Origin of the sequence: Lactococcus petauri, assembly GCF_002154895.1 — a bacterium.
GTDB lineage: Bacteria > Bacillota > Bacilli > Lactobacillales > Streptococcaceae > Lactococcus > Lactococcus petauri.
This window is the reverse complement of sequence record NZ_MUIZ01000005.1, coordinates 115,344-224,709: the sequence shown is the minus strand read 5'-3', so window position 1 is coordinate 224,709 and position 109,366 is coordinate 115,344. Positions and strand designations below refer to the sequence as shown.

At 38.2% G+C, this 109,366-nt stretch carries 106 protein-coding genes, 10 tRNA genes, 1 rRNA gene and 2 riboswitches (1 of these 119 running past the window's edge); of the genes, 86 read left to right on the top strand and 31 right to left on the bottom strand.

Annotated features, from left to right (window positions below; genetic code table 11):
• Positions 1-11 precede the first annotated feature (11 nt).
• The 12 genes from rrf (at position 12) to BZZ03_RS08840 (ending at position 5,257) form a co-directional block, all read left to right on the top strand.
• Positions 12-127, top strand: a 5S ribosomal RNA gene (rrf, locus tag BZZ03_RS08895).
• Between the two features lie 4 nt (positions 128-131).
• Positions 132-204 (top strand) — tRNA-Val (locus BZZ03_RS08890).
• A gap of 2 nt (positions 205-206) precedes the next feature.
• Positions 207-279: transfer RNA gene (locus BZZ03_RS08885), tRNA-Asp, on the top strand.
• A gap of 38 nt (positions 280-317) precedes the next feature.
• Positions 318-390: transfer RNA gene (locus BZZ03_RS08880), tRNA-Lys, on the top strand.
• Between the two features lie 46 nt (positions 391-436).
• Positions 437-518, top strand: a tRNA-Leu gene (locus BZZ03_RS08875).
• A gap of 11 nt (positions 519-529) precedes the next feature.
• Positions 530-602 (top strand) — tRNA-Thr (locus tag BZZ03_RS08870).
• Between the two features lie 70 nt (positions 603-672).
• Positions 673-744, top strand: a tRNA-Gly gene (locus BZZ03_RS08865).
• A 38-nt stretch (positions 745-782) separates the two neighbouring features.
• A tRNA-Leu gene (locus tag BZZ03_RS08860) sits at positions 783-868 on the top strand.
• 386 nt (positions 869-1,254) lie between these two features.
• Entirely contained in the window at positions 1,255-1,740 is a 486-nt protein-coding gene (locus tag BZZ03_RS08855; protein ID WP_029343540.1) for a hypothetical protein, read from the top strand.
• A 92-nt stretch (positions 1,741-1,832) separates the two neighbouring features.
• A complete protein-coding gene (locus BZZ03_RS08850) occupies positions 1,833-3,029 on the top strand; it encodes a phosphoglycerate kinase (protein ID WP_014025460.1) in 1,197 nt (398 codons plus the stop codon).
• 47 nt (positions 3,030-3,076) lie between these two features.
• A complete protein-coding gene (locus tag BZZ03_RS08845; RefSeq protein WP_086583040.1) occupies positions 3,077-4,246 on the top strand; it encodes a class I SAM-dependent rRNA methyltransferase in 1,170 nt (389 codons plus the stop codon).
• 216 nt (positions 4,247-4,462) lie between these two features.
• A complete protein-coding gene (locus BZZ03_RS08840; protein WP_086583039.1) occupies positions 4,463-5,257 on the top strand; it encodes a TraX family protein in 795 nt (264 codons plus the stop codon).
• 34 nt (positions 5,258-5,291) lie between these two features.
• On the opposite strand, the gene BZZ03_RS08835 is transcribed toward BZZ03_RS08840, so the two are convergent.
• The 8 genes from BZZ03_RS08835 to BZZ03_RS08805 form a co-directional block, all read right to left on the bottom strand.
• Entirely contained in the window at positions 5,292-6,326 is a 1,035-nt protein-coding gene (locus tag BZZ03_RS08835; RefSeq protein WP_029345650.1) for a YdcF family protein, read from the bottom strand.
• Positions 6,327-6,459: 133 nt separating this feature from the next.
• Positions 6,460-6,545 (bottom strand) — tRNA-Leu (locus BZZ03_RS08830).
• Between the two features lie 83 nt (positions 6,546-6,628).
• On the bottom strand, positions 6,629-7,897 hold the full coding sequence (locus BZZ03_RS08825) for a BaiN/RdsA family NAD(P)/FAD-dependent oxidoreductase (protein ID WP_061414199.1): 1,269 nt from the start codon (positions 7,895-7,897) through the stop codon (positions 6,629-6,631).
• A gap of 96 nt (positions 7,898-7,993) precedes the next feature.
• On the bottom strand, positions 7,994-9,496 hold the full coding sequence (locus tag BZZ03_RS08820; RefSeq protein ID WP_019291508.1) for an ABC transporter permease/substrate-binding protein: 1,503 nt from the start codon (positions 9,494-9,496) through the stop codon (positions 7,994-7,996).
• Positions 9,489-10,331, bottom strand: a complete 843-nt coding sequence (locus BZZ03_RS08815; protein ID WP_019292970.1) for an ABC transporter ATP-binding protein — start codon at positions 10,329-10,331, stop codon at positions 9,489-9,491. Before BZZ03_RS08815 ends, BZZ03_RS08820 begins: the two co-directional genes overlap by 8 nt.
• Before the next feature lie 97 nt (positions 10,332-10,428).
• Positions 10,429-11,442, bottom strand: a complete 1,014-nt coding sequence (locus BZZ03_RS08810) for a Gfo/Idh/MocA family oxidoreductase (RefSeq protein ID WP_086583038.1) — start codon at positions 11,440-11,442, stop codon at positions 10,429-10,431.
• Positions 11,439-11,588 (bottom strand): hypothetical protein, encoded by a 150-nt coding sequence (locus BZZ03_RS12180; protein ID WP_014025452.1) that lies wholly within the window; start codon positions 11,586-11,588, stop codon positions 11,439-11,441. The genes BZZ03_RS08810 and BZZ03_RS12180 overlap by 4 nt, the downstream gene beginning before the upstream one ends.
• A gap of 14 nt (positions 11,589-11,602) precedes the next feature.
• On the bottom strand, positions 11,603-12,082 hold the full coding sequence (locus tag BZZ03_RS08805; protein ID WP_003133193.1) for an S-ribosylhomocysteine lyase: 480 nt from the start codon (positions 12,080-12,082) through the stop codon (positions 11,603-11,605).
• A 119-nt stretch (positions 12,083-12,201) separates the two neighbouring features.
• Here BZZ03_RS08805 and BZZ03_RS08800 point away from each other — a divergent pair, with 119 nt between their 5' ends.
• The 21 genes from BZZ03_RS08800 (at position 12,202) to rpsD (ending at position 34,228) form a co-directional block, all read left to right on the top strand.
• Complete coding sequence (locus BZZ03_RS08800) at positions 12,202-13,047, top strand: aldo/keto reductase (RefSeq protein WP_086583037.1); 846 nt, start codon at positions 12,202-12,204, stop codon at positions 13,045-13,047.
• 178 nt (positions 13,048-13,225) lie between these two features.
• On the top strand, positions 13,226-14,320 hold the full coding sequence (locus BZZ03_RS08795) for an alanine dehydrogenase (protein WP_019291512.1): 1,095 nt from the start codon (positions 13,226-13,228) through the stop codon (positions 14,318-14,320).
• Between the two features lie 24 nt (positions 14,321-14,344).
• Positions 14,345-15,352 carry a bifunctional threonine ammonia-lyase/L-serine ammonia-lyase TdcB gene (tdcB, locus tag BZZ03_RS08790; RefSeq protein ID WP_003133199.1) on the top strand — a complete coding sequence of 336 codons (1,008 nt, stop codon included), beginning with the start codon at positions 14,345-14,347 and terminating at the stop codon, positions 15,350-15,352.
• 226 nt (positions 15,353-15,578) lie between these two features.
• A complete protein-coding gene (locus BZZ03_RS08785; protein WP_014025448.1) occupies positions 15,579-16,769 on the top strand; it encodes a glycine C-acetyltransferase in 1,191 nt (396 codons plus the stop codon).
• A 66-nt stretch (positions 16,770-16,835) separates the two neighbouring features.
• Positions 16,836-17,789, top strand: coding sequence for an L-threonine 3-dehydrogenase (locus BZZ03_RS08780; RefSeq protein ID WP_019291514.1), 954 nt, complete (start codon positions 16,836-16,838; stop codon positions 17,787-17,789).
• Positions 17,790-17,936: 147 nt separating this feature from the next.
• Entirely contained in the window at positions 17,937-19,298 is a 1,362-nt protein-coding gene (locus BZZ03_RS08775) for an APC family permease (protein ID WP_019291515.1), read from the top strand.
• 104 nt (positions 19,299-19,402) lie between these two features.
• Positions 19,403-19,915 (top strand): cysteine hydrolase family protein, encoded by a 513-nt coding sequence (locus BZZ03_RS08770; protein WP_019336043.1) that lies wholly within the window; start codon positions 19,403-19,405, stop codon positions 19,913-19,915.
• Positions 19,916-20,074: 159 nt separating this feature from the next.
• Positions 20,075-22,315 carry an anaerobic ribonucleoside-triphosphate reductase gene (gene nrdD, locus BZZ03_RS08765; RefSeq protein ID WP_086583036.1) on the top strand — a complete coding sequence of 747 codons (2,241 nt, stop codon included), beginning with the start codon at positions 20,075-20,077 and terminating at the stop codon, positions 22,313-22,315.
• Positions 22,316-22,527: 212 nt separating this feature from the next.
• Positions 22,528-23,973: an APC family permease gene (locus BZZ03_RS08760; protein WP_019293665.1), complete on the top strand. Its 1,446-nt coding sequence runs from the start codon at positions 22,528-22,530 to the stop codon at positions 23,971-23,973.
• Positions 23,974-24,163: 190 nt separating this feature from the next.
• The gene (nrdG, locus tag BZZ03_RS08755) at positions 24,164-24,763 is read left to right on the top strand and encodes an anaerobic ribonucleoside-triphosphate reductase activating protein (protein WP_019292586.1); all 600 of its coding nucleotides are present in this window, start codon (positions 24,164-24,166) and stop codon (positions 24,761-24,763) included.
• A complete protein-coding gene (locus BZZ03_RS08750; RefSeq protein WP_019292585.1) occupies positions 24,760-25,254 on the top strand; it encodes a DUF2325 domain-containing protein in 495 nt (164 codons plus the stop codon). The genes nrdG and BZZ03_RS08750 overlap by 4 nt, the downstream gene beginning before the upstream one ends.
• 65 nt (positions 25,255-25,319) lie before the next feature.
• Positions 25,320-26,153: an energy-coupling factor ABC transporter ATP-binding protein gene (locus BZZ03_RS08745; RefSeq protein WP_019292584.1), complete on the top strand. Its 834-nt coding sequence runs from the start codon at positions 25,320-25,322 to the stop codon at positions 26,151-26,153.
• The gene (locus BZZ03_RS08740; RefSeq protein ID WP_019292583.1) at positions 26,150-26,995 is read left to right on the top strand and encodes an energy-coupling factor ABC transporter ATP-binding protein; all 846 of its coding nucleotides are present in this window, start codon (positions 26,150-26,152) and stop codon (positions 26,993-26,995) included. Before BZZ03_RS08745 ends, BZZ03_RS08740 begins: the two co-directional genes overlap by 4 nt.
• Before the next feature lies 1 nt (position 26,996).
• Entirely contained in the window at positions 26,997-27,800 is an 804-nt protein-coding gene (locus BZZ03_RS08735; RefSeq protein ID WP_019292582.1) for an energy-coupling factor transporter transmembrane component T family protein, read from the top strand.
• Positions 27,801-27,919: 119 nt separating this feature from the next.
• A tRNA-Arg gene (locus BZZ03_RS08730) sits at positions 27,920-27,993 on the top strand.
• A gap of 54 nt (positions 27,994-28,047) precedes the next feature.
• Positions 28,048-28,121, top strand: a tRNA-Pro gene (locus tag BZZ03_RS08725).
• A gap of 402 nt (positions 28,122-28,523) precedes the next feature.
• Positions 28,524-30,560 (top strand): hypothetical protein, encoded by a 2,037-nt coding sequence (locus BZZ03_RS08720; RefSeq protein WP_086583035.1) that lies wholly within the window; start codon positions 28,524-28,526, stop codon positions 30,558-30,560.
• A gap of 19 nt (positions 30,561-30,579) precedes the next feature.
• Positions 30,580-31,224 (top strand): ATP-binding cassette domain-containing protein, encoded by a 645-nt coding sequence (locus BZZ03_RS08715; RefSeq protein WP_086583034.1) that lies wholly within the window; start codon positions 30,580-30,582, stop codon positions 31,222-31,224.
• Between the two features lie 114 nt (positions 31,225-31,338).
• Positions 31,339-31,788, top strand: a complete 450-nt coding sequence (locus BZZ03_RS08710) for a hypothetical protein (protein WP_086583033.1) — start codon at positions 31,339-31,341, stop codon at positions 31,786-31,788.
• 270 nt (positions 31,789-32,058) lie between these two features.
• A complete protein-coding gene (locus BZZ03_RS08705; protein ID WP_086583032.1) occupies positions 32,059-33,414 on the top strand; it encodes an APC family permease in 1,356 nt (451 codons plus the stop codon).
• A 202-nt stretch (positions 33,415-33,616) separates the two neighbouring features.
• Positions 33,617-34,228: a 30S ribosomal protein S4 gene (rpsD, locus tag BZZ03_RS08700; protein ID WP_003133217.1), complete on the top strand. Its 612-nt coding sequence runs from the start codon at positions 33,617-33,619 to the stop codon at positions 34,226-34,228.
• A 118-nt stretch (positions 34,229-34,346) separates the two neighbouring features.
• Here rpsD and BZZ03_RS08695 read toward each other — a convergent pair whose 3' ends face one another.
• On the bottom strand, positions 34,347-34,958 hold the full coding sequence (locus BZZ03_RS08695; protein WP_086583031.1) for a nitroreductase family protein: 612 nt from the start codon (positions 34,956-34,958) through the stop codon (positions 34,347-34,349).
• A gap of 96 nt (positions 34,959-35,054) precedes the next feature.
• Between BZZ03_RS08695 and BZZ03_RS08690 the strand changes: the two genes are divergently transcribed.
• From BZZ03_RS08690 to add, 4 genes are all read left to right on the top strand, one after another.
• Positions 35,055-37,187 (top strand): Tex family protein, encoded by a 2,133-nt coding sequence (locus tag BZZ03_RS08690; protein WP_086583030.1) that lies wholly within the window; start codon positions 35,055-35,057, stop codon positions 37,185-37,187.
• A complete protein-coding gene (locus BZZ03_RS08685; protein ID WP_019291815.1) occupies positions 37,168-37,602 on the top strand; it encodes a SprT family protein in 435 nt (144 codons plus the stop codon). The genes BZZ03_RS08690 and BZZ03_RS08685 overlap by 20 nt, the downstream gene beginning before the upstream one ends.
• A 116-nt stretch (positions 37,603-37,718) precedes the next feature.
• A complete protein-coding gene (locus BZZ03_RS08680) occupies positions 37,719-38,501 on the top strand; it encodes a DUF6273 domain-containing protein (RefSeq protein ID WP_086583029.1) in 783 nt (260 codons plus the stop codon).
• A gap of 182 nt (positions 38,502-38,683) precedes the next feature.
• On the top strand, positions 38,684-39,718 hold the full coding sequence (gene add, locus BZZ03_RS08675; RefSeq protein WP_086583028.1) for an adenosine deaminase: 1,035 nt from the start codon (positions 38,684-38,686) through the stop codon (positions 39,716-39,718).
• Positions 39,719-39,730: 12 nt separating this feature from the next.
• On the opposite strand, the gene BZZ03_RS08670 is transcribed toward add, so the two are convergent.
• From BZZ03_RS08670 to BZZ03_RS08660, 3 genes are all read right to left on the bottom strand, one after another.
• Positions 39,731-40,192, bottom strand: a complete 462-nt coding sequence (locus tag BZZ03_RS08670; protein ID WP_086583027.1) for a VanZ family protein — start codon at positions 40,190-40,192, stop codon at positions 39,731-39,733.
• A gap of 118 nt (positions 40,193-40,310) precedes the next feature.
• Complete coding sequence (rnjA, locus tag BZZ03_RS08665) at positions 40,311-41,999, bottom strand: ribonuclease J1 (RefSeq protein ID WP_086583026.1); 1,689 nt, start codon at positions 41,997-41,999, stop codon at positions 40,311-40,313.
• A gap of 120 nt (positions 42,000-42,119) precedes the next feature.
• On the bottom strand, positions 42,120-42,350 hold the full coding sequence (locus BZZ03_RS08660; RefSeq protein WP_017369648.1) for a DNA-directed RNA polymerase subunit epsilon: 231 nt from the start codon (positions 42,348-42,350) through the stop codon (positions 42,120-42,122).
• A 408-nt stretch (positions 42,351-42,758) separates the two neighbouring features.
• Between BZZ03_RS08660 and tsaB the strand changes: the two genes are divergently transcribed.
• From tsaB to tsaD, 4 genes are read left to right on the top strand one after another with little or no spacing between them, the layout of a single operon-like run.
• The gene (gene tsaB, locus BZZ03_RS08655) at positions 42,759-43,469 is read left to right on the top strand and encodes a tRNA (adenosine(37)-N6)-threonylcarbamoyltransferase complex dimerization subunit type 1 TsaB (RefSeq protein WP_019293649.1); all 711 of its coding nucleotides are present in this window, start codon (positions 42,759-42,761) and stop codon (positions 43,467-43,469) included.
• Complete coding sequence (gene rimI, locus BZZ03_RS08650; protein ID WP_019291805.1) at positions 43,453-43,989, top strand: ribosomal protein S18-alanine N-acetyltransferase; 537 nt, start codon at positions 43,453-43,455, stop codon at positions 43,987-43,989. The genes tsaB and rimI (BZZ03_RS08650) overlap by 17 nt, the downstream gene beginning before the upstream one ends.
• The gene (gene rimI / locus BZZ03_RS08645; RefSeq protein WP_019291804.1) at positions 43,979-44,413 is read left to right on the top strand and encodes a ribosomal protein S18-alanine N-acetyltransferase; all 435 of its coding nucleotides are present in this window, start codon (positions 43,979-43,981) and stop codon (positions 44,411-44,413) included. Before rimI (BZZ03_RS08650) ends, rimI (BZZ03_RS08645) begins: the two co-directional genes overlap by 11 nt.
• A 1-nt stretch (position 44,414) precedes the next feature.
• On the top strand, positions 44,415-45,434 hold the full coding sequence (gene tsaD, locus BZZ03_RS08640) for a tRNA (adenosine(37)-N6)-threonylcarbamoyltransferase complex transferase subunit TsaD (protein WP_019291803.1): 1,020 nt from the start codon (positions 44,415-44,417) through the stop codon (positions 45,432-45,434).
• Between the two features lie 33 nt (positions 45,435-45,467).
• On the opposite strand, the gene BZZ03_RS08635 is transcribed toward tsaD, so the two are convergent.
• Together BZZ03_RS08635 and BZZ03_RS08630 are read right to left on the bottom strand one after the other, a co-directional pair.
• A complete protein-coding gene (locus BZZ03_RS08635; protein ID WP_086583025.1) occupies positions 45,468-45,944 on the bottom strand; it encodes an effector binding domain-containing protein in 477 nt (158 codons plus the stop codon).
• Between the two features lie 9 nt (positions 45,945-45,953).
• Entirely contained in the window at positions 45,954-46,754 is an 801-nt protein-coding gene (locus tag BZZ03_RS08630) for a hypothetical protein (protein ID WP_086583024.1), read from the bottom strand.
• 235 nt (positions 46,755-46,989) lie between these two features.
• Between BZZ03_RS08630 and BZZ03_RS08625 the strand changes: the two genes are divergently transcribed.
• The gene (locus BZZ03_RS08625; protein WP_019291800.1) at positions 46,990-49,530 is read left to right on the top strand and encodes a M1 family metallopeptidase; all 2,541 of its coding nucleotides are present in this window, start codon (positions 46,990-46,992) and stop codon (positions 49,528-49,530) included.
• 156 nt (positions 49,531-49,686) lie between these two features.
• Positions 49,687-49,785: riboswitch (THF riboswitch) on the top strand.
• 43 nt (positions 49,786-49,828) lie between these two features.
• A complete protein-coding gene (locus BZZ03_RS08620; RefSeq protein WP_019293643.1) occupies positions 49,829-50,368 on the top strand; it encodes a folate family ECF transporter S component in 540 nt (179 codons plus the stop codon).
• Between the two features lie 10 nt (positions 50,369-50,378).
• Here the strand turns inward: BZZ03_RS08620 and BZZ03_RS08615 are convergent, their stop codons facing one another.
• From BZZ03_RS08615 to BZZ03_RS08605, 3 genes are all read right to left on the bottom strand, one after another.
• Positions 50,379-51,572 (bottom strand): MFS transporter, encoded by a 1,194-nt coding sequence (locus BZZ03_RS08615; protein WP_086583023.1) that lies wholly within the window; start codon positions 51,570-51,572, stop codon positions 50,379-50,381.
• A 96-nt stretch (positions 51,573-51,668) separates the two neighbouring features.
• Positions 51,669-52,127: a MarR family transcriptional regulator gene (locus tag BZZ03_RS08610; protein WP_086583022.1), complete on the bottom strand. Its 459-nt coding sequence runs from the start codon at positions 52,125-52,127 to the stop codon at positions 51,669-51,671.
• Position 52,128: 1 nt separating this feature from the next.
• Complete coding sequence (locus tag BZZ03_RS08605) at positions 52,129-53,343, bottom strand: cation diffusion facilitator family transporter (protein WP_061414295.1); 1,215 nt, start codon at positions 53,341-53,343, stop codon at positions 52,129-52,131.
• Between the two features lie 317 nt (positions 53,344-53,660).
• On the opposite strand from BZZ03_RS08605, the gene BZZ03_RS08600 reads away from it, so the two are divergent.
• Positions 53,661-55,394 carry an ABC transporter ATP-binding protein gene (locus tag BZZ03_RS08600; RefSeq protein WP_086583021.1) on the top strand — a complete coding sequence of 578 codons (1,734 nt, stop codon included), beginning with the start codon at positions 53,661-53,663 and terminating at the stop codon, positions 55,392-55,394.
• Positions 55,395-55,446: 52 nt separating this feature from the next.
• Positions 55,447-57,540, top strand: a complete 2,094-nt coding sequence (locus tag BZZ03_RS08595) for an ABC transporter ATP-binding protein (RefSeq protein WP_086583020.1) — start codon at positions 55,447-55,449, stop codon at positions 57,538-57,540.
• 103 nt (positions 57,541-57,643) lie between these two features.
• Here the strand turns inward: BZZ03_RS08595 and BZZ03_RS08590 are convergent, their stop codons facing one another.
• A complete protein-coding gene (locus BZZ03_RS08590; RefSeq protein WP_086583019.1) occupies positions 57,644-58,363 on the bottom strand; it encodes a hypothetical protein in 720 nt (239 codons plus the stop codon).
• 232 nt (positions 58,364-58,595) lie between these two features.
• Here BZZ03_RS08590 and BZZ03_RS08585 point away from each other — a divergent pair, with 232 nt between their 5' ends.
• Together BZZ03_RS08585 and BZZ03_RS08580 are read left to right on the top strand one after the other, a co-directional pair.
• Entirely contained in the window at positions 58,596-59,861 is a 1,266-nt protein-coding gene (locus tag BZZ03_RS08585) for a UDP-N-acetylglucosamine 1-carboxyvinyltransferase (RefSeq protein ID WP_086583018.1), read from the top strand.
• A 48-nt stretch (positions 59,862-59,909) separates the two neighbouring features.
• Entirely contained in the window at positions 59,910-60,125 is a 216-nt protein-coding gene (locus BZZ03_RS08580) for a YdbC family protein (RefSeq protein ID WP_003133281.1), read from the top strand.
• 70 nt (positions 60,126-60,195) lie between these two features.
• On the opposite strand, the gene BZZ03_RS08575 is transcribed toward BZZ03_RS08580, so the two are convergent.
• From BZZ03_RS08575 to BZZ03_RS08560, 4 genes are all read right to left on the bottom strand, one after another.
• Positions 60,196-60,552 (bottom strand): DUF3397 domain-containing protein, encoded by a 357-nt coding sequence (locus BZZ03_RS08575; protein WP_019292257.1) that lies wholly within the window; start codon positions 60,550-60,552, stop codon positions 60,196-60,198.
• Between the two features lie 108 nt (positions 60,553-60,660).
• Positions 60,661-61,140 carry an aminoacyl-tRNA deacylase gene (locus BZZ03_RS08570; RefSeq protein WP_019292256.1) on the bottom strand — a complete coding sequence of 160 codons (480 nt, stop codon included), beginning with the start codon at positions 61,138-61,140 and terminating at the stop codon, positions 60,661-60,663.
• Positions 61,141-61,152: 12 nt separating this feature from the next.
• The gene (gene thiT / locus BZZ03_RS08565; RefSeq protein WP_046400849.1) at positions 61,153-61,689 is read right to left on the bottom strand and encodes an energy-coupled thiamine transporter ThiT; all 537 of its coding nucleotides are present in this window, start codon (positions 61,687-61,689) and stop codon (positions 61,153-61,155) included.
• Positions 61,690-61,744: 55 nt separating this feature from the next.
• Positions 61,745-61,843: riboswitch (TPP riboswitch) on the bottom strand.
• 34 nt (positions 61,844-61,877) lie between these two features.
• A complete protein-coding gene (locus BZZ03_RS08560; RefSeq protein ID WP_086583017.1) occupies positions 61,878-62,666 on the bottom strand; it encodes a CPBP family intramembrane glutamic endopeptidase in 789 nt (262 codons plus the stop codon).
• A 77-nt stretch (positions 62,667-62,743) separates the two neighbouring features.
• Here BZZ03_RS08560 and BZZ03_RS08555 point away from each other — a divergent pair, with 77 nt between their 5' ends.
• Together BZZ03_RS08555 and BZZ03_RS08550 are read left to right on the top strand one after the other, a co-directional pair.
• Positions 62,744-63,520 (top strand): CppA family protein, encoded by a 777-nt coding sequence (locus BZZ03_RS08555; protein ID WP_086583016.1) that lies wholly within the window; start codon positions 62,744-62,746, stop codon positions 63,518-63,520.
• Entirely contained in the window at positions 63,517-64,461 is a 945-nt protein-coding gene (locus tag BZZ03_RS08550) for a serine hydrolase domain-containing protein (RefSeq protein ID WP_086583015.1), read from the top strand. The genes BZZ03_RS08555 and BZZ03_RS08550 overlap by 4 nt, the downstream gene beginning before the upstream one ends.
• 73 nt (positions 64,462-64,534) lie before the next feature.
• On the opposite strand, the gene BZZ03_RS08545 is transcribed toward BZZ03_RS08550, so the two are convergent.
• Positions 64,535-65,875, bottom strand: a complete 1,341-nt coding sequence (locus tag BZZ03_RS08545) for an amino acid permease (protein WP_086583014.1) — start codon at positions 65,873-65,875, stop codon at positions 64,535-64,537.
• A 561-nt stretch (positions 65,876-66,436) separates the two neighbouring features.
• On the opposite strand from BZZ03_RS08545, the gene BZZ03_RS08540 reads away from it, so the two are divergent.
• The 4 genes from BZZ03_RS08540 (at position 66,437) to dinB (ending at position 72,952) form a co-directional block, all read left to right on the top strand.
• Entirely contained in the window at positions 66,437-69,547 is a 3,111-nt protein-coding gene (locus BZZ03_RS08540; RefSeq protein WP_086583013.1) for a DEAD/DEAH box helicase, read from the top strand.
• A 134-nt stretch (positions 69,548-69,681) separates the two neighbouring features.
• Positions 69,682-70,311, top strand: a complete 630-nt coding sequence (locus BZZ03_RS08535) for a hypothetical protein (protein ID WP_019292249.1) — start codon at positions 69,682-69,684, stop codon at positions 70,309-70,311.
• Positions 70,312-70,361: 50 nt separating this feature from the next.
• Positions 70,362-71,693: a UDP-N-acetylmuramate--L-alanine ligase gene (murC, locus tag BZZ03_RS08530; protein WP_019292248.1), complete on the top strand. Its 1,332-nt coding sequence runs from the start codon at positions 70,362-70,364 to the stop codon at positions 71,691-71,693.
• 161 nt (positions 71,694-71,854) lie between these two features.
• Positions 71,855-72,952, top strand: a complete 1,098-nt coding sequence (dinB, locus tag BZZ03_RS08525; RefSeq protein ID WP_019292247.1) for a DNA polymerase IV — start codon at positions 71,855-71,857, stop codon at positions 72,950-72,952.
• On the opposite strand, the gene BZZ03_RS08520 is transcribed toward dinB, so the two are convergent.
• Positions 72,906-73,556, bottom strand: coding sequence for a prepilin peptidase (locus tag BZZ03_RS08520; RefSeq protein WP_086583012.1), 651 nt, complete (start codon positions 73,554-73,556; stop codon positions 72,906-72,908). The genes dinB and BZZ03_RS08520 overlap by 47 nt on opposite strands.
• A gap of 110 nt (positions 73,557-73,666) precedes the next feature.
• On the opposite strand from BZZ03_RS08520, the gene BZZ03_RS08515 reads away from it, so the two are divergent.
• Positions 73,667-74,113, top strand: coding sequence for a Dps family protein (locus BZZ03_RS08515; RefSeq protein ID WP_003133306.1), 447 nt, complete (start codon positions 73,667-73,669; stop codon positions 74,111-74,113).
• A gap of 40 nt (positions 74,114-74,153) precedes the next feature.
• Here the strand turns inward: BZZ03_RS08515 and BZZ03_RS08510 are convergent, their stop codons facing one another.
• From BZZ03_RS08510 to BZZ03_RS08500, 3 genes are read right to left on the bottom strand one after another with little or no spacing between them, the layout of a single operon-like run.
• Positions 74,154-74,534, bottom strand: coding sequence for a rhodanese-like domain-containing protein (locus BZZ03_RS08510; protein WP_019292245.1), 381 nt, complete (start codon positions 74,532-74,534; stop codon positions 74,154-74,156).
• Positions 74,535-74,553: 19 nt separating this feature from the next.
• Positions 74,554-75,519, bottom strand: coding sequence for an ROK family glucokinase (locus tag BZZ03_RS08505; RefSeq protein ID WP_061414320.1), 966 nt, complete (start codon positions 75,517-75,519; stop codon positions 74,554-74,556).
• Positions 75,512-75,724, bottom strand: coding sequence for a YqgQ family protein (locus tag BZZ03_RS08500; RefSeq protein ID WP_003133311.1), 213 nt, complete (start codon positions 75,722-75,724; stop codon positions 75,512-75,514). Before BZZ03_RS08500 ends, BZZ03_RS08505 begins: the two co-directional genes overlap by 8 nt.
• 320 nt (positions 75,725-76,044) lie before the next feature.
• On the opposite strand from BZZ03_RS08500, the gene typA reads away from it, so the two are divergent.
• The 17 genes from typA to BZZ03_RS08415 all read left to right on the top strand — a co-directional run bounded on the left by typA (position 76,045) and on the right by BZZ03_RS08415 (position 90,538).
• A complete protein-coding gene (gene typA, locus BZZ03_RS08495) occupies positions 76,045-77,886 on the top strand; it encodes a translational GTPase TypA (RefSeq protein WP_019335381.1) in 1,842 nt (613 codons plus the stop codon).
• 78 nt (positions 77,887-77,964) lie between these two features.
• On the top strand, positions 77,965-78,195 hold the full coding sequence (locus BZZ03_RS08490) for a DUF3165 family protein (RefSeq protein ID WP_019292242.1): 231 nt from the start codon (positions 77,965-77,967) through the stop codon (positions 78,193-78,195).
• Positions 78,196-78,240: 45 nt separating this feature from the next.
• Positions 78,241-79,176: a class I SAM-dependent methyltransferase gene (locus BZZ03_RS08485; protein WP_086583011.1), complete on the top strand. Its 936-nt coding sequence runs from the start codon at positions 78,241-78,243 to the stop codon at positions 79,174-79,176.
• An 84-nt stretch (positions 79,177-79,260) separates the two neighbouring features.
• Positions 79,261-80,454 (top strand): acetate kinase, encoded by a 1,194-nt coding sequence (locus BZZ03_RS08480; protein WP_019294232.1) that lies wholly within the window; start codon positions 79,261-79,263, stop codon positions 80,452-80,454.
• Between the two features lie 118 nt (positions 80,455-80,572).
• Entirely contained in the window at positions 80,573-81,766 is a 1,194-nt protein-coding gene (locus BZZ03_RS08475; RefSeq protein WP_086583010.1) for an acetate kinase, read from the top strand.
• A 90-nt stretch (positions 81,767-81,856) separates the two neighbouring features.
• Complete coding sequence (pyrH, locus tag BZZ03_RS08470) at positions 81,857-82,573, top strand: UMP kinase (protein ID WP_019292238.1); 717 nt, start codon at positions 81,857-81,859, stop codon at positions 82,571-82,573.
• Positions 82,574-82,601: 28 nt separating this feature from the next.
• Positions 82,602-83,159: a ribosome recycling factor gene (gene frr / locus BZZ03_RS08465; protein WP_017368646.1), complete on the top strand. Its 558-nt coding sequence runs from the start codon at positions 82,602-82,604 to the stop codon at positions 83,157-83,159.
• A 107-nt stretch (positions 83,160-83,266) separates the two neighbouring features.
• Positions 83,267-84,127 (top strand): CvfB family protein, encoded by an 861-nt coding sequence (locus BZZ03_RS08460; RefSeq protein WP_017368645.1) that lies wholly within the window; start codon positions 83,267-83,269, stop codon positions 84,125-84,127.
• A gap of 161 nt (positions 84,128-84,288) precedes the next feature.
• On the top strand, positions 84,289-84,804 hold the full coding sequence (gene msrA / locus BZZ03_RS08455; RefSeq protein ID WP_019292236.1) for a peptide-methionine (S)-S-oxide reductase MsrA: 516 nt from the start codon (positions 84,289-84,291) through the stop codon (positions 84,802-84,804).
• Entirely contained in the window at positions 84,801-85,016 is a 216-nt protein-coding gene (locus BZZ03_RS08450; protein ID WP_003133330.1) for a YozE family protein, read from the top strand. The genes msrA and BZZ03_RS08450 overlap by 4 nt, the downstream gene beginning before the upstream one ends.
• A gap of 17 nt (positions 85,017-85,033) precedes the next feature.
• Entirely contained in the window at positions 85,034-85,405 is a 372-nt protein-coding gene (gene gloA / locus BZZ03_RS08445) for a lactoylglutathione lyase (protein ID WP_046400839.1), read from the top strand.
• A gap of 233 nt (positions 85,406-85,638) precedes the next feature.
• Positions 85,639-86,007 (top strand): hypothetical protein, encoded by a 369-nt coding sequence (locus BZZ03_RS08440; protein ID WP_086583009.1) that lies wholly within the window; start codon positions 85,639-85,641, stop codon positions 86,005-86,007.
• A gap of 33 nt (positions 86,008-86,040) precedes the next feature.
• Positions 86,041-88,101: a DUF1430 domain-containing protein gene (locus tag BZZ03_RS08435; RefSeq protein WP_086583008.1), complete on the top strand. Its 2,061-nt coding sequence runs from the start codon at positions 86,041-86,043 to the stop codon at positions 88,099-88,101.
• A 6-nt stretch (positions 88,102-88,107) separates the two neighbouring features.
• A complete protein-coding gene (locus BZZ03_RS08430; RefSeq protein ID WP_086583007.1) occupies positions 88,108-88,737 on the top strand; it encodes a putative bacteriocin export ABC transporter in 630 nt (209 codons plus the stop codon).
• Between the two features lie 126 nt (positions 88,738-88,863).
• Positions 88,864-89,289 carry a 50S ribosomal protein L11 gene (gene rplK / locus BZZ03_RS08425; protein ID WP_003133340.1) on the top strand — a complete coding sequence of 142 codons (426 nt, stop codon included), beginning with the start codon at positions 88,864-88,866 and terminating at the stop codon, positions 89,287-89,289.
• An 89-nt stretch (positions 89,290-89,378) separates the two neighbouring features.
• Positions 89,379-90,068 (top strand): 50S ribosomal protein L1, encoded by a 690-nt coding sequence (gene rplA / locus BZZ03_RS08420; protein ID WP_003133341.1) that lies wholly within the window; start codon positions 89,379-89,381, stop codon positions 90,066-90,068.
• 113 nt (positions 90,069-90,181) lie between these two features.
• A complete protein-coding gene (locus BZZ03_RS08415; RefSeq protein WP_086583006.1) occupies positions 90,182-90,538 on the top strand; it encodes a hypothetical protein in 357 nt (118 codons plus the stop codon).
• Between the two features lie 4 nt (positions 90,539-90,542).
• On the opposite strand, the gene BZZ03_RS08410 is transcribed toward BZZ03_RS08415, so the two are convergent.
• Entirely contained in the window at positions 90,543-90,770 is a 228-nt protein-coding gene (locus tag BZZ03_RS08410) for a hypothetical protein (RefSeq protein ID WP_019292230.1), read from the bottom strand.
• Positions 90,767-91,162 carry an HIT family protein gene (locus BZZ03_RS08405; RefSeq protein ID WP_046400833.1) on the bottom strand — a complete coding sequence of 132 codons (396 nt, stop codon included), beginning with the start codon at positions 91,160-91,162 and terminating at the stop codon, positions 90,767-90,769. The genes BZZ03_RS08410 and BZZ03_RS08405 overlap by 4 nt, the downstream gene beginning before the upstream one ends.
• Before the next feature lie 199 nt (positions 91,163-91,361).
• Between BZZ03_RS08405 and BZZ03_RS08400 the strand changes: the two genes are divergently transcribed.
• From BZZ03_RS08400 to BZZ03_RS08380, 5 genes are all read left to right on the top strand, one after another.
• The gene (locus BZZ03_RS08400) at positions 91,362-93,323 is read left to right on the top strand and encodes a MucBP domain-containing protein (RefSeq protein ID WP_086583005.1); all 1,962 of its coding nucleotides are present in this window, start codon (positions 91,362-91,364) and stop codon (positions 93,321-93,323) included.
• A 110-nt stretch (positions 93,324-93,433) separates the two neighbouring features.
• Entirely contained in the window at positions 93,434-94,075 is a 642-nt protein-coding gene (locus BZZ03_RS08395) for an HAD family hydrolase (RefSeq protein WP_061414341.1), read from the top strand.
• Positions 94,076-94,128: 53 nt separating this feature from the next.
• Positions 94,129-94,974 carry an Rgg/GadR/MutR family transcriptional regulator gene (locus BZZ03_RS08390; protein WP_086583004.1) on the top strand — a complete coding sequence of 282 codons (846 nt, stop codon included), beginning with the start codon at positions 94,129-94,131 and terminating at the stop codon, positions 94,972-94,974.
• A gap of 143 nt (positions 94,975-95,117) precedes the next feature.
• Entirely contained in the window at positions 95,118-95,858 is a 741-nt protein-coding gene (locus BZZ03_RS08385) for an ABC transporter ATP-binding protein (protein WP_269843670.1), read from the top strand.
• The gene (locus tag BZZ03_RS08380) at positions 95,851-96,870 is read left to right on the top strand and encodes an ABC transporter permease (RefSeq protein WP_046400828.1); all 1,020 of its coding nucleotides are present in this window, start codon (positions 95,851-95,853) and stop codon (positions 96,868-96,870) included. The genes BZZ03_RS08385 and BZZ03_RS08380 overlap by 8 nt, the downstream gene beginning before the upstream one ends.
• Positions 96,871-96,894: 24 nt before the next feature.
• Here the strand turns inward: BZZ03_RS08380 and BZZ03_RS08375 are convergent, their stop codons facing one another.
• Positions 96,895-97,521 (bottom strand): copper homeostasis protein CutC, encoded by a 627-nt coding sequence (locus BZZ03_RS08375; protein ID WP_086583002.1) that lies wholly within the window; start codon positions 97,519-97,521, stop codon positions 96,895-96,897.
• Between the two features lie 229 nt (positions 97,522-97,750).
• Here BZZ03_RS08375 and BZZ03_RS08370 point away from each other — a divergent pair, with 229 nt between their 5' ends.
• Positions 97,751-98,572, top strand: coding sequence for a putative RNA methyltransferase (locus tag BZZ03_RS08370; RefSeq protein ID WP_086583001.1), 822 nt, complete (start codon positions 97,751-97,753; stop codon positions 98,570-98,572).
• A gap of 43 nt (positions 98,573-98,615) precedes the next feature.
• On the opposite strand, the gene BZZ03_RS08365 is transcribed toward BZZ03_RS08370, so the two are convergent.
• Positions 98,616-98,894: a DUF3270 domain-containing protein gene (locus BZZ03_RS08365; protein ID WP_019294186.1), complete on the bottom strand. Its 279-nt coding sequence runs from the start codon at positions 98,892-98,894 to the stop codon at positions 98,616-98,618.
• Positions 98,895-99,066: 172 nt separating this feature from the next.
• On the opposite strand from BZZ03_RS08365, the gene BZZ03_RS08360 reads away from it, so the two are divergent.
• From BZZ03_RS08360 to galT, 9 genes are all read left to right on the top strand, one after another.
• Positions 99,067-99,990, top strand: a complete 924-nt coding sequence (locus tag BZZ03_RS08360; protein WP_019294185.1) for a peptidase U32 family protein — start codon at positions 99,067-99,069, stop codon at positions 99,988-99,990.
• Positions 99,987-100,925: a zinc-binding dehydrogenase gene (locus BZZ03_RS08355; protein ID WP_080941220.1), complete on the top strand. Its 939-nt coding sequence runs from the start codon at positions 99,987-99,989 to the stop codon at positions 100,923-100,925. The genes BZZ03_RS08360 and BZZ03_RS08355 overlap by 4 nt, the downstream gene beginning before the upstream one ends.
• A 69-nt stretch (positions 100,926-100,994) precedes the next feature.
• Entirely contained in the window at positions 100,995-102,284 is a 1,290-nt protein-coding gene (locus BZZ03_RS08350; protein ID WP_003133356.1) for a peptidase U32 family protein, read from the top strand.
• Positions 102,285-102,306: 22 nt separating this feature from the next.
• Positions 102,307-103,179, top strand: a complete 873-nt coding sequence (locus BZZ03_RS08345) for an adenylyltransferase/cytidyltransferase family protein (RefSeq protein WP_086583000.1) — start codon at positions 102,307-102,309, stop codon at positions 103,177-103,179.
• A 10-nt stretch (positions 103,180-103,189) separates the two neighbouring features.
• Entirely contained in the window at positions 103,190-103,927 is a 738-nt protein-coding gene (locus BZZ03_RS08340; protein ID WP_019292217.1) for a MurR/RpiR family transcriptional regulator, read from the top strand.
• 321 nt (positions 103,928-104,248) lie between these two features.
• Positions 104,249-105,646, top strand: coding sequence for a glycoside-pentoside-hexuronide (GPH):cation symporter (locus BZZ03_RS08335; protein WP_086582999.1), 1,398 nt, complete (start codon positions 104,249-104,251; stop codon positions 105,644-105,646).
• Positions 105,647-105,698: 52 nt separating this feature from the next.
• Positions 105,699-106,727 (top strand): aldose epimerase family protein, encoded by a 1,029-nt coding sequence (locus tag BZZ03_RS08330; RefSeq protein WP_086582998.1) that lies wholly within the window; start codon positions 105,699-105,701, stop codon positions 106,725-106,727.
• 10 nt (positions 106,728-106,737) lie between these two features.
• Positions 106,738-107,937 (top strand): galactokinase, encoded by a 1,200-nt coding sequence (locus tag BZZ03_RS08325; protein WP_086582997.1) that lies wholly within the window; start codon positions 106,738-106,740, stop codon positions 107,935-107,937.
• 11 nt (positions 107,938-107,948) lie between these two features.
• On the top strand, positions 107,949-109,366 hold the 5' portion of the coding sequence (galT, locus tag BZZ03_RS08320; RefSeq protein WP_086582996.1) for a UDP-glucose--hexose-1-phosphate uridylyltransferase. Its footprint extends 61 nt past the window's final position; 1,418 of the gene's 1,479 nt are visible here — the first part of the coding sequence; the start codon lies at positions 107,949-107,951; its stop codon lies off the right edge, out of view.

Below are 109,366 nucleotides of genomic sequence, written 5' to 3'. Positions count from 1 at the left end.
TCAGACCATGATTTGGTATTCATTGCATAGGAGATACACCTGTTCCCATGTCGAACACAGAAGTTAAGTCCTATTACGCCGGAAGTAGTTGGGGGTTGCCCCCTGCGAGATAGGGTAAATGCCAAGTGATTGGGAGTTTAGCTCAGCTGGGAGAGCATCTGCCTTACAAGCAGAGGGTCAGCGGTTCGATCCCGTTAACTCCCATAGGTTCCGTAGTGTAGCGGTTATCACGTCGCCCTGTCACGGCGAAGATCGCGGGTTCGATTCCCGTCGGAACCGTTTCAAGTAGATAGACTTGAAAGGTAATAAAAGAAATAGACTCGTTAGCTCAGTTGGTAGAGCATTTGACTTTTAATCAAAGGGTCGCTGGTTCGAGCCCAGCACGGGTCATACTTTAACAATAGGTTGAGGTATAAAGCGTAAAAGAACTTGTCAAGCGGATGTGGTGAAATTGGCAGACACGCTAGATTTAGGTTCTAGTGCTTTAGGGCGTGGGGGTTCAAGTCCCTTCATCCGCATTTCTTTTATAGCCGACTTAGCTCAGTTGGTAGAGCATCTGATTTGTAATCAGAGGGTCGCGTGTTCGAATCATGTAGTCGGCATTCCTTTAACTGTTGGACCTAGTGTAGTGCAGCTAGAGGTATTTAGAAAGTTTTTCTTTCTTTAAGCGTTGCGAACGTAGTTCAGGGGTAGAACACAACCTTGCCATGGTTGGGGTCGCGAGTTCGAATCTCGTCGTTCGCTTTGTTAGTTCTCCCTTAGTGGGGGATTTTCCATATTTTGCCGGGGTGGCGGAACTGGCAGACGCACAGGACTTAAAATCCTGCGAAGGGTAACCTTCGTACCGGTTCGAAACCGGTCCTCGGCATCAGTTAAACCAAGAGTTTTATGACTCTTGGTTTTTTTATATAATTTTTATTAATAACTAGGTTAGTGACCTAGTTATTTTATTGACAAATAAGTTTGTTTGTTAAATATCAGAGAATTGTTATTTATTACTCTAAGATGAAAAGATACGTGCTAATATTCTAGTTTTTTTGATAAAATGTCAATTTATATTCTGTAACTTAAAAAATGTCCATAATTTCGATTATGTTTTAGAAATTTAAAAAATAAAAATAATTTGATAATTGTATTTAATTGAAGCTATGGTATTCTACTATATAGGAGTAGGGCATATCACAAAAGGAAGGGGGAACATAATAAATTACGATAAGTTGGAAGTTATTCTAGAGGGGAGAAAAAAATATAAGGATGGAGCATAATTTAGATATGGAGCAGCTGGAAGAAATATTTCATTCTGTCCAACATATTGTGTGGAAAAGCAGTCGTTTAATTCCGATAAATTTTTGGACGATTGATGACTATCAGCAGGAAGGGCGCTTGGTATTATATGACTTGCTTAGCGACGGTGTGACACAAAGAAATTTATTTTGCCATTTTAAGGTGCGCTATAAGCAGAGACTTATTGATATTAAAAGAAGGGAGCGGGCTTTTAAAAGGGGTTTTGATTGTGGGACTGGCTTAGACATATACGAATATTCGGATGCTTTAAAAGGTAAAGCGGCCAGTCCAGAACATACGCTGATTTCTGGAAGTTTACTAGAAGAAGTTTTTGAAAACTTAAGTTTACGTTACCGACGGCTCCTGAAAAGTTATCTCGCGGGCGATGAATTGCATCGTATGGAAAAGTATCGTTTGAAAGAAAAAATAACGAAAATATTGTATGATCAGCAGTGAGTTTATTGATAATGCTTGGAGAGAAAGTTTTGCCTAAATTGTGATATAATTACTTTATTACTAAATAAAAATTTATAGGAGATTTCCAGAAAATGGCAAAATTGACTGTTAAAGATGTAGATCTTAAAGGAAAAAAAGTTCTTATTCGTGTGGACTTCAATGTCCCACTTAAAGATGGTGTAATTACTAATGATAACCGTATTACTGCAGCTCTTCCAACAATTAAGTATGTACTTGAACAAGGCGGACGTGCAATTCTCTTCTCTCACCTTGGTCGTGTTAAAGAAGAAGCAGATAAAGCTGGTAAATCTCTTGCTCCAGTAGCAGCAGCTTTGGGCGAAAAATTGGGCAAAGAAGTGGTCTTCCCAGGAACTACACGTGGTGCTGAATTGGAAGCTGCTATTGCTGAATTAAAAGATGGCGATATCTTGCTTGTTGAAAACACTCGTTTTGAAGATGTTGATGGTAAAAAAGAATCTAAAAATGACCCTGAACTTGGTAAATACTGGGCTTCACTTGGAGACGGTATCTTCGTAAATGATGCATTTGGTACTGCTCACCGTGCGCACGCTTCAAACGTAGGTATTTCTGCTAACGTGGATAAAGCAGTAGCTGGTTTCTTGCTTGAAAACGAAATTGCTTACATCCAAGAAGCTGTTGAAAACCCAGTTCGCCCATTCGTAGCGATCCTTGGTGGTTCAAAAGTTTCAGATAAAATCGGTGTTATTGAAAACTTGCTTGGTAAAGCAGACAAAGTTATCATCGGTGGTGGTATGGCGTACACATTCTTCAAAGCACAAGGTATCGAAATCGGTGATTCTTTGGTTGAAGAAGACAAACTTGACTTGGCAAAAGAATTGCTTGAAAAAGCAGACGGTAAACTTATCTTGCCAGTAGACTCAAAAGAAGCAAATGCTTTTGCTGGTTACACTGAAGTAAAAGATACTGAAGGTGAAGCAGTCGATGCAGGTTTCCTTGGCCTTGATGCTGGTCCTAAATCAGTTGAACGTTTTGCTAAAGAGCTTGAAGGTGCTAAAACAGTTGTTTGGAACGGTCCTATGGGTGTCTTTGAAAACCCTGATTTCCAAGCAGGTACTATTGGTGTTATGGATGCCATCATTGCTCAACCAGGTGTAAAATCAATCATCGGTGGTGGTGACTCAGCAGCTGCAGCAATCAACCTTGGCCGTGCAGATAAATTCTCATGGATCTCTACAGGTGGTGGTGCTTCTATGGAACTTCTCGAAGGTAAAGTTCTTCCAGGACTTGATGCTCTTACAGAAAAATAATGCAATAAAAAACAGACCCTGGTCTGTTTTTTTGATACAATAATACTATGAAGAAAATCACAGTAAAAAAGCAGGCTGCACTTAAGCTTCGTCGCGCTTTTCCCTTAATTGTTGCCGAAGATTTAAAGTCTACTCCACAGGAAGATGGGTTTATTGACTTTGTTGATGAAAAAGAAAACTTTTTAGGAAGAGGCTATTTATCGAAGCAAAATAAAGGCGCTGGTTGGCTTTTAAGTCAAATCCCAGAGGATATAAATCAGCGTTTCTATGAAAAGAAGTTTGAGGAAGCTAAGCGCGCACGTCTTTCTTTTTTCCAAGATGACCTAACAACAGCTTTCCGGATTTTTAATGGTGAAGGCGATGGCTTAGGCGGTATAACTGTTGATTATTATGCCGATTATGCTGTTTTTAGCTGGTACAATCCTTTTATCTATACGCAAAGTACAGACATTATAGCTGCCTTTCGCTCTGTTTATCCTGAAATCAAAGGAATTTATGAAAAAATTCGTTTTGATGGACTAAGTTTTGAAACGCGACATATAGGCGGAGAAATTGCCCCAGAACCATTGGCCGTTAAGGAAAATGGTGTGACCTATGCAACATATATGAATGAAGGGCTGATGACAGGGATTTTCTTAGATCAGAAAGAAGTGCGTGGTACTCTAGCAAATGGTTTAGTGGCCGGTAAGACTCTTCTTAATATGTTTAGTTATACAGGCGCTTTTTCGGTTGCAGCAGCGTTTGGAGGAGCAAGCCAGACAACTTCAGTAGATTTGGCCAAACGTTCTTTGGATAAAACGCGAGAACAATTTACAATGAATGGCATTGAGCCAGAGAGTCAACGTATCTATGTTATGGATGTTTTTGGCTATTTTAATTATTCCAAGAAAAAAGAATTAAGTTATGATGTTGTGGTTTTAGATCCACCAAGCTTTGCTCGCAACAAGAAGAAGACTTTTTCGGTGGCAAAGAATTATGGGGAACTCGTTCAAGAATCAATCGATATTTTAAATAAAGAAGGACTTTTGATTGCCTCTACAAATGCTGCGAATGTTAGCCGTGAGAAATTCCGTACAATGGTAGAACAGGCTCTGAAAAATAAAAAAGTTAAATTTGATATTTTTCAGGAAGAGCACTTGCCTGCCGACTTCAAGGTGGCTTCTTCTTTCCCGGAAGGTGATTATTTGAAAGTCTTGTTTATTCAAATCAAAAAATAAGAAAAAACTGTTGGAAAGTTGCTCCAGCAGTTTTTTAATAAGCCATAAATTACTGAAATGTAAGAGTGGATGTACAATTTCTCCTTTATAATAAAAAGGTATCAGTTTTTTTAAAAAAAGCCGTCTCAGTAGAAGCAGTTTTCTTGATTCTTAACTATCTTCAGCTAGGCTGGTTTCTTCTAGAAAATCTGTTTCACAAATAAGGGAGAACAGAGTATGAAAAAAATTTTTTCTAGCTATGATTTAAAAATCATAGGTATAGTATTTATGGTTATCGACCATATTAACATTTATCTTGGAAGTTATTTGGGCTTACCTACTTGGATAGGCTTTTTAGGGAGATTTGTCGCACCACTATTTGTCTTTATGATGGTCGAAGGCTTTCACTATACAAGAAGTCGAAAAAAATATTTTTTAAGGCTTTTAGGTGGTGGTCTACTAATGTATGCCATCAATATTAGCTTCAACTTGCTGACACGGAGCAGTTTTGAGGACCCATATGGGCAATTTGATATATTTTTACTTCTTGCAGGTCAAAATATTTTCATGACGCTGGCGCTCTTATTTGCTTTAATCTGGGCAATTGATATTATTCGTAAAAATCAAGGGACGAAGCTTAAGTGCTTTTCATATAGTTTAGTCATTATATTACTTTTGCCCCTTATCCTGTTGAGTGAGGGTGGCCCATATGAGCTTGTATTGGTCCTCATTTTCTATTTTTTCCGAAGAAGATGGGCAAAAATTTCAGCAGGGATTATTACTTTTAGTCTTCTTTTGCTTATATGGAGTTTGGTGGGCTATTTTACAGGCAGTGCAGCAGGCACGCTTTACCAGGTACTCAGTTTTTCAAATGAATTTATGATTATTACTGTTTTACCTTTCGTTTACCTCTACAATGGTCAACGTGGCGGTAATGGCGCACAGTGGCAAAGAGATCTTTTCTATTATTTTTATCCCGCACATTTGCTTATTCTGTACATCTTACGCTATGCCTTGGTAGGTGTAGTATAACAAAAACACACGGTCATTCATTAACCGTGTGTTTTTATATTGGTAAAAAGCTATATAATAAAGCGAAGAAAACAAAACCAATGAGGCTCATAACCCATATTTTATTGTGTGATAAGAGGGCCACGTATTCACGTATGAGGGCTGTGGGTAAGAAATAAAGTGCTGTTGGTGCACCAACCCCTTCAGCCTTAAGATGCACTCTACGGGCATATAAACGTGCACGGAGTACATGATAATTATTGGTTGAAAAGATAATACTTGGCGCTGGGTGGCCACCCTCAAATCTTGTGAGCCAATCTTCTTCAATAAGCTGTTTTGAAAAAAGCATATTTTCATAAGTTGTAGTTGATTGATCTTCTAAAATAATCATATTTTCAGGAATATGCTGAGAGAGGAGGTATTTACGCATAGCATAAGCTTCAGAAACAGGCTCATCAGCACCTTGCCCACCACTCACAACAAATTTCGCATTCGGATTTTTGTAGAAATATTCAATCCCTTTGTCCAAGCGGCTTTTAAGAAGCGGTGGAACGTCTTCACTAGAAATACCAGATCCAAGTACAATAATATAGTCAATATGCTTTTTAAGCGGCAGCATCTGGTACATCCAAGAATAAAAGAGGTAAGCAATAAAGATGAAGGACAGTATTAAATCAAGTAAGAGGATAAATAACAAAATTATATCCAGAAAAAGTGGTAGTTTGAACATACCTGTGATTAAAAATAGAAAAAGAGGGAAACTGATGATTAAATTTAAGCCCATGGCAGCGGAGAGCTTTGCAGTTAAACTTTTTCCTTCTTTAGTACGCATCGTTTGTGAATTGAAAATGAGATAGATGCATACAGCTAAAAAGATGAGAGGGAGAAGCAAATAAAAAATTGCTAAAGCAAGCATTGAACCATGAGAGGAGGTTTTATCAAGGAAAACGAGTCCAAGAATTAAAAGGGTGAAAAATGAGAGAATCAACCCAGCAGCAAAAAGCAGCCCGCCCAAGATACTGCGATCTTTAAATTTTATTAGCAAATAGCCTATCCCAGAAATAGCGAGAAAAAAAAGTAGATATAGCATAAAGTCCTCCAATAGATAAAATTAGTATACCATGTTCGCGCCTTGGTAAACCAGTATTTTGTATTACTGAGGAGGTATTTATTTGAAATAAGAAATATAAAAAAATACCGGAAAGAAACCGGTATTTTTACGATGCGGAAGGCGGGACTTGAACCCGCACAGCCAAGATAGGCCACAGGATCCTTAATCCTGCGCGTCTGCCAATTCCGCCACTTCCGCGAATTGGTACTTTAATATAATACCATTTCACGAGAAAGAATGCAAGAATGAACTTAACTTTTAGATGTTTTTATAAAGTATGTTCAGTATTTCATATAAGAGGCCATTTCTGCAGCATGGGCACCTGCTACATGACCAGTCACAAAAGCACAAGTGATATTATAGCCACCCGTATAACCGTTAATATCGAGCAATTCCCCAGTCATATATAGACCGGCTGTTAATTTACTTTCCATTGTCTTTGGATTAATTTCTTTAAGCTGAACGCCTCCACCAGTGACAAAAGATTTTTCAATCGGAAAAGTTTTATCGATTTGGATTGGAAATGCTTTAAGGATATGAGAAAATTTCTCCAACTGTTTTTCGGTCAATTGCTTTGCAGGTATATCTGCGTCGATTTGAACTTTATCCAGTAAGAAAAGTAAATAGCGTTCCTGCGTGAGCGCTGCAAAAGCATTTTTAACAGCCTTGCCATTGTCACGCGCAGTATTTTTCAAGTCGTTTAAGAGTTGTGCTACAGATATGTCAGGGAAGCTGTCCAGCTGGACAGTCACACTTTCTGCGCCTTTAGCTAGTTCTTGGTTGATAAAGCTAGAACAGCGAAGTGCTGCAGGGCCACTGAGACCAAAGTGCGTGAAGAGCATGTCCATTTGATGTTCAATGATGATTTTCCCTTTAGCATTAAGTACACTTAATCGGATATCTCGAAGAGAGATACCTTGTAAAGTTTTCTCACTAATAAATGTTTCAGAAGAAATTAATGGGGATTCTGTCGGATAAAGTGTTGTGATTGTATGACCAGCACTTCGTGTTAATTTATAACCGTCACCAGTGGAACCTGTCGAGGGATAGGCGCGTCCGCCAGTAGATAAGACAACACAAGAGGCTGTGAAGCTATCTGTTTCTGTTTCAAGTCCTGTAATAGCACCATGTTCTATATTGAGTTCAGTTACAGCAGCGTTTGGAAAATAGTCCACATGAAGCTCCTCTATTTTACTGAAAAGGCCCTCAACAATTGTTCGAGATTTATCGGTTACAGGAAACATTCGACCATGGTCTTCCTCCTTGAGTGGAATACCATTTTTTTCAAAGAAGTCAATAATATCTAAGTTTGAAAATTGAGCAAAAGCACTGTGCAAGAAACGGCCATTTCCAGGGACATGGGTGATAATTTCGTCCACCGAATGGCTGTTGGTAACGTTACATCGTCCGCCTCCCGTCATCAACAGTTTTTTTCCTACTTTTTTGTTCTTATCAATTAAAGCTGTATGTGCACCATTTTCTGCAGCAGCTATTGCTGCCATCATACCCGAAGGTCCGGCTCCAACAACGATTACATCATATTTTTTCATAACTTCATTATAGCATAGTTTCAGGTGCTGATTTCTTGCGCTCGCTTATGAAATATATAAAAAGAACCCTTATGTAAGAGTTCTTAAGCTCAACCTTTAAATCAAACTGTGTTTCACTAAAAAGTCATGTGCCACGGCAGCAGGATCTTTTTGCTCAACATTGACGGCGTAATTCATATCAATCATTTCCTGATTGGTAATTTTTCCTGAAAGTCGGTTTAAAATTTGCTCCAATTGGGGGTATTTCTTAAGGAGATTTTTATTCATCAAAGGAGCTGCTTGATATGGTGGGAAAAGATTTTTATCATCATTCAGGACGGTCAGTTCATATTGTTTGATTTGACTGTCTGTGGAATAAACTTGGGCTAAATCAATGCTGTCACTATTCAAGGCATTGTAGATCAAACTTGTTTGCATTGTCTTCACATCAAAATTTAGTCCATATAAACTTTGAATGCCAATATAGCCATCTTGGCGGTGTGCGAATTCTAAGTCAAAGCCAGCTTTAACTGAAGGAAGCCCTTGGAGATCAGAAATATTTTTAAGGTGATGTTTCTGGGCGTAGCTATTTTTCACAGCTAAAGCATAAGTATCTTGAAACTCCATAGGTGTAAGATAGGCAAAGTTATCAAGTTTAGCAATACCTGTGCGTGCCTCTTCGTAAACTTTTTTGGGGTCGGTGGAGGTTGTGTTTTTTTTCAAGAATGTCGTTAAGACTGTTCCAGAAAATTCAGGATAAATATCAATTTTATTGGATTTTAAAGCATTGTAAAGGAAGGTTGTGTCTCCAAAGTTGGACTTGAGTGTGACTTCGATATCACTGTTCTTTTCAATGACTTCCTTGTACATATTTATCAAAAGTGTCGGCTCAGCTCCGAGCTTTCCAGCAATGGTAATCTGTGGATGAGTATTGGATTGAGGTTGATAATACGACCCTAGCAAGAGTAAAAGACCAGCAAAGAAGCTAATCAGAATGGTACGAATTTTTGCTTTTTCCAAGAAGCGGAGTAAGGTTGAGAAAATAACGGCCAATAAAGCAGAAGAAATCGCTCCAATCAGGATAAGGTTAACATCATTGGAGTTAATGCCCAAGAGGATGAAGTTTCCGAGTCCGCCTGCTCCAATAAGTGCAGCTAAAGTTGCTGTCCCAATAATCATGACAGCACTTGTACGAATACCAGCCATAATAAAGGGAAGAGCAAGTATCAGCTCAAACTTCATCAAGCGCTCTCGTCGGTTCATCCCAAAAGCAGTTGCTGCTTCAATTAAAGACTGATCAATTTGCTGAAGACCGGTATAGGTGTTTTGAATAATAGGAAAAAGAGCGTAGACAACTAATGCGACAATAGCTGGCAAAGAACCAATCCCAATAAAAGGAATCAATAATCCAAGTAAGGCCAAACTTGGAATCGTTTGGAAAATTCCGGTAAGTTGCAGTACTGGCTCAGCAATTTTGGGGTAACGTCTTAAAAGTAAAGCAAGGGGAAGAGCGATTAAAATAGCGATAAAAAGAGAAACCAAGGAAATTTGGATATGCTCTAGAAGAGCAAGCCAAAACTGGTGCTCTTGCTGTTGAAAGGTAGAAATCAAATTATTCATGAGCATCGTCCTCCAGACTATTTAAGATTTCCCCCAAAGGCGTTTCTTCCGAAAAATCATGAGTTGCAAGGACTTGTTCAAGATTTTTTAATTTATATTGAGACAAGTCTTGCTGATAATCAGTGAAGAAGTCCGCCACAAAAGTATTTGCTGGGGCATTTAAAATTTCTTGGGGACGTCCCACCTGTTGAAGTTCACCGTCTTTGAGAATTGCGATACGGTCAGCCATCGCCATTCCTTCAGACATATCGTGGGTAACAAAAACCGTTGTGATTTTTAAGGTTTTCTGCAAATCTTTGACCAGTTCCTGTAGCTGTTTACGGGAGATAGGATCCAGAGCGGAGAAAGGTTCGTCCATTAAAATAATCTTTGGTTTACAGGCGATAGCACGCAAAATACCAATCCGTTGTGCTTCACCTCCAGAAAGTTCATGAGGGTATCGGTTAAGGTACTTTTCAGCATCTAGACCCACTAAAGGAAGGAGTTCGAGTACGCGCTCACGCGTTTCTCTTTTGCTCCAACCTTTCATTGTCGGGATGATACCAATATTTTCTAAAACGGTCATGTTAGGAAAGAGCGCAATTTGTTGAAGCACATATCCTATTTGAAGACGCAAGTCTCTTAAGTTAATTGTTTGAATATCTTGATCATCAATGAGGACCTGCCCTTCATTGGGTTCGATGAGCCGGTTAACCATCTTGAGTAATGTTGTTTTTCCGCCACCAGAAGAGCCTGCGAGAACAAAAAACTCGTGACTTTCAATGGATAAGTTGATATCTGAAAGTACGGCTTTGTCTCCGTATTTTTTAGTGACATTTTTAAATGTAATAGTCATAGTGTCATTTTAACATTTTATCTTTCAGTTCTTTCAGGAAATGGATTGCTATTTTTATGGATGGAAGGGTATAGAAAAAGCCCTCAAAGAGGACTTTTTATTTAAAGCCATTTTCTAAAGTTTCAATAACTGTCAAAATTTGATCATCCGAAACGAGTTTTTCAGCTCCATTCACGAGTGACTCATAAGCTGCATCATAGACACGACCATAATCGCCTGAAACCGTAGGAATTGACTTTTCAATGCGATCGCCATTTTGATTGTAGTATGTCAATTGAGCAAAATCTTGCGGTGCATCGGCCCCAAAACCGTCACTTCCCGGGAAGATTCCCACCTTCAAATCATTTTCCTGTTGGTCAACGTTTTCTTTAATTAAAGTTCCTCTAGAACCATAAAGCACCCATTTGGGACGTTTGAGTGCAGCCAGTTCAGTGGCTTGAACTGTTGCTCGGAAATCGGTGTAAAGCAAGTTTACAGAGAAGTAATCATCTACAGCATTTGAATCGCGTGTTGAACGAATATCGTATTGTACATCTTTTGGCTGTCCAAAGAGTGAAACCATTTGGTCAACCATGTGTACACCATGGCCATACCAGGCGCCATCAAAGTTTTTACCAGCAGTTGCATCTGCTGGACGATAGTGATCCATAGTGACAGTAATGTCAAGCAAATCTCCTAGGTAACCCGTATCCAAAACTTTTTTGATTGTCAAAAAATCACTGTCAAAACGACGGTTTTGGAAAGGCATAAAGAAGAGCTTCTTTTCTTGAGCGATACCAACTAATTCTTCGGCTTGTTCTAACGTTTCTACTAGCGGTTTGTCACAGATAACGTTTTTTCCACCCAGTAAAAGCTTTTTACTGGTTTCATAGTGTGCAGCACCTGGAGTGACGACAATGACTAAATCAATTGAATCATCTTGAATAATATCATTGATGTCTGTTGAAAAAATAGTTCCTTCAGCCTCAAGAATAGCTTGCTCAGGACGTTTGCCTAGGCTACGGTTGACAATGCGCGCAATGTTGAAGTGCTCACGGATTTTAACATAAGGAATATGATAGCGATTGGTGGACTTCCCAAAACCAACATAAGCAATGTTTAACTTTTTCATGCTTTCTTCTCTTTTTTCTTTTTCGCTTGGTGTTGTTTTTTTAATTCTTCGATTTTTGACAATTTATCTGTCTTTTTATTTGAATTTTTTTCGTGGAATTTTTGGACAGAGGCTTGCCCTTTATAATCTAATTGATACTTTCCCATGGTTCTCTTTCTCTCTATTTTACAAGGCGACGTTCGAAAGCATCCGAGGAGATACCTTCACTTAAAATTTTCTTCGCCCATTCTTTTGCTGAAAATAATGAGTGATCGCGATAATTTCCACATTCTTTTTCGGCAACCCCTGGGACATTATCCCAAGTGAAACTGTCTCCTGCGAGCTCTTCCAAAGATGAAGTGATCACTTTAGCAATCTCCTCAGCAGTTGGTTCGCCCCACATAATCATATGGAAGCCAGTACGACATCCAAAAGGAGAAAAGTCAATCATGCCATCAATACGGTCACGAATCAAACTTGCCATTGAGTGTTCGATAGTATGTAGCCCACTTGTCGGGATTTCACCGTGATTAGGTTGCACAAAACGGACATCAAAGTTGGTGATGATGTCACCTTTAGGACCAGTCTCTGTCCCAATTAGGCGCACGTAAGGTGCTAAAACTTTTGTGTGATCGAGCTGGAATGATTCTACTTCAGCCATATTTTCTACCTCCAGTATTCTTAGTATTCTTCTATTTTACCATTTTTTGAACCAAAATTTTTTTGTCTGACCTCGTAAAGTGATAGAATGAAGCTAGAAAGTAAAGAAAAGGAGAAATTATGTCACTTACAGAAACTTACACTCTCGAAAATGGTATGACAATTCCAAAAGTTGGTTTTGGAACATGGCAATCTAAAGATGGTGAAGAAGCATATCAAGCTGTAAAAACGGCCTTAGAAGTTGGCTATCGTCATATTGATACAGCAGCTGTCTATGGCAATGAAGAGTCAGTGGGACGCGCGATTAAAGACAGTGGAATTGCTCGCGAAGACTTGTTTATTACAACGAAGCTTTGGGCTGTTGGTACAACAGAAGATGCCCGAGCAGCACTAGATGAAAGCTTGGAAAAACTAGGTTTAGACTACGTGGACCTTTATCTTATTCACTGGCCAAATCCAAAAGCGTTTCGACCAAACTTTGCCGAGCGTAATGCTGCGGTTTGGAAAGCAATGGAAGAAGGCGTACGGGACAAAAAAGTTCGAGCTATCGGGGTGTCTAACTTCCATCCACGTCACTTAGAACCTTTACTGGAAGTTGCTGAAATTAAACCTGTTGTCAACCAAATTATGGTTAATCCTTCGGATCAGCAAGAAGAGGTTGTAGCTTTCAATAAAGCACACGATATTTTGACAGAAGCTTATAGCCCACTTGGCACAGGTAAAATTTTTGCGGTTACTGAATTGACGGATATTGCAGATAAATATGGTAAAACAGTTGCCCAAGTCGTTTTACGTTGGAGTTTACACAAAGGTTATCTTCCTTTACCTAAGTCTGTGACGGCAAGCCGTATTAAAGAAAATGCGGATATTTTTGATTTTGATTTGACCGAAGAAGATATCACCTTTATTGACAGCCTTCATGGGAAAGCAGGTCTGGCACGCAATCCAGACGAAGTGGACCACTAAAATAAATTTAAGGACATTCAAATTGTAAGATTTGAGTGTCTTTTTTTATAATTGACAGAATATAGACAGGAAGAATAATAAAACGTTAAAAAAGTGTTTTATTTCACAATAATAATTGCTAAATGAATATGAAAGTGCTATCATTTAATTGATAAAGAATTCACAAAGGAGAAACAAAATGAAAATTGGTGTAATTAAAGACCCCAAACAAGGTGAAGCGCGTGTAGGGATGACTCCAGAAAACGTAAAAATTCTCGTTGAAGCAGGTAATGAAGTACTTGTCGATAGTAATGCTGGTGCAGGTTGTGGTTTTACAAATGACCTTTATGAAGCGGCTGGAGGACAAATCGTCGATACAGAAACTGCTTGGGAAGCAGAGCTGATTGTTAAAGTCAAAGAACCAATGGAATCTGAATATAAATATTTCAAACCAGGCCAAATTATTTGGGGATTCTTACACTTGGCAGCCAATAAAGCTTGTGTGGAAAAAATGATGGAAGTCGGTGTAACAGCTATTTCCGGTGAAAATATCTCAATCAATGGTGTGCTTGAGTTGCTTAAACCAATGTCAGCTATTGCGGGACGTCGTGCAGTTAATATTGGGCAATATTATCTTGAAAAACAACATGAAGGGGAAGGAATTCTTCTTCCTGGTATTGAAGGTATCGAGGCTGGTACAGTTGTTATCTTCGGTGGAGGTAATGCTGCAGAAAATGCTGCCGATATGGCTGTTGCTTTGGGATGTAAGGTTATTATCATTGAACTTGGTGATGCGCGTATCGCCCAACTTAAAGAACGCTATGCAGGAAAAACAGTTGAAATCGTTAAATCAACAACAGAAGCATTGGAAGAAAATATTAAACTTGCAGATGTCTTTATCTCAACAATCTTAATCCCTGGCGCTAAACCACCAAAATTAGTCAAAGAATATATGGTTAAATCTATGAAACCAGGTTCTGTTATCGTGGACATCGCTATTGACCAAGGAGGAACTGTTGAAACAATCGATCATGCAACAAACCATGCGGATCCAGTCTTCATCAAACACGGCATAATTCATTACGCTGTGCCAAATATGCCAGGAGCAACACCTCGTACAGCAACAATTGCTTTGGCTCAGGGCAATATCTCTTTCCTTAAGGATATTTCAGTCAAAGGATTAGATGAGGCGCTGAAATCAAAAGAACTCTTATCTGGGTTGAGTGTTTATAAAGGAAAAGTTGTTTCTAAAGCACTTGCTGATTCAATTGATGTCACTTATACGGAACTCTAAAAAGAAATATAAGGAAAAAGAATTATGCCAAATTTAGCAAATCTGCCAATTACAATTAAAGATATTAAAAAAGCTCAAAACACTGTTAAACAATATGCACGTGAAACACCCTTGATTCAGTCAATGTTCTTGACTGCTAAAACAGGTGGCGAAGTTTACTTGAAACTTGAAAATATGCAATTAACAGGCTCATTCAAGTTCCGTGGCGCTTTCAATAAGATTGCTCAATTATCTCAAGAAGAGAAAGATCGTGGAGTGATTGCGTGTTCAGCAGGGAACCATGCTCAAGGTGTGGCTTTAACTTCAAAACTTCTCGGTATTAAGAGCATTATTGTTATGCCAAAAGGTGCACCTCAAGCTAAGGTTGATGCCACACGTGGCTATGGTGCAGAAGTAATGCTTGAAGGTGAACAGTTTGATGACTCAAAGGCCTTTTGTGAAGCTTATGCTAAGGAAAATAATATTACGTATATTCCTCCATATGATGATGCAGAAGTAATGGCTGGACAAGGAACAATCGGTCTAGAAATCTTAGATCATCTGTGGGATGTTGACACAGTATTGGTGCCAGTAGGCGGTGGTGGTTTGATTTCAGGTGTTGCGGTTGCCTTGAAATCTTTTAACCCTAATATCCAAGTTATTGGTGTGCAAGCTGAAAATTGCCATGGTATGACTGCATCTTTTAGAGAACGTAAGAAAGTGCACCATGATGAAGCACCAACGATTGCAGATGGCTGTCATGTGGCTTATCCAGGTGAATTGACTTTTGAAGTAGTCAATCAAATCGTTGATAATATGGTTCTTGTAACAGAAGCAGAAATCGAATTAGCCATTAAAGATTTGATTCAACGTACGAAAATCGTGGTGGAAGGTGCTGGCGCTCTTGCAACAGCAGCTATTCTCTCAGGTAAAGTTGATGATTATGTGAAAGGCAAAAAAGTTGTTTCTATCGTTTCAGGAGGGAATGTTGACTTGGCCCGTATTGAAGATGTTGTGGATCATTTTCTCATTGCCAATGACAACGATCAATAATTCTTACAAAAAAAGACTTTGAATTTCAAAGTCTTTTTTTGTATAGTTCAGTCTTTTTTTAATCGTGAGATAATTTACTCTGACATCACGAAATTCACAAAGACATGTAATTTAAATTAAAGTTTAATCAAAGTGCAAAAAATCCTTGCAGGAGTAAAAAAAAAGTGTTAAACTTACTGTAAACGGTTACAAAGTGTGTAACTAAAAATTGAAAGAAGGTTATAGAATGACTTCAAAAGTTTTAACACAGTTCCTCGAAAATGGGCTTGGAGACCTTAAACAAAAGGGTTTGCTCAACACAATTGACGTTTTAGATAGCGCTAATGGTCCTGAAATTACAGTTGCGGGCAACAAGATGATTAACCTTGCTTCAAATAACTATTTGGGATTTGCGACACGTCCTGAATTAATTCAAGCAACAAAAGATGCAACAGATAAATATGGAGCTGGAGCTGGTGCAGTACGTACTATCAACGGCACTTTAGATATACACATTGAATTGGAAAAAACAATCGCTGAATTTAAAGGCACAGAAGCCGCGATTGCGTTTCAATCAGGTTTCAATTGTAATATGGGAGCGATTAGCGCCGTAATGAAAAAAGGTGATGCGATTCTTTCAGATGAACTAAACCATGCCTCAATTATTGACGGATGTCGTCTCTCAGGTGCTAAAATTATCCGTGTTAAGCATCAAGATATGGCTGACCTTGAAGCAAAAGCAAAAGAAGCGACTGAGTCTGGTGAATACAATAAAGTAATGTACATCACAGACGGTGTGTTCTCAATGGATGGGGACGTTGCTAAATTGCCAGAAATTGTTGAAATCGCTGAAAAATATGATTTGATTACTTATGTTGATGATGCGCATGGTTCTGGTGTTATGGGCGGCGGAGCCGGTACAGTAAAACATTTTGGCTTGCAAGATAAGATTGACTTCCAAATCGGTACTCTTTCAAAAGCGATTGGTGTAGTAGGCGGATATGTAGCGGGATCAAAACTTTTGGTTGATTGGCTTAAATCACAAGGACGTCCTTTCCTTTTCTCAACTTCATTGACACCGGGTGCAGCAGCAGCAGCAAAAGAAGCCTTTGTCTTAATGCATGATCATCCAGAATATGTCGAAACACTTTGGGACAACGCAAAATACTTCAAAGAAGAATTACAAAAAGCCGGCTTTGATACAGGTGTATCTGAAACACCAATCACACCAGTGATTCTTGGAGATGAAGCAAAAACACAAGAGTTTTCTAAGAAATTGATTGAAAATGGCGTCTATGTTAAACCTATCGTCTTCCCAACTGTACCACTTGGAACAGGACGTGTACGTGCGATGCCTACAGCAGCGCATACGAAAGAAATGTTAGATGAAGCTGTTGCTGTTTTTGCCAAAGTAGGTAAAGAGATCGGCTTGATTTAATTTCTTGGGGCAATAAAAACTTTCTATTACAAGTAAGTATACAACAAATATATTGGAGAAAATATAATGAAAAAAGTACTCATCACAGGCGCACTCGGACAAATCGGATCAGAATTAACAGAACGTCTTCGGAAAGATCTTGGGGTTGATAATGTTATCGCAACAGATGTACGTGAAGTTGAAGGTAATCCAGTTGTGACTGACGGCCATTTTGAAATTTTGGACGTCATGGACCGTGACAAAATGATGGCAATTGCTAAAGATAATGGTGTGGATACAATTATCCACTTGGCTTCACTTCTTTCAGCTGTTGCAGAAGCAAAACCACAATTTGCTTGGAATTTGAATATGGGTGGCTTGGTTAATGCCTTAGAAACAGCGCGTGAACTTAACCTCCAATACTTCTCACCATCATCTATTGCTGCCTTTGGACCAAGCACTCCAATGGACAACACACCTCAAGTAACTATTCAACGTCCAAATACAATGTACGGTGTGACTAAAGTTTCTATGGAATTGCTTTGTGATTACTACTACACTAAATTTGGTGTTGATACACGTGGTGTACGTTTCCCAGGTTTGATTTCTTATAAAACATTGCCTGGTGGAGGAACGACAGACTATGCTGTAGATATTTATTACGAGGCAATTAAAAATGGTCATTACTCAAGCTTTATCGCTGAAGGAACAAAGATGGATATGATGTACATGCCTGATGCTATCGATGCTATTGTTGACTTGATGAATGCCCCTGCAGACAAATTAGTAAACCGTAACGCTTTTAATATTACTGCGATGAGTTTTGAGCCTGAAGAAATTGCTGCATCAATCAAAAAATTCATGCCAGACTTTACAATGGATTATGATGTAGATCCAGTCCGTCAAGGTATTGCAGACAGCTGGCCAAACTCTATCGATGCAACTTGTGCCAAAGAAGAATGGGGCTTCAATCCTAAATATGATTTAGATGCAATGACGAAAGAAATGCTTGAAAAACTTACAGAAAAATTAAAAGGCTAAAAACTAAGTTCATCCCATCACAAAATCTAAAATTATGTTAAAATAAGAGAGTAATCGGTTACAAGATTACTCTCTAATGCTGATGTTAGGAGTCAGCATTGTTATTATTAATCTTATCAAAAATTTATCTTTGAAAGAGGAGCTCTTATGGAACAAAAAAATGAAATGAAGCGAACGCTTGGTTTCTTCCCTGCCCTTACAACAGTAATGGGTACGGTTATTGGTGCAGGTGTATTCTTCAAGGCCGGACGAGTTGCGGAACTCACAGGCCAACCAGGATTGCACATATTGGTTTGGATACTTGGTGGTATCATTTCAATTTGTGGGGGATTAACTGCTGCAGAACTTGCTGCTGCTATCCCTGAAACAGGTGGGATGATTCGCTATATTCAACGTGGTTTTGGTAAACGTTGGTCATTTCTCTTAGGTTGGGCACAGTCTATTATCTACTTCCCTGCAAATATTGCAGCACTCTCTGTTGTATTTGGTACACAATTTTTAAATTTGTTTGGGATGAATGTGAGCGCAGCTAACACTGCAATAGTCGGTGTAATTGCAGCAATTACAGTTACCTTAATTAACTTCATTAGTTCTAAAGCTGCGGGAGGCCTTCAGTCCGTTACAACAGTGATTAAGTTAATTCCGATTGCCTTGATTGTTGTTGTTGGGTTACTTCGTCCTGGTGGTGTTGATTTCCAATTGCTTCCTATTACAGCAGGAGAAAATCTATCCTTGGCGTCTGCAATTGGTTCAGGTCTTTTAGCAACTATGTTTGCCTATGACGGTTGGATTTATGCTGGTAATATTGCCGGTGAAATGAAAAACCCTGCTAAACATTTGCCTCGTGCGATTATTCTTGGTATTGTTGCTATCATGTTTGTATATGTCTTTATCAATGCAGCTTATATTCGTACTTTAGGTATTCCAACCTTGATGGAAAATGATCCGAATCTCCCTGCTATTGTTGCCAATACAATTTTTGGTGGTATGGGAGGTAAACTTGTCACAATTGGTATCTTAATTTCTGTTTACGGTACAATTAATGGTTATTCAATGACAGGAATGCGTGCATCATACGCTTTGGCAACAGAGAAATCTTTCCCTTTCTGGAGAACGTTTAAAAAGCTCTCAGCGAGCGGCGTGCCCGTAAACTCAGGTATTCTGCAAGTTGCAATTGCAGCAATCATGTTAGTTGTAACAATGCTTTCAAGCGATGCTTTTGACTTCTTAACAAATATGTTGGTCTTTGTAATTTGGATTTTCTACACTATGGTTTTCATAACGGTCTTTATCTTACGTAAGCGCGAACCAGAATTAGTCCGTCCATATAAAGTACCACTTTATCCAGTTATTCCAATTATTGCAATCATTGGTGGTGTCTTCATCTTAGTCATGACCTTGATTAGTTCAGACTATATGAGTAACCAAGTTCCAGCCTTGGTTGGTGTTGTCTTTACTTTAATTGGTCTTCCTGTATACAACCATCTAGACAAGAAGTACCATCGTTAATATAGAAAAAAACTCCGAGTATGGAGTTTTTCTTTTGGAGCTGGAAGGAGAGCTTATTTTTTATCAGTATTTGCTTTTTAAAGTAAATTTGCTATAATTTGCTTATGAAAAAATTACTGGTATTGATTGACTTTCAAAATGATTTTATAGATGGTTCTTTGGGCACAAAAGAAGCGCAAGCTATTGTTCCAAGGGTTATTGAGAAGTTGGTGTCTTACGCTGAAAGTGAACGACTGGCTACACAAGATACACACTTTGAAGATTACCTAACAACTCAAGAAGGACAAAACTTGCCAGTAATTCACTGTCAAAAAGGTACTCAGGGTTGGGAAATACGTAAGGAAGCACAAGTTGGCTTTCAACGTGTGTTCGAAAAAAATATCTTTGGTTCAGTAGAGCTTGCAGAATATATCCGCAATGAGAATGTGGAGCAAGTGGAACTCATTGGTATCTGTACGGATATATGTGTGGTTTCAAATGCTTTATTGATTAAGTCATTTGCTCCAGAAGTAAAAATTACTGTTGATGCCTCATGTTGTGCGGGTGTAACTCCAGAAAGTCATCGTGCAGCTTTAGAAACAATGAAATCTTGTCAAATTAATGTGATTAATGACTAAAAAGAGCAAAAATAGCTCTTTTTTTATTTTTGGCCTCAACACTATATATAGTGTGCTTTCTTTTGTTTTCATAAAAAATGATACTAGATATAGTGGAAAAAGAAAAATTTATTTGATAGAATAGAAGCACAAGGAATTAAAAAATGGGGGAACGAAACAATGAAAATGGTTGAGGAAAGCACTGTTGTAACAGATCGAGAAATCAGTGTGATTAAGCGTGATGGTCGCTCCGTAAAGTTTGACAGCAGCAAAATTTTTGAGGCGTTGCAAAAAGCTGGGGATGAAATACTACCTCCGGCTTCAGAGGAGCGTATAGCAGAAATCTGCGATCGTGTAGTGCACGAAATATTCACACGTTTTACGGATAATGTTAAGATTTATGAAATTCAAAGTATTGTGGAACATCTGTTGATGGAACTTGGTGAAACAAAGTGGGCGGAAGTTTACACAACTTATCGCACACAACGTGATCTTGAAAGAAGTAAGGCAACAGACATTAACTTTACCATCGAAAAATTGATCAACAAGGACCAAACGGTTGTCAATGAGAATGCCAACAAGGATAGCGATGTTTTCAATACACAGCGTGATTTAACTGCAGGTGCTGTTTCTAAAGCCATTGGTTTAAAGATGCTCCCTCCTCATGTAGCGAATGCCCACCAAAAAGGGGAAATTCATTATCATGACTTAGATTATTCTCCCTTCACAACGATGTCAAATTGTTGTTTGATTGACTTTAAAAATATGTTTGAAAATGGCTTTAAATTAGGGAATGCTCAAGTAGATTCACCTAAGTCCATTCAAACAGCAACTGCTCAAGCTTCACAAATTATTGCAAATGTAGCTAGCTCACAATACGGCGGCTGTTCATTTGACCGTGCTGATGAAATTTTAGCACCTTATGCAAAATTAAACTATGCGAAGCATTTAAAAGATGCGGAAGAGTGGATTGAGCAACCGGAAAAACGCGAAGCCTATGCTCAAGCAAAAACTAAAAAAGATATCTATGATGCGATGCAATCTTTGGAATATGAAATCAATACGCTTTTTACTTCAAATGGGCAAACACCTTTTGTTACAGTTGGTTTTGGTTTAGGAGAAGACTGGTATGCACGTGAAATCCAAAAAGCTATCCTGAAAGTCCGTATCGGAGGTTTAGGAAAAGAGCATCGTACAGCTATTTTCCCTAAATTAATTTTCACCTTGAAGCGTGGTTTGAATCTTGAAGTCGGTACGCCAAACTATGACATTAAAAACTTGGCACTAGAGTGTGCCACAAAGCGTATGTATCCAGATATCTTGTCTTATGACAAGATTGTCGAGTTAACAGGTTCATTTAAAGCAAGTATGGGATGCCGTAGCTTCCTTCATGGTTGGAAAGATGAAAAGGGCAATGAAGTAACTGCGGGCCGTAATAACCTCGGAGTAGTAACGGTAAACCTTCCACGTATTGCACTTGAAGCGGCAGGCGATAAAGAAAAGTTCTGGGAAATTTTTAATGAACGCATTGCCATTGCTAAGGATGCTTTGGTTTTCCGTGTTAACCGTACAAAAGAAGCCCAACCCAAAAATGCCCCTATACTCTTTATGAATGGGGCCTTGGGTCGCTTGAAAGCTGAAGATTCAGTCGATGAGCTTTATAAAAATGAACGTGCAACAGTTTCCCTTGGCTATATCGGCCTTTATGAAGTTGCAACAAGTTTCTATGGACCAACGTGGGAAAATAACAAGGAAGCAAAAGACTTTACTTTGGAAATCGTAAAACGTATGAACCAAGATTGTAAAGACTGGAGTAAAGAAACCGGTTATCATTTCTCTGTTTACTCTACACCAAGTGAAAGTCTGACAGACCGTTTCTGTCGTATGGATAAGGAGAAATTTGGTTCTGTTGCGGATATCACCGATAAAGATTACTATACGAACAGCTTCCATTATGATGTGCGTAAAAATCCAACTCCATTTGAAAAATTGGAATTTGAAAAAGATTATCCCGTTTATGCCAACGGAGGTTTTATCCACTATGCGGAATATCCAATGATTCAACAAAATCCTCGTGCACTTGAAGCCGTTTGGGACTTTGCTTATGATCGTATCGGCTATTTGGGAACAAATGCACCGATTGACCATTGTTATGAGTGTGGTTTCGAAGGAGACTTTACTGCGACTGAGCGTGGCTTTAAATGTCCCCAATGTGACAATGCTAACCCACAAACATGTGATGTGGTAAAACGAACATGTGGGTACCTAGGTAACCCTCAAGCTCGCCCTATGGTTCATGGTCGTCATAAAGAAATATCAGCGCGTGTCAAACATATGAATGGCTCTGTAGGTGTTCTTGAAGATGGCGAGAGCATTGACAGTGAAGTTGTAGATCATGCAAAGAGCAAGTTTGTAAAATAAAGTAAAAAGTGAATCTTAGGATTCATTTTTTTTATGAAAAGATAAAAAAGCAGGGACAAATTTAAAATTTTAGTGAAAATTCAAGAATAATATTGACAGTGTTTAAGTTTTATTTTATAATTTTAATGCAACCGCTTTTTTACATTTGTAAAAGGCGCGTAAAAAATTACTTTGTCTTGTCCGCAGAGTGATAAAAAATTTTAAGGAGTAATATGGACACTAAAAAAATTAGATGGTTTACCGTCGCATTTATCGCCTTCAACATGGTTTGGGGCATGGGAAATGTGGTCAATAACTTCGCCCAGCAAGGGATCACAGTTGTTACCTCATGGATTTTGATTTTGGCGCTTTACTTTGTACCTTATGCACTTATTGTTGGGCAGTTAGGCTCAACTTTTAAAGACAGTAAAGGAGGCGTAAGTTCGTGGGTTGAACAAACTTCAACAAAACGTCTTGCCTATTATGCAGCCTGGACATATTGGGTTGTGCATATCCCTTATCTGGCCCAAAAACCTCAAGCTATTTTGATTGCCTTTGGTTGGATTGGTCGTGGAGATGGACAACTTGTAAGTTTGATGTCTGTTCCGATGGTTGCCATCATTTCATTGATTATTTTCCTTCTCTTCCTCTGGCTCGCAACAAAAGGCTTAAACACGCTTAAAGTTATTGGGGGACTTGCAGGAACAGCAATGTTTGTCATGAGCTTGCTCTTTATCGTGATGGCTGTCAGCGTTCCTTTTATTGCAAAAGACTTTGCAATCGCAACGCCAGATATGGGAAATATCAACACATATATCCCTAAATTCGACTTCAGTTACTTCACAACAATCTCTATGCTAGTCTTTGCGGTTGGTGGTGCAGAAAAAATTTCACCTTATGTCAACCAAATGAAGAGTCCTGCACGTGAGTTTCCAAAAGCAATGTTTATGCTTGCTGCAATGGTCGGTGTCTGTGCCGTTCTTGGCTCAGTTGCGATGGGTATGCTCTTTACAAGTGGTAACTTGCCTGATGACCTCATGGCCAATGGTGCCTATGCTGCCTTTCAAATGCTTGGCGAACACTATGGTATTGGCAATAGCCTGATGTATGTTTATGCCTTTACACAAGGTATCGGTCAAATTGCTGCGCTTGCCTTTTCAATAGATGCGCCATTGCGTATTTTGCTTGCGGATGCAGATCCACAATTTGTTCCAGCTTGGCTACGTAAAACGACTGCCAAAGGAACACTGATCAATGGTTTCGTATTGACAGGAATTTTGGTAAGTATCGTTATTTTGATGCCTTTGCTTGGAATAGGAAACATGAACGAATTGGTCAAATGGCTGACAAACTTAAACTCAGTGGTGATGCCAATGCGCTACATGTGGGTATTCTTCGCCTTTATCATGCTTAATCGTGCGATCAAACACTTTACTTCTGAATACAAATTTATCAAGCAAAAACGCTTGGCGATGTTTGCTGGTATCTGGTGTTTCTTGTTCACTTTAGTAGCATGTGTCCTTGGTATGGTACCAAAAGTAGATTTTGCTGCCGACCCTTCGGCTTGGTGGTTCCAATTGACTTCGAACATTTTGACACCAGTTGTCTTGATTCTTTTAGGAATGCTCCTTCCATTTATTGCGCGTCGTGAGCAAAAAAAATCAAATGATTTAGTCTAAAAAGTAGTATAATAGAATGAGTAGTTTCGGAAGAAATTGCTCATTTTTTGATACGCTACTCTCATTGCCCTAAAGGGTCTAATGAGGAACGTCAAGCTTTATCAGGCTTGTCTGCATGATATCCTCTTCATTGTGATTAAGAGGATGAATTGTGAAATTTTAGATAAAATAGAGATAGGAGTAATGGCAGATGAATAATCCAAAACCACAAGAGTGGCTTGCTGCGGATTTGGAACAGGGCTATGTTTCAGATTATAAGCCTTTCAATTTTGTTGATGGTGAAGGTGTACGTTGCTCGCTTTACTTATCCGGCTGTAAATTCCACTGCGAAGGATGCTATAATCAAGCAACTTGGAATTTCCGTTACGGTAGTCCATATACAAAAGAATTAGAAGAAAGAATCATGGCTGACTTGAGCCAGTCTTATGTTCAGGGATTGACATTACTTGGTGGTGAGCCTTTCCTCAATACTGGCGTTGCTTTACCGCTGGTCAAACGTATACGCGCAGAACTTCCTGAAAAGGATATTTGGTCTTGGACGGGTTATACTTGGGAAGAGCTTCTACAAGAGGATGAAACCAAACTTGAGCTTTTGCGAAATATTGATATACTTGTTGACGGTCGCTTTAAACTCAGTAAGAAAAACTTATTGCTCCAATTTAGAGGCTCTTCAAATCAACGAATTATTGATGTGAAAAAATCCCTCGCTGAGCATCGAGTAGTCATCTGGGAAAAACTTAATGACGGTAAAGCAGCTGTAGAACAAATTCATAAGGAAAAGCTAATATGAAAACTGTGTTAGTAATTTGTGAATCAGGCTATTGGCATGACTTACGTGAAGGATTAGCAGCTGTAGAAATTGGCTTTCTCGGTTTTGACAAGAAAAAACCTAGGCGTTCCGAAATTGACCAATTAGTGGCGCAAGCTGACTTTGTGATGATTCGGAACCTCAATGTCGCTCATGCTTCAGTTCGATTTGCAAAAGAAGCAGCAAAAGCGAGTGATACACCTTTCTGGATAGGCAGTAATTTCGGTGTAGAAAAGATTATTGAAAAGCTTAAGCTTGCCTTTCCGGAAATAAAATTGTCCGAAAAAACTATGAAGCCAAAAATGCCAAGAAAAAAAAGTCCGCAACAAAAGTTGGCTAATCCTTCTACGAACAATTCTGAAGAAAAGTACCAGCTACCCAAGAAAGCAAAAAATCTTGCCTTAAAATCGGCTCTGAAGGACTTCAAAGTTACTGAAGAGGAAGTTGATTTTGCAAAAATGTTTAAGCCCTGACATCAGGGCTTTTTTGCAAAAATGAGAGATAGCGAAAATGCAAGTCATTTGGTATAATTAGTTTTATGAATAAAATCCTCGAAGTAGAAAATCTAACTTTCAAATATGAAGAAGATCAAGAAGCGCCCACTTTAGATGGGGTATCTTTTGCTGTCCAAGCAGGAGAGTGGGTTTCTATCATTGGTCAAAATGGTTCAGGAAAGTCAACCACAGCTCGTGCTATTGACGGTTTACTTGAAAATGTATCTGGAAATATAAAAATTGACGGACAAATTTTAAGTTCGGAGAACGTTTGGGCACTTCGTCAAAAAATAGGAATGGTTTTCCAAAACCCTGATAATCAATTTGTTGGAGCAACTGTTGAGGACGACGTCGCATTTGGAATGGAAAATCAGGGTATTCCTCGTGAAGAGATGATTTTGCGTGTGGACCAGGCTTTAAAACAAGTCAATATGCTAGAGTTCAAAGGCAAGGAACCTGCACGATTATCTGGTGGACAAAAACAGCGTGTTGCTATTGCAGGGATTATCGCATTGCGTCCAGAAATTATTATTCTTGATGAGGCAACTTCCATGCTTGATCCGACAGGACGTGCTGAAATCATGCGCGTTATCCGTGAAATTAAGGCAGAATATAATCTTACAGTGCTCTCGATTACTCATGACCTTGATGAAGCTACCCTGTCTGATCGTGTATTGGTCATGCGTGCGGGTAAAATTATCAAATCCGCCAAGCCAGAGGAACTTTTTGGTTCTGGTGAGGATATGATTAATATTGGTTTAGATATGCCTTTCACATCGAACTTAGCCGAGGATTTACGAGCGGACTTTAACTTGCCAGAAAAATATTTAAATGAAGAAGAACTGGCAGAACTCTTAGCAGAAAGACTGAGAAAATGATTAAATTTGATAAGGTAAATTTCACTTACCAACCGAATACTCCCTTTGCGAGTCGAGCGCTCTTTGACATCAATTTAGAGGTGGCAGAAGGAAGTTATACTGCCCTTATTGGCCATACAGGTTCAGGGAAATCAACACTATTACAACATCTTAATGGCCTGTTGCAACCTACAGAAGGTAAGGTCAATATTGATGATATTGTCATTCAGGCCAGCAGTAAACAAAAAGAAATCAAGCCAGCACGTAAAAAGGTGGGGGTTGTTTTCCAGTTTCCTGAAAGTCAGCTTTTTGAAGAAACGGTTTTGAAGGATGTTGCTTTTGGTCCACAAAACTTTGGTGTTTCGCAAGAAGAGGCGCTTAAAATTGCGCGTGAAAAGCTCGAGCTTGTCGGTCTAGCAGAAAAAAACTTTGAAAAATCGCCTTTTGAATTATCAGGTGGACAAATGCGCCGTGTTGCCATTGCGGGAATTTTAGCAATGGAACCTAAAGTTTTAGTTCTTGATGAACCCACTGCTGGATTGGATCCCAAAGCCCGTATCGAGATGATGGAGCTCTTTAGTCACCTGCATCAAGAAGGACAGACAGTTGTTTTGGTCACACATAATATGGATGATGTGGCCGAATATGCAGACAAGGTGTATCTCTTAGAAAAAGGACGTGTTATTTCATCAGGTAGTCCTCAAGACGTTTTTCAAAATGTTGAATTTTTGATGCAGCATGAGCTTGGTGTACCTAAAACAACGGAATTTGCTGTCAAGTTAGAGCAGCGAGGTGTGGTCTTTGACCGCTTGCCTATCAAACGTCAAGAGTTGATTCAAATGCTGAAGGAGGCGAAAAAGTAGAATGCAAAATATGCTTATGGGACGTTACATCCCTGGAAATTCGCTGATTCATCGTCTGGATCCTCGAAGCAAACTTTTAGTCATGTTTATTTTTGTTATCGTGATTTTCTTTGCACATGACTGGTTAGGCTATTTACTCTTAATTCTTTACACTTTTGCTGGTGTCCTTTTATCAGGAATTTCTATTTCTTATTTCCTTAAAGGTCTAAGACCGATGATTGGCTTGATTTTATTTACAGTTATTTTTCAGATGCTGTTTACACCTGGAGAACATATTATTTTTCAATTTTGGATATTGAAAATATCAACAGAGAGCTTAATTAACGCACTCTATATTTTCTTCCGCTTTGTGTTAATTATCTTTATGTCAACAGTACTCACATTGACCACGCCGCCGCTAACCTTGGCAGATGGTATTGAAACTGGTTTAGCACCTTTGAAGAAAATCAAGGTACCGGTACATGAATTAGGACTTATGCTTTCGATTTCACTTCGCTTTATTCCAACATTGATGGACGATACAACCATGATTATGAATGCCCAAAAGGCAAGAGGTATGGATTTTGGTGAAGGGAATCTCTTGCAAAAAGTCCGCTCGATTATCCCGATATTGATTCCGCTCTTTGTTTCGAGCTTCCGACGTGCAGAAGATTTAGCAGTTGCCATGGAGTCACGAGGCTATCAAGGAGGCGATGGGCGCAGTAAATATCGTCAGCTCAAATGGTCGAAAAATGATTTTATTTTATTACTGAGTATTTTTATATTGGCTGCTCTCTTACTGTCATGGAATACCTTTAGTCGTTAATTCGCACAGCTACTTTTAGAATAAAAAAACTGAATAATTTCGGTTTTTTTTGTTTAATTATGAGTTTATTCTTGCATTCGCAAAGTTGATTTGCTATAATAATCAAGTAGTTAAAAAACGCACCCGTGGCTCAACTGGATAGAGTACCTGACTACGAATCAGGCGGTTGCAGGTTCGAATCCTGCCGGGTGCATAATAATTAATTCGGGCTTGCCCGTTTTATTATTGTAAAAAATTTTCATACCTTCGGGAAGTAGCTCAGCTTGGTAGAGTACTTGGTTTGGGACCAAGGTGTCGCAGGTTCGAATCCTGTCTTCCCGATTACCGACTAACCCTAACTCATCTTTCGTAGATGAGTTTTTTTGTTGGAAATGAAAACTGAGCCTGTATTGTGGTTGGAGTTAGTGAGTTAAAGAATAGATTCTTTGGAGTCTATTTTTTGTTTTGCTTTGATTTGGTATTAATATTGTCACTCTAGTATCAGGGCGTGCTATATAGAACAAAGCAAATAGGACATATCAAGAAGTATTGCAATTCTAGAAGTAGCAGTTAAAAAGTTTTTTTGATTTTTTTGTTATATTTAATATTTTTTTACGGATAATAGTGTGCCATGAATAAAATTTATTGTGAATAGGAGGATGTGAAGTCAACATTGCAGAACAGATCAAAAAATAGTAGAAAACAGACCTTGAGAATAAAAGTACTAACTGAAATGAGGCTTTTTTGAAAAAAAGAATTTTAAAATTTAATCTTGCTATTCTTCTACTCAGCATTTTATTTGGAATGTTTATTTTTCAGGTAGAGCAATATTCAAGAGATAAAGTGACAGACTTTTTTAGATATACGTATAGTTATTCTCCTGTAAAAAAACCTAAAAAAATAACGAATAAAAAAGAGAACGACAGCGCGATTGATATTATAGAAAAAATTTCAAAACAGGAGGGATTATTTACACTCTATAAAGTTGTAGACCAAGGGTACTTTATCAAAGAAGGGATCAATTTTAAGTTCCTAGAAAAAGCAGAGATAACCTTGTATGTACCTCAGACGCATCAAAAAAGCGTGTACAGCCCTCCATTGAGTAAATCAGTCTTAACTATAGACGGTATAGATAATTTAAAAAATAAAAATGAATTTGAGTGGCAAGTTTTTATAAAAACAGAGGATAAAAACAAATATAAAGATACGGTAGAACAGATTAAAAATACTTATAACAAAGCTTTTGATGAGAACTATACTTACAAAGATTTTGCAGATTTTGAAAAAAGTGAAAGTTATGAATTATCATCGGGTAGGGACATTTACAATATTTCAAGCTATTTAAAGATTGGCATAACCTTTTTTACGGTGATGTTGAGTTTTTGGATTTTTTCGGTTCATAAAAAAATTCATATTTTACGACAAAATGGCTATTCTATCGTAGCGAGTATAAATAACTTTATCGGCAAGGGGTATGCAACTTGTATTTTTGCATCCATTGCTTTACTTACCTATTTATTAGGAAGCATTTCACGCATCTATTGTGTTAATTTTATGATAAATGTTGGACTACTCCTAGCCTTGAGTTATGTTTGGTTGATGATGATGGTTTATGTCGTGGAGAAGTTAGGTCGGAGAAAAAAAGAGAGTAAAAATAAAGGAGAAAAGTTATTTATCAACATATTGCCAACAGCGATAAAACTTATTTTTCTGATGATGCTAGTCGCAACTCACCTAGATTTAGCAAGGATTATGTATCAAACATCCAGTATCACCTTTAATAGTAAAGTGCCTAAAAAAATAAGTGAAGATAACTATCATGTTTTTTACCCCGTTGTTGTGGGAAAAAATCAACTTGAATTTGACCATGACAAGGATTCTAGAGCAGAAGAAGAGGAGGAGATTTATCGCTATTTAAACCAAAACGGGAGCTTGCTGGTAAGTATACAACATTATAATATAAAAGAGAACGAAGTGTTTGGACGAACGATACAACTCAACCCTAATTATTTAAAAAAATTCGAGATTTTAGATGAAAATAATCAGAGAGTCCTTATAGAAGAAAGTGAAGAAAAAAGGATATTACTCATTCCCGAAAGATTCAAGGGAAGTGATGACTTAAAGAAGATAGAAGAATACTATTTTAAAGACTTACTCCAATTTGAGGATAAATTAACGGAGATTATCTATATCAAAGATAAACAACCTGTCTACAGTTTTGTTCCCAATAAGCCATGGATTGATGACTATCCTATTTTAGATATTTTAACACTCAAAAACAGCGACAGTTGGGAAAGGAATATTTTTAGTGGTGCTATGTATCCGCCAATCAAAATAAAAACAGCTGGGCAGTCAAGTGAAAAGCTTAGCGGGCTTTTAGAGAAAAACAAGTTAACAGATAATTTACCTTCTTTTGTCCCCTATGAAAAGTCAGAGATTACGCTAATAAAAAGCCTGTCTGGTTCGCTCAGCTCTTTATTAATCAGCTCCCTATTGACTGTATTTGTCTTTTCCATTGTTTGCTTACTCACCACTGCCTATTTTTTCCAGTATCATAATAAAAAATTTTATTTGCTAAGGCTAAACGGTTATTCTTTTTTTGAAGCTTATGCCTCAGTCTTTTTATTGTTGCTATTCGAACTAATGATGGGTTTATCTATAGCTGTATTCTTGTCTGAAATCAGCAAAGAATTTGTTATTAATATCTTTCTGGCCATGGTACTCAATGTCATTGTAGTCAGTATGACTTTGTTTAGAGTTGAAAAAAGAATGTCTAATTAAATCTTTAAAGGGGAAAGTGATGAATAAAAACGAAACAGTCTCTCTATCTAACATCCAAAAAAAGATACAGGATAAACCCATTTTTTCAATCAATGCGTTTACTGTAAATAAGGGTGATTTTGTTACCATCAAAGGTGTCAGTGGTTCTGGAAAGACGACGCTGTTAAACATACTAGGGATGAACGACACGGTAAGTTCAGGAGAATATTTATTTGAAGGTATTGAAGCGTCAGAGCTGAAAGGAAAAGAAAAGCTAAAAATCAAGAGAAATAAAATATCATTTTTATTTCAAGATTTCGGTCTAGTTGAAGAAGAAACAATTAATTTTAATTTAGAAATAGGCTTAAAATATAGCAAATTAAGTAGGAAAGAGAAAGTAAAACAAAAAAAGGAGGCACTGAATGCGGTCAATTTAAATAAAAAACTATCCACAATGATTAGCAATTTATCTGGAGGAGAAAAACAGCGCGTTGCACTCGCGCGAATTATTTTAAAGCCATCCATACTTATCTTAGCGGATGAACCCACAGGTTCTTTAGATTCGCTCAACAGAGATATCGTTACGGATATTTTATTTCAACAATCAATAGAGGGGAAAGCAGTAATCATTGTCACTCATGATGAGGAACTGGCAAAGAAAGGGAATAAAAGCATAGAGCTTTAATTTTGCGCTGCCCTTGTTTAAAATCAACCCTACACAAGATCATGAACAATCCTCGGCTTTAAAATTATCGGAGACACAGCAACATTGTATATAAAAAATATTTTGGAGGTAAATATGAAAAAAACGATATATTTAGCAACGTTGGTACTTTCTTTTGGACTGTTTGGAAGTTTATTGGGTGGTTCAGTTGCCTTTGCGGATAAGCAAGAGCCATATGGGGATATCACACACACATCAGATTCTGAGGGATATATCCATTTTGACCCTGAAGGTAATATTGTAGAAAGTAATTTAGGGTCTAACACCAATAAGAAAGCAAGACCAGCTATTAATCATGCTTCAGGGAGATGGGTATATTTTTCTGACCTTTATGATTGGGGAAGAATGAAAAGAGGACATTCTAACCATTACAGCTCTAGATATCAAAGACATGGTGCTAAAGCTAAAGTAGGTACGAGAAGTCAAGTAGCAAATGCTGGATTTAAACAATGGGCACTTGCAACTACTTATGGAAGATCTTCTGCTACATTTTCTTGTTGGTATAACCCAACAAACTGGTATTAATTTTTAAGGAGATTGTTCATGGTCTTCTGTAAGATTGGTTTGAAAAAATAGCAGTGGATAAAAAGCTGTTGTCTTCTGACAGCCATTGAGTTGTGTTTGCTGAGAAGTTTTCGTAGCTGAGTTTTTTGTTCTTTAATTCATCTAAAGAATTACATTTGCTTAACAAGCTCCTAAAGTCCCGCAAATTGTTAGGTGTGTAGAAGTACTTAAAGTATAATAGTGCATAACACTAAAAAAATTAGTGAATATATTACTTAAGGAAGATATTATATGGAAAAAGACTTGAAAAATGATGTCGGTTTTTTCGGAGCCTTATCTATCGTTGTCGGAACGGTTATTGGAGCAGGAGTATTCTTCAAAATTGCTGCGATGGTTGCAGTAACCCAATCTGCTTCGCTAACATTGCTTGCTTGGGCAGTGGGTGGTATTTTAACGATTTGTGCGGGTCTCAGTGTTGCTGAACTTGCAGCTGCCATTCCGGAAACAGGTGGTGCTGTAAAATATTTAGAGCGCAGTTATGGAAAACTAGTGGGCTTTCTTTTTGGCTGGGTACAAGTATTAATTTATAATCCTGGAAATATGGCAGCCCTAGGAATAATCTTTGCCACACAAGTTCTGAACTTGCTTGGCCTACCTCAAGGCTTATTATTACCTATCGCTATTGCCTCTATTTTAACTATCATGTCTATTAATCTATTGGGTTCACGTTTTACTTCACGTTTTCAGCAAGTGACTTCGATTTTAAAATTAATCCCAATCTTTTTGATTATTATTTTTGGTTTGACAACCAATTCGCAAGTGGATGTGCAGTTATTTCCGATTCAGGCGGGACAAAATATCGGATTCTTTGCCGGTCTTGGTGGTGCTTTGGTCGCGAGTTTGTTTGCCTTTGACGGCTGGATGAATGTAGGGAATATCGCGGGTGAGATGAAAAATCCGCAAAAACATTTGTCGAAAGTTATCACCATCGGTTTATTGGTTATTTCATTTATTTATATTGCCATTAGCTTAGGGTTTTTGAAAGTTCTGCCTCTGGATCAGATTGCAGGAAATGCAAATACAGCTTCAGATGCTGCACAAAAATTATTTGGTGTAAATGGTGGTAAGCTCGTAACGATTGGGATTTTAGTTTCTGTTTATGGCACGCTCAATGGCTACACAATGACAGCAATTCGTGTGCCTTATGCTCTAGCTTTAGAAAACTCACTTCCTTTCTCAAAACACTTGAGTAAACTCAATAAAAATGCCATTCCCTTTGTTTCAACGGCCTTGGTTGGGAGTTTAGCTTGCATCTTTATGGCAGCAGGTTCCTTTGATATCCTGACAAATCTGGTCATCTTTGTAATGTGGTTTTTCTCCTTCTTGTTAATTCTTGCAGTATTTATCCTCCGCAAAAAGGAGCCAAATTTGCACCGTCCATATAAGGTTGTACTTTATCCTGTCCTTCCTGTCATTGGAATGTTGGGTGCCTTGTTTATCATGTGGACGACTATTACACAGCAGCCCGTTCTTGCGATGATTGGGATTGCTATTACGCTTTCCGGTATTCCTGTGTTTTATTACCAGACGAAAATGAAGCGAAGCAGCGATAGTATTGCAGCAGTTGTTAAAGTAAAATCTAAATAAGAAGAATACTGTAAATGATTCACTTGTCATGTTGACAGTTTTTAATAATTTTGCTAAAATAGTAAAGTTGAATATAGCAGTCAGCTAGAAAACTCGTCAACATTTCCCTTGTTACGAAGTAACCGAAGCTGTAAGGCGAAAGTGAAATGCACGAATTCGAGGCTGTCAATATTCTTCAAAAAAATTTGAAGGAGACATTTACATGTCACGTTATACTGGTCCATCTTGGAAACAATCACGCCGTCTCGGCATCTCACTTACAGGTTCTGGTAAAGAACTTGCACGTCGTAACTACGTACCTGGTCAACACGGCCCTAACAACCGTTCAAAACTTTCTGAATACGGTTTGCAATTGGCTGAAAAACAAAAACTCCGTTTCACTTACGGTGTTTCTGAACGTCAATTCCGTAACTTGTTTGTAGCAGCTACACGTGTTAAAGAAGGAACTCTTGGTTTCAACTTCATGACTTTGCTTGAACAACGTTTGGATAACGTTGTATTCCGTCTTGGTCTTGCAACTACACGTCGTCAAGCACGTCAATTCGTAAACCACGGTCACATCCTCGTTGATGGTAAACGCGTTGATATCCCATCATACCGCGTAGCACCTGGTCAAGTTATTTCAGTTCGTGAAAAATCTATGAAAGTTCCTGCAATCCTTGAAGCTGTTGAAGCAACTAAAGGACGTCCAAACTTCGTATCATTCGATGCTGATAAACTTGAAGGTTCACTCGTTCGTCTTCCAGAACGCGATGAAATCAACACAGAAATCAACGAAGCACTTATCGTCGAATTCTACAACAAAATGATGTAATCTCGTTTCACACGAGTTATAACTCTAAGTCAGATTGACTTAGAGTTTTTTGTTTTCAATAAAACTCTCAAAAATATTGAACTCAAAATAAAAAATCTGCTTAAATGCAGATTTTTTATCACCGAATTTCCATAATATCCTCAAGCCCCAAACGAAAGCTTGGTTGGCCAGTTTCCTCAGAAGTTCCAAAGGGGATGATGAGTTCTGGACGGAATTTTTTATCGACGTTGAGAATCTCATTGATTTTTTCTGTGCGTTTATAGCCAAGGACAACATTGGCCTTATAACCTTTATCATAGATGGCATAGAGCAAGTTCATTGTGACAAGGCCAGTTGTCATAGACATATAGGTATTGAGATATTCAGCATCAAAACTATTGACATAAGCTTGATAGCGTTGAGTAAAGCGTTCAATGTCAAGGCTTGAAAGTTCTTCACTGCCACGCTCGCTAATAAGTTTAAGGCGATCGGCATATTGACTGTCCGCAAAAATCATAATCAAGCCACCTGCTGTTTCAATCTGCTCGTGATTTGAAGGATTGACTTCTTTTAAAAGTGCGGCTTTGGCTTCAGCTGAATCAATAACGACAAAATGCCAACTTTGTATATTAATGCCTGAAGGGGCTAAACGAGCAGTTTTAATAATGTCTTTTATCTCTTCAAGAGGAACTTTCTTCCTATCAAACTTTTTGACGGCATGGCGTGTTTGGGCTAATTCTAAATATTCCATTTCTTCCACTTTCTAATTTTTTACTAGAGCTATTTTAGCAAATAAACATCGAAATCACATGAATTGAAAATGGTGATAATATGGTAAAATGGAAGAATGGAAAATACGCAAAAAATAGCTGAATTACTAAATATTAAAAGTTCACAAGTTCAAAAAGTACTTGAACTGACAGCAGAAGGTAACACAGTACCTTTTATTGCCCGTTATCGAAAAGAAGTTACGGGCAGCTTAGATGAAGTTGAAATCAAAAAAATTATTGACGAAAATGATAGCCTAACAAAACTTAAGGATCGAAAAACAGCAGTGCTGTCCAAGATTGAGGAGCAAGGCAAATTAACGGATGCGCTTAAGGCTCAAATAGAAGCAGCTGAGAAGCTATCCGAAGTTGAAGATTTCTACCTTCCTTATAAAGAAAAACGCCGCACAAAAGCCACAGTGGCGAAAGAAAATGGTCTTTTCCCGCTTGCACAACTCATTGTTAAAAATACACCAAGTCTTGAAGCAGAAGCAGAGAAATATACGAATGAAACTTTCGCCACAGTAGCAAAAGCGCTTCAAGGTGCCATGGATATCCTGGCAGAGGCGATCTCTGAGGATGCTAAATTGCGGAGCTGGCTATTGAGCGAAGTGAAACAAAATAGCCTCTTAGAAAGTCGTCTGAAAGAGCAAAGCCTTGATGAGAAAAAAGTCTTCCAAATTTATTATGAATTTGCGGAGAAAGTATCTGAGCTTCCTAATCATCGTGTACTCGCTTTGAATCGTGGCGAAAAGATGGGCGTTCTTTCTGTAAAATTTGAACATAACGAAGATAAGATTTTACGCTTTTTTGAAAATCGTTTTGCTGCGCGAAACAACAAATATATGAGTTTAGCCATTAAAGAAGCAGTGAAGAAAAAGCTGCTTCCAGCGATGGAACGTGCAGTACGGGGGGAATTAACAGAAAAAGCTGAAGATGCAGCCATCGAAGTGTTTGGTGAAAATTTGAAAAACCTACTCTTGGTGGCACCGCTTAAAGGGCGTACAGTGATGGGTTTTGACCCCGCGTATCGTACAGGAGCAAAGCTTGCCATTGTTGATGCAACAGGTAAACTTTTGACGACGACAGTTATCTATCCCGTAAAACCCGCTAATGCGAGTCAAATTGCCCAAGCGAAAAAGGAGTTAGCAGCACTAATCTCTAAATATAAGGTCGATATGATAGCTATTGGTAATGGAACAGCCAGTCGTGAATCCGAAGCCTTTGTGGCCGAAGTTTTAAAAGAAAATACCCTGTCTAATGTCTTTTATGTTATCGTGAGTGAATCTGGGGCTTCTGTTTACTCGGCTTCAGAGTTGGCGCGTGAAGAGTTTCCGGACCTGACGGTAGAAAAGCGTTCGGCTATTTCCATTGCAAGAAGGTTGCAAGATCCTTTGGCTGAGTTGGTGAAAATAGAACCGAAAGCTATTGGTGTAGGACAATATCAACATGATGTTGCAGAGAAGAAACTTACCGAAAACTTGGACTTTGTTGTTGAAACGGTCGTCAACCAAGTTGGTGTCAATGTAAATACAGCAAGTCCAGCGCTACTTTCACATGTTGCTGGTTTTAACAAAACCTTAGCCAACAATGTCGTGAAGTTTCGTGAGGAAAATGGAGCTCTCAAAAGCCGTGCGCAGTTGAAAAAAGTTCCACGTTTAGGGGCGAAAGCTTTTGAGCAGGCAGCAGGCTTCCTTCGTATTCCTGAAGCAAAGAATTTCCTTGATAACACTGGAGTCCATCCAGAGTCGTATCAAGTGGTCGAAAAATTACTTGAAACACTTAATATAGCAGATCTTGATGCGAATTCCGCAGCAATTTTGAAAAAAGTAAATATTGCCGAAATGTCAGAAAAACTTGGTGTTGGTCGCGAAACATTGACAGATATTATTGCTGATTTGACAAAACCAGGACGTGATTTACGTGATAATTTTGATGCACCAATCTTACGTCAAGATGTTCTTTCCGCGAGCGATTTACGTGTGGGCCAAAAACTTGAAGGAGCAGTGCGTAACGTTGTCGATTTTGGTGCCTTTGTGGATATTGGTATTAAAAATGACGGATTGATTCATGTTTCTGACCTGAGCAAAAACTTTGTGAAAAATCCTCATGAAGTTGTTGCTGTCGGACAAATCGTAACCGTTTGGGTAAAATCAATTGACCAAGAGCGTGGTAAGATTAATTTAACTTTGGTTGAGCCACGTGAACAATGAGGAATTAACAGACCATGTGCGTCAACTTTCTGTAGAGAAATTTGCGCGCCCATTTCTGCATACTGCTCAGTGGAATAGTCGGTTACGCAGTACGGGGGGTCGCTTTTTTCCTAAGGATATGCATTTGGATTTTAACCCTAAAATGGCAAATCGAGCAGAGTTTGATGGTATTATTCTCCATGAGCTGGTTCATTATCATCTCTATGACCAGCAACGAGGTTATAAGCATAAAGATAGGGAGTTCAAGGATTTACTTGCTCAAGTAGGGGGGTTACGTTATGCTCCATCAATAAGAGAGGCTAAACATACTTATGTGTGTCAAAGCTGTCATCAGATTTATCAACGTCAACGTAAAATTGATATAAAAAAATATGCCTGTGGCAAATGCCGCGGCAAACTAAAAGAACAAGGATAACTTCTTGTTCTTTTTTCTTTGCTCTTTTTAGTGTTAATTTTCATTTTTTCTCGTATTAGTTAGTGAAAGATTTATCACGATTTTTAAGGAGAAAGACGATTGAAAAGTAAAAAAAGATGATGACGTTTTTAGGCTTAAGTTTGCTACAAATACTTATTGCTGTGTTTATAGTTGTGAAAAGAGAGGATTTTATTTATATATTTCCCGCAAAGGAGCCGGAAAACTTAAGAGACTTAGCTTACGACAAAGATAAACGTTTGGGCTACACCGTTCACATTAAGGAAAAAGGTAAGTTAGTGCCCTATCTGGTGCTCACGAAAAATTATATTGATCAAGGCAATGTTCTGTTGCTTCGAAAACATCTGCTGGATCCGCCCATGCCCTTTCAAGAGGGCTGGAAAAGATTTTATTACGGGCATAGTATGATTGATGCCTTTATGAACAAAGAGTTTATTAATCGTTTGACTAAAAATGTGCAAGAGAATATTCCCCTCATAGAGCTTGGGATAAAAGCTCTAAAACCTAACTTTGAAAGTAGGCATATAGATAAAATAAAGCGTAAACTTTTCTTGCTTTCGGATATTGATGTAGGGAACTTTAAGCAAAGAATTCTTTTGGAAGAAGAGGAAAATTTGTTATATTTCAAGAGAAAGGATGGAGACAATACGACCAGACTTGCTTTTTTAGAAGGCGACCTTGTTGCTTATACTTGGTGGCTTCGTACTGCTTTTGCGACGGATTCAGTAGTTGCGAAAACGATTGATGATGGGATGTTTTCAGGCAACGGTGTTGTCTATTCCGCCCATGTCCGCCCAGCCTTTACACTTCCACCTGAAACAGAGGTGGAAGAGAAAGAAATCAATGGGCATAAGGAATATGTGCTAAAAATAGATAAGTAAAGAGGTTGGGGTAAAAATTAACATTGGACTCCTTTCGCTTAAAGTTTCAAAAATAAAATCGCTCACCAATGCTATGTAAGAATATCGTGTTCCAATATCTTTTTTCTTGACGAAAAAATTTGCATGTCGTAAGAAAAAAGCGTAAAATAGAAAAAATATATTTTTATGGGGGCTCTAATCTAATGCTTAATTCAGAAATCATTGCTTTAATGCCGAAAGTTGAACTTCATTGTCATCTTGATGGTTCACTCAGTTTGTCTTGTATTAAGCAGCTGGCTAATAACATAGGGTACGATTTTAATATGAGTGATGATGAAATACTGAATTGTGCACAAGCGCCAGAAACGACTCAAAGTCTTTTGGAATATCTGGAGCGTTTTGACTTCGTTCTTCCGTTACTACAAAGCTATACTAATCTTGAGCTGGCAGCTTATGATGTGGTTCGTCAAGCTGCTGAGGATAATGTCAAATATATTGAAATTCGCTTTGCACCTGGTCAGCATCTGGAAAAAAATCTAGAACTTGAAGAAGCTGTAGAAGCTGTTATTGCTGGTGTTTCTCGTGCTGAAGAAGACTTTGATATTGTCGCAAATGTTCTCCTCTGTGGTCTTCGTCAGGTGCCAATCGAGCGTTTGGAAAAGTTGGTTCCGCTTTTTGATGAAATCGATGATGAGCATTTGGTTGGCTTTGATATGGCAGGCGATGAGGTAAACTACCCTCAAGTAAAATTTAAAAACTTGCTGGATAAGGTGACGTGTCGTGGGATACAAGTCACACTGCATGCAGGTGAGTGTCCAGGGTGCGAACAAAACATTATTGATTCTGTCGAGATGGGAGCAACACGTTTGGGACATGGCATCATGACGAAAGAGCTTCCAGACTATCAACATATTTTGATAGAGTTGGGTATTGTTTTGGAAATGGCACCAACCAGTAATTTTCAAACAAAAGCTATCCGCCATCTTGAAGAATATCCTTTTTTGGAATTGTATAAGAAAGGTCTTCATGTAACCATAAATACTGACAATCGCACAGTAAGTAATACCAATTTGCAAAAGGAATATGAGAAAATTGCAGAATGGTATGATTTTCAGGTGATTGATTTTGAAAGAATCAATCATTATGCTATTGATGGCGCCTTTATTAGTGAGGAAGAAAAAGAAACTCTCCATCAGCGGTTTTCCATTGAGTATGCCCAAATAAAAAAAGCTGATTAACATCAGCTCTTTTTAATGAAGTAAAAGAATGAAAGTAAAGAAGAGAAGAAAGCCACCAAAAAACAAGCTTACTAAATCTTGTCTTCTTTCGTTTTTCTGAAAGGCATGATAAAGCAAGAGTCCCATCAAACCACCGGAACTATTTGTGATGATGTCGGTTATATCGGTGGCTCCGATGCCGAAAATATATTGAAGGATTTCGACAAAGAGACTGACAAGGAAAATTGTTCCCCATTTTCCAAGAAAGCTCCGTTCTGAAAAGCGACCCATAAAAAAACCAAAAGGAATAAAAATAAGGATATTAAAAAGGATTTCTAAACGTCCACCAGAAGCATCAAAAGGTGAAACATTTAAGCTACGTGAAGGGAACAAATGTGCTGTATTTATCGTATGTGTGATATCAAATTTAAAAAGAATCCCCCAAAATAGAAATAGAAGATAATAAGCAAAGATAATTTTGGAGAATTTATACATGAAAGTCCTCAGATATTCAAACGTTTTTTATCCTTAATTATAGTAAAATAACTGAAAATAAGCTTAATGCGCCTAGAACAGGAAATAAAAAACCACATCGAAAGATGTGGTTTTTGTATTATTTTTCGTCAGGTGTCATAATCATCGGAACGATAAGTGGACGACGTTCAGTTTGTTTATAGAGGAATGGAGCCAACGCTTCACGCATTGCCCGTGCCACAACAGCTTCATTAGCATTTTCGGTATTGAGCATGGCTTCACGGATAGCATTGAAAAGTACACGTTGACCATTACGGATCAAATCCCCAGACTCACGCATGTAAATAAAGCCGCGACTTAACATATCAGGACCTGCAAGCACTGTTTTATTTTTGAAATCCACAGTAGCAACAGCAAGAACAATACCATCTTCAGCAAGCTCATGACGGTCATGAAGCACTGCATTACCGACATCACCAATCCCTGAGCCATCAACATAAGTATCAGCAGCAGGGAAATGATCAGCATAACGTGCTGAATCAGCAGTTAAAGCCAGAACATCTCCATTTTCGAAAATGAAACAATTTTCTTTAGGAACACCAGTGTCTTGAGCGAGCCCGGCATGAATTTTTAACATGCGGTACTCACCATGGACAGGCATGAAGTATTTTGGTTTAATCAAACGGAGCATCAATTTTTGCTCCTGTTGTCCACCGTGCCCAGAAGTATGAATATTATTCATCTTACCATAAACCACGGTTGCACCAGCTTCGGTGATTGTGTTAGCCAACTGGTTTACACCATGTGTGTTACCTGGTATCGCGTTAGATGAGAACACAACGGTGTCTCCCATTTGTAGTGTGATATGACGGTGCATACCATTAGCGATACGGCTTAGAGCAGCCATTGGTTCACCTTGAGAACCTGTACACATAATGAGTAGCTCGCTTGAATTGTATTGGTTCACCTCATTTGGTTCAATAAAAGTTCCTTTAGGGGCTTTTATATATCCAAGTTCAAGTCCGTTAACGATGGCTTTTTCCATAGAACGACCAAAGACAACAATCTTGCGTCCGGTTTTCACAGCACCATCAACAGCTTGCTGTAAACGGAAGATGTTTGAAGCGAAAGAAGCGAAAATAATGCGTCCTTCAATGCGTTCGAAAATCTTCATGATATTTTGGCCAACAACTTTTTCAGAGTGAGAGAAGATTGGAATTTCGGCATTGGTTGAGTCAGAGAGAAGAAGCAAAACACCTTCTTCACCAAGAGCCGCCATACGATGTAAATCAGCGGGCTCACCAACAGGCGTAAAGTCAAACTTGAAGTCACCTGTGGCTACAACTTTACCTTGAGGTGTTTCCACAACAATACCCAAAGGTTCTGGAATGGAGTGAGTTGTACGGAAAAAGTTAACACTTAAGTTGTTAAATTTAATTTCGCTGTCCGCATGAATTTCAAAGAGTTTTGCATCACGCAAAAGCCCGTGTTCTTCCAATTTTCCACGAATTAAAGCAAGTGATAACGGACCTGCATAAATAGGGATATTCGCTTGCTTAAGCAAGAAGGGAATACCACCGATGTGGTCCTCGTGTCCGTGTGTAATGAAGAGCCCATTGATACGGTCGATATTTTCGACAATATAACTATAATCTGGGATAACATAATCGACACCTAATAGGTCATCTTCTGGAAATTTTATACCGGCATCGATGATGATAATTTCATCTTGATATTCGACACCATATGTGTTTTTTCCGATTTCGCCCAGTCCGCCAATAGCGTAAACTGCGACTTCGTCGGAGTTAATTTTTAATGGTTTAATCATTGTTTTCTTTCTATACATATTTGTATGACAAAATCACTTTAGAGTGGTGACTTTTGTCCCTTTCTAAAGTGTTTTGCAGTAAATCTTTTGATGATGCAGGTTGCAAGCATCTTTTTTTAATTAAAAGCTTGTAATTTCAAGGCCACCGTTTTCTTTTTCATATTCAACGGCTTCGTCTGAAAGTGAATCGATGAATTCAACGTGATAGTCTGTGTTTGCAGCTAAAAGTTCGCGCGCTAAGATGACACCTTCACGTGTATCTGTAACATCAAGGTCAAGGTAGAGAACCTTAGTTGTTTCACGACGTGGTGAACGTGTTTTGTCTTCTTGGTAAAATGCTTTGAAAATCATATTATATTTGAGCGAATAAAAATTCGCTTTCCTTTCTTTTGTTTCCGAGTGTTTCAGTTTTACAGTTACTTTCATTTTAGCATAAAATGGAGATAATGAAAAGTAAAGGTTTATAGAGCCAAAGCATTTAGAACAAGAAGAGCTTTTTCAAAGAAGTAAAAGACAGACAAAAAGTTGAGTGAAAATAACAGTAATACTTTTGTCAGTGATAAAGAAAAATACAAAATAGGAAAGCGAAAAATTTCAAGAAATATAAAAAATGTTATAATAGATGCTATCGTATACTTCTAGATGTTTAAAAGAGCTACACACTTTGTTCTGACTTGCATATTCGATAGTGTGAAAAGTAATTACTGAGATGCAGATATTAGGGTATAATAAAATAAGAAGAATGGAGAATAGAATCTCGTGAAAATTTTAGCTTTTGACAGTTCAAGTAAGGCCTTGTCTGTGGCACTTGTCGATAATGATGTTTTGTTGGGAGAGATTACTCTAAATTTAAAGAAAAATCATAGCACTACTCTGATGACATCTGTTGACTTTTTGATGCACCAATCAGCAGTAGAAGCGAGTGAACTTGACCGCATTGTTGTAGCCCAAGGTCCAGGATCTTATACAGGATTGCGTTTAGCAGCGACTGTCGGGAAGACGCTTGCCTACAGTTTAAATAAGGACATCGTTGGTGTCTCAAGTCTTTTCGCTATTGCAAGAAGATTGAAAACGGACAGAGCCGTTGTTCCTGTGATGGATGCACGTCGTGGTAACGCTTATGCTGCGCTTTACCAAGAAGATAAAGAAGTTGTCATAGGACAGCATTGTGTCTTTCGTGACTTCTTAGCAAACTTAGATAAGAATCTTCCGCTTGTATTTACAGGGGAAACAGAAAACTTTGTAGCTGACATTGAAGCTGCAGGGTTTACAAACTTTGAAATTATTGAAGACAGCTTAGACAAACTACCTTCAGCTTATCAAATCGCCCTATTTGGCAAAAACCTAAAACCTGTAGCGGTTCACGGCTTTGCTCCAAATTATTTGAAAAAAGTTGAAGCAGAAGAGAAATGGTTGGAGACACATGAAGAATCTGAAAACGCTACTGGCGAATATGTTCAAAGGATTTGAACCACGTCGTTATCTTAATATGGATGAGGTGGACTTAAAGTCAAATATTGACGGTGTAGATTATCGCTTGGCAGAACGTAAAGATATTGTAGACATGCTTGCGATTGAGCGTGATGTTTATGATGGAGAAGTTCCGTGGACTTTTTCGCATTTTGAACACGAGATAGTTCAGGATGAGAATGCCTTCTTTGTTTCAGCAGTCGTTGATGATAATCTTATTGGTTTCATTGGGGTTCGCCTTACGGAACGTGGTAAAGTCGTGCATATTACAAATCTTGCAGTTGCTGTAGCCTATCAAGGTAAGGGTGTTGGGAGTAATCTCGTCAACCAAATGATTCGTCTAATGACACTTCTTGGTAAGCAGCAGATGACGCTTGAAGTGCGGCGTGACAATACAAAAGCTCAAGGTCTTTACCGTCGCTTAGGTTTTTCAACAGGGAAGCTGATTTCTCACTATTATGAGGACGGCGGTGATGCTGTGTGGATGTCAAGACAGTTGAGAGCTGAACATGAAAATTGAACGTTTTGATTCTGCAAAGTTTGATACGCAGGACATAGCCTGTAAGCTAAAAGAAATTTTAGAGCTTTGCTATGGAGAATCACCTTGGTCTGAATCCTATCTCCTTAGCAACCTGAAAAGGGATATCTATTTTCTAGCTGAAGTAGACGATGAGCTTGTTGGTTTTTTAGCAATTCAAGTGATCATGGAAGAGATGGAAATTACCAACCTTGCAGTGAAGCCAGAATTTCAAAGTAACAAAATAGCCAGCACGTTGATGGATCAAGTTGCTGATTTTGCTGGTACCCTGTTTTTAGAAGTACGGGAATCTAATAAACCAGCGCAAAATCTCTATAAAAAATATAATTTCGAGGCCTTCTATACTCGGAAAAACTACTATTCGCACCCGACAGAAGATGCGATTCTAATGAGGAAGATACAATAAAATGAATGACAAATATATATTAGCTTTCGAAACCTCTTGTGATGAGACATCTGTCGCTGTTTTGAAAAATGGCACAGAACTTCTCTCTAATGTTATTGCAAGTCAGGTGAATAGCCATAAACGTTTTGGTGGAGTAGTCCCTGAGGTGGCTAGCCGGCATCACGTGGAACAAATTACCGCCTGTATTGATGAGGCCTTAGAGCAAGCTGGTATTACTGCAAAAGAACTCTCAGCTGTAGCTGTGACAGAAGGTCCAGGACTTGTTGGGGCTTTACTTGTGGGTATCATGGCCGCTAAAACTTTTGCCTGGGCCAACAAGCTTCCATTAATTCCTGTCAATCACATGGCTGGTCATCTTATGGCTGCAGCTTTAGTAGATACTATTGAATACCCAGCCATGGCTCTTTTAGTCAGTGGTGGGCATACGGAGTTGGTTTATGTGGAATCTGAGGGAAACTATAAAAAAATTGGTGAAACACGAGATGATGCAGCAGGGGAAGCCTATGATAAAGTCGGCCGTGTCATGGGGCTAACTTATCCTTCAGGGAAGGAGATTGATGAGTTGGCACATAAAGGAGAAGATACTTATGCTTTTCCACGTGCAATGATGACTGCAGCAGATGGTTTGGAAATGTCTTTTAGTGGTCTGAAATCGGCATTTATCAATCTTGTTCATAATGCAAAACAGCAAGGACAAGATTTGGTGGCTACAGACTTAGAAAATTTAGCTGCCAGTTTTCAAGCAGCGGTGGTTGATGTCTTAATTGCTAAAACCAAACGTGCCCTTGAACAATACCCAGCTAAAACCTTAATCGTTGGTGGAGGAGTATCCGCTAATCAAGGTTTACGTGAGCGGCTTGCCACCGATATGAAGGATATTAAAGTCATATTGCCTCCCCTTCGCCTCTGTGGTGATAATGCTGGAATGATAGCAGCAGCAGCAACTATAGAGATGGAAAGGGAAAACTTTACTGATTTATCACTTAATGCGCGCCCGAGCCTTGTTTTTGGTGATATTTGAAGCAAAAAAACTCAGAGTATTTCTGAGCTTTTTTTATTTTTTAATGACCGGTAACCAAATCTCACCGTAATAACTGCCATCAGGTCGCTCTTGACGATAAGCAAGATGTGGACCACCAAGATAGGTATAGTCCATAACTTTGGGGAGAATTTTTCGAAAAGCTTGATGTGACAAATGTTCAAAAATTTTTCCCTTAGCTGCTGTATCAGAAATTACAATATAGTTACTTTCAGGAAATTTGAGTAAACGACAGTCGTCCTTTAGCTCTTTGCGACTCTCCACTGCAAAATAATTCCAAGGTTTTCCGAGGTAATCCGTATGAACAGACCACTCCCGCTCATTTTTAGCTCTTTTCTTGAGCTTTGCTAAGCGGCCATCATTTTGCAAACTCAACTCAAATATTTCTCTTTCGAGGCCCAAAGAGCGGTAGTCTTGCAGCGCGGCTTGAATGGGAAAACCATAAGCCGCTAAGATGAACGGGTTTTTATGCTCTAGAGTATAATCAATCATAGTCGCTCCTTAGCTAACAACGGTTAGTTCATGGATTGAACGTCCTTGGTCATCAAACATTTCCAACCAACTATTTGTTCCTGCAAAGTAGAGAAAATGTCCGATTTCATTGACGGAACGCAGAATGATGTCTTCAGTAGTGGTCCAAGTTTCAGGATCGAATTTTTCTTGATTTTCTTCCCTAAGGTTTAACGTAAATTTTGCAGTGAAGCCAAGGGTACCATCGGCCCTTTTAGGCGCTGCCTCATTAGGTAGCATTTTTGCACCTGCAAGCAGCCGCATTTCGGTAGATTTTTGCCAGATAACTGTGCCGGATGTTCCTTCATGTTTAATATGAAATGGAATATCTGAGATAGCCTTTTTCCAGCGGTGTTGCGCTTTAGCTGAAAAAGCTTTCTTCTTTGCGAGTTTAAAACCGAACGCTTCAAGGCTAGGCAAAAATTCATCAGCAGCTTTACTACAGATGGTATAGACATTTGAGGGGAGTTTAATCCTTTCAGGAAAGACGGCTAACTTCATAGAAGCTTCTTGAGCTTTGTCGAGGAGAAAAGCTTCAAGATAGGCAGTGTCTATTTCATATGCCTTAGGATCAAGGACAATAACTTTATCAAATTCCAACTTAGGGATTATTTTTTTATCGGCAGCAATCATAATAATCTGGCTTTTTTTCGTTAGGAAAAATATTTCGCCTTTTTTGAGGGCAAAACGACTATTATTACTATCAAAGATACGGATCGTGGCACCAGAGGAAAGTTCAAGAAGGAGTTTTCCCTTCTCATCAATCGTTGCTGAAAACTTTGTTTTTTTCATAACTTTATTTTAACAGAAAAGTCTATTTTTTCATCTTTTTTTGAATACCCTTTATCTAATTAAAGAGTTTCTACTTATTTAATAAACTTTTTTCCTATAAATGAAAAATAGACCATTTAATAATTTATGTAAGCACCTTTAAAAATTAAATGTGGGAAAGCAAAGCTTTTCTCGAAATTTTCTAAACAATTTGCTATAATTAAGTAAACTAACGAAAAAGGAAGCGAACAACATTATGGCAGTAAAACGTTTAATTGAAACATTTGTACCAGAAAATTATAAAATTTTCCTTGATATTGACCGCAAATCAAAGACCTTCAAAGGTCAGGTGGCAATCAAAGGTGAAGCTAAAGCTGAAACTATTTATTTCCACCAAAAAGATTTGAATATTACTAAAGTTTCTGCTTTTAGTGTTGAAGCAGACTTTACTGTGGATAATGCCAACGAAGAACTTACAGTTAAAGTGGGCCAAAAAGGTCAAGTGACTGTTTCCTTTGAATATGAAGGTAAAATCACAGATAACATGATGGGCATTTATCCTTCATATTACGAAGTAAACGGTGAGAAGAAAATGCTTATCGGTACGCAATTTGAATCACATTTTGCTCGTCAAGCTTTCCCATCAATTGATGAACCAGAAGCTAAGGCTACTTTTGACCTATCGGTTAAATTTGATGAAGAACCAGGTGATATTATTATTTCCAATATGCCAGAACTTCTCAATATTGAAGGAATTCACGTATTTGAACGTACAGTTCGTATGAGTTCTTATCTTCTTGCTTTTGTCTTTGGGGATATGCAGTATAAAAAAGGACGTACAAAATCTGGTGTTGAAGTAGGAACTTTCTCAACGAAAGCACATTCTGAAGATGTTTTAGATTTTCCTTTGGATATTGCGATTCGTTCAATTGAATTTTACGAGGATTACTATAAAACCCCTTACCCATTGCCACACAGCTGGCACGTTGCACTGCCTGACTTCTCAGCAGGTGCTATGGAAAACTGGGGTTGTATCACTTACCGTGAAGTCTGCATGCTGGTTGACCCAGAAAATGCAACAGTTGCCAGCAAACAGTATGTAGCAACAGTCATTGCGCATGAGTTAGCCCACCAATGGTTTGGTGATTTGGTAACAATGCGTTGGTGGGATGATTTGTGGCTCAATGAATCATTTGCCAACAACATGGAATACGTGGCAATTGATGCTATTGAACCTGATTGGAAAGTTTGGGAAAGCTTCTCTGTTAAGGAAGCCAGCCTTGCTTTAGATCGTGATGCTACAGATGGTGTTCAATCCGTTCATGTGGATGTGAATCATCCTGACGAAATTGGTACACTCTTTGATGCTGCTATTGTCTATGCTAAAGGTTCACGCTTGATGGTCATGCTCCGTAAATGGTTGGGGGATGAGGACTTTTCTGCAGGACTTCGCAAATACTTTGAAACGCACCAATATGGCAATACCGTAGGTGATGATCTTTGGGATGCACTCTCAAGTACATCAGGTAAAAATGTGGGCGAATTTATGCATTCATGGGTAAACCAACCCGGTTATCCTGTCTTGACTGCGGAAGTTGTTGATGACACACTTATTTTAAGCCAACAACAATTCTTCATTGGTAAAGGGGAAGACAAAGGGCGCTTGTGGCAAATTCCATTGAACACAAACTGGAAAGGCTTGCCAGATACGTTGACTACGGAAAAAGTTGAAATTCCGGGCTATGCAGCACTTAAGGCTGAAAATGAAGGCCAACCGCTCTTCTTCAACGAAGCACACGCAGCACATTATATTATTGATTATAAAGGTCAGCTTTTAGATAACCTTTTGGCCGATCTTGAGAAACTGGAAGATATTACGAAATTCCAAATTCTTCAAGACCGTAAGTATCTTGCTAAAGGTGAGGTTATCAGCTACGCTGATGTTGTGAATATCTTACCAGCCTTTGCCAATGAAGAAAGTTACATCGTCAACCAAGCGCTTAACCAAATCTTTAGTGAGCTAGATATCTTTATTGATGATGAGTCAGCTACAGAAAAATCTTACAAATCACTTGTGGGTAAAGTTTTTGCTAAAAACTATGCACGTTTGGGATGGGAGAAAAAAGCTGGTGAATCAGCTGGAGACGAAACTTTACGTGGGACAGTACTCTCACGGACTCTCTACTCTGAAAACCCTGAAGCAGTAGAAAAAGCGAGTGAGATTTACGCAGCGCATAAAGACAATGTAGCAACTATTCCTGCGGATATTCGACCAATTGTCTTGAATAACGAAATTAAAACAAGTAATTCTGCGGAACTTGTAGCTTCTTATATGGATACTTATGTGAAAACAAGTCTCCAAGAACTAAAACGTGAATTAGCTGCAGCTGTAGCCAATGTCCGTGATGAAGCAGCAATTAAAGGACTCTTGGAAGATTTCAAAAATGCGGATATCGTTAAACCTCAAGATATTGCATTCTCTTGGTTCTACCTCTTAGCGAAAGACTTCGCTCAAGATGCTGCATGGACTTGGGAGCAAGAAAACTGGGATTGGATTGCCGAAAAACTTGGCGGTGATATGAGCTATGATAAGTTTGTCATCTATCCAGGTAATGTCTTTAAGACAGCCGAAAAGTTTGAAGAATATAAAGCTTTCTTTGAACCAAAATTGAGTAACCCAGGACTTAAACGTTCAATCGAGATGGCGATTAAACAAATTGATGCACGTGTATCATTGATTAATAATCAAAAGAGTGCAGTCGAAGCTGCCATCGTAGATGTAGAAAAAGAATTGTAAAAAAGACTTCTTAGAAATCAGAAAGAGCTGAATTCTAAGAGGTTTTTTCTGTGTAGCAAACTTCTGTAAACATCTAAAACCCAATGTAAAAGAAAAGCCTTGAAATTGAGAATTATCTGAACAAGGTATGTGGTAAACTATAAAAGTAAAAAAATTAACAGAGTAGGGCCAATGCGTTAAGTGCTGTGAAATGGGATGTCGTTCACAGACGAAACTTGAATTTTTCAAGTGCGGTAGAGGCTTGCATCCGCTGATTCTCATATAATCAGTTACTCACCAGATCCTTGGGAGGTACTATATGAAAAGATTTACTGTGAAGCTGTCACTCATACAGCTTGTTTTTTTGGCGATTTTGCTGGCATTGTCCATCATTTTACGTTCTTTCACTTTTGGGAGCAGTTTTTGGAAGTTATCGCCAGGATTTATTGCTGATGGTTTGATTGGCTTCTTTGTTGGCCCTTTATGGGCAGGTTTAGCTTTAGGGCTGGGTGATATATTTGGCGTTTTGTTCCGAGGAAGTATTTCCTCGCCAGGTATGACTATAACAGCAGCTCTAGTCGGATTTATCTATGGTTGGGCTTTTTATAACAAGAAGTTCAGTCTAACACGAGGTAAAGATTGGCTCTACATTTTAGCTGTTGTAAGTGTAACAATGGTTCTCCAAACCGTGTTACTTAATACTTTTTGGCTTTCGCTCATGTATCAGACACCTTTTAAGGTTCTATTAGCTACGCGACTTCCTTTGCTTGTACAGATTCCTATAAGAACGGTTATTTTCATGTTGGTATTTGATAATATTCAACGTTTACCGCAGATTATGAGACGTCTAAAAACATAAAAGAAAACCGTCATTTTTGACGGTTTTTTGTTTTGAAAATTGTCAGAGCAACGATTAACAGGATAACTCCCATGCAGGCAGGAGCCGAAGAGCCGAAGAGAACATAAAGTTGTCCCCCAATAATAGGACCTAAAATACGCGTTAGTGCTTGTAAAGCTTGGCTACTCCCTTGAATCTGTCCTTGTTGGTGTTCAGTGACTGATTTAGAGAGAGTTCCATTGAATGGTGGGGCAAAAATCGAATCACCAAAACCGTAGATAAAAATACCAATTACAAAATAGAAAGGGTGCAGGGTAAAGGCAGAGACAGCCATAAAAATATAGCCAAAGAGTTCCGCAACTATCGCACATTTAATGATGGATTGGTCCGTCAATTTTTTTAATAGAAAAGGCATAATGAGCGCCTGGCTAAAAATATCTTGAAGTCCCATAATAGAAAATAGAAGACCGATTTGTACGGGTTGCCAAGAGAAGTTATCTAAAGAAAACTGAGCAACAATAGCTTGTAATGCACCATTTGGAAGCCACAACAACAGTGCAGCTAGAAATAAACGGTTCAGTTGTTTTATCTCAAATAAGTTTTTGAGAGGTGCAAAGGGATAAAGCTGATGTGGATCTAGCTTAACAAGTCTTTCTTTTGGTGAAAGACTTTCAGGCATAAAGAAAAGGCCGTAGAGGAGATTGAATAAGCTGAGAACAGCAGCAAAATAAAAGGGAACGCGGTTACCATAATGAGCTAACAGTCCTCCAAAAGTTGGACCTAACAAGGTTCCGACTCCAACAAGGGCAGAAATCCATCCGAAGATTTTAGTGCGGGAAGCAGCTGGCGTAATATCGGAAAAGTAGGCAAATAAAGTGGCAATATTTCCTCCGGAAATACCATCGATGATACGGCCAAGGAAAAAGAGCCATAGTGCTCCAGCCATGCCAAAGATGAGATAACCCAAGGCAGAGCCAAGTAAGCAGAAAAGTAAAATCGGTTTACGGCCATAGCGATCACTCAATGTTCCTAGAGCTGGCGCTGCAAGAAAAGTGCATAAGGCATAGATAGAGGTCAAGAAGCTGATGACTAAGGGTTGATTTTGTGATGAGGTATAGGGCTCCAGTAAAAAAGGAACCACAGGATTGATAATGGTAAAGCCAAGGCCTGTAAGAAAAACGGAAAATAAGCCAAAGCTCAATGCGTGTTTATTTAGTGTATGCATATAACTCCTTATTAATGTTTCCACGGAAACTATAAAAGTATAACTTATTATTGTTTCTTTGTCAACAAAAACTAAATTAAGAAAAACAACCCCATTCTATATGGAGTTGTTACGGAGTTCTTTATCAAGGTGTTGATTGTAAAGTTGAGTAAACTCTAGTATCGTTTCTAATTTTTCAGAACTGAAGGAATCAAAGACTGCTTGATCATTGAGTAGAAAAGCTTTGTGAAGATCTTCGTGCTGCTGATTTATTTTTCTTCCTTTTGAAGTCAGTTTAAAATAAATTTCTTTGTTGTTGTTGGGATTTCTAAATGTTATAATGTCTTGTTTTTGGAGGAGTTTTTTTGTTGCTTTACTAATTGCTCCTCGAGTGACATATAGCTCTTCTGCCAACCGTGTGACATTTGGGTTATTAAGCTTGGCAATGAACTCAATGCAGGCGATTTCCAAAAAAGAATAACCTTTGAATTTTTCGACCATTTGAGGTTTTCGAAGTTGATCCATTTTATTAAAGAGATCTGTAAGGCTCAGCATAATTTCTTCTTGTTGTTTCATACTAGCTTTCTCCTGTCACTTGACGATAAATGCAACGCCAATATTCATTTCTGCGCCAGATACTTGATACAGTGTAACTTTTTTGATTGTCCAAGTAATGATAGGTGAGGATAAATGTCTTTTTGCTGACTTGCTCTGCTTGGTAATTTTTGATGGCTAAATCTTCTGTTTCAACAGCACTTGCTATATATTCTTCCTGTTGAATAATTTTACCCTTTGTCGTAATTGCTTGAAATTGAGGCGCTAAAAGTTGATCAAGATGTTTACCGTTGAGAAGGGTCTCTTCTTTGGGCAAAAGCTCTAATGCACGTGAAGCAAAGTGTTCTTCTTCAGGTAACGCAGCGGGTTCGACATGGACATCAACATCATAAACATCAAAACCAGCCATGAGCATGCGTTCTATTTTTTCGGTAGCGGCATGACTTTCATAGACAGAAAGATCACGGGACATCTCAACGACAACATCCAGAAAGATATTACTCCCGTAGGTACGACCCCGAATCATCTTTACAGACTTGACTTTGTTTACGAGCTCAATCGCTTCTTTATAATCTGCTAAAAGATTGTCATCAAAACCATCGGAAAGTGAAAAAACACTATCACGGAAAATATCATAAGCCGTTTTCAGGATGAAACCGCAGATAACAAGAGCCATAATACGGTCAAGCCATATCCAATGCAAGGCAGCTGCCACAATGGCGACAGTTGTACCCAAGGATGTTAGTGCATCACTAAGGTTATCTTTACTGGAAGCTTCAAGTGCTTTCGATTGAGTTTTTTTCGCTAAACGGCTAGAGTAGAGGTAAACGCCAATCATCACAAAGGCAGAAAATAAAGCCACTGCTGCACCAACGGGGTTGATTTCAGTGGAACTTCCTTCTATAAAACCAACGATTGTTTGGCGCAAAACTTCAAAGCCAATGAAGAACATGATGAAACTAGAAATCAGACTAGCAATTGATTCAACCTTCCAGTGCCCATACGTATGGTCGTTATCAGAAGGGATACGCGCAATACGTAAACCAATCACGATAGCAATATTTCCTAAAATATCGGTGACATTATTAAAACCATTCGCGAGAAGGGAGGCTGAATTGGTGATTTGAGCTACACCAAGTTGTAAAAGAGACAGAAATATATAAGCTGCTATACTGACCCACACGCCTCGTTCGGCGAGTTTAAGGTTATGAGAGCGTGATATTTTGCTATTATTCATAAGCTTAATTATAACAAAAAAGCAGAGGAGCTGCTTTTAAAGGACGAAATAATGTCCCATAAGGTCGCATTTTGGCTTTGAACGTGGAAGCTTTTGAGCTTAATTTCTATTATAAATAAGTTGTCGCAAATGATTGACACTCTTATTAAAAAACGGTAAAATTAAATTGTTAGTTTATTTTTGTTATAAACTAAAGAAAAGACTAATAGTGTTAGTTATTAGCATTGCAAAATAGATGCTTAAATGTTATAATTTTTCAGCTAACGTATTTATTCTTGTTATTTTTGACAAGAAAATGAAAGGAAACTTTTTTATTTATGGTAATGAAAGCCATCGGCAAGTACAAATTGCTTGTCTTCGCTGCCCTTGCTACCATGCTTCTTCAAGTTGGTGCCGCTCTTTGGCAGCCCCAATATATGAAGAACATTTTGAGTGTTATGGCAGAATCTATTTCGATATCGGACAAGGTCGATAAAATTAATCATTATGGGGTATATCTTCTACTTATAGCCGCTGTGGGATTAATTGGTTCTATCCTTAATACAGTAACTGCTGCAAAGATTGCTCAGTCTGTATCGGCGGATATCCGTGAAGAAACCTTCCGAAAAATCCAAACTTTTTCTTATGAAAATATTGAGAAGTTTAATGCAGGTAATCTTGTTGTTCGGATGACTAACGATATCAACCAAGTGCAAACACTTCTAATGATGACTTTCCAAGTCTTGATTCGAGTACCGTTGCTCTTTATTGGTGCTTTTATCTTGTCTATTATCACGATGCCAGAACTTTGGTGGATTATTATTGTGATGGTTGTTCTTATTGTGTTAGTGACGATGTTATCCATGAAATCTATGGGTCCTCACTTTATGGTTTTCCAAAAATTGATGGACCGTATCAATGGAATTGCCAAAGAAAACCTACGTGGTGCTCGTGTCGTTAAATCATTTGTTCAAGAAAAAGATCAAATCCAAAAATTTGATGCCACATCTGATGAGTTATTGGGTCATAATATGGCTGTAGGTTACACTTTTGCTGCGATGATTCCCGCATTTACAATCATTTCACAATTGGCTGTTTTTGGCGCAATTTTACTGGTTTCTACTTATGTAACACGTGATTTGAATACCGCCGCTAATACGCTTGGTGGGATTATGTCCTTTATCCAATACATGATGCAAATCATGATGGCGATTATCATGGGCGGTATGATGTCAATGTTTGCCTCTCGTGGTTTCGTTTCTATTGGACGTATTAACGAAATTTTAAAAACTGAACCTGCGATGGTGTTTGAAGATGTTGCGGACGAAGAACTTAGCGGTTCTGTTAAGTTTGATCATGTCTCTTTTGCTTATCCTAACGATGAACATCCAACCTTACAAGACATCAGCTTTGAAATTCAACCTGGACAAATGGTTGGTATTGTCGGAGCAACGGGTTCTGGTAAGTCAACCCTGGCTCAATTGATTCCGCGTCTTTTTGACCCAACTGAAGGTACAGTAAGTGTAGGTGGAAAAGATTTACGCCATGTTTCTAAAGCTACTCTGAAAAACACAATTTCAATTGTCTTACAAAAAGCAATTCTTTTCTCTGGGACAATTTCTGGCAACCTGAAACAAGGGAAAGCAGATGCGACCTTGGAGCAAATGAGCCGTGCAGCCAGCATTGCGCAGGCAGCAGAGTTTATTGAAAAACTGCCCGATCATTATGAATCACAGGTTGAAGAACGTGGGAATAACTTCTCAGGCGGACAAAAGCAACGTATGTCGATCACGCGTGGTATTATCAAAGATCCTAAAGTCCTTATCTTAGATGACTCAACATCAGCGCTTGATGCCAAGTCAGAAAAACTAGTACAAGAAGCTTTGAGCAATGACTTAAAAGATACGACAACAATTATTATCGCTCAAAAGATTTCATCTGTCGTTCATGTGGACAATATTCTGGTCCTTGATGAAGGTAAACTTGTGGCGCAAGGCACACACGCAGAGCTCGTTGAGAATTCTGCAGTTTACCGTGAAATCTATGACACACAGAAAGCAAAGGAGGACTAAATTTTCATTGTTCTTCAATTGTTTATGAAAAACAAGAAAATGAAAAAAGATTATGAATGATACATCTCGTGCATTGAAGTTCTTCTATCTCTACTTCAAAAAATATAAATTACAATTCCTCGTGATTGCGATATTTATCATTGCGGCTACTTATCTGCAAGTTAAAGCGCCCGTACTTCTCGGGGATTCTATCACACATCTTTCGACTTACGTTGGTGATTATTTTAGTCATCAACACGCTGATGAAGCGATGAAAGGTTTACAACAAATAGCGGAAGGAGCAAACCAAGCTCAGGACGCCTTGCAGCAGATTGCTGCGCAAATGGGGAAAGCTACTGGACAAGTGGTTGATTGGCATAGTCTGACATCTGCTAATGTACCAACTGCGGTAACTTCTAACCTTCCTTCAGGAACAACAATTGATAGTCTTCAAGCCATGGCTAAGATTCCGACTGATTGGCACCAGCTTACAGATGCCAATGTTCCAGAAGCTATTCGTGCTAACCTTAACGGTCAGTCAATTTCTGACTTGATGAAGGTAGCTACATCACATGCACCAAGCAAGGCTGACTTTATGCGTTCAATGTGGATGCTACTTGCTTTTTACGTGATGACAGGTATTGCGCAACTTATCTATAGCTTGCTCTTTACACGTATCGTTGCACACTCAACAAACCGTATGCGTAAAGGTCTCTTTGGTAAGTTGGAACGCCTAACAATTTCGTATTTTGACCGTCATGCGGATGGAGATATTCTCGCCCGCTTTACCTCAGACTTGGATAATATTCAAAACACATTGAATCAAGCAGCAGTGAACGTTACCACTAACTTTGCCCTGTTCATCGGGATTTTGTATATGATTTTCGACCAAAATGTCAAGATGGCATTAGTGACAATTTCTACAACTCCTGTGGCCGTTCTCTGCGCTGTGATTATCATTATTCAAGCTAAGAAATACACGGATAGACAACAAAAAGAAGTCGGCGAACTTAATGCTTATATGGATGAAAAAATCTCTGGGCAAAAAGCGATTATCGTTGAAGGACTTCAAGCAGATGCAATCGAAGGTTTTGAAGTACGTAATGATAAAGTACGTAAAACAACCTTCGCAGCTCAAGCTTGGTCAGGTATGATTTTCCCATTGATGAATGGCTTCTCCCTCTTGACTTTGGCTTTGGTTATTTTTGCAGGTGCTAATATCCTCCTTAATGATGCTTCATTATCAACTGCTGCAGCCTTTGGTTTGCTTGCTACATTTATCCAATATGCGCAACAATATTACAACCCAATCATGCAGATTTCTTCATCTTTCGGTCAATTGCAACTTGCGGTAACTGGTGCAACACGTCTGAATGTGATGTTTGATGAAAAAGAAGAAGTACGTCCTGAAAATGGTAAAACTTTTGAAGGTATTTCTGAAGGTGTACACATTGAAGATATTGACTTTAGTTATCTTCCTGGCAAGCCGGTCCTCAAAGATGTCAACATTAATGTAAACAAAGGCCAAATGGTTGCCTTGGTTGGTCCAACAGGATCAGGTAAAACAACTGTTATGAACCTCATGAATCGTTTCTATGATGTGGACAAAGGGGGAATAAAGTTTGACGGTACCGATATTCGTGAATTTGACTTAGATTCATTACGTTCAAAAGTTGGGATCGTCTTGCAAGAATCTGTCCTTTTCTCTGGAACCATTGCGGACAATATCAAGTTTGGTAAAAAAGATGCGACTATGGATGAAGTTATCACAGTAGCCAAGACGACACATATCCACGAATTCATTGAGAGCTTACCAGATGGCTATGAAACGCTTGTGGATGACGACGATAATGTTTTCTCTGTAGGTCAAAAACAACAAATTTCGATTGCCCGTACTATCTTGACTAACCCTGATTTGCTTATTCTTGACGAAGCAACATCAAACGTTGATACGGTGACAGAAGAACAAATTCAAATGGCTATGGAAGCAGCAATTGCTGGTCGTACTTCATTTGTTATTGCCCACCGTTTGAAAACAATACTTAATGCAGATAAAATTGTTGTTCTTAAGGACGGTGAAGTTATTGAAGAAGGAAACCACAATGAGCTTGTAAATCTTGGTGGCTTCTACTCTGAGCTTTATCACAACCAATTTGTCTTTGAATAAAATTAAGAAGTATCTTAATATAAAAAACGCTCGTGCTTTAACGAGCGTTTTTTTAATGTAGTCAAGATTTCCTAAAATAAGGGAAAGTACTGATCATACTCAATCAGGATATTTGCTCGAAAATAGCGATAATATCGACAGGACCAATACCAGCAGGAATAATTAGCTGTTCTTTGCTTAAGGGAGCATCCTCTACTTGCCAGCCGACAAAGTGATAGTGAGGTAATTTGACTTTGGCTGGTGAGATGTAGCCTTGTTCGATGCTTCGCATACCTTCAGGATGGTCCCACTCAAGTGGTTCATTCCAAATCGTTTTAGCGCTGTAGCGTACAGGATATTTGATTGGTGTCCATTGTGCATGAAAGTCATAGATTTGCCCAATAGGCTCGAAGTGATGTTTTTCTTGAGGTTTCCAGAGGAAGCTGGGATTATAGACTCTGGTGCGATGAATAACTGAAGTTGGCCCAGCATACAGTTGGGCTTGTTCCTGAGATTGGGGGTGAGCAAGCACATTGTGACGGTTACGGACTTTAGCCCATCCTTCAAAGGTATAGCCGTGGAGCTTTAAGGTTTTGTTCTTGAGAGAATAGCTTTGACTTTTAGGAAGGAGTTCCGAGCTCATGCCAATCCATTTCCCTTCAGCACTTATTATTTTATTATAAGCTTGATAATCTGCTTCATTAAGAGAAGGCACTGGACTTATTTGAGCACGTTCCAAATGGTTGAGCATGTCATTATTAATATTGAAAAAATAATTTGCTTTAAAAAAGGTTGCTTTCTTTTTGTTTGGGATGAAAGAAGTTTTGAGTGAAAAATTCATCATTTATCCCTTTCTTTATTTTTTGTGTCTAATGTTATATTATCATTTTTTTCTAATGTTAAATAATAATATACAATGAGATTTTAGACAGATAAATGAATACATTTCATAGATGAAGATCTGCGAAGAAAAAAGGATGCTTTTCATCTATTCAAAAGACGGGAAAAATGGTAGAATAGAGGGTACATGTATTTCATGTCTCAAATAAAACAATAAGTGATAGAGTAATAAATTTATGAAAAAAATAGTAATCAATGGTGGTAAAAGTATCTCAGGGAAGGTAACGATTTCTGGAGCTAAGAATAGTGTAGTTGCCCTTATTCCGGCAACGATTTTAGCTAACGATATTGTTACACTTGAAGGCGTTCCCGATATTTCAGATGTTGCAAGTTTGGTTGATATCATGGAAATCATGGGCGCAAAAATTCAACGTGATACTGATGCGGGTATTTTGACGATTGATACACGTGACGTTGTTTCAAAGCCATTGCCCTATGGTAAGATAAACTCTTTGCGTGCATCGTATTATTTCAATGGAGCACTTCTTGGTCGTTTTGGGAAGTCAACGGTTGGTTTGCCCGGGGGATGTGATTTAGGTCCACGTCCTATGGATCTTCATGTTAAAGCTTTTGAAGCTTTAGGAGCAGAGTTATCTTACCTTGAAGATGCCATGCACCTTGAAGCTAAAGAAGAAAAATTACATGGTACAACCATCTATATGGATATGGTTTCTGTAGGTGCAACAATTAATACAATGCTTGCAGCGAGTACAGCAGAAGGTGTAACCATTATTGAAAATGCAGCACGTGAACCAGAAATTATTGATGTAGCTACACTCTTGAATAACATGGGCGCAAAGGTACGTGGGGCTGGCACAGATGTGATTCGTATTACAGGAAAACCAGAAATGCACGGTGCACGTCATACGGTCATTCCTGACCGTATTGAAGCAGGAACTTATCTTGCTTTGGCTGCAGCTATGGGAGACGGTGTCATCGTTGACAATGTTATCTACGAACACTTAGAATCTTTTATTGCTAAACTTGAAGAAATGGGTGTACGCATGACCATTCGTGAGGACTCTATCGAGGTTCATCGCTCAGAAAACTTAAAAGCTATCAATATTAAGACAGTACCTTACCCTGGTTTTGCGACTGATTTACAACAACCAATCACACCGTTATTACTGAAAGCACAAGGCCGTGGTTGGATTAAGGATACGATTTATGAAAAACGTGTCAACCATGTGCCAGAAATGGCACGGATGGGTGCTACAATCTCAACTGTAGATGATCATATTATTTATGAAGCACCTAATAAGCTTCAAGGTGCTCATGTTCGTGCTACCGACTTGCGTGCAGGAGCAAGTTTAGTTTTGGCTGGTATTATCGCCGAAGGTACAACAACGATTGAAAATATTGAATTTATTCTTCGAGGTTACGATAGTATCATAGAAAAAATGACGGCTTTAGGTGTTGATATTCAACTTATTGAAGATTAATTGTGAAAAGTTAACACTTTTTACGTATCATTAATATAGGAGGTGTATATGGCTGATTTAAAATTTGAAATTGAGGAGCATCTTATTACTCTATCTGAAAATGCTAAAGGCTGGACAAAAGAGCTTAACCGCGTGTCATGGAATGGCATGGAAGCTAAGTATGATTTGCGCCAGTGGTCGCCCGACCATGAAAAGATGGGCAAGGGAATTACGCTGACAGATGAAGAATTTGCTGTTCTTTTGAAAGAACTCGGAAACAAATAAAAAAACCAGTTTTTCTGGTTTTTTTTATGAATCATATATAAAAAGAAAAACCATTAGTATGGTTCTTTTATCAATGCATGTAAATCATGACAATCATAGCGATGTAAAGAGCAAAAGTAATCACAAAAGTAATGCGCCAAAAAAGCTTAAAGAAACGTTTATATTTGAAGTCTTTAAAATAGAACAAATCTAATAGCAACAAGACGAGAGCTAAGAAGGAAAGAATCAAAAAGTAGTAAGGCAAAATATTGATAGCAGTAAATTGCTCTGAAAAAAGTTGGAGTCCAAAAATTAAAAAGAGGACAAAAATATCAGGAATGCGAAGTTTTCGATTAGTCAAGTGGCGAATACGTAAAAATTTAAAAGCGAAAACCAATACGATCCAGCTGAGAAGCGGATATAAAGTGGCAATAATCTTAGGTAACATAGCTTAATTTTAGCGGTTTTGGGTACTTTTGTAAAGTGTTATTTGTCGGAACAATAAATCGAGATGTAAAAATAAAAAGAAAAGCCATAGTTAAGCTTTCCTTTTTATTTAAATTTCACGAATTTCAGCAAATTCAGCTTGTACAAAAGTTGCGAGTTCTTTTGGATTGAGGCGTATAGAACGGCCGACTTCACCGGCAGAAACAATGATTTTATCTGCATCCAGTGCGATGGTATCGATATAGATAGGGAACCTTTTGGTTTGCCAGATACCGACAGGATTATTAGCACCATGGATGTATCCAGTGGTTTTCTGCAAATCTTTTTGAGGAATCATGTGGACCTTCTTATTTCCAGAGACCTTTGCTAATTTCTTTTCAGAAAGATGCTCTGTCAGAGGAAGAATCCCTACGATTGGACCCGTTTTATCTCCTATAAGTGCGAGCGTTTTATAAATGTCACGACGTTGGATGTCTTCAGGCATGAGCTCTGCTTCTAAAGCATTGAGAGCAAGCCCTTCATGATTGACTTGACCTTTGTCCAGAATTTGTTCAACTAATGTTTTTTTCAGTTTCTTTTTCTTGCTCATGCGTTCATTATATCACTTTTTCGCTTGAAAAATCTGAGGTGCACTCTTGGAGAGCAGAACAAGGACTAGAGCAGCAAGAGCTGCGGTCGCAATTCCACTTATTCCATTGACAACAAATGAATAGGGAATAGCCCCCCAGCCTTTCCAAGCATATTGTCCCCAAAAGATAACACCAGCGACAAAGTGCCAAAAATATTTGATAAGAACGCCGAGAAAAGCTACAGCAAAGATTGTGCGTGTTTGGCTAGAGTCCTTTTTGCGCAAAACACCAGCTAAACCAAGAGAAATCGGTGCAACGATATATTCAAGCAATGCCTGTACTGGAGTCAAGATAGTGGCTTGACCTAATACAATCAGAAGTAGACCAAATACTAGCCCGCCTGTCATGCCCCAAAATACGCCGCGGCGCAAGGCTAAGACCAGTAAGGGAATAACTGCCAGCTCAAGATAAAAAACTTGAGCATAGTTTATCGATATGAAACTCAAGACAAGAGCTAATGCAGCAGCAATAGCTGTTTCGGTAAGTTCTAAAACTTTAGAATTAGACATAAAAAATCTCCTTTTGTTGGCACAAAGGAGGGTTAGAGAGAATTGAAGACAGCAGTCCCCTATACAAACACATTCCTACGCTGGTACTAACCAGATCAGGTCAAATGGTGTTTCTCAGCTCTTGGTTTCCCTTAGAGCACCCATTGTGCAAATTTTTAATTTTACAATCTTAATATACCATAAGATGTTTACTTTAGCAAAAATGTCATACTTATTCCCAGAAAATTCCAAGCCATATGAATGGCCATATTGAGGTAAAAATTTCGGTATTTAAAATAGAATGTGGTTAACACCAGACTCATTGAGCCATAAACAAGCCAACTGTAAAGATCTGTTGGACTGTGCATACCTGCAAAAAGCAGAGCTGCTGTCATGAAAGCTAAAAATTTATTTTTTGTGAAGAGAACTTCGAAAGGGCCAACACGGTAAGTGAGTTCCTCAAAGAAACCGGCAAAAATCGTTTGGACAGCAAAGATGCCTAAAGGAATAACCTGGGCGAGACTATTCAATGCCTCTTGATTTTCTGTACTTGCGTGTAAACCAAGCGCCTGTGCTAAAATGTTGACACAGAGTGAAACTAAGAAAAGCGCACCAAATCCGAGGGCGATTTTGCCCAAGGGAAATTCTTTGACAGCAACCGGTGGAATAATATTACGGCGGCGAGCAAGAAAGTAAGATAAGCCAAGAGCAATAAAGAAAATCACAAAAAAGATCACTTGGTCAAGAGAAGAAAAAGCTCTTCCAGAATGCAATTGGCTCATGAGTGACGTAGCAAAACTTGGCAATAAAGAAAGTACAAAGAAAGCAAGCCAGATTGATTTTTTATAAGTAAAAATTAAACTAATTAGATAAAGAAGGAGGCTGAGTCCTAACCATTGCCCCCAACCAGCCCGTAAAGAAAAAGGAAGGGCAAAGAGAAGAGCAGGAAGAATTGTCCAGGTCCAAGGTTTTTTAATAAGGTCTCGAAATTTAATCATAGAACAATTCTAACATATAATCATTGATAATTTGTATAAGTTTTAATAAAATATAAGAAGATAAATGGAGAATCAGAATGAAAGAATTCATAAATAATTTAGAAGTTTGCTTACCAGGCTACCGTGTACTCAATCGCGAAGAAAATTTAAATTTTTATCGTGATGTGCTTGGCATGAAAGTCTTGCACGAAGAAAATGCAGAAGTTTTTTTATCTGGTTATGAAGCAAAGCAACCAAGGTTAATCTTAGAGGAATCACCAGGTGTAGTTCCAGTTCAAGGTGTGAAAAAACATGGACGTACAGTCATCCAAGCTGATGAGGATGAAATCGAACAGCTTTTAGCGCGCAATCTGGACCAAGTCACACATCTTTATCAGGTAAAAGATAGTTGGGCTTTTGAAGCTGTTTCTCCAGAAAGTGATGTTTTTCTGATGGTATCTGTAAATGATTGGTCAGACTTAACGGAAGTTGCTAAATCTGAAGTTGACTTTGATGAGGGAGAATTTACAGGATTATCCGATTTCGCTATTAAAGAGGTGCAAATTAATATTGCTGAAAAGTCTATTATTTCAGAGTACGAAAAAATTCTTGGTGTAAAAGCGCAAGGGAATCTTTTAGATCTTGCTGGCTTGCATCTGGTCTTTTGTCAAAATGATGGACCTGACTTGACAGCTAATATGGATGAAAAGCTAGACCTGATGCTTTTACGTTTTCAAGTGTCGCCATCTTTTGATTTGGCTCAGTTTGCAGATGATTTACCTGATGAAAAATTGTATCTGGATAAAAAAGCAAAGACATTGGCTATTGACATCCCACACCACATGGAACTTTGGTTTACAAAACAAGGCCTATGAAAAGTGAAGAAGAATTTTTAGCGACAATTGATGACTATGTGGCAGAAGCAATTTTCCCAGGCTGCCAGATTGCTATTGTAGAAGGAACAAAGGTTCAAGAGTTTGTTCGAGGCAATCAAGCAATACTTCCACAAGTCGAACCATTGGTTGCAGGGAAAAAATGGGATTTAGCTTCCGTTTCAAAAGTTGTAGGTACAGGAACAGTAGTCATTAACCTCGTTTTATCAGGAAAGTTAAGTCTGGATGCTCCGTTTACGGATTATTATCCTGATTTTCATGATGAGAGCATCACTTTGAGACAGCTTCTTACTCATACAACAGGTATCAATCCGTTTATTGAAAACCGTGATAAGTTAGATTTTAAAGGTTTAAAAGAGGCGATTGACCATATCGAGGTAACGGAAGACAAAAGTTGTCACTACACAGATATTAACTTTATTTTGTTGGGCTTTATGCTTGAAAAGCTTTATGGGAAATCTTTAGACGTAGTTTTTAAAGCAGAGGTTTTTGAAAAATGGGACATGTCTGCCACATCTTTTGGTCCTGTTACCAATGCTGTACCTACAAGTCTAGATACGAGAGTGGGAACAGTTCATGATCCAAAAGCAAAAGTGTTAGGAAAACATTGTGGATCAGCAGGGCTTTTTGCACCGATGAATGATTTGGTGAAATTTGTTCAAGGTTATTTTTCAGACACAAAATATTTGGCCCTACAGAAAAATTTTGCAGCGGGTCAACGTCCAAGAAGTTTAGCTTGGGACTTCATACATGACCAATGGTTACTGCACACAGGTTACACCGGAACTTTCATCCTGATGAATCTGGAAGCAAAAAAAGCGGTGATTTTCTTATCCAATCGTGTGCATCTGAAAGATGAGCGGGCACAATGGATTGCAGATCGCGATGTATTGATTGAAACACTCATAAAAAATTTAAGCTGACAGTCCTGTCAGCTTTTTTTACTACCACATAAAAAAACATTTTCCTTTTTAAAAGGAAAATGTTTAATATTTCTTAACTGATATTGTCTACAGGATCGTTCTTTTTCCGATAACTGATCAATATAATAAAGTAAAGTAGTGCGGTAAAGAGGGTTACTCCAACAGGATTAGTAGTAAGGATACCAAAGAAAATCAATAACAAAGCAATAAGAGCAATAAGACTCATGCTCATGGTACCTAAAGCTTTGGTCTTACGCGCTAATAAGAAGCCTGCAAGACTAATTAAGAACCAAACTAAAAGGACAGTGTAAGATAAAGAACCAGCGAGATAGTTGAATAAGCTGTCTCCTAAGAAGTAAGAAAGAACAACACCAATATACAATGTCCCAGAGCAGAAGAGCACAGCTCTTTGAGGAACCTTGCTTTTATTTAAAGTAGCGATTTTTTGCGAAAACTTCCCTTTATGATTTTTTAAGCGGAAGAATAAAATTCTTGAAGAGGCATAAATGCCAGAGTTGATTGAAGAAAAGAGCGCCAGAATAATAATGAAATTAATGATGTCTGCAGCAAATGGAATATGCATTTTGTTAAAGACCATGACAAACGGGCTCATTGTTGATGTTGCCAAGTCGTTCCAGTTGTAGATAAGGAGCAAGAGGAACATTGGGACGATATAAAAAGAAATGATACGTCCAATAACGCCTCGGATAGCGCGTGGGATAGCAGTTTTAGGATTTTCTGTCTCACTAACGGTAATGGCAATGAGTTCAGAACCACCGTAGGAATAGATAACAATCAATAAAGAATTGATAACGCCTTTAAGTCCGTGTGGCGCAAAGCCACCATATTTTGTCATCCCTGAAAATGCAGATATCAAGTTGGTATTAAAAATGTTTTGTGCAACTAAAATGACACCAAAAATAATAAGAAGAATGATAACGCTGATTTTGATAAAAGCAAGCCAGTATTCTGTTTCGGCAAAGAATGTTACTGACAGTAGGTTAATAAGTGACGTTAGGATAGCGATGAGTAAGACAAAAGCCCATGAAGGGATATTAGGAAACCAAAGCTGTATAAAGCTAGCAGCAGCGACAGCTTCGGCAATAATATTAATCATCCAAAGTGACCAATACACCCAGTCGGTAAAGTCGGCCGCATGGTTACCCAGATAAGGTTGAACCAAACCTGAAAGGCCATGTGGTTCATCCGAGCTGAGAACTAATTTTTCTAAGCTCTTCATCACGAAGAATAAAACCACGCCTCCGATAAAGTAAGAAAGAAGGACAGCAGGACCAGCAGATTCTATAGCGGAAGCGCTCCCTTTAAAGAGTCCAGCCCCAATTGCTCCACCTAGAGCAATCATAGTGATATGGCGTGTTGCCATTCTCTTTTGTAAATTTTGATTATTTTCCAATTATAAATTCCTCTCGTTATAAAAATAAATATTTTTAATTTAAAATTCTAAGTCAAATTAAGTCTCCTCTCATTTTATTGTCACGTTTGAGTAGCAATAATCGTTAAAAATAAATTAAAAAAAGATGCCCAAAGGGACATCTCTTTGCCCCTTTTTGACCAACGCCAAAGAGGACTCACACCTTTACTTTCCAGTACTTAGTGTGAGCCCATAATCAACAACAAAACTGTGTGATAAGCGTTAATCATTTTTTGAGCCTCTTTATTTTAATAGTGTAAAGTATAATACAAATAATACAAAAATTCAAATTTTTGCACAAATTAAAAAATTAAAAGTGGACTTAAAAAATTTTTATGTCAAAAGGTTTTTACATTGACTTACACTGAAGGAACTAAGTCTTAGAAAAAATTTTTATTGAAGACGGACATACGTTTTTTATTAGGGCATTCGTGAAAAAATTAGCCAAATATGGTATAATGTATGCACATTTTAAAGGGATTTAGAAGAAAAAATAGACGGAGAGTTGGTGCAAAAAGGCATCAAAAATAGGATAAAGATAAAATGAGCAGAATGATGCCAGCACGTGTACGCAGTGAAGGAATAGCCCTGTATAGTCAGGGGCTTTTAATTGATCCGTCAATAGAAGATTTTAAACTTTCTGCAGAGGTTGCAGGAGAACAAGTAATTTACGATATGGATGGAGCGCAGGACTATTGTTCTTGTGCTGATTTTCAGCGTAATCATCGCTATTGTAAGCACATTGCTGCAGTAGAAGAATACCTCAAGAATGAAAATAAAGAAATCGAAGACGATAAAAAAAATATAGAAAAGATTGAGCTAGTGGCAAATGATGAATTGGCTGCCAACGCTGCCTTTTTAGATGCCTTGAATGGGGAAACACAAGTTAATTTCGGAGCAGAGCAATTTTCGATTGAAGTACATGTTGAAGATAATTCGCAACTCTATGATGTTTTTTCTATGGATTACTTCATGTATTTTGACTTACGCTTATATAGCGAACGCTTAGGTAGGGCTTATGTGATTAAGGATATTCCATATTTTTTGAGAACATTGCAAAACTTTGGACAATATTCGCTTGGTGCTCTTCACTATGTTGATCTCTTTTTTGATAATTTCGATGAAGCCAGTCAAGACTTTTTGAATTTCTTGCTTAAAATACATGGCAAACTTGATGCCCAAATGGCCAATCAACTATATATTAAAAATGGACGTTACCTTAATTTCCCTTATCTTTTTATTGAAGAGGCAATGGATTTGGCTTCTAACTTGTCACGTTTTAGCTTGAGATTATCAGGTGCATTGGTTAACTATTTCACCTTCGTTACTCTTGACGAGGATTCAGAAATTTTTAAATTTAGTGTGACAAGCCAAAGAGACTTTATTGAGTTAAAAATCGAAGATAATGCTTTCAGTTCCTTTTACAGTGGTTCGCTTTTATATTATAATCACGTCTTTTATAAGGTTGATCATGAACAAAAACGGTTGTTGCAGCTGGTTCAAAAAGAACTTGAGGGTGAAAAACATAATCAATTTTCATATATGGATAAGGACAAAGTAGCACAAGCACTGCAACAACTTTCTAGTTTAGGTCAAATCTCAGCTCCTGAAAATTTTGTTATTCGCCCCTTTACACCGATTTTTAACTTTGCTAATCCTGATGGACAAAATATAGAACTTTCGGTTCAATTTGATTATGGAAATTTTAAAGTGGAACACTTCCATGAATTAGAAACACTCGAGTTTTCAAGAGACTTACGCCTAGAAAATAAGATATTTACGCTCATGGCTCGTTTTGGTTTCACACGTTCTTTTACAAGTTCTGTTACGCTTTCGGCACAATTTGCAGAAACTTTCTTTATTAAAATTTTGCCCCAATTCCAGAAATTAGGTCAAGTAAAACTGTCTCCTGGACTAATGGATATGAAAGTCGATGAAGTGCCGGAAATCATGATTGATCGTCGAGGAGGCTTGTTGGATATCGCCTTTGAAATGCCAAGCATCGGCGAAAATGAATTTGCAAATGTTATTGCACAACTGCAAAATAATGCGGAATATTATGTCAGTGAAAACGGAAAATTATTTATCTTTGACCAGAAGTTCAGTGAGTTGAAATCAGCTTTACGAGAACTGGATGATAATTTTACCATTAGTGGAACGAGCTTAGAAGTCAATGTGACACGTAGCTTCCAAGTTTCTAAAATATTTGAAAATATTTCAAGTAGCAATTTTTCGAATGAATTTAAAGCCTTCTATGAGCACTTAACGCACCCAGAAACCTTCCCTTACGAAAAACCTGAGCATGTCAAAGCAGAGCTGCGAAGTTACCAGGAAACAGGAGTTCGTTGGATGTCTATGTTAACGCACTATCACTTAGGAGGTGTGTTGGCAGACGACATGGGGCTGGGTAAAACAGTACAAGCAATCACCTATTTACTATCAAATCTAAAAGAAGATGAAACAGCCTTAGTCACTGCTCCTGCTAGCCTTATTTACAACTGGGCCAGTGAGTTTGAGCAATTTACGGACACGGTAGATTATGTGGTTGTTGATGGGATGAAGGCCGATCGTGATGCTTTGATTCACGGGAAACATCAAGTTTATATTACAAGTTACGGAAGTTTCCTTAAGGATTTCGATGATTATCAAGACAAGAAGCTTAACTATCTTCTCTTGGATGAAGCACAAGCTGTGAAAAACTACAGCAGTAAAACAAATAGAGCACTTAGTCAACTGAATGTTGAGCATACTTTTGCTTTATCAGGAACGCCGTTGGAAAATCGCTTAGAAGAAATTTGGGCTATTTTCCAAGTGGTCATGCCTGGCTTTTTACCAAAACGGGAAACATTTAATAAGATGTCGCCAGAAGTTATTGCCCGTATTATCCATCCATTTATTATGCGTCGTAAAAAAGAAGAAGTTCTGACAGAGTTGCCTGATAAGATGGAAATGACCTTACGCAATAACATGGTTGAAGAGCAAAAGCTCTTATACTTAGCCCAATTGGAATTGATGCAACAATCTGTCCGTCAAATGGACAGTGCGAGTCTTAAGAAATCACGTATTGAAATTTTGGCAGGAATCACACGACTCCGTCAAATATGTAATACACCGGCACTTTTCATGGACAACTATGAAGGTGGTTCTGGGAAGTTAGACAGTTTGATGGAGCTTTTAGAGCAAGTCAAGGCATCTGGTCATCGCCCTTTGATTTTCTCACAGTTTACCAAAACCTTCCCTTACATTGAAGAAGCCATGGAAAAATTGGATCTCACAGCTTATAAGCTAACGGGTTCAACTCCAGTCAAAGAACGGTTAGAAATGGTGCAAGCCTTTAATGCTGGAAGTCGTGATGCTTTCCTCATCTCACTGAAAGCAGGTGGTGTAGGTCTGAACCTTACAAGTGCTGATGTTGTTATCCTGGTCGATCTCTGGTGGAATCCAGCGGTTGAGGAACAAGCCATTGCAAGAGCCCATCGTATGGGGCAAAAGAGTACTGTTGAAGTCATTCGCTTGATTACACAAGGAACGATTGAAGAAAAAATCATGGAGATTCAGGAACGTAAGAAAGATTTGATTGCAAATGTTTTAGACGGTGATGTGATTGATAAGACGCTCAGCGAAGCAGAAATCAGAGAAATTTTGGGACTATAACTTTAAAAATCACTGAAAATGCGATATAATAATAATTGAAACACTTACCTAAGAAAAAAATAAGATTAAACAAACTTTTTAAGGAACGTAGAGGAAAAGTTTCAAGACAAACAAAAAATTAAGTAGGGCAAGCAATGAACGAAGGAAGAAGAGTCGTATTTCCAATCATCGATGATGATGAAATGCTTGAAAAAGACACACGCGTCATCATGACAAATTCACAACTGATTACTAAGAATCCTAGTCAACAAGACGAGGCTTCTTTTGGTGGTGTTCAAATGTCTGATAAAAAACGTTCAGATGTCTATAAGCCAATAAAAACAAAGGTCAGCTATAGCACTCAACATCGTCCATTAAATAGCAATCATAGTGGGTATAGTTCTTTTGATAAAATGCCTAAAAAAACGAGTGTTGATGAATCAAAAGAAAAGGCCAAAAGAGAAGCAGCGGTACCTCCTAAACGTCCAAAAGGCTATGTTCATCCGCTAGAGCGTGATAAAGATGATTTTTCTTTGCGCCGTTCATCAGCAGTACTTAATGCAGCGAAACCGGCATCGAGTGAAAAGAAGACAATCGAACAAAAGCCGATGTCTCCAAGACGTCCAGCCACTAATAATCCGATTCGGGATATGAAAAAACGAGGATTAAACCTCGATGAAGCTATTATTTCTGGCTCTCCTCAAAAAGGAGAAGATAAGGCTAAAACTGCAAAAAATGAGTATTTCGATAATAAACGGAAGAACTTATTTGACCGCGGACTTTAAATAAAAGAAGGAGAAAAGATTTCAGTTCCGACTGAAATTTCTTATTTATCATGGAAAAAGTATATCATTTTATAGGAATTAAAGGCTCAGGTATGAGTGCACTCGCTCTTATGCTCCACCAAATGGGTAAAAAAGTACAAGGTTCAGATACAACTGACTACTATTTTACACAACGTGGACTTGAGGAAGCGGGTATTCCTATTCTTCCTTTTGACGAGAAAAATATTACACCAGAAGTTGAGTTGATTGCAGGGAATGCTTTCCGTACGGACAATAATGTAGAAATTGCTTTTGCTGAAAAAAATGGCTTCACTTTTAAACGTTACCACGAGTTTTTAGGTCATTTCATGGAAGATTTTATCAGTGTTGGGGTTGCGGGGGCGCATGGTAAAACTTCAACGACAGGAATTTTAGCTCATGTCATGAAAAACGCTGTAGATACGTCATACTTGATTGGTGATGGTACAGGACGTGGAAATGCGGACAGTGAGTATTTTGTTTTTGAATCTGATGAATATGAACGTCACTTCATGCCTTATCATCCAGAATATACAATTATTACAAATGTTGATTTTGACCATCCTGATTATTTCCAAAATATCGATGATGTAGCCTCTGCATTCCAAGACTATGCTCAAAATATTAAAAAAGGTATTTTCGTTTTCGGAGAAGATCCTTATTTACGTAAAATTACAGCAGAAGCACCGATTTACTATTATGGTTTTGAAGATGGAGATGATTATCAAGCAAAAGATATCATTCGCTCAACACGCGGCTCATCTTTTGATGCTTATTTCCGTGGTGAAAAAATCGGACACTTTGTCGTGCCTGCTTATGGGAAGCACAATATTGCAAATGCCTTAGCGGTAGTTGGTGTAACACATCAGCTTGGCTTGGATATGAATGATATTGCTGATCATTTGTTGACTTTCTCTGGTGTAAAACGCCGATTTACAGAGAAAAAAGTTGGCGAAACAATCATTATTGATGATTTCGCACATCATCCTACCGAAATCGAAGCAACGATTGATGCAGCGCGTCAAAAATATCCGGATCGTGAAATTGTAGCCGTTTTCCAACCTCATACATTTACACGAACAATCGCCTTTGCAGATGAGTTTGCTCAAGTCCTTGATTCTGCAGATACTGTATATCTTGCTGAAATTTATGGCTCTGCGCGTGAAGTTGACCACCATGAAATTACAGCACAAGACCTTGCGGATAAAGTGCGTAAGCCTGCTCGTGTTATTTCAGTGGAAAATGTTTCGCCACTTTTGGATCACAACCGCGGCGTTTATGTTTTCATGGGCGCAGGTAATATCCAACAATATGAAGCAGCCTTTGAGGATTTGCTCAGTCAGTTGACAAAAAATACATTGTAAAAACAAAAAGACTTCCTTAACAGGAAGTTTTTTTATTTGTTAAAGTAGAAGATAAATGATTTAAAAGTAACAATCATTATCCCAAAAAACTAGCACCATTAAATTATATACCCCAATCTGTAAACCTATACCGCTTATCAGCTCTATGATATAATAAAAGTATGTTAACATTTCCACTGGTCAATGATACGTCACGAAAAATCATCCATATTGATATGGATGCCTTTTTCGCTTCAGTAGAAATACGGGACAATCCAGAATTAAAAGGTAAGCCAGTAGTTATCGCACGGAATCCACTGGAAACAGGAGGACGTGGCGTTGTTTCAACGTGTTCCTATGAAGCTAGAGCCTTTGGAATCCACTCGGCTATGAGTGCAAAAGAAGCTTATGAACTCTGTCCACAAGCTGTTTTTATCAGTGGAAATTATGAAAAGTATCGTGCCATATCAGAACAAGTTCGGGAAATTTTTAATCGTTATACCGATGAAGTAGAAGCGGCATCCATTGATGAAGCTTATCTGGATGTTACGCGAAATAAGATCGGATCAACAAGTGCAATCAAAGTGGCGAAACTTATACAGCATGATATTTTTATTGAGCTTGGTTTGACTTGCTCAGCAGGGGTTTCCTATAATAAATTTTTAGCAAAAATTGCTTCGGATTATGAAAAGCCCCATGGTTTGACTGTCATCCTGCCCGAGGCAGCAAAAGATTTTCTAGCAGAACTGCCAGTGGAAAAATTTCACGGTGTGGGTAAGGCTACTGGAGCAAAGCTGCATGAGCTGGGAATTTTTACCGGCGCGGAAATTCAAGCAGCTGACCCATTACTCTTGGCTGAACGCTTTGGGGTTTATGGCTGGAATCTTTTTTTGAAAGCCAATGGTATTCATCATGCTCCAGTTGTGACAAGTCGTCAAAGAAAGTCAGTAGGTAAAGAAAGAACTTATAGCAAACTCCTCTATAATAGTGAAGATATCAAGCAGGAACTCGCTAACCTCTCCGAACGCGTCTCTACTAATGTGAAACGCCATCAACTTCTGGGTGATACAGTTGTACTCAAGTTACGTTACTCTGATTTTAAGACAATTACGAAACGCAAAAAACTTTCAGAGAAGATAAATGAAGCAATTACACTTGCACATGTGGCTCAGGATTTACTGGAAGAGATTGATTATGATGAAACAATAGGAGTCCGCCTTCTTGGAGTGACCCTTACGGGATTTGGGGCAGAAGAATTACGATTAGATATGCAAAACTGAGAAAAGGAATAAAGGGGAGTTTTTTCCTTTTTTTAATGAGTAAAAAACATAGACCAAACATACAGGCCAGTTGGATAAGTAGGAGGATTTCTTCTAAAGATACAGAAAAAGATACCAAGAAAAGCCAGAGGAAGTCGCCAGCACCAATCCCAATATTGATAAAAAAAGAAACAAAAGCAAGACCGAGCCAGAAATAGCTTATGGGACTGATAGGAAAGAAAATAAAAAAACAAGCAGTAAAGCCTAAACCAATATTTAAAGGATAAGAGTAAGTATCAATATCAAATTTGCTCAAAAGTAAGCTTATGAAGAGGGTTAAAAAGTGGAGTAAGTCTAAATCAAACCAAAGTGCACCAAAGAGAATTCCGGTAAGAAATTCTAAGATAAAATAACTGTAAGAAAATTTTTCTCCACAAAAGGCGCACCTACTTTTAAAGATGAATTGAGAGATTAAAGGAAGGAGTTGCCACCATTTGAGGACTTTTTGGCAAGAACTACATTGTGAACGCCCAAAAATAATTGAGGCTTCTGTATCCCAGCGCTCACTTACTAGACCGAGGAAAGAGCCAAAGATGGTCCCGATAATGAAGTAAAATATAAGCATATTTATTAACACGATAAAAAGATAAAAAACTCACAATCTTAAGCAGAATATTTTATAATTGACCTCTTTTTTTATATAATTGTAATAGAAATAAAAAATTGGAGGTTTCTATGTCTAAGGAAAAAACACAAGAAGTTTTGAATCAAACAGTTGCAGATTTATCTCAAGCAGCAGCACTTGTTCATCAAACACACTGGTATATGCGTGGTTCTGGTTTCTTGACTTTGCATCCTAAAATGGATGAGTTCATGGATGGACTTAACGAGCATTTAGATGAATTTGCTGAACGTTTAATTACGATTGGTGGTTCACCAGTTTCAACGCTTAAAGAGTTTGATGAGAAGTCAAAAATTGAGCTTCAACCAGCAACTTGGGATAAATCAATGTCTGAACGTTTGCACGGTGTCTTAGATACTTACAAATACTTGGCTAAACTTTTCCAAGAAGGCATGGATATTGCTGAATCTGAAAATGATGCAGTTACTGTTGACCTTTATACGGTTGCACTCGGAGATGTTGAAAAAACAATCTGGATGCTCGAAGCAGAACTTGGATAATAAAAAAAAGACCTTACACACGCGGTAAGGTCCTTTTTTATTATCCGTTTTTAATTTTTCCAGGCCAGTTGTTCAAGCCAGTTTTAAGAATATAAACTTCTGGTACGCCAGCTTTTTTGAGTTGTTTAGCAACTTTGACTGAAGCTGTTGGTTTACCATTTTCATAAAGTAACACAGGTTTCTTTTTGTTGATTGCGTTCAAACTTTGTTCTATTTGAGAAGCAGGTAAATTACGAGCACCAAGGATGTGTTTTACTCGGAAATCTGCTGCTTCGCGTACATCGATAAGTTGCGAAGTAGCCATCAAACGTTCAAATTCAGGTGCTTCAACAACTTTGGCGTTACGTTTGAGTGTCCAACGTGGATAGAGAAAGAAGACAACAATGAGGGCTAAAAGTATAAAGTCAATGATCCAGATCATTTAAGTTCTCCTAAGATTATTATTTGAATTTTAAAGCAAGGCTTGCGGCACCGATGATGCCAGCATCATTTCCGAGCTCAGCAAGTTTAATTTTTGTAGAATCACGTACTGTTGAGAACGAATATTTTTGGAAATAAGTTTCAACTTTAGAACGAAGAAACTCTCCAGCAGCAGAAACGCCACCACCGATGACAATAGCAGCAGGATTCAGGGTACTTCCAAGGTTAGCACAAGCAAAACCAAGGTAATAAGCAAATTTATCCACAACGCTAAGTGCAAAGGCATCACCTGCTTCTGCTGCAATAAAGATGTCTTTTGAAGTTACTTCGTCACCATTGTCGATACTTGCTTTAATTTGGCTGCTTCCTTCGTATTCTTCAGCGAATTTTCTTGCAAGACGTACGACGCCAGTAGCAGAAGTAACTGTTTCTAAGCAACCATGGTTTCCACAAGTACAAGCAAAACCATCATGTGGTTCTACTACGATATGTCCGATTTCACCGGCAGCGCCAACAACACCGTGGATAAGATTTCCAGCAGCAACAATACCGCCACCAACTCCAGTTCCTAAAGTGATAAAGACAACATCTGGCTGATTTTCACCAGCTCCGACCCAACGCTCGCCTAAAGCTGCAACATTTGCATCATTGTCAAGAATGAATGGTAAACCGACACCTTCGCTAATAGGCGCACCAACTTCTTGAATATCGGCCCAGTTAAGGTTAAATGCACCTCGGACAGTAGCAGCTTCAATATCTACTGTACCAGGCGTGCCCATTCCAATACCAATAAAGTCAGACTTATCCAAGTTGTAAAGATTTAAACGGTGATTGATAGACTCAATAATATCAGGGACAATATGTTTTCCGTCACTGAGAATATTTGTCGGGATAGCCCATTTATCTTGAACTTCACCTTCAAGTGTTAAAATACCGAACTTGATAGAAGTTCCGCCGAGATCGATACCAATAATTTTGTTAGCCATTTAGTTTTTCCTTCTCAATTCTTTCTTCACGACGTAAAATAAGTTGGGCAGTGAGGTATTCTTTATCACTTTTCTCAAAAATCCCCTGTTCAACCATATTTGTAAGTTCCTGTTGCATAAAATAAATCGCATCTAAGCGATTGGTCATGAAATTAATAAAACCGTATTTTTTTAACAATTCCTGTACATCATAAAGTGTTTTCATTGTTCTATTTTACCCTAACTGTAAGCGGTTTTCAAGTGTTGATAAGTTTTTACGTGACTTTTTAGTTGTTATTTTTCTTAACCAACTGTTAACTTGTTTGGACTATTTCAAAAATATAAACTAATTTTCATAGTAGGAAGTGAGTCAAATTTGTTAATTTTATCCCTTAGAAAACTTGTAAACGCGTGCATTTTCGCCTTTGACAAAAAGTGTGCTATAATAAATCTGATATATTGTTTGGGCGCACCATAAAAGCTAGCGTTCAAGCTACGGAGACGCGATTTCCGTATGAATTTTTCGAAAGAATAGGTAGAAATAAATTGACTAAATTACGCGAAAACATCAGAAACGTTGCGATTATTGCCCACGTCGACCACGGTAAAACAACTTTGGTTGATGAGTTACTTAAACAATCACAAACGCTTGATGCCCGTACAAACCTTGCTGAACGCGCAATGGACTCTAACGCCCTTGAACAAGAACGCGGGATCACAATCCTTGCTAAAAATACAGCTGTAGAATATGGCGACACACGCATCAATATCTTGGACACACCAGGACACGCGGACTTCGGTGGTGAAGTAGAACGTATCATGAAAATGGTCGATGGTGTTGTTCTTGTCGTAGATGCTTATGAAGGTACAATGCCTCAAACACGTTTCGTGTTGAAAAAAGCTTTGGATCAAAACTTGACACCAATCGTTGTCGTGAACAAGATTGATAAACCATCTGCACGTCCACAAGAAGTTGTAGATGAAGTGTTGGAACTTTTCATCGAACTTGGTGCCGACGATGATCAATTGGACTTCCCAGTTGTTTATGCTTCAGCTATTAATGGATCATCTTCATTGAGCGATGATCCCGCAGATCAAGAAGCAACAATGGATCCAATCTTTAATACAATCATCGAACACATCCCGGCTCCTATCGATAACTCTGATGAACCTTTGCAATTCCAAGTTTCTCTCTTGGACTACAATGATTTCGTGGGTCGTATTGGTATCGGACGTGTTTTCCGTGGAACAATTAAAGTTGGGGACAATGTAACACTGTCTAAACTTGATGGTTCAACTAAAAACTTCCGTGTAACAAAACTTTTTGGTTTCTTTGGCCTTGACCGTCAAGAAATCACTGAAGCAAAAGCAGGTGACTTGATTGCTGTTTCTGGTATGGATGATATCTTCGTAGGTGAAACTGTTACACCTACAGATGCCATTGAACCATTGCCAGTTCTCCACATTGACGAACCAACACTTCAAATGACTTTCCTTGTAAATAACTCACCATTCGCAGGCCGCGAAGGTAAATGGGTAACTGCACGTAAAGTTGAAGAACGTTTGCAAGCAGAACTTCAAACAGACGTATCACTTCGTGTTGAAAATACTGATTCACCAGACAAATGGATCGTTTCAGGTCGTGGAGAATTGCACTTGTCTATCCTTATCGAAACAATGCGTCGTGAAGGCTATGAACTTCAAGTTTCACGACCAGAAGTTATCGTTAAAGAAATTGACGGTGTAGAATGTGAACCATTCGAACGTGTACGTATTGATACACCTGAAGAATACCAAGGATCAATTATCCAAGCCCTTTCAGAACGTAAGGGTGACATGTTGGACATGGAAATCACAGGTAATGGTCAAGCACGTCTAGTCTTCTTGGTTCCAGCACGTGGTTTGATTGGTTTCACAACAGAATTTATGTCAATGACACGTGGATATGGTATCATGAACCACACATTTGACCAATATATGCCAATGGTTAAAGGAACAATCGGTGGACGTAGCCGTGGTGCTTTGATCTCTATGGACCAAGGTTCTGTAACATCATATGCTATGGGATACGTACAAGAGCGTGGTGTTCTCTTTGTTGAAGCGGGTACAGAAGTTTATGCAGGTATGATTATCGGTGAGCACTCACGTGATAATGACTTGACAGTTAACGTTACAAAAGCTAAACAACAAACAAACGTTCGTTCATCTAATAAAGACTCAACTTCAGTCCTTAACGCTTCTAAAATCTTGTCTCTTGAAGAATCATTAGAATTCTTGGGTGATGACGAATACATGGAAGTAACACCAGAATCAATCCGCTTGCGTAAACAAATTCTTGACAAAGCAATGCGTGAAAAAGCAACGAAAAAGAAAAAAACTGCTGAATAAATAATAGTTTGCATATGGCGCTTGAAACAGCAGAGGAATTTGAGGAAAGACTAAGAAGCCAAAAATAAGGAGAAAAGCATGTTTTATCTGATACTTTTAGTTTTATTTGCCTTGGGCTATATCTTTTTAATGCCGAAGGATGTGAGAAGAAGTGCAGATATCTTTGTTTTTGCATCTGTGTCTGTCCTCATCGTGGCTGTAGCCATCGGTCAAGCGGTCAGTCACCGTGCTGCTTTATATGAAATTGCAATGGTGATTGCACTCTTAGCCCTCGCTGTTAAGGCTCTTGTGGAAATTGAAAAATTATAAAATAAGAAATAGTTTGTCTCGGGCAGACTATTTTTTGGAGGTTACATGGATATAGAGAAAATCGAAAAAGCCTTTGGATTAGTTCTTGAGAATATTATGGCAATTCAAGCAGAGCTCTTGACGGATTTTTATGATGCTTTTGTGGAACAAAATGCAGCTTACTTAGGCGCTTTAGAATTTGCGTCACTGACGAAGGAAAATAATGATAAGGTTCGTTCAATGAACCTCACGAAAAGTGAATGGCAAAAGCTGTTTCAGTTTGTTTTGCTTCAGGGGTCACGTGTCGCACCAATGCAGGCAAATCATAATTTAACTCCGGATTCTATTGGTTTCATCTTTAATTTCATCATTGAGGAGTTACACAAAGAAAGAAAGATTCGTTTACTAGAATTTGGCTCAGGAACGGGGAATTTGGCGGAAACGCTTTTGGTTCACATGCAAAAAGAAGTAGACTATGTTGGTTTTGAAGTAGATGACCTCTTGTTGGATTTGTCCGCTTCAATGTCAGAAGTCATGGGAACAGAAGCAAGTTTTCTCCAAATCGATGCCGTTAAACCACAGCCCTTGGAACCTGTGGATGTTGTGATGAGTGATCTTCCAGTTGGTTATTATCCAGACGATGAAACAGCCAGCCATTTTCAAGTGCATGACAAATCAGAACATACCTATGTGCACCATTTAATGATTGAGCAATCCTTCAAATATCTGAAAGAGAGTGGTTTTGCGCTCTTCTTAGCTCCAGATAATCTTTTGACAAGTGCACAGTCTGAGTTTTTGAAGGCTTGGATTAAAGAGCATGCGCATGTTGCTGCAGTTATTACATTACCTTCATCACTCTTTAAAGGTGCAGGGAAATCAATTTATTTATTAAGTAAAAACCAGACAAATACACCGACTTTTGTTTACCCCTTGTCTGATTTAGCAGACCGTTCTATTTTGCAAGAATTTATGTCTGAGTTTGTGAAAAATGTTAAGATTTGACCAAAAACTCTTGGCCAGTCACTGCCTTCAAATTGGTTTTGTGATATAATTTAAGAGAAATTTGAAAGAAGAAGGATAGATAAAATGACAAAAACTCTTGCGGTTAATGCTGGTTCATCATCAATGAAATGGCAAATGTATGAAATGCCAGAAGAAAAAGTTCTTGCAAAAGGTTTGATCGAACGTATTGGCTTGAAAGATTCAGTCACAACCGTTAAATTTAATGATCAAAAAGAAGAACGTGTGTTGGATATTGTAGATCATACACAAGCCGTTCACATTTTACTTGAAGACTTGAAACGTTTCCATATTGTTGAAGAATTTTCAGAGATTACAGGAGTAGGTCACCGTGTTGTCGCTGGTGGAGAGTTATTTAAAAAATCTACTTTGATCGATCAGGAAGTACTAAAACAAATTGAAGAGCTTTCACCGCTTGCTCCCCTTCACAATCCAGCAAATGCTGCTGGTATAAAGGCTTTCTTGGAGTTGTTGCCTGAAGCAACAGCGGTAGCTGTTTTTGATACGGCTTTCCACACAACAATGCCTGAAAAAGCTTTCCGTTACCCATTGCCTAAAAAATATTACACTGAAAATGCAGTGCGTAAATATGGAGCACACGGAACTTCACACATGTTTGTGGCACAAGAAGCTGCAAAAATGTTAGGCAAAGATATTAAGGATACAAAAATCATTACTGCTCATATCGGTAATGGGGGCTCAATCACTGCTGTAAAAGGTGGCAAGTCCATCGACACTTCAATGGGCTTTACACCCTTAGCAGGCATTATGATGGGAACACGTACAGGCGATATGGATCCTTCTGTTTTCCCTTATCTTATTGCTAACGACGATTCACTCAAGGATGCTCAAGACGTTGTCAACATGATGAATAAAGAGTCAGGACTATTTGGTGTTTCTGGTTTGTCTTCTGATATGCGTGAAATTATTACTGCTCGTGATGCTGGGGATACAGATGCAGCCTTAGCATTCGAAATGTATGTTGATCGTATTCAAAAATTCATTGGTCAATACTTGGCTGTTTTGAACGGTGCCGATGCGATTGTATTTACAGCAGGTGTAGGGGAAAACTCAGCTCCAGTACGTGAAGGCGTCTTAAAAGGTTTGTCATGGTTTGGTATTGATGTTGACTTCTCTAAGAATGTTTTTGGATTTGAAGGAGAAATGTCAACACCAGAATCACGCGTTAAAGTCTTTGTTATTCCAACTGATGAGGAGCTTGTAATTGCACGCGATGTTGAAGCGGCAAAAGCGAAATAAAATAAAACGGCGTGTAAAATGCCGTTTTTTTAATATTTCTTTTAAGATATTTTTTAAAGTTATGTTATACTAGTAAGACAAAAAGAAAACACTTACATATTGAAGGGATTTTTAAAATATGGAAAAAACACTCGCTGTTAACGCTGGATCATCATCACTAAAATGGCAACTTTATGATATGCCAGAAGAAAAAGTTATTGCTAAAGGTATTTTTGAACGTATTGGTTTGAAAGATTCTATTTCAACAACGAAGTTTGATGATCAAGTGCATAAAAGAGAGCAGGATATTGTTGACCATCGTCAAGCAGTCTTGCTTTTGATGGACGAGTTGATACATTTTAAACTCATTAGTAGTTTCCGTGAGATTACAGCTATTGGTCACCGTGTTGTTGCGGGTGGAGAATTTTTCAATACGTCTACTGTAATTACTCCTGAAGTTTTAGAAGAGATAAAAAACCTTTCAACTTTAGCCCCTCTCCACAACCCAGCAAATGTGCTAGGGATTGAGGCTTTTAAACGATTACTTCCAGATGCACTTGCTGTAGCTGTCTTTGATACAGCTTTTCACACGACATTGCCAGAAAAAGCCTTCCGTTATCCCATTCCAACAAAATACTATACCGACTATGCTATTCGTAAATATGGAGCGCATGGAACTTCACACATGTATGTGTCACGTGAAGCAGCAAAAGTTTTAGGGAAACCACTAGAAGACTTAAAACTTATCACCGCTCACATTGGTAATGGTGCTTCGATTACTGCTATCGAAGGCGGAAAGTCTGTTGATACTTCAATGGGCTTCACACCACTAGCGGGTGTTATGATGGGCACACGTTCAGGAGAAATGGACCCTTCGGTGATTTCTTATATGCTTGAAAGTGATCCTAGCCTACGCTCAGCGCAAGATGTTATTGATGTGCTCAATAAAAAATCTGGCTTACTTGGTGTATCAGAGTTTTCAAGTGATATGCGTGACCTAGAGGAAGCACGTAACGCTGGCAATGAAAAAGCTATCCTAGCTTATGAAATGTTTATTGACCGTTTGAAGAAATTTATCGCACAGTACTTCGGGGTCCTCAATGGAGCAGATGCACTTATCTTTACAGCAGGTATTGGGGAAAACGATACTGATGCTCGTCGTGATATTGTAGCAGGCTTGTCTTGGTTTGGTATGGAAATTGACCCAGAAAAGAATGTTCGCGGGGCGAATGGCATCATTTCTACTCCAGAATCAGGTGTTAAAGTTTTGGTTATACCAACAGATGAAGAATTGGTTATTGCGCGTGATGTTGAAGCTGCAAAAAATAAATAATCTTGTTAAAAGACCATATGGTCTTTTTTTCAGCTAAATTTTATGGTAAAATAGTAGGGATAAAAAAGAATAGAGAAGAGATAGGTAACTATGGCTGATATTAAATATAAACGCGTACTTTTGAAACTTTCTGGCGAAGCTTTAGCTGGGGAAAAGGGTTTTGGAATTGATCCTGAAACAGTGAAAAAAGTTGCTGAAGAGCTCAAAGAAGTATATGCTCTTGGTGCAGAAATCGCCATTGTTTGTGGCGGTGGAAATATCTGGCGCGGCGTGACCGGTGAAAAAATCGGTATGGAACGTGCCCAAGCAGATTATATGGGCATGCTAGCTACGATCATGAACGGCTTAGCTCTTCAAGATACACTTGAAGCACTTGGTGTACCTACTCGTGTTCAAACAGCTATTGAAATGAAAGCTGTCGCAGAGCCTTATATCCGCCGTCGCGCTGAACGACACCTTGAAAAAGGTCGTGTCGTTATTTTTGCAGGTGGAACAGGTTCGCCATACTTCTCCACAGATACAACATCAGCACTTCGTGCAGCAGAAATTAATGCGGATGTTATTTTAATGGCTAAAAATGGTGTCGATGGTGTCTATAATGCAGATCCAAAACTTGACGAAACAGCAGTTAAATTTGACAACCTTACACACATGGACGTCATCACAAAAGGTCTTCACGTTATGGACTCAACGGCTTCAACAATGTCAATGGACAACCACATTCCTCTTGTTGTCTTCAATATGAATGAATCTGGAAATATTAAACGTGTTGTTCAAGGTGAAGAAATCGGAACAACTGTAGAATAAATTTATAATAAAATAAAAAGGAAAAATCATGGCAAACGAAATTATTGATAATGCAAAAGAACGTATGAATAGCTCATTGAACAGCTTGCAACGTGACCTTGGTCACATCCGTGCAGGTCGTGCCAATGCGAGCTTGCTCGATCGCATCTCTGTGGAGTACTATGGCGCACCAACACCACTAAATCAAATGGCATCAATCACAATCCCAGAAGCGCGTGTTTTGATGATTACACCCTTTGATAAAACAATCTTGAAAGATATCGAGCATGCCTTGAATGCCAGTGATATTGGCATCACACCAGCAAATGATGGTTCAGTTATCCGCTTGGTTATTCCAATGTTGACAGAAGAACGTCGTAAAGAGTTGGTTAAAGAGATGGGTAAATACATCGAAGGTGCTAAAGTTGCGATCCGTAACATCCGTCGTGATGCTATCGATACAGCGAAAAAACAAGAAAAAGCAAAAGAAATCACAGAAGATGATTTGAAAGTACTTGAAAAAGACATTCAAACTATAACAGATAATGCTGTTAAAGAAGCAGATAAAATGGCTGCTGAAAAAGAAAAAGAACTTTTGGATGTTTAAGTTTGTATCGTCATTTGATTGTAAAAGATTTTATTCTATATAATCGAGAGAGAGCAAGAAACAATCAGAAATAAACGGCTCTGCGGAGCCGTTTTTAAGGAAACAGAATGAATAATTTATTAGCAACAACATTTTCAGCGATTATTACAGCTGAGAATGATCAATTTTACTTTTTGCAGAAAGATGATAATATCATACGCCTTGCAAAATCAGAAGGCGAACATCAGGTAGGGGATATCGTCACAGGTTTTGCCTATGTGGATAAATCTGACAAAATGTGCATGACAACGCAAGAACCAACAGCAACACGCGAAAAATTTGGCTGGGGCACAGTGACCGATGTTCGTCGTGACTTGGGCGCTTTCGTTGATATTGGTTTAGCTGGGAAAGATATTGTGGTCTCGCTTGATGATCTTCCACTACCAGAAGATAAAGATCAATGGCCTAAAAAAGGGGATAAGCTCTTTGTTAAAATCGTCGTTGATGCGAAAGATCGTCTTTGGGGTAAATTAGCTTGGCACCAAGATTTCTGGGAAATGTCAGGACCGGCCTATGACAATATGCAAAACCAAGACTTACGCGGGATTGTTTACCGTAACAAAGAAACGGGCTCTTTCGTCTATCTTCCAGATAATAATATGCTTGGTTTCATCCATCCTAACGAAGCTTTTGGCACACTCCGTATCGGGCAAGAGCTTCAGGTACGTGTCATTGGCTTCCGTGATCAAGACCGTAGTTTAAACCTTAGTGCGAAACCACGTGCTTATGAAATGTTGGATGCTGATGCACAGATGATTCTCGCATATCTTGAGAGTATGGGTGGAAAAATGCCTTTTAATGATAAGTCAGCACCAGATGATATCAAAGCGACATTTGGTATATCTAAAGGACAATTTAAAAAAGCGCTTGGCGGTTTGATGAAGAATAAAAAAATTAAACAAAGTCCAGAAGGTACAGAGCTCATTTGATAAAAACACTAAAAAGTTGGATTCATCCAGCTTTTTTTTTGAACTTTAAAGCTTATTTTTCCCATAAATAAACGCCGTTTGGAATTTAAAGAAAAAAATAAGTGCATGAGAGAAGGACTTTTGTTATAATATCTTCAACTAAGAAGAACGAGGAGACAAGGATGAGTAAAGAAAGAGCAATATTTGCCGGTGGCTGTTTTTGGTGCATGGTGCAACCTTTCGAGGAACAAACAGGGATTCTTGCTGTGACAAGTGGTTATACAGGCGGTCATGTTGATAATCCAACTTATGAGCAAGTTTGCAATCATCAGACAGGCCATACTGAGGCAGTGGAGATTATCTTTGATAATGAAAAAATCACTTACAAAGATTTAGTGGAACTTTACTGGGAGCAGACCGATCCAACCGATATGTTTGGGCAATTTGAGGATCGTGGCGATAATTATCGTCCAGTTATTTTCTATACTGCTGACTCACAGAGAGAAGTCGCTGAAAAGTCAAAAGAAGCACTTCAAAATTCTGGACGTTTTGATCAGCCTATTGTTACCACAATAGAACCTGCACAAAAGTTCTGGCCGGCAGAGGATTATCATCAAGGATTTTATAAAACAAATCCTGAGCGTTATGCTTTGTCTAGCCGTTTACGTCATAAGTTTTTGGAGGAAAACTGGAAATGAGACAGCCTTTTTATACTTATTTGATGCGTCATCGGGCGCCAGTTGAGGTGGATGACGTTACACGTTTGGCTAATCTTGCCTTTGCGGATACACAGTTTCCTAAACAATCGAAAGACTTTGACGAAGTGTCCACATACCTGGAAACCTATGCCCCTTTTTACTTTAACTTGGGACTTTTTGACGATATCTGGGCAATGTACCTAGAAGCCTAAAAATGGAGGAAAACACAATGAAAATGGCACACACCTGTTACCGCGTCAAAGACTTGGACGCTTCAATCAAGTTTTATCAAGAAGCTTTTGGTTTTGAAGAAAAACGTCGTCGTGACTTTTTAGAATATGAATTTACTTTAGTTTATTTGACTTTACCTGGTGATAACTACGAATTAGAATTGACTTATAATTACAATCATGAAGCGTATGATTTGGGTAATGGCTATGGACATATTGCTATTTCGGTTGATAATTTGGAAGAACTGCATACAAAACAAAAACAAGCAGGATTTGAAGTGACAGAACTTAAAGGCCTTCCTAACTCCGACACACGTTATTACTTCATCATTGATCCAGATGGTTATAAGGTTGAAGTGATTGCAGAGTGAAATATAATGTAAAAAGACTGAACAGTTTCGGTCTTTTTTTAATTTCCGTCTGAATATAGCAGCAGTATTTTTCAAGCTTAAAGGATTTCTGTTTTTTCATAGAAACAACATATAGACGAAAAGATAGAAGCACCTTATTATGTTAGACTGATAAAAGAAAATAGAAAACAAAGGAAGGAAATGAACAAGTACTGTTAGGTTAGAAAAAGATTCATATTTGAAGGGAGATTTCGATGAAGATCAAAAAAATTCTTGCCGTGTCAACTTTAGGGCTCACTTTGTTTGGTGGAAGTCAGATGACGACTGCTGAAAAAGCCTCTGCCGATGGTGTTTTTGGCGACAGTGTGGAAAAGCTAGAGCGCGCAGTCCGTATTTTGCAAAATAATTTTACGAAATACGGACGACAAGTGGCATATTATAAAACTTTTCCAGATGCTAGTTGGGGGAAAAAGACCTTGACAGCGGAGTATTATAACTGGGCGGTATCTCATCAAAGTATGGCGTATGTTCGAAAAGGTGGGCGTACCTATAGTGGTTGGTATCCAGCAGGTTATAAAGTTTGGACATCTTCTCGCGGGGACCATTATGATCCCTATGATTAGGGCTTTTATGCTCAGGGAAATCGATGGTAATCTATGAATAAAGTTTTGAAAATTTCGCTATTACTCCTTTTTTCAATCTTGTCTCTGATGCTTGCCTACATACGCTACAATGATAAAGAAGCAAATAAACTGATAGAAGCTGTTTCTTTTGCAGGATATTCCCAAATTTATCAACCAGAAAAATATATAGAAAATTTTTCGGAAGGTTCAGAGCATGAATTTCTGGAGCGTAAAGATTTTATTCAAGTGATGGAAGAAGTCTCAAAGGAGTTTGATACTTCTTTTATCGTTCGTTCACGCTTTATTGGTGCAGAAAATAATGGAAAAGGCAGGGTTGATTTTTCTCAGCCACTCTCAAAGATTACTTTTTTTAAAACAGACTTTCAATCTTCAAATAAAAAGTTTTTCGAAGATTACGGTGATAAGGTCAGTGTTGAATATGCACCGATAAATAAGCTGACTGATGAAAAATACCAAGGAGCAGCTATCCTTTTTAAATCAAAAGTAAAAGAAGATGTATTACAATCACTCAGTCAAAAATTAAATCAAAGATTTTCCTTGAGAACGACACCAACAAGTTTGGTTACACAACCCAAGTGGTATGTGAATATGCCGCCTAGTTTAGGGAATAATCAAAGACTTGAGTTTTTTATCAAATTTATTCTCGTTTTTTACTTCGTCCTCTTACTCGTGTGGACAATACTAAGGAATAAGGAAGTGGCTATTTATGCTCTTAACGGTATGTCAGCTTGGGAGATTATTAAGCGTATCTACCTTAAAGTTTTTCTTGTCACACAAACTTTAGTTGTTTTATTTGCCAGCACGATTATTTTGAGGAGTCTTGATATTCATTATCTGTCTCGCATGGTGTTTCTTTCTATACTGAGTATGCTTCTTATGAGTGGGATTATCGGACTTGTGACTAGAAATTCTCTCGTTAATCAAACCAATGATAAGTCTTTTTTGAAAAAAGTAAATATAGTTGTTTATATCGCAAAAACAGTTTCTTTTGTAGGGAGTGTTTATGCCTGTATGGGGCTTATCTTTTTACTTAACAGTAGTTTAGGCTTATTTCAGAAGTCCCCCATAGATGATTATGGAATATTTTATAAAAGTAGTCTAGGCTATTCAGAAAGTTACGGACAAGCTGTGAGAAGTAAAAATATCTTTACTTATTTGGAAAATAATGGCGGTTTACATGCTGTAAAAAAATTTCTACCTCAGAAATCTTTAGAAAAATATCAAGCTGTGGAGATTAACTCTGCTTATTTACAAAAGTATACCATTAGGGATATCGCAGGAAGACCTGTAAACATAGATAAACATACCAGTGAGGGAATCGTTCTGGTTAATGAGCGTTTCAAAGATAAAATGTCTAAAATTAAAAAGGGATATAAAGAGCTCCAAGAATTACCAGATGTTTGGTTTCATGGAAAAGAAGTACGTTACCTCTTTATCAAAGACAATCAAAAAATTCCTGTTTTTGAAATGGACGAGACGGGCTTCTATGAGGCAAGACAAGAAAAAATTCAACCAGATTTGGTTGAAGTACATACAGTAAAAAATGCAGGCTATAATACCTATATTAACATGTTTCAAGGTGCTAACCCTCTGGGTGTATTGGTTCCCATTAAAGAAAATGTGGAGAAAACTTATCTAGAGCTTTTGCCAGCTTTAAAACAAGACAAGATTGCTAGTATATTCACATCTTTTGTTCCTGTAAGAAAAATAGCTGCAACAGATATAAAGCATACTATAGGAAAGCCATGGAGTTGGGTATTTAGAAATCTCTTGGTTTTTATTCTTTTTCTTTTGATGATTTTTTCTACAACGGTAATTTATTTCAAAAGCAATAGAAAAAAGTTAGCTCTTTATCGTGTACTGGGTTTCTCATTCATAAGAACTTACAGTGTACTACTTGCGATGATTTTTATTCAAAACCTTGTATTTGCACTCCATTCAAGGGCTATTGGCTATGATACAGAAGTTATCCAAGCTTATTTGTTGTTTACAATCATCGAGATTACCTTAGTCTTCCACCTCCTCACTCGTCTCGAAAAGAAAGAGTTAGTCACCACCTTGAAAGGAGCATAAGAAAACATGATAGAACTTCAAGAAGTGAGCAAAACGTTTGGGAAACATCAGATTTTTGATAAATATTCCTTAAATATTTCAGCTCAGAAAATGACAGCGATACTAGGGAAAAGTGGCGCTGGAAAGTCAACGCTTCTTAATTTGATAGGCTTGATTGAAGAGTCAGATTCAGGAAAGATTCGTATAGCAGGGCAGAAAGCACCTAAGATAAACAGCAAAGAAGCCTTACTTATGCGGCGCAACCTGATAGCATTTCTTTTTCAAAACTTTGCCTTGATTGAAGATGAGAGCATTGAGCGAAATCTCAACATTTCGCTAGTATATGAAAAACTCCACGGCAAAGAAAAGCGCCGCAGGATGAGAGAGATTTTAAATCAAGTCGGTATTACTCATAAGCTGAGTGAAAAAGTATACGCCTTGTCTGGCGGGGAAAAGCAGCGTGTAGCCTTGGCGCGTGCTTTATTGAAACGCAGTAAGATTATCTTGGCTGATGAGCCGACCGGATCTTTAGATGAACAAAATAGAGCCTTGATACTGGGATTGTTACGCCAAGAAGTGGAAAAAGGAAAAACAGTCATCATTGTCACGCATGACCCAGCTGTTGTTGCAGCATGTGATGAATTCGTTGAAATATAGAGACTTGACAAAAACAACTATATTTGGTAGACTGTTTAAGTATGTTTTTAGCATATAGGCGTGGAAGATAGAATGGTCTATCATCATACCACATCACGAAAACAATATTATAAGGAGAAATTTATCGTGGCTAAACAAGTAGAAAAACTCGTTAAATTGCAAATTCCTGCCGGTAAAGCAACACCAGCTCCACCAGTTGGTCCAGCTTTGGGTCAAGCAGGTATCAACATCATGGGATTCACTAAAGAATTCAACGCGCGTACAGCTGACCAAGCTGGTATGCTCATCCCAGTTGTAATCTCAGTATATGAAGATAAATCATTTACATTCATTACAAAAACTCCTCCAGCAGCAGTTCTTTTGAAAAAAGCAGCTAAAGTTGAAAAAGGTTCAGGTGAACCTAACAAAGTTAAAGTTGCAACTGTAACAAAAGCACAAGTTGAAGAAATTGCAAACACTAAGATGGCTGACCTTAACGCTGGTTCACTTGAAGCAGCAATGTCAATGATCGAAGGTACTGCGAAATCTATGGGATTTGTAGTAGAAGGTTAATTTTTAATTAATCATCGCTCATTTTCCACACAAGTGGAAGGCTGTTATAATAACAGACAACCGATATTACCACAAGGAGAAATATAGAAATGGCTAAAAAAAGCAAATCAATGCGCGCTGCTATCGAAAAAGTAGACGCAACTAAACTTTACAGCGTTGAAGAAGCAGTAGCACTCGCTAAAGAAGCTTCAATCGCAAAATTTGATGCATCTGTAGAAGTTGCATACAATCTTAACATCGATACTAAAAAATCTGACCAACAAATCCGTGGTGCAATGGTATTGCCAAACGGTACTGGTAAAACTGCTCGTGTTCTTGTTTTCGCTCGTGGCGAAAAAGCTAAAGAAGCAGAAGCAGCTGGTGCAGACTTCGTTGGTGCTGATGAACTCGTAACTAAAATCAACGGTGGTTGGTTGGACTTCGACGTTGTAATCGCAACACCTGACATGATGGCTGTTGTAGGTCGTCTTGGACGTGTTCTTGGTCCACGTAACCTCATGCCAAACCCTAAAACTGGTACTGTAACAATGGACGTAACTAAAGCTATTGAAGAATCAAAAGCTGGTAAAGTTAACTACCGTGCTGATAAAGCGGGTAACATCCACGTACCAATCGGTAAAGTTTCATTCGACAACGAAAAACTTATCGAAAACTTCAAAGCTATCAATGCCGTAGTCGTTGCTGCTAAACCAGCTACAGCTAAAGGTACTTACATCACAAACCTTTCAGTTACTACAACTATGGGTGCTGGTGTTAAAGTTGATACAACAAGCTTCTAAGTTGAAATTCAAAAAGGCTCCTCAGAGAGCTTTTTTTGTATATCTTAGAAACGAATATGTAATTTTCGTAATTTAAATTAGAAAAACATGCTTTTTCATGTTACAATAGTAATATGAAACGGATGACTCTATTAATAGGCTTTATAGCAGCTGTTTGGATAACTATATATCTCGGAACGGTATTTGAATTTCCCTTAATAAGTTTACAAATAATTTCATTATTGTTACTTTTTACGACTTTTCGCTTGGTGAAACTTGATGGAAATCGTGCTTGGCCCTATGTACTCATTATTGATATTTTCTTGGTGTTTTTCCTTTTTACCTTTTATAATTCTCGTTATTTTTTCACATATATACAATATGATAGTGATGTGACTGAAATTTTAATTATCGCTGGATCATTTATCATTTCTCAAATATTAGGGATATTTTGGGGCAGTCAATTTTATATTAATCCAAATAAAAAGTAGTGAATCATCCTTCACTACTTTTTTCTGAAAGTTTCTCTAAAATTTCATTGATTTTATCAACTTTAGGTTGAGCAAGGGTTTGAAATTCGTTCACTTTTCTTTGAATTTCTTGTCCGGTAAGCTCAGCCTTTTTTGCTTCAATTTTTACATTTTCTAAGTTCGCTTTGACCTCATCTATTTCTTTACTTAACCGTGAAAAGATTTCTGAGACGTCATTGATGAATTCTTTCATAAGATTTCCTCCGCAATTGCATTAAGATCATAAGTATGTGCTGTGAAAGCAGCAGAGAAACCATCATCTTCAGCATAACGTGGAATGAGGTGTACATGAGTGTGGAAGACAGTTTGCCCAGCTATTTCCTCGTTGTTTTGCAGGATATTCATCCCTTTGGCGCCTAGAGAATCCACAAGTTTATTGGCGATTTCTGGAATTTTAGAGAAAAGCTGAGAGGCTTGCTCGGGTTCCATTGCCAATAAATTTCGTGTATGTGTTTTAGGTACAACTAAAGTATGCCCTTTTGTGGTCTGTGTGATATCAAGAAAGGCTACCAAGTTATCGTCTTCGTAGATTTTCGTACTTGGAATTTCACCCGCAATTATTTTACAAAAAATACAATTATCCATAAGAAATCTCCCTGTCCATTTGTAGAGTCTCAAAAGTTGAGCACTACTTTGTTATAAGTAAATTATAACAAATTCTTCTGTTTTTGCTTAGTGTAACTTGTTAAGAAAATTTTTTAGAAAGCGTTAAGACAAATAAATAGTTTTTAATGTTTAAAATTGGTATTATCATGGTAAGAAAAACAAAATAGGAGGTAAAGTCATGAAAAAAATTTCAAACCAATTATTGCTTTTCATCCTCATGTTGGGGAGCATTTTGAATCTTACCCCATTGGTGAGTGCTGAAACAACGTCTCCAAGTGCAATACAATTTGTAGATCAAGTTGTTCTAAGCAATAACAATGGTCCAATAACCTCAAATAAAATAAGCGATGCTTCTTTGGTCAACGCTACCTACACGCTTAGTATTCCAAACGGTACAGTCATTGATACGGCGCAAAAGTACTCAATGCCATTGCCACAGGAATTAAAGTATACAGGAACTGCTCCAATTTTGCTGACTAAAGAAGATGGTACATTGTTAGGTTCAGTGACTATCCAAAATAATATGCTTAATATTGTTTTTGCGCCTGTTATCAACAATTTATCTAATCGTACATTATTTTTTAACTTTTGGTCTGGCTTTAATAAAAATACTTTAAATTATGATGTGGGGAATGATTTAGCCTTTCCGACAAAAAATAATTTAAATAATAGCATTCACGTTAATTTTTCAAAAAGTAGCTCAGGTGAAGGGTCAAGGAACAGTGCAATTGCTAAAACGTTGCACTATGAAGCAAATGATATAGTGACTTGGACTATAACCATAAACAATGGTGGTTATGAAGTTTCCGATGCGAATTTTGCTGATACGATGAGCAACACGCAGGACTATATACCGGGTTCGACCAGTATACATTATAGAAACTATAAAAATACTGTTATTAAAACAGAGTCAACGGATTTGGTTTTTAATCCTAATGCAGATGGGAGTCAATCCACCTCCTTAAATCTTGGACATCTCCATGGTGACACAGAAGCATCTCTCACCGAACCCAATTCAGTCGTCATACATTATCAGACAAAATTAAAATCTAATCCTGTGAATAATAAATACCCTAATCAAGCTTTTTCCTATGATGGGACAACTCTAATTGATAGTGCAGTTTCCACTGCAACTTATCATGGACAAGGTGGAGGAGGAACAGGTGATCTTGCTGGTGATGTACTTATCAAATATGTTGACGAATTGGGAAATAAGCTCATAGATAATATTACACTCAAGGGAAACATTGGTCAACCTTACACTTCCGAGCAAAAAGAAATCGAGGGTTATACCTTTAAAGAAGTACAAGGAAATCCTACAGGAACCTTCACAGATCAGGCGCAAACCATCACTTATGTTTATACTAAGATTCCTGCTGCAGTAAATGGAGATGTTACAGTTCAGTATGTTGACGAAACAGGTAAGAAACTTTCAACTGACGAGAAACTGACTGGAAAAGTCGGAGATCCTTATATATCAGAGCAAAAAGAAATCGAGGGTTATACCTTTAAAGAAGTACAAGGGAATCCCACAGGAATCTTTACAGATCAGGCGAAAACCATCACTTATGTTTATACTAAGATTCCTGCTGCAGTAAATGGAGATGTTACAGTTCAGTATGTTGACGAAACAGGTAAGAAACTTTCAACTGACGAGAAACTGACTGGAAAAGTCGGAGATCCTTATATATCAGAGCAAAAAGAAATTGAAGGTTATACCTTTAAAGAAGTACAAGGGAATCCTACAGGAACCTTTACAGATCAGGCGCAAACCATCACTTATGTTTATACTAAATTACCAGTAAAAGGTGAAACAGTAACTGTAAAATACACAGGCGATGATGGTAAAAAAATAGCAGAAGATACAGTTCTTACAGGGAACATTGGTGAAGAATATGTTTCGACACCAAAAGAGCTCCTAGGTTATAGTATAAAAGGCGTACAGGGAAATCCAAAAGGTGTATTTACCTCTATCAAACAAGAAGTAAAATACTTGTACGCGAAAAATCAAACGTATCAAGCTAATCTTCCGGCGACAGGAGAAGATAATGGAAAATTTTTGACCATCATTGGTGTTATTCTCTTATTTTTAATAGGAGGAGTAATAGTCTTTGTGCGAAAAATAAACAAATATAAGTAAGGCATCCTACCATTTCCAACCATAAAAAGATAAATAGATTAAAAACATTAAAAAAATCAAATCTATGTTATAATAATTTTTAATAAATTATAAATAAGGAGAAATTTAATATGGATGCGTATATTTTTGACTTCGATGGGACATTAGCAAATTCGGGGAGTACGGGTATATTGGCAACACAAGCTGCTTTTCAGCAGTTTAACTTAAGTATTCCCTCAAACGAGACAATTAACTACTACACAGGTATTCCGATTGAAAAGTCTTTTAAGAAAATGGCTGTGGGGCATACATTTAAGGAAGAAGAATTTGATGAGTTGTTAAGTGCCTTTCGAAAATACTATAAGGCATATGAGCAAGAAAATCTTACACTTTTCCCTCAAATAAAAGAAGTGCTTCAAAACCTGCGCCATTCCGGTAAAAAGCTTTATGTGGTCTCAAGTAAGCACTCTACAGCTTTAAAAAGAAATTTAGAATTTCTTGAGATTGCTTCTTATTTTGAAGGTGTGATTGGTTCAGATCAAGTAGAAAATTATAAACCTGCACCAGATGGTGTACTCTACATAGTAAAACAATACGGCTTGAGTACGCATCAGACCGTAATGATTGGTGATGCCATTTTCGATATACAGATGGGGAAAGCCGCAGGAGTACAGACATGTGCTGTAACTTGGGGTGCACATGATGCTGCTGAATTAGCAGGCCAGCATCCCGACTTTTTGATAAAACAAGTAGACGAGTTGCTGAAACTTTAAGGGAGATGTATGAATAAAACTTTTAGTTATTTAACTTTAGGGGAATGAGTTTTATGATTTACAAAAAATACGGGGAAATCTTTAAAAAATTACGTGTCCAACATAAACTTTCTTTGCGTGATTTTGAGCGCATTGGTTTATCAAAGTCAACTATATCTTCCTTTGAAAATGGAAAAACACTGATTTCATTTGATAAACTAGATCTTGCCTTGCAGGAAATGCATACAACGTTCAGATCTTATATGCTGATGCTCAATAATGATGAAGAAGATTATTGGTTAAATCAGTTTAAGAAAATAGAGCAGGCTTATTTTAACAAGAACTTCTCTTTATTAAAGCAAGTCTATTTAGACAATATTGAATATGATTTAGAAGAAAATAAAGTTATTGCACTTTCTGCTAAAGCTTGTTATAGTCATTTATCTCCAGTGGAAGTTTCTTATATTGAAACCAGATTAAAAAGCTATCATATTTGGCATAGTTATGAACTCTATATTTTAGTGAATACCTTAGAGGAGATTGATCCTAGGTTATTGCAAAATCTTGTAGGGCAAATGCTTTCCCAAAACGAACATTACTTGAAAGAAATAACAGAATTTAGAAATCTGCTTATTCGTGTTGTTCTCCGAGCGACACTTGTAATGATACGTCACGGCTACAGAGATGATTCAGAACGGTTTCTCAAAGCGTTTGAAGAATTAACGATAGTCTTTGACACCTATGTTCGAATATCCTCCCTTTTTGTAAAGGGATGTTGGATATACGCGTTTGAAAACCAAATTACGGGTAAAAAACTGACTGCACGTGCTTTAAAAATATTATCCGAAATCGGTGCTTTAGAACTACGGGAAGTTTTCCAAAAAGATTTTGAGAAAATCAGCAACAAATCAAGTGCATGAATGATAAGGGACTTTTCTACATAGTCCCTCATTTTTTTAGTAGAAAAATTAAGAAAAAGAGATTACATTAGAGGAAAGCAAAAGAAGTTGGGATATGATAAAATTAACTTATACTAAATTTGATTAGAAATGGAGATATTAATGTGGCTCTAAAAATAAATAACGTGACTGGAGGCTACTTTGGTAATCCGGTTCTTGAAGATGTAAGCTTTGAGATAGCGGATGGAGAACTGGTTGGACTTATTGGTCTTAATGGTGCGGGTAAATCAACAACTATTCAGGAAATTATGGGACTGCTCACGCCTTACTCAGGTCAGATCGAATTGGATGGAATTACGCTCCAAGAAGATCTTGAAGGTTATCGTAAAAAGATTGGCTTTATTCCAGAAACACCAAGTCTTTATGAGGAACTAACTTTGCGTGAGCACATTGAGCTTACAGCTTTAGCTTATGGAGTTCCTGTAGAAGAAGCAATGCCTCGGGCAGAAGAACTCCTAAAAACCTTCCGTTTGGAAGATAAGTTAGACTGGTTCCCGGTCAATTTTTCTAAAGGAATGAAGCAAAAAGTAATGATTATTTGCGCCTTTTTGACGGATCCAAGTCTTTACATTATTGATGAACCCTTTCTAGGATTAGATCCTTTAGCGATTCAAGATTTAATCACACTTATGCTTTCCATGCGTAATGCTGGTGCTTCGATTTTGATGAGTACACATATTCTCTCAACAGCAGAGAAATTCTGTGACAAATTTGTCATCCTTCATGAAGGTAAGGTATTGATTACGGGAACGATGGAAGATTTGCGTGCCAAATTTGGCAAGGAAGATGCCAGCCTTGATGAAATTTATTTAGAATTGACGAAAGGTGTAAATGCTCATGAATAGCTTATTTGAAGAACGCCGCAAAGTATACTATCGGCAAAATCTCAAATATTTGCGTTATGTGTTTAATGATCATTTTGTTCTCTTTTTGATGATTTTATTGGGCGCTTTAGCCGTACAGTATGCTCAATTTTTACAAGCTCACAGTTTAAATACTGCTGGAAAAGTTGGTTTAGTTCTTTTAATCACCATTTTAAGTCAGATTTTTGGAAGATTGGCCAGCTTCGTGGAACCTGCGGATAAGGTGTTTCTCTTACCGCAAGAGAAAGCAGTGCGCAAACATTTACTTCTGTCTTGCTTGCGTTCGCTTCTTTTCCCTGCGCTTATTAGTCTTATTTTAGTCGGAATTGTAGCGCCTCTTTTAAAATGGTCTTTCTTCTATCTTTTGCTATGGTTTATTCTTTTAGTTTTGTTAAAAGCAGCTGGTTTAGGCCTTCGCTTACGTCAACTCATGCCCAATGGAATTATTTCTTGGGAGAGACTTATTGCTTACGAAGAAAACCGCAAAACGAATACATTACGCTTTTTTGCCCTTTTTACCAATGTTAAAGGACTGAAAACACAAAGCCGTCGTCGCAAATATTTAGATTTTCTCTTACCGAAAACGCTGCGAACCTATGAGTATCTCTTTAGTCGTGCTTTTTTGCGCTCTGGAGACTATCTCTCGCTGACGTTGCGTTTGATTGCTCTTAGTGTACTTTCTTTAATTTTTATTGGTAACCCGATTCTTGCGGTTATTTTGGCATCGGTCTTTAATTATTTGTTGCTTTTTCAACTTTTTGCCCTCCAAGATTCTTTTGAGTACCAAGTGTTGACGCGAATTTATCCACTCCGTCAATCATCAAAATTTGCAGCAATTAAAAATGTCCTCTCACGTATAATGCTTTTCGCGACAGTCGTAGAAGTCATTTTTGGTTTAGTCTTCCTGCAACCACGCCTTTATCTGATTGTACTTTTACTGGTGAATTTCCTGTTAGTGAAATTTTATATAAAAATGCGTTTGAAGGGCAAATAAAAAAACAGCTTAAGCTGTTTTTTTTTATTTTGCAATAATTTTTGTTCCATGGACAAAGTTTGTACCTGTTAAGTTTGCGTATTCTTCATAGTTATCAACAGTTACTCCACCACCAATAATTATAGCAATTCTTCCTTTCGCATATTTAATAAGATCTGCAATTTTTTCGGTATTGAGTGGCTTGTCGAGACTGTCTCCATGCATAAGAATTTTTTCGACGCCAGCTTCGACCAATGTATCGATGGCTGCATGCTGGTCCTCAATCTCATCAAAGGCCATGTGGAAGGTTACAGGAAGTCCTTGAGAGGCCACCATGAGTGTTTCAAGGGCTTCAACGTCAATTTGATTATCTTCTGTTAGAGCGCCTAAAACGAGATTTTGTGCACCAGCTTCGATAGCTTTGAGAATATCATTTTCCATGATTTTTAATTCATAAGAATTATAGACAAAATTGCCTCCACGTGGGCGGATGATAACAGCTAAGGTTGTCTTTTGGTCTCCGATAAATTCAGCGGCTTGCTGAATGACGCCATAGCTTGGTGTTGTTCCACCCACAGCAAGGTTATCACAAAGTTCAATACGCTCGACTCCTGCAGCAATTGCTTGAGGAATTTCAGTAAAATTTTCAACACAAAGTTCACGAATAATCATTGGCTTCTTTATTTCCTTTTCTGACTTTTTCTTTATTATAACAAAAAAAGTAGCTTTGCTGTTTTTAATGAATAAAAAGCTAGTGTATAGCAAACGAGGCATGCGATTTGATATAAAATACTGCATAAATAGAAAAAATATTTTCTTGGATATTTGTGATTCCTACGCTTTATGGGATTACTTGGATTCAGAAAAGTTAAAGCATCTGATGAAATGCTATAATAGGTTTATGTTAAAAAAAATTGAAAAAGCCTATGTTTATTTAGAAAAAAATCTCGAAAGTCTCAGCTTTCCTTTATGCCGCGCTTCCTTTGCTTTGGAGCCTTATGCACTGCGTTGTGAGAATAAGCATACCTTCAATTTAAATAAAAAAGGGTATGTTAACTTTTTACAAACAAAAGCAGATACGGAACATTATACAAAGAAGATGTTTGAACCCAGACGTCGCTTAATCGCTGCTGGCATGTACACACCTGTACTTAAGGAAATTGAAAAAGCCCTTTTACCTGGCAATTTGTTGGATGTGGGCACAGGTGAAGGCAAGTTTTTGGAGTTGTTGTCTTACCAAGGGAACAAATTTGGCTTTGATATTGCAAAAGATGGTATTGAAATGGCGACTGATTTGCCTTTTTCAGCTTTTCTAAGTTTGGCAGATTTGACAAGACTACCTTTTGCTGATGCTTCTATTTCGAGTGTCTTAAATATTTTTACACCTTCAAACTATAAAGAGTTTAATCGAGTGTTACAGTCAGGGGGGAATATCATCAAGATTGTACCAGATCAATATTATCTTCAAGAGTTGCGTAAAGTATATGGCTTTCCAGTTAACTATGACAATACAGAGGTTATTCAACGCTTTGAGCAGGAATATCCTAATGCCGTGGAAAAAGAACTTCATTATAGTTTTGAGATTCCTGAGGCCCTTCGTTTAGATTTTCTGGAAATGAGTCCTTTAGAATGGGCGGTATCCTCTAAGATAAAAGAAGCAGCAAGAAAAAATCCCCCCACCCAGGCAACTATTCATGTGCAAGTTTTAATCGGGCAAAAATAAAAAACCTCTTCTTGAGGTTTTTTCTGTTAGAACATAAAATTTATTATTTCATGAGGAGGTGTACAATCTTTTTGATTCCTTTTTTACAAACAAGGAAAACGATAAAACCAACAACAAGAGCAGCTGGAACAGCAACTAAACTGCTTGTCATTGTAATAAAAATATAGACCATCATTGCCATGATGACTGAAAAGCTTGCGACATTAAGAAAGAAAGTCAGCTCGTGCACACGTTTGGTAAGATGGCTTTCTTGTTCATGTAGCTCATCATATGAATAGTATTCTTGCTTCTCATAGAAATCGTTTAAATTTTTTAATTCCATAGTTTTTTTCCTAAGTTTTCCTGATAATTAAGCTCTATACTACATCATAACAAATTATGTAAATGTTTGCAATACAATTTCATGTCTTATATTACTTTTTTGTTAATCGGAAAATAAAATAAAATGAAAATCTGACGTGTCAAGAGCGATAAATAGTGATATAATTTAGTCTATGATTAAAATTACTACTACCGCAGAAAGTGTGGAGCAAGCCAAGGCTCTACTTGCTGCTGGAACTGACAACCTTTATATTGGTGAAGCCGAGTTTGGGTTACGCTTACCTACAGCGCTTAGCTACGATGAAATTCGTGAGATTACAGCTCTTGCACATGAAGCAGGAAAAACAGTGACTGTTGCTGTAAATGCATTGATGCACGTTGATATGATGGCTAAAATAAAACCCTACTTAGACTTCTTGCAAGATATTCAAGTAGATCGCATAGCCGTAGGAGATGCAGGAGTTATCTTCGTGCTTCAAAGAGACAAATATGACTTGCCTTTTACTTATGATGCTTCTACCATGGTGACTTCAAGCCGCCAAATCAACTTCTGGGCGGGCCAAGGTGCTGTCGAAGCTGTGTTAGCACGCGAGCTTCCCAAACCGGAACTTGAAGCCATGACAGGAAACTTAGATGTACCCGGCGAGGTATTGGTTTATGGAGCAACTGTTATCCATCAAAGTAAACGTCCTTTAGTGCAAAATTACTACAATTTTATTAAGACAGAAGAGACAGGAAAAGATCGTGAACGTAATCTTTTTGTTTCGGAACCCAAAAAGGAAGATACCCACTATAGTATCTTTGAAGACAATCATGGTACACACATTTTTGCTAACGATGATCTTAATATGATGAGCGAGCTCTCGGAACTGGTAAAAATGGGCTTTGACCATTGGAAACTGGACGGTATTTTTACACGCGGTGCGGATTTTGTGGCCATTACGAAGTTGTTTGTAGAAGCGAAAAAGGCCATTGAAGCAGGAAATTTCACTGCAGATAAGGCCTTTCAGCTTGAAGAAGAAGTGCGTAAACTTCATCCAGCAGGCCGTACTTTATCACATGGTTTCTATGACTTAGACCCAGGTAAAATTAAATGATGAAAGCTTTGTATTTTGAAGAATTTGGGGATAGTGATGTCCTTCAATATGGCAAAGTTCCCTTGCCACAAGTGCTAGAAGATGAAGTTTTAGTCAAAACGGCATATATTGGTCTCAATTTTGCAGATATTTATCGTCGCCGAGGAGGCTATCATATCGAGGAACATCATCCTTATATTAATGGATACGAAGGTTCTGGTGAAATTGTCGAAGGGAAGCAGAAAGGAAGAAAAGTTCTTTTTGTCGATGTTCCCTTTGCTAATGCTGAATATGTTGCTGTGCCTAAAGAAAAGCTGATTTATTTGCCTGATAATATTGATTTAAAGTTAGCCGCCAGTATTGGTCTTCAAGGTTTGACTGCAGATTTCTTAGCGCATGATTTAGGGAAAAATCAAATAGGGGACAAAGTATTTGTTACAGGAATTAGCGGTGGTGTCGGGCAGATCTTGTCTCAAATTCTTGTGGCAGATGGTATGGAAGTATATGGTACGGCATCAAATGCAGAAAAACAAGCTTTGGCCCTTTCTCGTGGAGTGCGTCAAGTCTATCCAAGCCGAACGGATGAGTGGCGACAAGCGTTGTCTATTAAATTTGATACGGTTTATGATGGTGTGGGCAGCACTGTGAATAAAAATTTAGAGCTTTTGAGGAACAGAGGAAGCCTGATTTTCTTTGGTATGGCGGGAGGCAATCCACCACAAATTGATCTCGTGAAGATGATGTCTCAATCCAAAAATATCCTAACGGGTGACTTATGGGATTTTTTGACCAGCTTTTCTGAAAGGGAACGCCGAAGTCAGCGTCTCTTTGATTACTTTGAAAGAGGAAAAGTTGAAACAGCGGAAGCAATTGTATTTCCCTTATCTGAAGGTAAGGAAGCTCATCAGTATTTAGAGTCTGGAAAAAATATTGGCAAAGTTTTATTAAAACCATAGTTTATTTTATTAAAGAAGTTTTGGTCGGCAGACCTTATCAAAAATCTTATCTTGAAAATAGGAGAAAAAATGCAAGAAAATTATACAAGACCTGAGGTACTTTCACCTGCAGGCACACTGGAAAAACTTAAAGTAGCGATTGATTATGGCGCAGATGCTGTATATATCGGTGGACAAGCCTACGGTTTGCGATCACGCGCAGGTAACTTTACCTTTGATGAGATGCGTGAAGGCGTAGAGTATGCTTCAGCCCACAATGCTAAGGTATATGTTGCGGCCAATATGGTCACACACGAAGGGAATGAGGAAGGTGCAGGCGAATGGTTCCGTACACTGCGTGATTTAGGAATTTCTGCAGTGATCGTTTCGGATCCTGCATTGATAGCAATTTGTGCAGCTGAAGCACCAGGTTTACCAATTCATCTCTCTACGCAGTCTTCAGCAACGAATTACGAAACTTTAGAATTCTGGCAAGGTTTAGGACTGGAACGTGTCGTCTTAGCCCGTGAAGTTTCTATGGAAGAATTAGCAGAAATCCGAAAACATACATCTGTGGAAATTGAAGCCTTTGTCCATGGTGCTATGTGTATTTCTTATAGTGGACGCTGTGTACTTTCAAACTATATGAGCATGCGTGATGCCAACCGCGGTGGCTGTTCACAATCATGCCGTTGGAAATATGACCTCTATGATATGCCTTTTGGTAGTGAGCGCAAATCAATCAAAGGTGAAATTCCCGAAGAATTTTCAATGTCTGCTGTTGATATGAGCATGATTGAACATATTCCTGATATGATCAAAAATGGTGTAAATTCCTTGAAAATTGAAGGACGTATGAAATCTATTCACTATGTTTCAACAGTTTCAAATGTTTACAAAGCGGCCATTGATGCTTATCTAGAAAGTCCGGAAAAGTTTGAGGCTATTAAGCCAGATTTGGTTGATGAACTTTGGAAAGTGGCGCAACGTGAATTGGATACAGGCTTTTATTATGGTATTCCTGATGAAAATAAACAACTTTTTGGTGCACGTCGTAAAATTCCAGAATACAAGTTTATTGGCGAAGTTGTTGCTTACGATGAAGACAGTAAGGTTGCGACGATTCGTCAACGGAACGTCATTACAGAAGGTGATACGATTGAATTTTATGGGCCTGGCTTCCGTCATTCTGAAACAACAATTAAAAACTTACGTTTGGCAGAAACAGGAGAATCTATCGACCGTGCACCAAATCCAATGACCCTTTTACATATTGATGTGGAAACGCCTGTACAACCTGGAGATATGATCCGTAAATCAGGTGCAGGCTTAATCAATCTTTACGAAAAATCAGGTGCGGCTAAAACAGTGCGTGCTTAAAAAGATCAAATAGAGGAGCGTAATGACAGAAAAGACAAGATTAGGCGTTTATTTTGGTACTTTTGCTCCTTTTCATAAGGGGCACCAGCAACAGATTTACAAGTGTGCTGCACTTAATGATCAGGTTCTCTTAGTCGTATCAGGCTATACTCATGATCGAGGTGATAAGATTGGCTTGCCTCTAACCCTACGTTATCACTATTTACAGGAAGCTTTTGCTGATGAAGAGGACATTGAGGTTGCAATGTTAGATGAAACGGATTTACCTCCGATGCCACAAGGATGGGATGCTTGGTTTAAACGTTTGTTTGACTTATTAAAAAATTACCAGAGCCAGGAAATTACTTTTTATGTGGGAGAGCCGGAATATGTAACTGAGCTCAGTGCACGTTTTCCGCAAGATTTGCGTACCTATAAGGTAGAAATGGCTGATAGGCAAGATATTAAGATATCCGCAACAGACATACGTGAAAATCCATTGTTGCACTGGAACGAGATAAATCCCGCTTTTCGTAGACATTTCACTAAAATTGTTGGTATAATTGGTGGCCGACAAAGTGGTAAATCAACCTTGGCTAGACGTTTAGCACGTACTTTTAACAATGCCCCCTTTGCAAAGGATATTGAACAGGCTATCACTTCAGCCGGAAATCAAGGTATAATCTTTATTGATAATACTCTATCTCCGGATATGGATCTGGTGCTTTTAATTCCATCTGATAATGACGAAGCACTTTTAAGGGAGATAGCAGAGCAAGGACTTGCTGAAAAAGTTGTACGTTTAGATGATGAAGAAACGACGCGTGACACACGCGCTTATCTCGGGCGCTATTATCATGCTATTGATGCAATTAGTCAGTATACAGGGATTCAAATTGACCGTTTAAAATATTAGGAGAGGAAACATGGTTAACCAAAAGTTATCAAGTGCCGAAGCCTATACATGGCAAGTAATTCAAGAGCATTATGATGAAATTCCCCAACTTTCTATTACAGATTTGGCAGAATTAGCTCATTGCTCTTTATCAACGATTAATCGCACAGTGAGGAAAAAAGGTTTTTCGGGCTATGCCGAATTTCGCTATTCGATAAAAGAAAAGCCACTTCCCAATATTAATGGTTTTTCAAATGAAGTTTTGGCCGCAATTGGTAAAAACGAAGAAGAACTCCTACGGACCATTCATAATATTTCGGCTCCTGCTATTGAACAAGCCGTGCGTGCTATTGACCAAGCTGGTGAGATCATTCTCTTTGCGCGTGGTCTTTCCACTCATGCTGCTGTAGAGATGATGAAGAAGCTTCAACTTTTCCATAAGCCAGTGACACTTCATGATGACTATAAATATATGACTTATTATGCAAGTTTTGTCAAAGAGAACAGCTTAATCATCAATTTGTCCTTGAGTGGCGAAACTTTAGAACTGATTGAAGCAACCGAAGTGGCAAAAACCCATGGTGCAAAAATTTTGACCTTGACTGTAACGGAGCAAAGTCCATTAGTACGTCTTGCAGATGTCTCCCTAATTGGCTATAAAAGCTCTTTAGAAGTTAATTATTTTGATCTTGATGTCCATAGTCGACTGCCCCTGTATATTTTAGTACGTGTCCTCTTTGATGCTTACTCTATTTATAAAAAACAATGAAAAACAAATAATAAGCAAAGCCAAGGAGCTTTGCTTTTATTATCGTTCTTTTTGCTTTAGCAAATTAGAACGATAATACGCAGGGAGCGAAGCGAGTTGTGAACAACATAAAGTTCTTTTTGCTTTAGCAAATTAGAACGATAATACGCAGGGAGCGAAGCGAGTTGTGAACCACAACTTACATTCTTAGCTTTTGTAAGCGGTGTTTTAGGAAGTATTTCCTGCCTTCTTTACCCAATGGGAAACTTTTCCAAATAAGAAAATGCTATCATATTAATGTAAGCGATTTCGGTGTAAGGGAATCGAAAAAGGAGGTTCCCGATGGAGGGAGGAAAAATGAAACAAAGAATTTCGTATGCTTTAGGTGCTTTGGGTCACGATACCTATTATGCAGCAATTAGCGTGTTCTTTATTGCTTTTGTTACGAGTCAAATGTTTGCAGGTAGTGAACATAAAGATGCAATGATTGCCCTTGTGACATCACTTGTCGTCATTATTCGATTGGTAGAAATTGTTTTTGATCCCATTATTGGGAGTATTATTGACAACACACGCACGCGTTGGGGAAAATTTAAACCTTGGTTGGTTGCTGGCGGTTTAATATCATCTGTAATGATTGTATTGATGTTTTCAGACTTCTTTGGATTAGCCAAAAGTTCAAATACAACCTTATTTATTATTGTCTTTATCATTTCTTTTGTTATTCTGGATGCTTTTTATTCCTTCAAGGACATTGCCTTTTGGTCAATGATTCCTGCGCTCTCTGAAAAGAATGAAGAACGTGAGTCACTCGGAACATTTGCCCGTTTTGGTTCAGCTATTGGTGCTCAAGGAACAACTATTCTCGTTATCCCGATTACCTATGGATTCACTCAACTCATGACGGGGCACCATGCCCAAGGTGCATCAGGTTGGTTTGCATTTGGTGTCATTGCTGCGATTGTTTCAGGTGGAACAGCCTTAATTACAGCTTGGGGTACCCAAGAAAAGGATTCTGTTATCCGTCAACAATCACAAAAAACAACAACCATTGATGTGTTTAAAGCTTTATTGAAAAATGATCAGCTGATGTGGTTGTCATTGTCTTATATCTTGTTTGCTTTAGCCTATGTCGCAACAACAGCAACTTTGATTTTGATGTTTACCTTCGTTTTAGGACAAGCTGCACTGTATTCAATTACAGGGATTGTCGGCTTTATCGGCTCTATCGTCTTAGTACCACTGTTCCCTGTCTTAGCGAAGAAATTTGGCCGTCGTAAAGTTTTGACAGGTGCAATTCTCTCGATGCTTGTCGGTTATGCTTTCTTTATCTTTGGAAGTTCAGTGCCAATGACAATTCTCGGTCTTATCTTTCTGACTACACCTTATCAGCTTGTGTTCTTATCAGTTTTGATGACAATCACAGACTCTGTAGAATATGGTCAATGGAAAAATGGTGTGCGTAATGAAGCAGTCACTTTGGCAATGCGTCCGTTACTGGATAAAATTGCTGGTGCTTTCTCAAATGGGATCTTTGGGTTTGTGGCGATTGCAGCTGGTATGACCGGATCAACTTTTGATCCACATAAAGTTTACGGGGTAACGACCTTTAAGCTTTATGCCTTCGCTCTTCCAGCCGTTCTGATGATTATCTCACTCACGATTTATCTTCTTAAGGTAAAATTAACAGAGAAACGTCATAAAGAAATTGTTGCAGAACTCGAAAATAAATTAAAATAAAGATAAGGACTAGCGGTGACGCTAGCTCTCCTTATTTAAAGACAGGTGAATTATGGAAATAACAACAAAAGACTTTGGCTTAGGCGCGCATTTGATTTGTTTAACAAACAAGGCAGGAGATACGCTCTCATTGAGCAATTACGGTGCCCGAATCGTGGATTGGACAGTCAATGGTAAGAAAATCGTTTTGGGCTTTGATTCTACACAAGAATATGTCGAAAAAGATAACTATCCTGGTGCCACAATTGGCCGAACAGCTGGCCGTATCAAAAACGGTCAAGTGAAGATAGCAGGCAAGAACGTACAATTGCAACAAAATGAAGCTGCGCAAACCTTACATGGAGGGCAAGATTCCTTTGAAAGTAAACTCTGGCAGTTTGAAGTTTTTCAAGAAGCAGAACAAGCAAAAGTTCAATTTTACTTGACGTCAAACGATGGTGAAAATGGCTATCCAGGACAGATACAAGTCACTGTGACTCACAGTTTTGATGAAAATGGCGCTTGGTCCATTGAATATGATGCCGTTTCTGATAAAGACACGGTGTTTAACCCTACAGGTCATGTTTACTTTAATTTGTCCGGAGATGTAGGTCAAAGTATAGACAACCATTTCTTGCGTTTAGGCGCCTCTCGTTTTGTTCCTTTGTTAGACAAGAGCGAGGTAGTACATGGAGATATTGCGGAGTTAGCGGGTACAGACTTAGATTTGCGTTCAGGCAAAAGGCTCTCGGAAGTCTTTCAAAGTACTATGGAGCAAGTGATTTTGGTTGATGGCCTTGATCATCCTTTCCTTTTAGATGAGCCAAGCATAGAGAAGGAGCAAGCACGTTTAAGCTTTGAAGAGTTAAGTATCTCTGTTTATACTGATCGTCCAAGTATTGTTATTTTTTCAGCAAATTTTGGCGAATCTGGTGCAGTATATCAAGGGAAAAAAGAAGTAAATCATGGCGGAATCACTTTTGAAACACAAGTGGCGCCAGGCAGTCAACAAATTCCGGAGTTGGGTGATATCACACTCAAAGCAGGTGAGAAATACTATTCAAAAACAATTTATAAACTCCATAAAGAAGAGAAAAAATGAGGAAAAGAAAATGACAACAATCGTGGAAAACAGTAAAGTTTTAACAGCATTAACAAACAGTTTTGAAAAAGTATTTGGGGATACAGAAAATGTGGAATACTTCTTTTCGCCAGGTCGTATTAACTTGATTGGTGAACATACCGACTATAATGGCGGCTACGTCTTCCCAGCCTCAATTACAATTGGGACAACAGGTTTGGCCCGTTTACGTGAAGATACAAAAATCCGACTTTTTTCACAAAACTTTCCAGAAGCAGGTCTTATCGAATTTGATTTAACAGAGGTCAAGGAAAAAGATGATGACAGTTGGTCAAATTACGTTAAAGGAATGATAGTGATGCTTCAAGGTGCAGGCTATACCATCGATAAAGGTTTTGAACTACTTATCAATGGTGAAATTCCAACAGCTTCTGGTTTATCATCTTCAGCTTCTTTGGAACTTTTAGTCGGTGTAGTTTTAGACGACCTGTTTAATTTACAAGTCCCACGCTTGGAGTTGGTACAACTCGGACAAAAAACGGAAAATGAATTTATTGGCGTCAACTCTGGTATTTTAGACCAATTTGCGATTGGTTTTGGTGAAGTGAAAAAAGCGATTTTATTGGACTGTAATACTCTTAAGTATGAAATGGTGCCGGTAGAATTACGTGATTATGATATTGTCATCATGAACACAAACAAACCACGTGCTTTAACAGAATCAAAATATAATGAGCGTTTTGCTGAAACACGTGAAGCATTGAAACGTATGCAAAGTAAATTAGCTATTGAATCACTGGGTGAACTTTCTAATGAGGAATTTGATGCCAATACAGACTTGATTGGTGATGAAACCCTGATTAAACGTGCGCGCCATGCCGTATATGAAAATAACCGTACAAAAATAGCACAAAAAGCTTTTGTTGCTGGTAATTTGACAAAGTTTGGTGAATTACTTAATGCTTCACACGCTTCCCTCAAAGACGACTATGAAGTGACTGGGATTGAACTTGATACGCTGGCTGAAACCGCACAAAAACAAGCAGGTGTATTAGGCGCACGTATGACAGGTGCAGGCTTTGGCGGTTGTGCAATTGCTTTAGTCGCTCATGATAAAGTCGCAGATTTTGAAGAAGCAGTTGGAGCGGAATATGAAAAAGTAGTTGGCTATCCAGCAAGCTTTTATGTCGCCCAAATTGGTTCAGGATCAACAAAACTGGATGTGGAGTAGGAAAAGTAAAAATGGAAAAATATCAAGCTGTTCAAGAATTTATTAATTTAGCAGAAAAAAATCATCGAATTGAAACGCTTGATAAAATATATTGGCGTAATCAATTACTCCATTTCTTGGGGATGAACGATTGGGACGAACCACAAGTTACAGAAGAACATGATGCACTAACTTTAATGGATCAGCTCATGATCCTTGCACGCGACAATCAAGCTTTTTCGCCAGAAGAAGAAGAATTTTATGAAGCGGCTCTGATGGACTTTATTAGTCCAACACCAAGTCAAATTAATCGTGAGTTCTGGAAGAATTATCAAGAGAGTCCTAAAAAAGCAACAGATTATTTTTATGGACTGACTCAGGAAATTAATCAGGTCAAGACGAGAGATATCGCAAAAAATATCGCCTTTAATTATCACTCAAAATATGGCGATTTAGAAATCACAATCAATCTCTCAAAACCGGAGAAAGATCCAAAAGCTATCGCTGCAGCTAAATTAGTCAAGGATTCTAGTTATCCAGCCTGTGCGCTCTGTATTGAAAACGAAGGGCTTTATGGTGGAGGGAATAAAGCTGCACGAAGCAATCATCGCCTCATCCGTTTAAAATTACAGGATGAAGAATGGGGCTTTCAGTATTCACCTTATGCTTATTATAATGAACACTCAATTGTGCTTAACAACTTGCACAAGCCAATGAAAATTAATCGCCAATCTTTTAGTAATCTCTTGGACTTTTTGGATTTGTTCCCTCACTATATGATTGGATCCAATGCTGATTTACCAATTGTTGGGGGGTCTATTTTGACCCATGATCACTATCAAGCAGGACGTCATGAATTTCCGATGGCTAAAGCTAAGTTAAGAGAACAAGTAGCCTTTAAAGCTTTTCCAGAAGTAGCAGTTGGCATTGTGAATTGGCCTATGAGTGTGTTACGTTTGTCTTCTGAGGACAAAGGGCAGCTTTTGACACTTGCGGACTACATTTTGAAGAAATGGCAACAGTATTCGGATACAAGCATTGATGTCATTGCTCATTCTGCTGATGGTACGCCACACCATACGATTACGCCAATCGCTCGTAAACGTGAGGGGGCTTACGAGATGGATTTAGTCTTGCGAGACAATAATGTTAATGAAACATATCCTGATGGGATTTTTCATCCTCATGCAGACCTGCATCATATCAAGAAAGAAAATATTGGCCTGATTGAGGTCATGGGTTTGGCTGTTTTACCTCCGCGATTGAAAAATGAACTGCAAGAAGTGAAACAGTATCTCTTAGGAAAGCCACATCATATGAAAGATATGCACTTACCTTGGGCACAAGAGTTAAAAAATCAAGGGGGGGTTACTGAAGAAAATGTCTCAGAGTATGTCCGTGAAGCAGTTGGAGCTGTCTTTACAAGAGTATTGCAAGACGCGGGAGTATT

Bases quoted from the DNA above. Each gene is read 5' to 3' on its own strand.
- BZZ03_RS08615 (WP_086583023.1), bottom strand. From the start codon at position 51,572: ATGCATACACTAAATAAACACGCATTGAGCTTTGGCTTATTTTCCGTT.
- BZZ03_RS08750 (WP_019292585.1), top strand. From the start codon at position 24,760: ATGAAAACTGTGTTAGTAATTTGTGAATCAGGCTATTGGCATGACTTA.
- BZZ03_RS08715 (WP_086583034.1), top strand. From the start codon at position 30,580: ATGAATAAAAACGAAACAGTCTCTCTATCTAACATCCAAAAAAAGATA.
- BZZ03_RS08430 (WP_086583007.1), top strand. From the start codon at position 88,108: ATGATAGAACTTCAAGAAGTGAGCAAAACGTTTGGGAAACATCAGATT.
- BZZ03_RS08555 (WP_086583016.1), top strand. From the start codon at position 62,744: ATGAAAGAATTCATAAATAATTTAGAAGTTTGCTTACCAGGCTACCGT.
- BZZ03_RS08535 (WP_019292249.1), top strand. From the start codon at position 69,682: ATGAACGAAGGAAGAAGAGTCGTATTTCCAATCATCGATGATGATGAA.
- BZZ03_RS08340 (WP_019292217.1), top strand. From the start codon at position 103,190: ATGGTTAACCAAAAGTTATCAAGTGCCGAAGCCTATACATGGCAAGTA.
- BZZ03_RS08550 (WP_086583015.1), top strand. From the start codon at position 63,517: ATGAAAAGTGAAGAAGAATTTTTAGCGACAATTGATGACTATGTGGCA.
- BZZ03_RS08710 (WP_086583033.1), top strand. From the start codon at position 31,339: ATGAAAAAAACGATATATTTAGCAACGTTGGTACTTTCTTTTGGACTG.
- BZZ03_RS08395 (WP_061414341.1), top strand. From the start codon at position 93,434: ATGGATGCGTATATTTTTGACTTCGATGGGACATTAGCAAATTCGGGG.
- nrdD (WP_086583036.1), top strand. From the start codon at position 20,075: ATGAAAATGGTTGAGGAAAGCACTGTTGTAACAGATCGAGAAATCAGT.
- BZZ03_RS08335 (WP_086582999.1), top strand. From the start codon at position 104,249: ATGGAGGGAGGAAAAATGAAACAAAGAATTTCGTATGCTTTAGGTGCT.
- msrA (WP_019292236.1), top strand. From the start codon at position 84,289: ATGAGTAAAGAAAGAGCAATATTTGCCGGTGGCTGTTTTTGGTGCATG.
- BZZ03_RS08325 (WP_086582997.1), top strand. From the start codon at position 106,738: ATGACAACAATCGTGGAAAACAGTAAAGTTTTAACAGCATTAACAAAC.
- BZZ03_RS08515 (WP_003133306.1), top strand. From the start codon at position 73,667: ATGTCTAAGGAAAAAACACAAGAAGTTTTGAATCAAACAGTTGCAGAT.
- tdcB (WP_003133199.1), top strand. From the start codon at position 14,345: ATGCCAAATTTAGCAAATCTGCCAATTACAATTAAAGATATTAAAAAA.
- BZZ03_RS08620 (WP_019293643.1), top strand. From the start codon at position 49,829: ATGAAAAGATTTACTGTGAAGCTGTCACTCATACAGCTTGTTTTTTTG.
- rplA (WP_003133341.1), top strand. From the start codon at position 89,379: ATGGCTAAAAAAAGCAAATCAATGCGCGCTGCTATCGAAAAAGTAGAC.
- BZZ03_RS08795 (WP_019291512.1), top strand. From the start codon at position 13,226: ATGAAAATTGGTGTAATTAAAGACCCCAAACAAGGTGAAGCGCGTGTA.
- BZZ03_RS08690 (WP_086583030.1), top strand. From the start codon at position 35,055: ATGGAAAATACGCAAAAAATAGCTGAATTACTAAATATTAAAAGTTCA.
- BZZ03_RS08670 (WP_086583027.1), bottom strand. From the start codon at position 40,192: ATGTATAAATTCTCCAAAATTATCTTTGCTTATTATCTTCTATTTCTA.
- BZZ03_RS08705 (WP_086583032.1), top strand. From the start codon at position 32,059: ATGGAAAAAGACTTGAAAAATGATGTCGGTTTTTTCGGAGCCTTATCT.
- BZZ03_RS08375 (WP_086583002.1), bottom strand. From the start codon at position 97,521: ATGATTATTCGTGAACTTTGTGTTGAAAATTTTACTGAAATTCCTCAA.
- dinB (WP_019292247.1), top strand. From the start codon at position 71,855: ATGTTAACATTTCCACTGGTCAATGATACGTCACGAAAAATCATCCAT.
- BZZ03_RS08505 (WP_061414320.1), bottom strand. From the start codon at position 75,519: ATGGCTAACAAAATTATTGGTATCGATCTCGGCGGAACTTCTATCAAG.
- BZZ03_RS08695 (WP_086583031.1), bottom strand. From the start codon at position 34,958: ATGGAATATTTAGAATTAGCCCAAACACGCCATGCCGTCAAAAAGTTT.
- BZZ03_RS08400 (WP_086583005.1), top strand. From the start codon at position 91,362: ATGAAAAAAATTTCAAACCAATTATTGCTTTTCATCCTCATGTTGGGG.
- BZZ03_RS08605 (WP_061414295.1), bottom strand. From the start codon at position 53,343: ATGAATAATAGCAAAATATCACGCTCTCATAACCTTAAACTCGCCGAA.
- rpsD (WP_003133217.1), top strand. From the start codon at position 33,617: ATGTCACGTTATACTGGTCCATCTTGGAAACAATCACGCCGTCTCGGC.
- rimI (WP_019291805.1), top strand. From the start codon at position 43,453: ATGTTCAAAGGATTTGAACCACGTCGTTATCTTAATATGGATGAGGTG.
- BZZ03_RS08805 (WP_003133193.1), bottom strand. From the start codon at position 12,082: ATGGCTGAAGTAGAATCATTCCAGCTCGATCACACAAAAGTTTTAGCA.
- BZZ03_RS08855 (WP_029343540.1), top strand. From the start codon at position 1,255: ATGGAGCATAATTTAGATATGGAGCAGCTGGAAGAAATATTTCATTCT.
- murC (WP_019292248.1), top strand. From the start codon at position 70,362: ATGGAAAAAGTATATCATTTTATAGGAATTAAAGGCTCAGGTATGAGT.
- BZZ03_RS08820 (WP_019291508.1), bottom strand. From the start codon at position 9,496: ATGAATAATTTGATTTCTACCTTTCAACAGCAAGAGCACCAGTTTTGG.
- BZZ03_RS08580 (WP_003133281.1), top strand. From the start codon at position 59,910: ATGGCTGATTTAAAATTTGAAATTGAGGAGCATCTTATTACTCTATCT.
- add (WP_086583028.1), top strand. From the start codon at position 38,684: ATGCTTAATTCAGAAATCATTGCTTTAATGCCGAAAGTTGAACTTCAT.
- BZZ03_RS08740 (WP_019292583.1), top strand. From the start codon at position 26,150: ATGATTAAATTTGATAAGGTAAATTTCACTTACCAACCGAATACTCCC.
- BZZ03_RS08660 (WP_017369648.1), bottom strand. From the start codon at position 42,350: ATGATTTTCAAAGCATTTTACCAAGAAGACAAAACACGTTCACCACGT.
- frr (WP_017368646.1), top strand. From the start codon at position 82,602: ATGGCAAACGAAATTATTGATAATGCAAAAGAACGTATGAATAGCTCA.
- BZZ03_RS08840 (WP_086583039.1), top strand. From the start codon at position 4,463: ATGAAAAAAATTTTTTCTAGCTATGATTTAAAAATCATAGGTATAGTA.
- BZZ03_RS08350 (WP_003133356.1), top strand. From the start codon at position 100,995: ATGCAAGAAAATTATACAAGACCTGAGGTACTTTCACCTGCAGGCACA.
- BZZ03_RS08480 (WP_019294232.1), top strand. From the start codon at position 79,261: ATGACAAAAACTCTTGCGGTTAATGCTGGTTCATCATCAATGAAATGG.
- BZZ03_RS08630 (WP_086583024.1), bottom strand. From the start codon at position 46,754: ATGAAAAAAACAAAGTTTTCAGCAACGATTGATGAGAAGGGAAAACTC.
- BZZ03_RS08635 (WP_086583025.1), bottom strand. From the start codon at position 45,944: ATGATTGATTATACTCTAGAGCATAAAAACCCGTTCATCTTAGCGGCT.
- BZZ03_RS08595 (WP_086583020.1), top strand. From the start codon at position 55,447: ATGAATGATACATCTCGTGCATTGAAGTTCTTCTATCTCTACTTCAAA.
- tsaD (WP_019291803.1), top strand. From the start codon at position 44,415: ATGAATGACAAATATATATTAGCTTTCGAAACCTCTTGTGATGAGACA.
- BZZ03_RS08745 (WP_019292584.1), top strand. From the start codon at position 25,320: ATGAATAAAATCCTCGAAGTAGAAAATCTAACTTTCAAATATGAAGAA.
- BZZ03_RS08450 (WP_003133330.1), top strand. From the start codon at position 84,801: ATGAGACAGCCTTTTTATACTTATTTGATGCGTCATCGGGCGCCAGTT.
- BZZ03_RS08370 (WP_086583001.1), top strand. From the start codon at position 97,751: ATGTTAAAAAAAATTGAAAAAGCCTATGTTTATTTAGAAAAAAATCTC.
- BZZ03_RS08825 (WP_061414199.1), bottom strand. From the start codon at position 7,897: ATGAAAAAATATGATGTAATCGTTGTTGGAGCCGGACCTTCGGGTATG.
- BZZ03_RS08800 (WP_086583037.1), top strand. From the start codon at position 12,202: ATGTCACTTACAGAAACTTACACTCTCGAAAATGGTATGACAATTCCA.
- BZZ03_RS08510 (WP_019292245.1), bottom strand. From the start codon at position 74,534: ATGATCTGGATCATTGACTTTATACTTTTAGCCCTCATTGTTGTCTTC.
- pyrH (WP_019292238.1), top strand. From the start codon at position 81,857: ATGGCTGATATTAAATATAAACGCGTACTTTTGAAACTTTCTGGCGAA.
- BZZ03_RS08760 (WP_019293665.1), top strand. From the start codon at position 22,528: ATGGACACTAAAAAAATTAGATGGTTTACCGTCGCATTTATCGCCTTC.
- thiT (WP_046400849.1), bottom strand. From the start codon at position 61,689: ATGTCTAATTCTAAAGTTTTAGAACTTACCGAAACAGCTATTGCTGCT.
- BZZ03_RS08585 (WP_086583018.1), top strand. From the start codon at position 58,596: ATGAAAAAAATAGTAATCAATGGTGGTAAAAGTATCTCAGGGAAGGTA.
- BZZ03_RS08850 (WP_014025460.1), top strand. From the start codon at position 1,833: ATGGCAAAATTGACTGTTAAAGATGTAGATCTTAAAGGAAAAAAAGTT.
- BZZ03_RS08415 (WP_086583006.1), top strand. From the start codon at position 90,182: ATGAAACGGATGACTCTATTAATAGGCTTTATAGCAGCTGTTTGGATA.
- BZZ03_RS08390 (WP_086583004.1), top strand. From the start codon at position 94,129: ATGATTTACAAAAAATACGGGGAAATCTTTAAAAAATTACGTGTCCAA.
- BZZ03_RS08785 (WP_014025448.1), top strand. From the start codon at position 15,579: ATGACTTCAAAAGTTTTAACACAGTTCCTCGAAAATGGGCTTGGAGAC.
- BZZ03_RS08440 (WP_086583009.1), top strand. From the start codon at position 85,639: ATGAAGATCAAAAAAATTCTTGCCGTGTCAACTTTAGGGCTCACTTTG.
- BZZ03_RS08460 (WP_017368645.1), top strand. From the start codon at position 83,267: ATGAATAATTTATTAGCAACAACATTTTCAGCGATTATTACAGCTGAG.
- BZZ03_RS08835 (WP_029345650.1), bottom strand. From the start codon at position 6,326: ATGCTATATCTACTTTTTTTTCTCGCTATTTCTGGGATAGGCTATTTG.
- BZZ03_RS08770 (WP_019336043.1), top strand. From the start codon at position 19,403: ATGAAAAAATTACTGGTATTGATTGACTTTCAAAATGATTTTATAGAT.
- BZZ03_RS08410 (WP_019292230.1), bottom strand. From the start codon at position 90,770: ATGAAAGAATTCATCAATGACGTCTCAGAAATCTTTTCACGGTTAAGT.
- BZZ03_RS08405 (WP_046400833.1), bottom strand. From the start codon at position 91,162: ATGGATAATTGTATTTTTTGTAAAATAATTGCGGGTGAAATTCCAAGT.
- BZZ03_RS08625 (WP_019291800.1), top strand. From the start codon at position 46,990: ATGGCAGTAAAACGTTTAATTGAAACATTTGTACCAGAAAATTATAAA.
- BZZ03_RS08365 (WP_019294186.1), bottom strand. From the start codon at position 98,894: ATGGAATTAAAAAATTTAAACGATTTCTATGAGAAGCAAGAATACTAT.
- BZZ03_RS08570 (WP_019292256.1), bottom strand. From the start codon at position 61,140: ATGAGCAAGAAAAAGAAACTGAAAAAAACATTAGTTGAACAAATTCTG.
- BZZ03_RS08330 (WP_086582998.1), top strand. From the start codon at position 105,699: ATGGAAATAACAACAAAAGACTTTGGCTTAGGCGCGCATTTGATTTGT.
- BZZ03_RS08610 (WP_086583022.1), bottom strand. From the start codon at position 52,127: ATGAAACAACAAGAAGAAATTATGCTGAGCCTTACAGATCTCTTTAAT.
- BZZ03_RS08360 (WP_019294185.1), top strand. From the start codon at position 99,067: ATGATTAAAATTACTACTACCGCAGAAAGTGTGGAGCAAGCCAAGGCT.
- BZZ03_RS08380 (WP_046400828.1), top strand. From the start codon at position 95,851: ATGAATAGCTTATTTGAAGAACGCCGCAAAGTATACTATCGGCAAAAT.
- nrdG (WP_019292586.1), top strand. From the start codon at position 24,164: ATGAATAATCCAAAACCACAAGAGTGGCTTGCTGCGGATTTGGAACAG.
- rnjA (WP_086583026.1), bottom strand. From the start codon at position 41,999: ATGATTAAACCATTAAAAATTAACTCCGACGAAGTCGCAGTTTACGCT.
- BZZ03_RS08355 (WP_080941220.1), top strand. From the start codon at position 99,987: ATGATGAAAGCTTTGTATTTTGAAGAATTTGGGGATAGTGATGTCCTT.
- rimI (WP_019291804.1), top strand. From the start codon at position 43,979: ATGAAAATTGAACGTTTTGATTCTGCAAAGTTTGATACGCAGGACATA.
- BZZ03_RS08490 (WP_019292242.1), top strand. From the start codon at position 77,965: ATGTTTTATCTGATACTTTTAGTTTTATTTGCCTTGGGCTATATCTTT.
- BZZ03_RS08810 (WP_086583038.1), bottom strand. From the start codon at position 11,442: ATGAAAAAGTTAAACATTGCTTATGTTGGTTTTGGGAAGTCCACCAAT.
- BZZ03_RS08485 (WP_086583011.1), top strand. From the start codon at position 78,241: ATGGATATAGAGAAAATCGAAAAAGCCTTTGGATTAGTTCTTGAGAAT.
- BZZ03_RS08680 (WP_086583029.1), top strand. From the start codon at position 37,719: ATGATGACGTTTTTAGGCTTAAGTTTGCTACAAATACTTATTGCTGTG.
- BZZ03_RS08780 (WP_019291514.1), top strand. From the start codon at position 16,836: ATGAAAAAAGTACTCATCACAGGCGCACTCGGACAAATCGGATCAGAA.
- BZZ03_RS08775 (WP_019291515.1), top strand. From the start codon at position 17,937: ATGGAACAAAAAAATGAAATGAAGCGAACGCTTGGTTTCTTCCCTGCC.
- BZZ03_RS08600 (WP_086583021.1), top strand. From the start codon at position 53,661: ATGGTAATGAAAGCCATCGGCAAGTACAAATTGCTTGTCTTCGCTGCC.
- BZZ03_RS08560 (WP_086583017.1), bottom strand. From the start codon at position 62,666: ATGATTAAATTTCGAGACCTTATTAAAAAACCTTGGACCTGGACAATT.
- BZZ03_RS08540 (WP_086583013.1), top strand. From the start codon at position 66,437: ATGAGCAGAATGATGCCAGCACGTGTACGCAGTGAAGGAATAGCCCTG.
- BZZ03_RS08435 (WP_086583008.1), top strand. From the start codon at position 86,041: ATGAATAAAGTTTTGAAAATTTCGCTATTACTCCTTTTTTCAATCTTG.
- gloA (WP_046400839.1), top strand. From the start codon at position 85,034: ATGAAAATGGCACACACCTGTTACCGCGTCAAAGACTTGGACGCTTCA.
- BZZ03_RS08345 (WP_086583000.1), top strand. From the start codon at position 102,307: ATGACAGAAAAGACAAGATTAGGCGTTTATTTTGGTACTTTTGCTCCT.
- BZZ03_RS08520 (WP_086583012.1), bottom strand. From the start codon at position 73,556: ATGCTTATATTTTACTTCATTATCGGGACCATCTTTGGCTCTTTCCTC.
- BZZ03_RS12180 (WP_014025452.1), bottom strand. From the start codon at position 11,588: ATGGGAAAGTATCAATTAGATTATAAAGGGCAAGCCTCTGTCCAAAAA.
- BZZ03_RS08815 (WP_019292970.1), bottom strand. From the start codon at position 10,331: ATGACTATTACATTTAAAAATGTCACTAAAAAATACGGAGACAAAGCC.
- BZZ03_RS08845 (WP_086583040.1), top strand. From the start codon at position 3,077: ATGAAGAAAATCACAGTAAAAAAGCAGGCTGCACTTAAGCTTCGTCGC.
- BZZ03_RS08575 (WP_019292257.1), bottom strand. From the start codon at position 60,552: ATGTTACCTAAGATTATTGCCACTTTATATCCGCTTCTCAGCTGGATC.
- BZZ03_RS08590 (WP_086583019.1), bottom strand. From the start codon at position 58,363: ATGATGAATTTTTCACTCAAAACTTCTTTCATCCCAAACAAAAAGAAA.
- BZZ03_RS08475 (WP_086583010.1), top strand. From the start codon at position 80,573: ATGGAAAAAACACTCGCTGTTAACGCTGGATCATCATCACTAAAATGG.
- BZZ03_RS08500 (WP_003133311.1), bottom strand. From the start codon at position 75,724: ATGAAAACACTTTATGATGTACAGGAATTGTTAAAAAAATACGGTTTT.
- BZZ03_RS08735 (WP_019292582.1), top strand. From the start codon at position 26,997: ATGCAAAATATGCTTATGGGACGTTACATCCCTGGAAATTCGCTGATT.